Annotated in this window: 93 protein-coding genes (2 of these 93 running past the window's edge); 45 read left to right on the top strand and 48 right to left on the bottom strand. The window is 62.8% G+C overall.

The window, feature by feature from the left end:
* The 4 genes in view from THIDRDRAFT_RS02040 to THIDRDRAFT_RS02025 are tightly spaced (at most 25 nt apart) and all read left to right on the top strand, a layout consistent with a single transcriptional unit that may run on beyond the window.
* On the top strand, window positions 1-87 hold the 3' end of the coding sequence (locus THIDRDRAFT_RS02040) for a DUF4381 domain-containing protein (protein WP_007039124.1). The gene continues 402 nt to the left of window position 1, outside the view; only the last 87 of its 489 coding nucleotides appear in the window; its start codon lies beyond the left edge, outside the window; its stop codon occupies window positions 85-87.
* A complete protein-coding gene (locus tag THIDRDRAFT_RS02035; RefSeq protein ID WP_007039123.1) occupies window positions 84-1,064 on the top strand; it encodes a VWA domain-containing protein in 981 nt (326 codons plus the stop codon). Before THIDRDRAFT_RS02040 ends, THIDRDRAFT_RS02035 begins: the two co-directional genes overlap by 4 nt.
* Window positions 1,065-1,089: 25 nt before the next feature.
* Window positions 1,090-3,189 carry a VWA domain-containing protein gene (locus THIDRDRAFT_RS02030; protein WP_007039122.1) on the top strand — a complete coding sequence of 700 codons (2,100 nt, stop codon included), beginning with the start codon at window positions 1,090-1,092 and terminating at the stop codon, window positions 3,187-3,189.
* Entirely contained in the window at window positions 3,189-5,024 is a 1,836-nt protein-coding gene (locus THIDRDRAFT_RS02025) for a BatD family protein (RefSeq protein WP_007039121.1), read from the top strand. Before THIDRDRAFT_RS02030 ends, THIDRDRAFT_RS02025 begins: the two co-directional genes overlap by 1 nt.
* On the opposite strand, the gene folK is transcribed toward THIDRDRAFT_RS02025, so the two are convergent.
* Entirely contained in the window at window positions 4,972-5,508 is a 537-nt protein-coding gene (folK, locus tag THIDRDRAFT_RS02020) for a 2-amino-4-hydroxy-6-hydroxymethyldihydropteridine diphosphokinase (protein ID WP_007039120.1), read from the bottom strand. The two genes, THIDRDRAFT_RS02025 and folK, sit on opposite strands and share 53 nt — an antisense overlap.
* Before the next feature lie 223 nt (window positions 5,509-5,731).
* On the opposite strand from folK, the gene THIDRDRAFT_RS02015 reads away from it, so the two are divergent.
* From THIDRDRAFT_RS02015 to THIDRDRAFT_RS01945, 15 genes are all read left to right on the top strand, one after another.
* On the top strand, window positions 5,732-6,349 hold the full coding sequence (locus THIDRDRAFT_RS02015; protein ID WP_007039119.1) for a response regulator transcription factor: 618 nt from the start codon (window positions 5,732-5,734) through the stop codon (window positions 6,347-6,349).
* A gap of 712 nt (window positions 6,350-7,061) precedes the next feature.
* On the top strand, window positions 7,062-7,640 hold the full coding sequence (locus tag THIDRDRAFT_RS02010; RefSeq protein ID WP_007039118.1) for a YceD family protein: 579 nt from the start codon (window positions 7,062-7,064) through the stop codon (window positions 7,638-7,640).
* Between the two features lie 116 nt (window positions 7,641-7,756).
* Window positions 7,757-7,933 (top strand): 50S ribosomal protein L32, encoded by a 177-nt coding sequence (gene rpmF / locus THIDRDRAFT_RS02005; protein WP_007039117.1) that lies wholly within the window; start codon window positions 7,757-7,759, stop codon window positions 7,931-7,933.
* A 59-nt stretch (window positions 7,934-7,992) separates the two neighbouring features.
* The gene (plsX, locus tag THIDRDRAFT_RS02000) at window positions 7,993-9,021 is read left to right on the top strand and encodes a phosphate acyltransferase PlsX (RefSeq protein WP_040843631.1); all 1,029 of its coding nucleotides are present in this window, start codon (window positions 7,993-7,995) and stop codon (window positions 9,019-9,021) included.
* On the top strand, window positions 9,021-9,977 hold the full coding sequence (locus THIDRDRAFT_RS01995; RefSeq protein ID WP_007039115.1) for a beta-ketoacyl-ACP synthase III: 957 nt from the start codon (window positions 9,021-9,023) through the stop codon (window positions 9,975-9,977). The genes plsX and THIDRDRAFT_RS01995 overlap by 1 nt, the downstream gene beginning before the upstream one ends.
* A 56-nt stretch (window positions 9,978-10,033) precedes the next feature.
* A complete protein-coding gene (gene fabD, locus THIDRDRAFT_RS01990; protein WP_007039114.1) occupies window positions 10,034-10,978 on the top strand; it encodes an ACP S-malonyltransferase in 945 nt (314 codons plus the stop codon).
* Complete coding sequence (gene fabG, locus THIDRDRAFT_RS01985; protein ID WP_007039113.1) at window positions 10,971-11,711, top strand: 3-oxoacyl-ACP reductase FabG; 741 nt, start codon at window positions 10,971-10,973, stop codon at window positions 11,709-11,711. Before fabD ends, fabG begins: the two co-directional genes overlap by 8 nt.
* A 153-nt stretch (window positions 11,712-11,864) precedes the next feature.
* Window positions 11,865-12,101: an acyl carrier protein gene (acpP, locus tag THIDRDRAFT_RS01980; protein ID WP_007039112.1), complete on the top strand. Its 237-nt coding sequence runs from the start codon at window positions 11,865-11,867 to the stop codon at window positions 12,099-12,101.
* A 99-nt stretch (window positions 12,102-12,200) separates the two neighbouring features.
* Complete coding sequence (gene fabF, locus THIDRDRAFT_RS01975; protein WP_007039111.1) at window positions 12,201-13,439, top strand: beta-ketoacyl-ACP synthase II; 1,239 nt, start codon at window positions 12,201-12,203, stop codon at window positions 13,437-13,439.
* A 34-nt stretch (window positions 13,440-13,473) separates the two neighbouring features.
* Window positions 13,474-14,358 (top strand): aminodeoxychorismate lyase, encoded by an 885-nt coding sequence (pabC, locus tag THIDRDRAFT_RS01970; protein ID WP_007039110.1) that lies wholly within the window; start codon window positions 13,474-13,476, stop codon window positions 14,356-14,358.
* A 13-nt stretch (window positions 14,359-14,371) separates the two neighbouring features.
* Window positions 14,372-15,379: an endolytic transglycosylase MltG gene (mltG, locus tag THIDRDRAFT_RS01965; RefSeq protein ID WP_007039109.1), complete on the top strand. Its 1,008-nt coding sequence runs from the start codon at window positions 14,372-14,374 to the stop codon at window positions 15,377-15,379.
* Window positions 15,376-16,038: a dTMP kinase gene (gene tmk, locus THIDRDRAFT_RS01960; protein ID WP_007039108.1), complete on the top strand. Its 663-nt coding sequence runs from the start codon at window positions 15,376-15,378 to the stop codon at window positions 16,036-16,038. Before mltG ends, tmk begins: the two co-directional genes overlap by 4 nt.
* Before the next feature lie 9 nt (window positions 16,039-16,047).
* Window positions 16,048-17,082 (top strand): DNA polymerase III subunit delta', encoded by a 1,035-nt coding sequence (locus tag THIDRDRAFT_RS01955; protein ID WP_040843629.1) that lies wholly within the window; start codon window positions 16,048-16,050, stop codon window positions 17,080-17,082.
* 3 nt (window positions 17,083-17,085) lie between these two features.
* The gene (locus THIDRDRAFT_RS01950) at window positions 17,086-17,457 is read left to right on the top strand and encodes a PilZ domain-containing protein (RefSeq protein ID WP_007039106.1); all 372 of its coding nucleotides are present in this window, start codon (window positions 17,086-17,088) and stop codon (window positions 17,455-17,457) included.
* Window positions 17,458-17,466: 9 nt separating this feature from the next.
* Window positions 17,467-18,243, top strand: coding sequence for a TatD family hydrolase (locus THIDRDRAFT_RS01945; protein ID WP_007039105.1), 777 nt, complete (start codon window positions 17,467-17,469; stop codon window positions 18,241-18,243).
* Window positions 18,244-18,324: 81 nt separating this feature from the next.
* Here the strand turns inward: THIDRDRAFT_RS01945 and THIDRDRAFT_RS01940 are convergent, their stop codons facing one another.
* Window positions 18,325-19,191 carry an ATP-binding protein gene (locus THIDRDRAFT_RS01940; RefSeq protein WP_007039104.1) on the bottom strand — a complete coding sequence of 289 codons (867 nt, stop codon included), beginning with the start codon at window positions 19,189-19,191 and terminating at the stop codon, window positions 18,325-18,327.
* Between the two features lie 89 nt (window positions 19,192-19,280).
* Window positions 19,281-20,948, bottom strand: a complete 1,668-nt coding sequence (gene ettA / locus THIDRDRAFT_RS01935) for an energy-dependent translational throttle protein EttA (protein ID WP_007039103.1) — start codon at window positions 20,946-20,948, stop codon at window positions 19,281-19,283.
* A gap of 237 nt (window positions 20,949-21,185) precedes the next feature.
* On the opposite strand from ettA, the gene THIDRDRAFT_RS01930 reads away from it, so the two are divergent.
* The gene (locus tag THIDRDRAFT_RS01930) at window positions 21,186-22,418 is read left to right on the top strand and encodes an HDOD domain-containing protein (protein ID WP_007039102.1); all 1,233 of its coding nucleotides are present in this window, start codon (window positions 21,186-21,188) and stop codon (window positions 22,416-22,418) included.
* Window positions 22,419-22,427: 9 nt separating this feature from the next.
* Window positions 22,428-22,973 (top strand): molybdopterin-guanine dinucleotide biosynthesis protein B, encoded by a 546-nt coding sequence (gene mobB / locus THIDRDRAFT_RS01925; protein ID WP_007039101.1) that lies wholly within the window; start codon window positions 22,428-22,430, stop codon window positions 22,971-22,973.
* A 64-nt stretch (window positions 22,974-23,037) separates the two neighbouring features.
* On the opposite strand, the gene THIDRDRAFT_RS01920 is transcribed toward mobB, so the two are convergent.
* The 10 genes from THIDRDRAFT_RS01920 to def all read right to left on the bottom strand — a co-directional run bounded on the left by THIDRDRAFT_RS01920 (window position 23,038) and on the right by def (window position 38,115).
* Window positions 23,038-25,920: an EAL domain-containing protein gene (locus THIDRDRAFT_RS01920; RefSeq protein ID WP_007039100.1), complete on the bottom strand. Its 2,883-nt coding sequence runs from the start codon at window positions 25,918-25,920 to the stop codon at window positions 23,038-23,040.
* A 285-nt stretch (window positions 25,921-26,205) separates the two neighbouring features.
* Window positions 26,206-27,846 carry a methyl-accepting chemotaxis protein gene (locus tag THIDRDRAFT_RS01915; RefSeq protein WP_245535761.1) on the bottom strand — a complete coding sequence of 547 codons (1,641 nt, stop codon included), beginning with the start codon at window positions 27,844-27,846 and terminating at the stop codon, window positions 26,206-26,208.
* Between the two features lie 224 nt (window positions 27,847-28,070).
* On the bottom strand, window positions 28,071-29,522 hold the full coding sequence (locus THIDRDRAFT_RS01910; RefSeq protein ID WP_007039098.1) for a TrkH family potassium uptake protein: 1,452 nt from the start codon (window positions 29,520-29,522) through the stop codon (window positions 28,071-28,073).
* Window positions 29,523-29,553: 31 nt separating this feature from the next.
* A complete protein-coding gene (trkA, locus tag THIDRDRAFT_RS01905; protein WP_007039097.1) occupies window positions 29,554-30,927 on the bottom strand; it encodes a Trk system potassium transporter TrkA in 1,374 nt (457 codons plus the stop codon).
* Between the two features lie 160 nt (window positions 30,928-31,087).
* Window positions 31,088-32,455 carry a sigma-54-dependent transcriptional regulator gene (locus tag THIDRDRAFT_RS01900; protein ID WP_007039096.1) on the bottom strand — a complete coding sequence of 456 codons (1,368 nt, stop codon included), beginning with the start codon at window positions 32,453-32,455 and terminating at the stop codon, window positions 31,088-31,090.
* Window positions 32,452-34,653, bottom strand: coding sequence for a sensor histidine kinase (locus THIDRDRAFT_RS01895; RefSeq protein WP_007039095.1), 2,202 nt, complete (start codon window positions 34,651-34,653; stop codon window positions 32,452-32,454). The genes THIDRDRAFT_RS01900 and THIDRDRAFT_RS01895 overlap by 4 nt, the downstream gene beginning before the upstream one ends.
* Window positions 34,635-35,219, bottom strand: a complete 585-nt coding sequence (locus THIDRDRAFT_RS01890) for a DUF4390 domain-containing protein (protein ID WP_007039094.1) — start codon at window positions 35,217-35,219, stop codon at window positions 34,635-34,637. Before THIDRDRAFT_RS01890 ends, THIDRDRAFT_RS01895 begins: the two co-directional genes overlap by 19 nt.
* The gene (gene rsmB, locus THIDRDRAFT_RS01885; protein ID WP_007039093.1) at window positions 35,216-36,583 is read right to left on the bottom strand and encodes a 16S rRNA (cytosine(967)-C(5))-methyltransferase RsmB; all 1,368 of its coding nucleotides are present in this window, start codon (window positions 36,581-36,583) and stop codon (window positions 35,216-35,218) included. Before rsmB ends, THIDRDRAFT_RS01890 begins: the two co-directional genes overlap by 4 nt.
* Window positions 36,549-37,487 carry a methionyl-tRNA formyltransferase gene (fmt, locus tag THIDRDRAFT_RS01880; protein ID WP_007039092.1) on the bottom strand — a complete coding sequence of 313 codons (939 nt, stop codon included), beginning with the start codon at window positions 37,485-37,487 and terminating at the stop codon, window positions 36,549-36,551. The genes rsmB and fmt overlap by 35 nt, the downstream gene beginning before the upstream one ends.
* Window positions 37,488-37,584: 97 nt before the next feature.
* The gene (def, locus tag THIDRDRAFT_RS01875) at window positions 37,585-38,115 is read right to left on the bottom strand and encodes a peptide deformylase (RefSeq protein ID WP_007039091.1); all 531 of its coding nucleotides are present in this window, start codon (window positions 38,113-38,115) and stop codon (window positions 37,585-37,587) included.
* Between the two features lie 198 nt (window positions 38,116-38,313).
* Here def and THIDRDRAFT_RS01870 point away from each other — a divergent pair, with 198 nt between their 5' ends.
* The 4 genes from THIDRDRAFT_RS01870 to topA all read left to right on the top strand — a co-directional run bounded on the left by THIDRDRAFT_RS01870 (window position 38,314) and on the right by topA (window position 43,711).
* On the top strand, window positions 38,314-39,507 hold the full coding sequence (locus tag THIDRDRAFT_RS01870; protein ID WP_007039090.1) for a LysM peptidoglycan-binding domain-containing protein: 1,194 nt from the start codon (window positions 38,314-38,316) through the stop codon (window positions 39,505-39,507).
* A gap of 19 nt (window positions 39,508-39,526) precedes the next feature.
* Window positions 39,527-40,648, top strand: coding sequence for a DNA-processing protein DprA (gene dprA, locus THIDRDRAFT_RS01865; RefSeq protein WP_007039089.1), 1,122 nt, complete (start codon window positions 39,527-39,529; stop codon window positions 40,646-40,648).
* Between the two features lie 75 nt (window positions 40,649-40,723).
* On the top strand, window positions 40,724-41,200 hold the full coding sequence (locus THIDRDRAFT_RS01860) for a Smg family protein (protein ID WP_007039088.1): 477 nt from the start codon (window positions 40,724-40,726) through the stop codon (window positions 41,198-41,200).
* A gap of 204 nt (window positions 41,201-41,404) precedes the next feature.
* Entirely contained in the window at window positions 41,405-43,711 is a 2,307-nt protein-coding gene (topA, locus tag THIDRDRAFT_RS01855) for a type I DNA topoisomerase (RefSeq protein WP_007039086.1), read from the top strand.
* Window positions 43,712-43,754: 43 nt separating this feature from the next.
* Here topA and THIDRDRAFT_RS23480 read toward each other — a convergent pair whose 3' ends face one another.
* Both THIDRDRAFT_RS23480 and THIDRDRAFT_RS01845 read right to left on the bottom strand, forming a co-directional pair.
* Window positions 43,755-44,273, bottom strand: coding sequence for an N-acetylmuramoyl-L-alanine amidase (locus tag THIDRDRAFT_RS23480; protein WP_007039085.1), 519 nt, complete (start codon window positions 44,271-44,273; stop codon window positions 43,755-43,757).
* Window positions 44,274-44,328: 55 nt separating this feature from the next.
* Window positions 44,329-45,831, bottom strand: coding sequence for an HDOD domain-containing protein (locus THIDRDRAFT_RS01845; protein ID WP_007039084.1), 1,503 nt, complete (start codon window positions 45,829-45,831; stop codon window positions 44,329-44,331).
* Between the two features lie 216 nt (window positions 45,832-46,047).
* Between THIDRDRAFT_RS01845 and tsaC the strand changes: the two genes are divergently transcribed.
* Window positions 46,048-46,611 carry an L-threonylcarbamoyladenylate synthase type 1 TsaC gene (gene tsaC / locus THIDRDRAFT_RS01840; RefSeq protein WP_007039083.1) on the top strand — a complete coding sequence of 188 codons (564 nt, stop codon included), beginning with the start codon at window positions 46,048-46,050 and terminating at the stop codon, window positions 46,609-46,611.
* On the opposite strand, the gene THIDRDRAFT_RS01835 is transcribed toward tsaC, so the two are convergent.
* Both THIDRDRAFT_RS01835 and nhaD read right to left on the bottom strand, forming a co-directional pair.
* The gene (locus tag THIDRDRAFT_RS01835; protein ID WP_007039082.1) at window positions 46,597-47,154 is read right to left on the bottom strand and encodes a thermonuclease family protein; all 558 of its coding nucleotides are present in this window, start codon (window positions 47,152-47,154) and stop codon (window positions 46,597-46,599) included. The genes tsaC and THIDRDRAFT_RS01835 overlap by 15 nt on opposite strands.
* Complete coding sequence (gene nhaD / locus THIDRDRAFT_RS01830) at window positions 47,151-48,551, bottom strand: sodium:proton antiporter NhaD (RefSeq protein WP_007039081.1); 1,401 nt, start codon at window positions 48,549-48,551, stop codon at window positions 47,151-47,153. Before nhaD ends, THIDRDRAFT_RS01835 begins: the two co-directional genes overlap by 4 nt.
* 511 nt (window positions 48,552-49,062) lie before the next feature.
* Here nhaD and cobD point away from each other — a divergent pair.
* On the top strand, window positions 49,063-50,139 hold the full coding sequence (gene cobD / locus THIDRDRAFT_RS01825) for a threonine-phosphate decarboxylase CobD (RefSeq protein ID WP_007039080.1): 1,077 nt from the start codon (window positions 49,063-49,065) through the stop codon (window positions 50,137-50,139).
* A 745-nt stretch (window positions 50,140-50,884) separates the two neighbouring features.
* Here the strand turns inward: cobD and THIDRDRAFT_RS24335 are convergent.
* Together THIDRDRAFT_RS24335 and THIDRDRAFT_RS01810 are read right to left on the bottom strand one after the other, a co-directional pair.
* Window positions 50,885-51,193 (bottom strand): hypothetical protein, encoded by a 309-nt coding sequence (locus tag THIDRDRAFT_RS24335; RefSeq protein ID WP_007039078.1) that lies wholly within the window; start codon window positions 51,191-51,193, stop codon window positions 50,885-50,887.
* A gap of 255 nt (window positions 51,194-51,448) precedes the next feature.
* Window positions 51,449-52,708 (bottom strand): ATP-binding protein, encoded by a 1,260-nt coding sequence (locus THIDRDRAFT_RS01810; protein ID WP_007039077.1) that lies wholly within the window; start codon window positions 52,706-52,708, stop codon window positions 51,449-51,451.
* A gap of 203 nt (window positions 52,709-52,911) precedes the next feature.
* Here THIDRDRAFT_RS01810 and THIDRDRAFT_RS01805 point away from each other — a divergent pair, with 203 nt between their 5' ends.
* Window positions 52,912-53,679: a retropepsin-like aspartic protease family protein gene (locus THIDRDRAFT_RS01805; protein ID WP_007039076.1), complete on the top strand. Its 768-nt coding sequence runs from the start codon at window positions 52,912-52,914 to the stop codon at window positions 53,677-53,679.
* A 24-nt stretch (window positions 53,680-53,703) separates the two neighbouring features.
* Here THIDRDRAFT_RS01805 and THIDRDRAFT_RS01800 read toward each other — a convergent pair whose 3' ends face one another.
* The 4 genes from THIDRDRAFT_RS01800 to ileS form a co-directional block, all read right to left on the bottom strand.
* Window positions 53,704-53,991, bottom strand: a complete 288-nt coding sequence (locus tag THIDRDRAFT_RS01800; protein WP_007039075.1) for a hypothetical protein — start codon at window positions 53,989-53,991, stop codon at window positions 53,704-53,706.
* Between the two features lie 354 nt (window positions 53,992-54,345).
* Window positions 54,346-55,251, bottom strand: a complete 906-nt coding sequence (gene rimK, locus THIDRDRAFT_RS01795) for a 30S ribosomal protein S6--L-glutamate ligase (RefSeq protein ID WP_007039074.1) — start codon at window positions 55,249-55,251, stop codon at window positions 54,346-54,348.
* A gap of 486 nt (window positions 55,252-55,737) precedes the next feature.
* Complete coding sequence (lspA, locus tag THIDRDRAFT_RS01790; protein ID WP_007039073.1) at window positions 55,738-56,247, bottom strand: signal peptidase II; 510 nt, start codon at window positions 56,245-56,247, stop codon at window positions 55,738-55,740.
* A 320-nt stretch (window positions 56,248-56,567) separates the two neighbouring features.
* A complete protein-coding gene (ileS, locus tag THIDRDRAFT_RS01785; protein ID WP_007039072.1) occupies window positions 56,568-59,396 on the bottom strand; it encodes an isoleucine--tRNA ligase in 2,829 nt (942 codons plus the stop codon).
* Between the two features lie 156 nt (window positions 59,397-59,552).
* On the opposite strand from ileS, the gene THIDRDRAFT_RS01780 reads away from it, so the two are divergent.
* From THIDRDRAFT_RS01780 to THIDRDRAFT_RS01770, 3 genes are all read left to right on the top strand, one after another.
* Window positions 59,553-60,899 carry a cyclic di-GMP phosphodiesterase gene (locus THIDRDRAFT_RS01780; RefSeq protein ID WP_007039071.1) on the top strand — a complete coding sequence of 449 codons (1,347 nt, stop codon included), beginning with the start codon at window positions 59,553-59,555 and terminating at the stop codon, window positions 60,897-60,899.
* A 32-nt stretch (window positions 60,900-60,931) separates the two neighbouring features.
* The gene (locus THIDRDRAFT_RS01775) at window positions 60,932-61,480 is read left to right on the top strand and encodes a DUF4124 domain-containing protein (protein WP_007039070.1); all 549 of its coding nucleotides are present in this window, start codon (window positions 60,932-60,934) and stop codon (window positions 61,478-61,480) included.
* A 74-nt stretch (window positions 61,481-61,554) separates the two neighbouring features.
* Window positions 61,555-63,039, top strand: coding sequence for a lipopolysaccharide biosynthesis protein (locus THIDRDRAFT_RS01770; RefSeq protein ID WP_007039069.1), 1,485 nt, complete (start codon window positions 61,555-61,557; stop codon window positions 63,037-63,039).
* A gap of 73 nt (window positions 63,040-63,112) precedes the next feature.
* On the opposite strand, the gene THIDRDRAFT_RS01765 is transcribed toward THIDRDRAFT_RS01770, so the two are convergent.
* The 10 genes from THIDRDRAFT_RS01765 to THIDRDRAFT_RS01720 form a co-directional block, all read right to left on the bottom strand.
* Window positions 63,113-63,715: a L,D-transpeptidase family protein gene (locus tag THIDRDRAFT_RS01765; protein ID WP_342610738.1), complete on the bottom strand. Its 603-nt coding sequence runs from the start codon at window positions 63,713-63,715 to the stop codon at window positions 63,113-63,115.
* 159 nt (window positions 63,716-63,874) lie between these two features.
* Window positions 63,875-65,071: a class I SAM-dependent rRNA methyltransferase gene (locus tag THIDRDRAFT_RS01760; protein ID WP_007039067.1), complete on the bottom strand. Its 1,197-nt coding sequence runs from the start codon at window positions 65,069-65,071 to the stop codon at window positions 63,875-63,877.
* A 101-nt stretch (window positions 65,072-65,172) separates the two neighbouring features.
* Entirely contained in the window at window positions 65,173-66,120 is a 948-nt protein-coding gene (locus tag THIDRDRAFT_RS01755) for a serine hydrolase (RefSeq protein ID WP_007039066.1), read from the bottom strand.
* An 8-nt stretch (window positions 66,121-66,128) separates the two neighbouring features.
* On the bottom strand, window positions 66,129-67,118 hold the full coding sequence (locus THIDRDRAFT_RS01750) for a response regulator (RefSeq protein ID WP_007039065.1): 990 nt from the start codon (window positions 67,116-67,118) through the stop codon (window positions 66,129-66,131).
* A 597-nt stretch (window positions 67,119-67,715) separates the two neighbouring features.
* Window positions 67,716-69,446 (bottom strand): nickel-dependent hydrogenase large subunit, encoded by a 1,731-nt coding sequence (locus THIDRDRAFT_RS01745; protein WP_007039064.1) that lies wholly within the window; start codon window positions 69,444-69,446, stop codon window positions 67,716-67,718.
* 65 nt (window positions 69,447-69,511) lie between these two features.
* Entirely contained in the window at window positions 69,512-70,804 is a 1,293-nt protein-coding gene (locus tag THIDRDRAFT_RS01740) for a (Fe-S)-binding protein (protein ID WP_007039063.1), read from the bottom strand.
* A complete protein-coding gene (locus THIDRDRAFT_RS01735; RefSeq protein WP_007039062.1) occupies window positions 70,801-71,463 on the bottom strand; it encodes a hypothetical protein in 663 nt (220 codons plus the stop codon). The genes THIDRDRAFT_RS01740 and THIDRDRAFT_RS01735 overlap by 4 nt, the downstream gene beginning before the upstream one ends.
* Entirely contained in the window at window positions 71,460-72,569 is a 1,110-nt protein-coding gene (locus THIDRDRAFT_RS01730; RefSeq protein WP_007039061.1) for a hydrogenase small subunit, read from the bottom strand. Before THIDRDRAFT_RS01730 ends, THIDRDRAFT_RS01735 begins: the two co-directional genes overlap by 4 nt.
* Before the next feature lie 20 nt (window positions 72,570-72,589).
* On the bottom strand, window positions 72,590-73,045 hold the full coding sequence (locus THIDRDRAFT_RS01725; protein ID WP_007039060.1) for a hydrogenase expression/formation protein: 456 nt from the start codon (window positions 73,043-73,045) through the stop codon (window positions 72,590-72,592).
* 161 nt (window positions 73,046-73,206) lie between these two features.
* Entirely contained in the window at window positions 73,207-73,680 is a 474-nt protein-coding gene (locus tag THIDRDRAFT_RS01720; protein WP_007039059.1) for a HyaD/HybD family hydrogenase maturation endopeptidase, read from the bottom strand.
* A gap of 86 nt (window positions 73,681-73,766) precedes the next feature.
* Between THIDRDRAFT_RS01720 and THIDRDRAFT_RS01715 the strand changes: the two genes are divergently transcribed.
* A complete protein-coding gene (locus THIDRDRAFT_RS01715; protein WP_007039058.1) occupies window positions 73,767-74,006 on the top strand; it encodes a HypC/HybG/HupF family hydrogenase formation chaperone in 240 nt (79 codons plus the stop codon).
* Window positions 74,007-74,131: 125 nt separating this feature from the next.
* Here the strand turns inward: THIDRDRAFT_RS01715 and THIDRDRAFT_RS01710 are convergent, their stop codons facing one another.
* Complete coding sequence (locus THIDRDRAFT_RS01710; protein WP_007039057.1) at window positions 74,132-74,587, bottom strand: hypothetical protein; 456 nt, start codon at window positions 74,585-74,587, stop codon at window positions 74,132-74,134.
* 235 nt (window positions 74,588-74,822) lie between these two features.
* Between THIDRDRAFT_RS01710 and ppsR the strand changes: the two genes are divergently transcribed.
* Window positions 74,823-75,671, top strand: a complete 849-nt coding sequence (ppsR, locus tag THIDRDRAFT_RS01705; protein WP_007039056.1) for a posphoenolpyruvate synthetase regulatory kinase/phosphorylase PpsR — start codon at window positions 74,823-74,825, stop codon at window positions 75,669-75,671.
* 144 nt (window positions 75,672-75,815) lie between these two features.
* On the opposite strand, the gene THIDRDRAFT_RS01700 is transcribed toward ppsR, so the two are convergent.
* Entirely contained in the window at window positions 75,816-76,562 is a 747-nt protein-coding gene (locus tag THIDRDRAFT_RS01700; protein WP_040843622.1) for an SAM-dependent methyltransferase, read from the bottom strand.
* Between the two features lie 302 nt (window positions 76,563-76,864).
* A complete protein-coding gene (locus tag THIDRDRAFT_RS01695) occupies window positions 76,865-78,940 on the bottom strand; it encodes a TonB-dependent receptor (protein WP_007039054.1) in 2,076 nt (691 codons plus the stop codon).
* A gap of 186 nt (window positions 78,941-79,126) precedes the next feature.
* On the opposite strand from THIDRDRAFT_RS01695, the gene THIDRDRAFT_RS01690 reads away from it, so the two are divergent.
* Window positions 79,127-80,092, top strand: a complete 966-nt coding sequence (locus THIDRDRAFT_RS01690) for a helix-turn-helix transcriptional regulator (protein ID WP_007039053.1) — start codon at window positions 79,127-79,129, stop codon at window positions 80,090-80,092.
* 212 nt (window positions 80,093-80,304) lie between these two features.
* On the opposite strand, the gene THIDRDRAFT_RS01685 is transcribed toward THIDRDRAFT_RS01690, so the two are convergent.
* The 4 genes from THIDRDRAFT_RS01685 to THIDRDRAFT_RS01670 form a co-directional block, all read right to left on the bottom strand.
* On the bottom strand, window positions 80,305-81,729 hold the full coding sequence (locus THIDRDRAFT_RS01685) for a WGR domain-containing protein (RefSeq protein WP_007039052.1): 1,425 nt from the start codon (window positions 81,727-81,729) through the stop codon (window positions 80,305-80,307).
* Between the two features lie 278 nt (window positions 81,730-82,007).
* Entirely contained in the window at window positions 82,008-83,555 is a 1,548-nt protein-coding gene (locus THIDRDRAFT_RS01680; protein WP_139058584.1) for a reverse transcriptase family protein, read from the bottom strand.
* A gap of 499 nt (window positions 83,556-84,054) precedes the next feature.
* On the bottom strand, window positions 84,055-85,713 hold the full coding sequence (locus THIDRDRAFT_RS01675; RefSeq protein WP_007039050.1) for an SWIM zinc finger family protein: 1,659 nt from the start codon (window positions 85,711-85,713) through the stop codon (window positions 84,055-84,057).
* Window positions 85,703-88,771: a WGR domain-containing protein gene (locus THIDRDRAFT_RS01670; RefSeq protein ID WP_007039049.1), complete on the bottom strand. Its 3,069-nt coding sequence runs from the start codon at window positions 88,769-88,771 to the stop codon at window positions 85,703-85,705. Before THIDRDRAFT_RS01670 ends, THIDRDRAFT_RS01675 begins: the two co-directional genes overlap by 11 nt.
* Before the next feature lie 211 nt (window positions 88,772-88,982).
* Here THIDRDRAFT_RS01670 and THIDRDRAFT_RS01665 point away from each other — a divergent pair, with 211 nt between their 5' ends.
* From THIDRDRAFT_RS01665 to THIDRDRAFT_RS01640, 6 genes are all read left to right on the top strand, one after another.
* Window positions 88,983-90,035: a bifunctional nicotinamide-nucleotide adenylyltransferase/Nudix hydroxylase gene (locus tag THIDRDRAFT_RS01665; protein WP_007039048.1), complete on the top strand. Its 1,053-nt coding sequence runs from the start codon at window positions 88,983-88,985 to the stop codon at window positions 90,033-90,035.
* Between the two features lie 80 nt (window positions 90,036-90,115).
* Window positions 90,116-91,540, top strand: a complete 1,425-nt coding sequence (locus THIDRDRAFT_RS01660) for a nicotinate phosphoribosyltransferase (protein WP_007039047.1) — start codon at window positions 90,116-90,118, stop codon at window positions 91,538-91,540.
* Window positions 91,541-91,707: 167 nt separating this feature from the next.
* Window positions 91,708-92,805 (top strand): Re/Si-specific NAD(P)(+) transhydrogenase subunit alpha, encoded by a 1,098-nt coding sequence (locus THIDRDRAFT_RS01655; protein WP_007039046.1) that lies wholly within the window; start codon window positions 91,708-91,710, stop codon window positions 92,803-92,805.
* A gap of 67 nt (window positions 92,806-92,872) precedes the next feature.
* Window positions 92,873-93,169, top strand: coding sequence for a proton-translocating transhydrogenase family protein (locus tag THIDRDRAFT_RS01650; RefSeq protein WP_007039045.1), 297 nt, complete (start codon window positions 92,873-92,875; stop codon window positions 93,167-93,169).
* A 15-nt stretch (window positions 93,170-93,184) separates the two neighbouring features.
* On the top strand, window positions 93,185-94,585 hold the full coding sequence (locus tag THIDRDRAFT_RS01645) for an NAD(P)(+) transhydrogenase (Re/Si-specific) subunit beta (protein WP_007039044.1): 1,401 nt from the start codon (window positions 93,185-93,187) through the stop codon (window positions 94,583-94,585).
* Window positions 94,586-94,619: 34 nt separating this feature from the next.
* Complete coding sequence (locus THIDRDRAFT_RS01640) at window positions 94,620-95,837, top strand: AI-2E family transporter (protein WP_007039043.1); 1,218 nt, start codon at window positions 94,620-94,622, stop codon at window positions 95,835-95,837.
* On the opposite strand, the gene THIDRDRAFT_RS01635 is transcribed toward THIDRDRAFT_RS01640, so the two are convergent.
* Together THIDRDRAFT_RS01635 and ppsA are read right to left on the bottom strand one after the other, a co-directional pair.
* Window positions 95,729-96,736 (bottom strand): alpha/beta hydrolase, encoded by a 1,008-nt coding sequence (locus THIDRDRAFT_RS01635; protein WP_245535759.1) that lies wholly within the window; start codon window positions 96,734-96,736, stop codon window positions 95,729-95,731. The two genes, THIDRDRAFT_RS01640 and THIDRDRAFT_RS01635, sit on opposite strands and share 109 nt — an antisense overlap.
* Window positions 96,737-96,875: 139 nt before the next feature.
* A complete protein-coding gene (ppsA, locus tag THIDRDRAFT_RS01630) occupies window positions 96,876-99,251 on the bottom strand; it encodes a phosphoenolpyruvate synthase (RefSeq protein WP_007039041.1) in 2,376 nt (791 codons plus the stop codon).
* A gap of 427 nt (window positions 99,252-99,678) precedes the next feature.
* Here ppsA and THIDRDRAFT_RS26470 point away from each other — a divergent pair, with 427 nt between their 5' ends.
* Both THIDRDRAFT_RS26470 and THIDRDRAFT_RS01620 read left to right on the top strand, forming a co-directional pair.
* Window positions 99,679-100,365 (top strand): hypothetical protein, encoded by a 687-nt coding sequence (locus THIDRDRAFT_RS26470; protein WP_007039040.1) that lies wholly within the window; start codon window positions 99,679-99,681, stop codon window positions 100,363-100,365.
* Between the two features lie 204 nt (window positions 100,366-100,569).
* Window positions 100,570-102,093 (top strand): bifunctional metallophosphatase/5'-nucleotidase, encoded by a 1,524-nt coding sequence (locus THIDRDRAFT_RS01620; RefSeq protein WP_007039039.1) that lies wholly within the window; start codon window positions 100,570-100,572, stop codon window positions 102,091-102,093.
* A gap of 13 nt (window positions 102,094-102,106) precedes the next feature.
* Here THIDRDRAFT_RS01620 and THIDRDRAFT_RS01615 read toward each other — a convergent pair whose 3' ends face one another.
* The gene (locus THIDRDRAFT_RS01615; RefSeq protein WP_007039038.1) at window positions 102,107-103,186 is read right to left on the bottom strand and encodes an esterase/lipase family protein; all 1,080 of its coding nucleotides are present in this window, start codon (window positions 103,184-103,186) and stop codon (window positions 102,107-102,109) included.
* 71 nt (window positions 103,187-103,257) lie between these two features.
* Complete coding sequence (locus tag THIDRDRAFT_RS01610) at window positions 103,258-103,779, bottom strand: DUF7931 domain-containing protein (protein ID WP_007039037.1); 522 nt, start codon at window positions 103,777-103,779, stop codon at window positions 103,258-103,260.
* Between the two features lie 448 nt (window positions 103,780-104,227).
* Between THIDRDRAFT_RS01610 and THIDRDRAFT_RS01605 the strand changes: the two genes are divergently transcribed.
* Complete coding sequence (locus THIDRDRAFT_RS01605; protein ID WP_007039036.1) at window positions 104,228-104,806, top strand: OmpA family protein; 579 nt, start codon at window positions 104,228-104,230, stop codon at window positions 104,804-104,806.
* Window positions 104,807-105,117: 311 nt separating this feature from the next.
* On the opposite strand, the gene purB is transcribed toward THIDRDRAFT_RS01605, so the two are convergent.
* From purB to mnmA, 4 genes are all read right to left on the bottom strand, one after another.
* Complete coding sequence (gene purB / locus THIDRDRAFT_RS01600; RefSeq protein ID WP_040843674.1) at window positions 105,118-106,485, bottom strand: adenylosuccinate lyase; 1,368 nt, start codon at window positions 106,483-106,485, stop codon at window positions 105,118-105,120.
* A 355-nt stretch (window positions 106,486-106,840) separates the two neighbouring features.
* A complete protein-coding gene (gene acnA, locus THIDRDRAFT_RS01595) occupies window positions 106,841-109,504 on the bottom strand; it encodes an aconitate hydratase AcnA (RefSeq protein ID WP_007039034.1) in 2,664 nt (887 codons plus the stop codon).
* Window positions 109,505-109,636: 132 nt separating this feature from the next.
* Window positions 109,637-110,263, bottom strand: a complete 627-nt coding sequence (gene hflD / locus THIDRDRAFT_RS01590; protein ID WP_007039033.1) for a high frequency lysogenization protein HflD — start codon at window positions 110,261-110,263, stop codon at window positions 109,637-109,639.
* A 124-nt stretch (window positions 110,264-110,387) separates the two neighbouring features.
* The gene (mnmA, locus tag THIDRDRAFT_RS01585) at window positions 110,388-111,494 is read right to left on the bottom strand and encodes a tRNA 2-thiouridine(34) synthase MnmA (RefSeq protein ID WP_007039032.1); all 1,107 of its coding nucleotides are present in this window, start codon (window positions 111,492-111,494) and stop codon (window positions 110,388-110,390) included.
* 1,048 nt (window positions 111,495-112,542) lie between these two features.
* Here mnmA and THIDRDRAFT_RS01580 point away from each other — a divergent pair.
* Entirely contained in the window at window positions 112,543-113,607 is a 1,065-nt protein-coding gene (locus THIDRDRAFT_RS01580) for a hydrogenase small subunit (protein ID WP_007039030.1), read from the top strand.
* A 69-nt stretch (window positions 113,608-113,676) separates the two neighbouring features.
* On the top strand, window positions 113,677-114,234 hold the 5' portion of the coding sequence (locus THIDRDRAFT_RS01575; protein WP_007039029.1) for a hypothetical protein. Its footprint extends 93 nt past the window's final position; 558 of the gene's 651 nt are visible here — the first part of the coding sequence; its start codon is at window positions 113,677-113,679; its stop codon lies beyond the right edge, outside the window.

Raw genomic sequence — 114,234 nt, 5'->3', positions numbered from 1 at the left:
GGCCGGTGCTTGGAGAAGACCGATTCGGATGGTCTGATCCAGCTCGCCGAGCGCTGGATTCGCGCCAACGCGGAGGCTGCATCATGATTCAACTGGACTGGCCCTGGGTGCTTGCCACGCTGCCGCTGCCCCTGCTGGCTCGATTTCTGCCGCGTGCGTCCGAGGAGGCGGGCGCCGCATTGCGTCTGCCTTTCTACCGTCGTCTCGCCCTGGAAACCACGTCTCGACCTGGCCGGATTTCGCGCTGGCGGGTCGGTGTTGCACTGCTGGCCTGGGGCTTGCTGGTGCTGGCGGCGGCGCGGCCACAATGGGTCGGCGATCCGATCGGACTGCCGATCGCCGGGCGCGACCTGATGCTGGCGGTCGATATCTCGGGCAGCATGGAACAGGATGACTACGAGCTGAACGGACACGCCGTTTCGCGACTGGCGGCGGTCCAGGCGGTGGCCTCGCGTTTCATCGAGCGTCGCGCCGAGGATCGACTCGGGCTCATCCTCTTCGGCTCCCAGGCCTATCTGCAGACGCCCATGACCTTCGACGCTGAGACGGTTGCGACCATGCTGCGCGAGGCCGTGGTCGGATTGGCGGGTCGCGAGACGGCGATCGGGGACGCCATCGCGCTGGCGGTGAAGCGTCTGCGCGACCAGCCCGAGGGCAATCGCGTACTGATCCTGCTCACCGACGGCGAGAATACGGCGGGCGCGCTCGACCCGATCGCGGCGGCGAAGCTGGCCGCCCAGGCCGGGGTGCGCATCTACACCATCGGCATCGGTGGTGGCGATGTCGGTATCCGCACGCCTTTCGGCATGCGCCTGGTGCGACAAGGGTCGGACTTCGATCCGAGCACGCTCAAGGAGATCGCCAAGATCGGCGGTGGCCGCTTCTTCGCCGCGACCAATCGCGAGCAGCTGGAGTCTATCTATGCCGAACTCGATCGGCTCGAACCCAACCAGCGGGACGAGCGGACCTATCGGCCTCAGCGCGCGCTCTTCGTCTGGCCGGCCGCGCTCGCCCTGATGTTGGCGACCGGGCTGGCGCTGAACGCGGCCGTTCGTCGTGTCTGATTTCTAGGGAGGTCATCGATTGACGATGCCCGACATTCATCTATTGAGACCCTTCTGGCTTCTCGCCTTGGTGCCGATCTTGCTGATCGCCGTTGTGGCCTGGCGTCGCCGATCCGGCGACTCGGTCTGGGGCGGACTGGTCGACGCCCATCTGTTGCCACACCTTCTGGTCGGCGAGACGTCGGGGGCGGGACGGCGTCTGCCGCTGCTCCTGTTCACCCTTGCCAGCGCCCTGGTGGTGCTCGCACTCGCCGGTCCGGTCTGGGAGCGATTGCCTCAACCGGTCTTCACGACCGCTGCGCAGCGGATCATCCTGCTGGACCTGTCCCCGACGATGAACGCGGCCGACCTCGCGCCCTCGCGTCTGGCTCGGGCGCGCTTTGAGATCCAGGATCTGCTCAAGGCGAGCAAAGAGGGGCAGGTGGGTCTGATCGCCTTCGGTTCCGAGCCCTTCGTGGTGTCGCCCCTGACCACGGATGCGCGGACCATCGCCGCCCAGGTGCCCCAGTTGAGTACGGACCTGATCCCGGTGCCTGGACCGCGCCGGACCGATCTGGCCCTGAAGCTGGCGGGCGAGATGCTCGATCGCGCCAAGTCGAACGGCGGAACGCTCATCCTGGTGACGGACGACGTGGGGTCGATGGCCGGCGCGCTGGAACAGGCGCACGCTCTGGCGTCCAAGGGACGTCATCTGTCCGTGCTCGCGGTCGGCACCGCCAAGGGCGCGCCGGTGCCGGATCCTCAGGGCGGTTTTCTCAAGGCGTCCGACGGGCGGATCCTTATGGCGCGCCTCGACAGTCAGCGGCTGAAGGAGCTGGCGCGTGCCGGTGCCGGACGCTTCCTGGTTGCCAAGGTTGGCGAGGGGGATACGGCGGCACTCGTCGACTCCACGTCCGCCTTGAACGCGACGGTCGAGAAGACCGATCTGATCGCCGACCGCTGGCGCGAGGAGGGGCCCTGGCTGCTGCTGCTCGTCTTGCCGTTGGCGGCACTGGCCTTCCGTCGCGGTTGGCTGTTGCCGGCGCTGATGCTCGTCTGTTTCCTGCCGCCGCAGCCGAGCTACGCCTTCGGTTGGTCGGATCTCTGGGCGCGCCCGGATCAGCAGGCCGCGCACAGGCTCGATGCGGGCGATGCCGCTGGCGCGGCAGAGCGTTTTTCCGACCCGTCCTGGCGCGCGGCGGCGCACTATCGTGCTGGGCACTACGATCAGTCGCTGGAATCGCTGGCCAATCTGCAAGGCCCCGAGGCGGATTACAATCGAGGCAATGCGCTGGCGCGGCTCGGTCGGCTCGACGAGGCGGTGAAGTCCTACGAGCACGCACTGAAACAGAACCCGGATCACGCCGACGCCAAGCATAATCTCGAGCTGGTCAAGCAGCTCCTGAAACAGCGCCAGGATCAGGATTCGAGTCAGCAGGACTCTCAGCAGAAGCAAGACCAGTCACAGCAGGATCCGTCGCAGAAGGGCGACTCAAAACAGGGTTCCGAATCTGCTGGAGACCAGGGAGGAGAAGACGCGCAAGACCAGTCGCAATCGAATCAGTCCGGCTCGGGCGAGTCTGGCGCGGACCAGAATTCTGGCCAGAACCAGGACAAGGCGCCTGATGGGAGTGATGGCCAATCTGGGAGTCAGGCACAGAACCAGGAGTCATCCAAGGCTTCGGGGCAGACCCCACAAACCTCGAATGCGGGCGAACCGTCCGATCAGTCGTCGCAGGAGTCCGAGGCGGGGCAGTCATCCAAGGGCTCGGAATCGAATAGCGACACATCGGCGGCGGATGGCGATCAGTCCCAGGGCGCCGATCGGTCGGCCGGATCCAAGCCCAGCGCCGAGGATTTCTCTAAGGACGCGCTGGGGGCATCGTCGGATGAATCGGCCGATTCGGATCGAGACTCTGACGCGAACGCAGCGATCCAGCGTCGATTGCATGCGGCGCAATCCGACCCGGACTCCGAGCAGGACGCGTCCAAGTCAGGGTCTGGCCTGGATGATCTGACGCCTGCCGAGCGCGAGCGTCAGCAGGCGATGGAGGCCCAATTGCGCAGCGTTCCAGACGATCCGGCCGGATTGTTGCGTCAGCGTTTCTTGTTACAACATCTTCGTCGAGAGGGGCGTTTACCCTGATGCTGAACACACCGCTTTTGCGCGCGGCGTTAGGCGTGCTGCTGCTGTCGATTGGACTCGCTGTTCAGGCCGCCGATCTGACGGCACGGGTCGATCGCACGCGCATCAATGCCAACGAGACCGTCAGTCTGCAACTGGTGGCCGAGGGCGATACCCAAGGCGAACCGGATCTTTCGCCTCTGAGTCGCGATTTCGACATCCTGAGCCGTGGACAGAGCAAGACCACCAGTATCGTCAACGGTCGGATGTCGAGCACGCGGGAATGGACGATCGAGTTGGCGCCCAAGCACCCCGGCGTGCTCAGGATTCCGTCGCTTACCCTGGGACAGAGCCAGAGTCAGCCGGTCACCGTCGAGGTGGTGACGGGTTCGGCCAATATCGCGAGCACGGGAAACAAACCGCTGTTCCTCAAGGAGGAGGTGAGCGAACACACCCCTTACGTTCAGCAGGCATTCGATTATCGAATCAAGGTCTATTTCCGCCAGCCGCCACAGCGGGCCGCATTGTCCGATCCTGTCGCAGAGAATGCGACCATCCAGCAGGTCGGCGACGACCGCAGCTACGACGAATACGTCGACGGCGTGCTCTATCGCGTCATCGAGCGCCGCTACCGGGTGACGCCATTACAGAGCGGACCCCTGACCATCGCCTCGCCGCGATTGGAAGCCATGGTGCTCGACACCAGTCGTCGTGCGCGGCGCGATCCATTCGCCGATCTGGACGAGGCCTTCGGTGGGAGCATGTTCCAGGGCTTTCCCAATATCGCCGGGTTCGGTCAGTCGACCCGTCGGATCATCGAGCGGGCGGACGACGTGACGCTTGAGGTGCGCCCCCAGCCTGCGGAGTCGGGCTCCATCTGGTTGCCGGCGACCTCGGTGCAGATCGCCGACGAATGGACACCGAATCCTCCGGTCTTCAAGGTCGGCGAGCCGGTGACACGCACCCTGACCCTGACGGTCGAGGGCGCCACCTCGGCCCAGTTGCCCAATCTGGATACTGGAACCCTGGAAGGCGCTCAGGTCTATCCCGATCAGCCCAAGAGCGAGGATCTGGCAGGGACGGCGGCGCCGACCGCTGTCAAGACCTTCAAGACCGCCATCGTACCGACCCGTGCGGGCCGTCTGACGCTACCCGAGATCCGTCTGCCCTGGTGGGATACCAAGGCCGACCTGCCGCGCGTAGCGGTGGTTCCGGCGCGCACGGTCGAGGTCGCCGGCGGGCCGGCTCCCAGTCCGGCACCTGACGTGCAACCCCCGCCGGTTGGCAGCTCTCAGACGGCCGAGCCGACCACCGCTGCGCCCGAGCCCAAGTCTCCTGCGGTGATGGTTCCGGCTCCGGCACAGTCGCCTGGCTCGGGTACGGGGAGTGGAATCTGGCCCTGGCTGGCCGGAGGCTTTGGGTTCGCCTGGCTCGCGACACTGGTCTGGTGGCTGCGCGAGCGGCGCGTCAGACGGGACTCGGCTCGGGATTCCGCCAAGTTGAGCCCGAGCATCGGTGGGCTGCGCGGTCTCGATCGCTCCGCCGCTCGACGTCGAATCGAGAAGGCATGTCTGGATAATGACCCGCGCGCGGCGCGTCAGGCGCTCATCCTCTGGGGGCAGGCGATGTGGGGCGAGGCGTCGCCCAACGGATTGAATGCGCTCGCGCTACGGTTCGATGACGCGGATGCGCTGGAGGTCCTGACCGAGATCGATCGCGCCATCTATGCGCCGCCCGGCTCAAGCTGGGATGGGAGCGCCGTTTGGAGTCGTCTTGGTCCGCTGCTCGATCGGGCCGGCGCGCTTATGGATGAAGGGGATGAGGGGCCGCTTCCGGAGCTCTATCCCCGGGCCTGATCGATTCCAGTATTTGGCGATAGATGATCTCATCGGTCAGCGCGCTCATCCTGCACCCCTGGACCGGGTGCAGGGTGTCCGGGGCGATCTCGATCAACGGGATCAACATGAAATCGCGCTGCGCGAGCCCAGGATGCGGAATGCGCAGGTCGGCTTCCTCGATCACCCGATCGCCGAAGATCAGAATATCCAGATCGATGGTTCTCGGGCCATTCTTGAGATGACGTACGCGGCCGAGATCGGACTCGATCCCTTGCGTCTCGTTCAGTAGGGCGCTCGGGCTCAGTGGCGTGCTCAATTCGACCACGAGGTTGACGAAATCCGGCTGCTCCTCGATGCCCCAGGCCTTGGTCCGATACCATGAGGAGCAGCGCTGGATCTGCGTGCCCGGGAGCGCGTTCAGCCGCGCGAGGCTCTGCTCGATATGGTGCTCCGGCTCGATGTTCGAGCCGATTGCGATGAAAGCCGTGGTCTGGGATGTCATGGCGCTTCTTGTCGTCTGGGGCAACTTTAGATTGGATCGTTCGCTGGTGCGATCATCCTGGCCGCTGGCCGCTGGCCGCTGGCCGCTGGCCGCTGGCCGCTGGCCGCTGGTCGTGTGTCGAGGGTCACAAGCGTAGCAGTGTTTGCGACAATAGCAGGATGTTTTGATCTACCTTGCGATAGGATGTGCTTCGCTTGCAGCTTCGCGTCCAGGGGCCAATGGAATGACAGATGTACAGACCGTTTTCATCGTGGATGACGATCAGGGCATGCGCGATTCGCTGACGCTCATCCTTGATCTCGCCGGGTATCGGGCCAGGAGCTTCGCCTCCGCCGCAGCCTTCCTCGATGCCTTTTCTCCACAAGATCAAGGCTGTCTGCTGCTCGATCAGCGTATGCCCGAGATGACTGGGCTCGATCTACAGAACGCCTTGTTGGAGCGTGGCAGCCTGCTGCCCATCATTTTTCTCTCCGCCTTTGGCGACGTGCCGACGACGGTGCGTGCCATTCAGGGTGGCGCTATCGACTTCCTCGAAAAGCCGGCCAGTACCGATATCCTCTTGAAGCGGGTCGAGGCGGCCTTTGCCGAGAATCGCAAGCGGCGCGAGACGGCCGCCTCCGAGGAGGGGATTCTGGAGCGCTTTCGCCTGCTGACCCCGCGCGAGCACGAAGTCCTGCTGCTCACCACCCAGGGGATGACGAACAAGGATATCGCGCGTCACCTGGGGATCAGTCCGCGCACGGTCGAGAATCACCGCGCGCGTATGATGGAGAAGATGCAGGCGTCCAATTTGGCCGAACTCTGCCGCATGGCGGCAGTCTGTCCGGTTCGCTCACCCTAAAAATGATCTGGGGCCGTCCCAGGCTCCAGGCTCCTCATGGCGATCGGGGCGTCTGGCTCCGTGCTTTCGGCATTGCCCTCGTACCTCCCGATTCCTCTTCGGTTTGATCTTCCGCCCTGGCTGGCCGGAATGGCTCGATCTCTAGCGCGCACCGGAAACTGAGTGGTCCTACGGATATCTCGGTTGCCGTTCGTCGATTATTCTGCCTCGCAATTCGAAGGGAATTGCAGAAATGTGATTCCTGCAGTTGACAGATCCCAGGGTATCGCCATCAGGCGCCTGGTTTGGCTGTGACGGGCGCAGCAAGAGATTTAACGAGAAGAAGACGAGGAGGAGCATCGGACGATTCGTCGCCGAGCTATTTATTATAAACCGCACGCCGTAGTCGCGTGTCATGCCTCGGGGCCTTCGGGCTTGAGGGGCGCGAAGGTTGCGGATGGATTCAGATCCAATACTTCATAGAGTGCGGTAACACTTGAACTTCCCCTCCGCTTCGCCATCGACTCCGGCGAAGAGGGCGGGGATTTTTTTTTGCCCAAAGCAAAGGCTCCCGCGCCTCTGTCGTCCACGTCCTTTGAGCCGCGATCACGCGGGCTCGATCCCCGCGCCGTGTGAGACGGGTTTGGCTGCACAAGCTTTGTCTCAAAATCTTGTTTGGATTGATGCGCTTCAATTGACTCGGTCAGTCCTGATCGGTTAACTTTGCCGGCTTATGTCGGAATCCCTCCCCGAGCATCTCGACCCCTGGCGCGCGGCGAAAGGCGGCCTCTCGTTCGTTGGCCGTGTCGCCTTGAGCGATCTGCCGCGCGTTGTGGCGGCGGTCGTCGATTCCGAAGGCGAGTCGGGGCCTTCGTTGGTCTCCTATCGTCTCGATTTCGGGCGGGATGAGGCGGGGCGGTTTCTGGTCTCTGGCCAGATTCGAGCCCAGCTCAAACTCGTTTGCCAGCGCTGTATGGGAAACCTGTTGGTCGATGTCGAGGCCGCGCCGCGCGTGGCCCTGGCGCCTAACGACCACGTGGCGAACGCGCTGGGGGATGAGTTGGATGTATTGGTCGTCGAGGACGATTCGATGCGTCTGCTCGATTTTATCGAGGATGAGCTGCTGCTCTCCATTCCGATCGTTCCTCGGCACGCGCCGGGTGCCTGCCTCCCTCCGGGGCATCCCGTCGATGAGGGTGCCGCCTCCGGTGTCGGTGAGAAGGCGTCTGAGGCGGAGGCGAGCGATGGACGGGATGAACATCCCTTTGCCGTTCTCGCTGCGCTCAAGCGCGAGTCGGAGAAACTGAACTGACTTCCTCCGGTCTTTGGGGTAATCCTGGAGTGCCGGCAGGTCGATTTGGATTTTGAATTGAAACCTAATGGGTGAAGCGGCTGAGTCCTGACTTCGCTCAGCCTGTGGAGAGTACGATGGCCGTCCAACAAAACCGCAAGACCCCCTCGAAGCGCGGCATGCGCCGCTCGCACGACGCACTGTCCAAGCCGACCCTCGCGGTCGATCCGACCAGTGGCGAGACGCATCTGCGTCATCATGTGACCCCCGATGGCTTCTATCGCGGCCGCAAGGTTGTGGACAAGTCGGAGTGATTGCGAGCGCTCGCTCCAGTCTCCAACATCCAGCCGGTTTGGGTCGTAAGACTAAGGTCATGAAGCAGAGATGTACCATTGCGCTAGACGCCATGGGTGGCGATCACGGTCCAGGCGTCGTTGTGCCCGCAGCAGTCAAGTTCGCGGCGGCGAATCCCCATGTCGACCTCATCCTGGTCGGCAATGAGGCACGTATCGAGGAGCTTCTGAAGCGAGCGCCGAGGGATCGGATTCGTATCCATCCCGCTTCGCAGGAAGTGGGCATGGACGAGTCTCCCTCCAAGGCGTTGCGGGGGAAGAAGGACTCCTCCATGCGTGTCGCCATCGATCTGGTCAAGGCGGGCGAGGCCAACGCGTGCGTGAGCGCGGGGAACACGGGCGCCCTAATGGCGACGGCGCGCTTCGTGCTGAAAACGCTGCCGAGCGTCGATCGCCCCGGCATCATCACCGCCGTTCCGTCCATGTTTGGCCACACCCACATGCTGGATCTTGGTGCGAACGTCGATTGCACGGCGGAGCATCTGTTCCAGTTTGCGGTCATGGGCAGCGAGCTGGTGTCCGCCGTCGACGGGATCGACAAGCCGCGTGTCGCGTTGCTCAATATCGGTCAGGAAGAGATCAAGGGCAACGAGCAGGTCAAGCAGGCCCATGAGCTTTTGGTGAACAGCGGCCTGAACTACATCGGTTACATCGAAGGCGACGGCATCTATCTCGAAGACATCGATCTGGTCGTCACCGATGGGTTCATCGGCAACGTGGCCCTCAAGTGCAGCGAGGGCGTGGCCAAATTCATCGGGAACTCGCTGAGCGCCCAGTTCAAGCGCAACTGGTTCACGAAGCTCTCTGGGTTGGCTGCATTGCCCATTCTCAAGGCATTCAAGCGAACCATGGATCCACGTCGCTACAACGGTGCCAGTCTGCTCGGGCTCCGTGGCATCGTCATCAAGAGTCATGGCGGCGCGGATCAGATGGCGTTCGAGAACGCCATCTATATCGCCGAGAAAGAGATTATCGCGAACATCCCGCAACGCATTGGCGAGCAGGTCGGGCGACATCTGGATCCCACTCAGTACAGGGAAACGGCTTGATGAAATATTCCCGCATTCTCGGGACCGGCAGCTACCTGCCGGAGCGCGTGGTGACTAACGCGGATCTGGAGAAGATCGTCGACACGACGGCCGACTGGATTCTGGAGCGCACCGGTATCGAGAAGCGGCACCTTGCAGCGGATGGCGAGACCTGTTGCGATCTGGCCGAGGCCGCCGCCCGTCGGGCGCTGGACGCAGCCGGAATCCAGGCCGCCGATTTGGATCTCATCGTCGTTGCGACCACCACGCCGGACCAGGCCTTCCCCAGTACGGCCTGTCTGCTCCAGCAGCGTCTCGACGTCCACGGCTGCCCGGCCTTCGATGTCCAGGCAGTCTGCGCCGGTTTCGTCTACGCGATGAGCATCGCCGACAAGTTCGTTCGCACCGGTTCGGCCAAGCGCGCCCTGGTGGTTGGCGCTGAGACCTTCTCGCGCCTCCTCGATTGGAACGATCGTGGCACTTGCGTGCTGTTCGGCGATGGTGCTGGCGCAGTCGTGCTGGAGGCATCGGACGAGCCCGGCATCATCTCGACCCATATCCACGCGGACGGCGCCTACAAGGACCTGCTGCAGGTACCTGCCGGTGTCGGTAACGCCCATACGGGCTCCCCCTATGTCGAAATGAAGGGCAACGAGGTCTTCCGCTTCGCCGTGACCACGCTCGGGCGGATCGTCGAGGAGACGCTTGAGGCCAACGGCATGAGCAAGTCGGATGTCGACTGGCTGATTCCGCATCAGGCGAACATCCGCATCATTCAGGCGACGGCGCGCAAGCTGGGCCTTCCGATGGAGCGGGTGGTGGTGACGGTCGGCGAGCACGGCAACACCTCTTCGGCCTCGATCCCGCTGGCATTCGATCAGGCCGTTCGGGATGGACGCGTTCAACGTGGCGAACGGCTGCTGATGGAGGCGTTCGGGGGCGGCTTCACCTGGGGATCCGTGCTGGTTCGTTACTGAGCCCCGCACCTCCGTCGATTCCGAAAACCTCAATAGATCGCAACGCATCCTTTCCAATGGCAAACACTCTCGCAGTCTTCTTTCCCGGTCAGGGCTCGCAGTCCGTCGGCATGCTCGATGCGCTTGCCGAATCCTATACCAGCGTCCGCCACACCTTCGAGGAGGCGTCCGACGCGCTCGGCAAAGATCTCTGGCAACTCGTCAGTCAGGGTCCGAAAGAGGATCTCGATCTGACCGAGAACACCCAACCGGCGATGCTGGCCGCCGGGATCGCCGTGTGGCGCGCTTGGCTTCAGGCCGGCGGCGGATCCGCGGCCCTGATGGCGGGCCACAGCCTCGGTGAATATGCCGCGCTGGTCGCGGCCGAGTCGCTTTCCTTCGCCGATGGCGTGCGTCTTGCCGCAGATCGTGCGCGGTTTATGCAGGAGGCCGTGCCCGCTGGGCAGGGCGCCATGGCGGCCGTGCTCGGACTCGCTGACGAGCAGGTGCTCGCCGTCTGCGAGGAACAGGCGCAGGGTGCGGTTCTGTCGGCGGTCAATTTCAACTCCCCCGGGCAAGTCGTCATTGCCGGCGAGAGTGCTGCGGTCGCACGTGCGATTACGGCCGCCAAGGCGGCTGGTGCCAAGCGCGCGCTGGCGTTGCCGGTCAGCGTGCCCTCTCATTGCGCCCTGATGCAGCCCGCCGCCGAGCGTCTCGCCGAGCGTCTCGCCGATATCGCCCTGTCGGTGCCGGTGGTTCCGGTGCTGCACAATGTCAGCGTGACCTCCGCAGAATCGGTCGAGTCATTGCGGGATCTCCTGGTGCGTCAGCTCTACAGTCCGGTACGCTGGGTCGAGACCGTGCAGACGGTGGCCAAGCAAGGCGTCGAGACCGCTCTGGAGTGCGGCCCCGGTAAGGTATTGACCGGTCTATGCAAACGAATCGATGACAACATGAAGACGCTGCCGGTCTTCGATCCCAAGACTCTAGAGGCGGCGCTGGAGGCCACAGCCCATGCTTAAAGGTGAAATCGCGCTCGTAACCGGCGCTTCTCGTGGAATCGGCCGTGCGATCGCCATGCTCCTGGCCGAACAGGGCGCGACCGTTGTCGGGACGGCCACGACGGAATCCGGCGCGGCTGGAATCGGTCAGGCGCTGACCGAGGTCGGTCACCAAGGTATGGGGCTGGTCCTGAACGTTTCCGACCAAGCCTCCGTCGATGCGGCGCTGGCCCAGATGACCGAGGCGTTCGGCGCGCCGAGTATTTTGGTCAACAATGCCGGCATCACGCGCGACAATCTGCTGATGCGGATGAAGGACGATGAGTGGGATTCGGTGATCGATACCAACCTGACTTCTCTGTACCGCCTCTCCAAGGCCTGTCTGCGCGCCATGACCAAGGCCCGCAAGGGACGCATCATCAACATCGCCTCGGTGGTCGGTGCCATGGGCAATGCCGGCCAGACCAACTACGCGGCGGCCAAGGCCGGCATGATGGGCTTCACCAAGTCTTTGGCTCGTGAGGTGGGTTCACGCGGTGTGACCGTTAATTGTGTGGCGCCGGGCTTCATCGATACGGATATGACCCGCTCGCTGCCCGATGCGCATCGCGAAAGCCTGCTTTCGGCCATCCCGCTGGCCAGGCTTGGTCAGCCGGAGGAGATCGCAAGCGCGGTCGCCTTTCTGGCCTCGCCGGGTGGCGCATACATCACGGGTGAAACTTTGCATGTCAATGGCGGCATGCACATGGCGTGATGTAGACGGTATTAAATCAAATACTCCTTTTAAATCAGTTTTTTGAATGATGATCGCTATAGCCGATCTTGGCTTTCATCGATCATCGTTTGTCACTAGAATACGCCCTGGTCCAGAAGGGGCCATTTCTTTTCATCCGGAGGAATTATTCCTATGAGCAGCGTTGAAGATCGAGTTCGTAAAATCGTTGTCGAGCAATTGGGCGTCAAAGAAGAAGAAGTCAACGCCGAGGCGTCCTTCGTCGACGATCTGGGTGCGGACTCCCTCGACACCGTGGAGTTGGTCATGGCCCTTGAAGAAGAGTTCGAGACCGAAATTCCGGACGAAGACGCAGAGAAGATCACGACGGTCCAGCAGGCCATCGATTACATCAACGCGCATCAGGCCTGAGGCCGGATTCGCGATCATGCGTACCGCCACGCGCCGCAAATGGATCTGGGCGCGGATCGGGCTCGTCGAAAGTGGCGTTCTGAACGATAGAGGTAAGTAATGGCAGGAAGAAGGGTAGTCGTCACCGGTTTGGGCCTCGTGGCCCCCGTTGGTCTAGATGTCAAATCCTCCTGGGACAGCATTCTGGCTGGCAGAAGCGGGATCAAGCCCATTACCCATTTCGATATCGAACCGTTCAGTACCCGCTTCGGCGGTCCAATCTATGGTTTTGATCCGAGTCAGTACATCTCGGAAAAAGAAGCCAAGAAGATGGACAAGTTCATCCACTACGGCATGGCGGCCGGCTGTCAGGCCATCGCCGACTCCGGGTTGGAGATCGACGAGTCCAACTGCCGTCGGATCGGTGTCGCGATCGGCTCCGGCATCGGTGGAATCACCGGTATCGAGAACAACTACCAGGCGTATCGCGATAAGGGACCGCGGCGCATTTCGCCGTTCTTCGTGCCCGCTAACATCATCAACATGGTGGCTGGCAACCTGTCGATCAAATTCGGTCTCAAGGGTCCGAATTACTCGATCGTGTCCGCCTGTAGCACGGGTGCGCACAACATCGGCGAGGCCGCCATCATGATCCGTCACGGCTACGTCGACGTCATGGTCGCGGGTGGTGCCGAGATGGCGACCTCACCGGTCGGTCTGGGTGGATTCGCCGCAGCACGTGCGCTCTCGACCCGTAACGACGCACCGGAGGCCGCGAGTCGTCCCTTCGACAAGGAACGCGATGGTTTCGTCCTCAGCGACGGTGCCGGCGTGGTGGTGCTCGAAGAGTACGAACGCGCCAAGGCGCGCGGTGCCACCATCTATGCCGAGCTGGTGGGCGTTGGCATGAACTCGGATGCCTACCATATGACCGCTCCGTCGGAAGACGGCGAGGGTGCGGCGAACTGCATGCTCACGGCGCTCGACGATGCGAGTCTCAACCTGGAGCAGGTGGACTACATCAACGCGCATGGCACCTCGACTCCTGCGGGCGATGCGGCTGAGACGCGCGCCGTCAAGCGTGCATTCGGCGATCATGCCTACAAGCTGTGCGTCAGCTCGACCAAGTCCATGACCGGTCATATGCTGGGCGCGGCTGGTGGTGCCGAGGCCATCTTCACCATTCTGGCGCTTCGCGATCAGGTGGCTCCACCGACTATCAACTATCAGACTCCGGATCCGGACTGCGATCTCGACTACGTGCCCAATACGGCGCGTGAGATGCCGATTGAGGTTGCGCTGTCCAATTCCTTTGGCTTTGGCGGCACCAACGGAACCCTGATCTTCCGGCGCGCCTGACTCGGGTTTCAACGCGCGCGTTGAAACTCTGGGCATGACGGATGAAAGACTGAAACCACCGGGGACGCTTGATGCGTCCCCGGTGGTTTTTATCGATGGCCGTCCGGCCGAACTCATTGAGGTTCTCGATCGTGGGCTTCAGTATGGCGACGGTCTGTTCGAGACGGTTCTGATCCAGGATGGACGTCCCTGTCAGTGGCGTCGTCATCTCGATCGCTTGTATGCTGGTGCCCAGCGTCTGGGTATCCCGCTTCCCGCTGCGGACGACCTCGGTCGCGAGGTGCGGGCGCTCGTCGCCGGACTCGATTCGGCGGTTCTCAAGATCCTCGTCACCCGTGGTCGTGGTGGTCGAGGCTATCGGCCTCCAGCTGCGCCTGAGCCGCATCGTTTGCTCTTGGTCTATCCTCTTGCTTCCGGGGTCGATCGGTTCCGGGAGGAGGGGATTCGCGCGCGCTATTGTCGAACGCCGGCCTCGTTAAACCCCGCGTTGGCCGGGATGAAGCACCTCAATCGATTGGATTCGGTGCTCGCGCGTCGCGAGTGGGATGGTCTGGAGGCCGAGAATGGGACGATCGAGGAGGGGCTGATGCTCGATCCATCCGGATTCCTGGTCGGCGGGACCATGACCAACGCCTTTCTCTGGGACGGTCGTGCGCTACGGACACCTCCGGTCGACCGGGCCGGTATCGCCGGGACGCGTCGCGCCCTGCTCCTTGAAAGGGCCGAGACCGCCGGCATTCCCTGTCGCGTCGAGCCGCTCGGGCCATCGGAGATCGAGCGCTCCCAGGGACTCTTGCTGACCAACACGCTGGTTGGCGTCTGGCCCGTGCGTGAGCTCGACGGACATTCCTATTCACTGGATGGCCTGCCCTGGACCTTTCTGCGGGAGTTCTGGTCGGCCGCTCGAAGGCCTGAATGAGGAGGGGCCATCCATGATCTGGCGTATCAGTCTCGGTGTTTTGCTGCTGGCGACCCTGTCCCTGGTTGGCGGTCTTGCGCTTGAATACCAACATTTTCTGAAGACCCCGCTGTCGGTCTCCGGACCCAGGGCGGTCGTCGAGATCCCGCGCGGAACCTCGCTCAATGCCTTGACCCATGACCTGGTGCAGCGCGGAATTCTGGCGCGGCCCTATTATTTCGTCGCCCTGGCCTATCGGAAGGGTCAGCAGTCGTCCATCAAGGCCGGCGAGTATGCAGTTACCCCGGACATGACCCCCTCGGCCTTCCTCGATCACATCGTCTCGGGCAAGGTGATCCAATACGATTTGACCATCGTCGAGGGCCGGACCTTCCGTCAGGCGCTGGCTGTCTTGGACGCCCAGGAAGCGTTGACTGGCGAGCCGCTCTCTCAACTGTCCGACGATGCCCTGATGGAGCGTTTGGGGCGGCCGGGTATGCATCCCGAAGGGCTCTTCTTCCCGGATACCTATCGCTTTCCGCGTCACATGGCGCGTCTCGCCTTGCTGAAGCAGACCATGCGGCGCATGGATCGGATCCTGGAGGAGGCGTGGGAGGATCGCGAACCCAACCTGCCGTTCTCGACGCCTTACGAGGCACTCATCATGGCCTCCATTATCGAGAAGGAGACCGCCGTCGCGGCGGAGCGCCCTCAGATCGGCGGCGTCTTCGTGCGCAGGTTGCGCATGGGCATGAGGTTACAGACCGATCCGACTGTCATCTACGGACTTGGCGAGCAGTTCGACGGCAATCTGCGTCGGGCCGATCTGCGTGCCGACACTCCGTATAACACCTATGTGATTGATGGGTTGCCGCCGACCCCTATCGCCCTGCCTGGGCGTGGCGCAATCCGTGCCGCCGTGCGGCCGGCCGCTGGAGACAGCCTCTATTTCGTCGCCAAGGGCGATGGAACCCACGCCTTCTCCCGGACGCTCCAAGAGCACAATCGTGCGGTCCGGCGCTATATCCTGAGCAAGCCATGAACTCGAATTCTGTCACGCGCGGTCGTTTCATCACCCTGGAAGGGATCGAGGGGGCCGGAAAGTCGACCCAGATCGCCAACCTGGCGGCGTTGCTCCAGGAGCTTGGGTGTCGGGTCGTCACCACCCGCGAGCCAGGCGGCTCGCCGATCGCGGAACGGATGCGCTCGGTGCTTCTGGATGCGCAGAATCGGGGGATGAACGAGACCGCCGAACTGCTGTTGATGTTCGCCGCGCGCGCCGAGCATCTGGAGAAGACCATCCGGCCGGCCCTGGAGGTCGGAACCTGGGTCATCTGCGACCGTTTCACCGATGCGACCTATGCCTATCAAGGCGGTGGGCGCGGGGTCAATCCGGGGCGCATCGCAACGCTGGAGACCCTGGTCCAGGGCGATCTGCGTCCCGATCTGACGCTGGTGCTCGATCTTCCCCCGGAGATGGGGTTGGCCCGAGCCCGGGCGCGCAATGGTGGCGAGACCGATCGCTTCGAGGCCGAGGATCTGGCCTTTTTCGCGGCGGCTCGGGCCGTCTATTTGGCCCGCGCCAAGGCGGCGCCCGAGCGTTATCGGGTGGTCGACGCAGCGGCCCATCTGGATGAGGTCACCCGTCAAGTTCGATCGCTCGTCGAATCCTTCGTCAGGCACTGGGATAGCGAGGCTTGATGCGGCCCCATGAACGCGACGGCTGATCCCGGCTCGGTCCGACTTCCGCCTTGGCTGGATGAAATCTGGTCGCGTGTGGGGGCCGCGCGCGACTCCCAGAGGTTGGCGCATGCCATGATCATTACCGGTCCTCAGGGGGTCGGTAAGCGCGAACTCGCCGAGGCATTCGCCCGATCGCTGCTCTGTCGGGCACGTGATGCCGAGGGATACGCCTGCGGACACTGTCCGGATTGTCTGCTGCTTGCGGCGGGCAGTCATCCGGATCTGACTCGGGTGGGTCCGGAGCCCGGCGGCAAGTCGCGCGAGATTTCGGTCGGCACGATACGGACCTTTTCGGAGCATGAATCGCTGACCCCGAGCCGTGCGGACTGGAAGGTCGCCCTGATCGACCCGGCCGACCACCTCAATCCATCCGCCGCCAATGCGCTGCTCAAAACCCTTGAGGAACCCTCGGGCCAGACCCTTTTGTGTCTGATCGCCGAGCACTCCGGGCAGCTACCGGCGACCATTCGTAGCCGCTGCCTGCAGATCAAGGTGCCGATTCCGGATGAATCCGTTGCGCTGGCGTGGTTGAGCGGGCGTCTACCGTGCCCGGATATGGATCCGATCATCCCGTTGCGTTTGGCCCACGGCGCGCCCTTACGGGCCTTGGTCGAGTTCGATCAGGATCTCTTCGATCAGAGGCGTCAGCGACTCGAAGGCTTTATCGATCTTGCCTTGGGCCGGCGCGACCCGGTTGTCGAGGCGGCCGCATGGACTGCCCAGGGTCCGGCTCAGATGCTCGATTGGTTGAGCGGCTGGGTCTGTGACCTCTTGCGGTTGAAGGCGGTCCCCGAAGCGGTCAAACTCATCAATCCGGACCAGCGCGAGGCATTCAGTCAGCTGGCCGAGCGGATCGAGTCGGCGGCGGGCCATCGGTTTCTCAAGCGGATTATGGAGAGTCGGGCGCTCGCCGATAGCAACCTGAATCATTCCTTGATGCTGGAAGCGCTGGCCATCGACTGGTTCCGGCTCAGCCAGCGCATCGAAACCCGGAGATACTGACTCATGAGCATGCCCTCCAATCCCCTCGGTGGACTCGGGGGACAGCAGCGGATCCTCAGCTTCGCCATCAAGGACAAGAGCGCGCTTTACGCGTCATTCATGCCCTTCATCAAGAACGGTGGGCTCTTCATCCCGACCGCCAAGAAATACCAGCTCGGCGACGAGATCTTCCTGCTGCTGCAACTGATGGACGAGACGGATCGCATCCCGGTGGCCGGCAAGGTCGTCTGGGTCACCCCGTCCGGGGCGGAGGGAAACCGCTCCATCGGTGTCGGGGTTCAGTTCAGCGATCAGGACAAGGGCATTGCCCGGCGCAAAATCGAGGACTATCTCGCCGGTGCGCTGACCTCGGATCGCCCTAATCACACCATGTAAGGATCCTTGATGCTCGTTGATTCGCACTGCCATCTGGACCGCGTCGATCTCAAGAACCATGCCGGCGATTTCGACACCATGATGCGCGCCTGCCGAGAGGCGGGTATCGGTCGCATGCTGTGTGTCGGCATCGACCTCGAAAGCTATTCTGCGATGCGCCGACTGATCGATCCCTATCCAGAGGTGGACGTTTCGGTCGGTGTCCATCCCAATCATGAAGACGGGATCGAGGCGACCTTCGAGCGTCTGGTCGAGTTGGCCGAGGACGCGCGTAATGTCGCGATCGGCGAGACGGGGCTGGATTACTTTCGTAGCGAGGGCGACCTCGCCTGGCAGCACGAGCGTTTCCGCGTCCATATCGCCGCCGCGCGTGCGTGCGCTAAACCGCTCATCATCCATACGCGCGATGCCCGCGAGGATACGGTGCGTATCCTGCGCGAGGAGGGCGCCGACGCGGTCGGCGGTGTGCTGCATTGCTTCACCGAGTCCTGGGAGATGGCCAAACAGGGACTCGATTTGGGCTTCTACGTCTCCTTCTCGGGGATCCTCACCTTCCGCAATGCCGCCGATCTGCGCGAGGTGGCGCGCCAGGTGCCGCTGGATCGTCTGCTCATCGAAACCGACTCACCTTATCTCGCCCCGGTACCGCATCGCGGCCGACCGAACGAGCCGCGCTATGTTCAGCATGTCGCCGATTGCATTGCCGAGATTCGCGGCATGGATCGGGATGAAGTCGCAGCCCTGACCGCAGAGAACTATCTGAGACTCTTCCGGCCTTCGGTTTGAAGACAGGCGTTGAACCGCGCAGGTGCGGGGCACGCCAAGAAAGACCTGCGCGCCCTTTCGTGCCTGTGCGGTTCCGTCGCCTCAGTTGACGCGTCCGGCCCAATCCTTGGCGAACTGCCATGCGGTGCGTCCGCTGCGCGATCCTCGGCGTAGCGCCCATTGCAGGGCAGAGCGTTCGATCAGCTCCCAATCTCCGTGTGTGTCGGGCTCGGCGTTCAGGCGTTCGAGCCAGTGGCGCACGACTTCCAGATACTGGGCTTGGTTGAAGGGATGGAAGGACACCCAGAGACCGAAGCGATCGGACAGCGAGATCTTTTCCTCGACCGATTCGCCTTGATGCAGCTCGCCGTCCTGGATGCGCGCCTCGCGGTTCTCCGAATGGAACTCGGGCAGCAGATGGCGGCGATTCGAGGTGGCATAGATGAGCACGTTGTCAGGTGTCGCGGCGATGGAGCCGTCGAGTGCCGCCTTGAGTGCCTTGTAGCTCGATTCGTTGGCCTCGAACGAGAGGTCGTCGCAGAAGAGGATGAAGCGTTCGGGTCGGTTGTAGATGAGGTCCAAGATGTCGGGCAACTGGATGAGGTCGTCCTTGTCGACCTCGATGAGACGCAGCCCCTGGTCGCGGTAGCGATTGAAGACCGCCTTGACCAGCGAAGACTTGCCGGTGCCGCGCGAGCCCCACAAGAGGACATTGTTGGCGCCGCGTCCGGCAATGAACTGGGCGGTGTTGCGGTCGATCTCTTCCTTTTGTCGCTCCAATCCCAGCAGGTCGGCGAGTTCGAGTCGGTGCGTTGCATGAACCGCTTGCAGCCAACCGCTTTCGGCCTTGGCGCGCCAGCGGAAGGCGTGCGCGCTCCAATCGGGTGTTGGTGTGTCGGATGGGAGCAGCTGTTCCAGTCGGTCGACGAGCGCGTCGAGTCGGGTCAGGAGTCGATCGGTTTGAGTCATGTTTGCAGCCAATTCAGGCGGTCGGCAGTCAGCCACCCGTTTCTCGCTACACTGCTGTGAGCTGGAAGCCGGTGGCTGATGATCGGATCTTAGGCGGAGAGACGGCGGTACTTGATGCGGTGCGGCTGGTCGGCCTCGGTGCCTAGACGGCGGTGACGATCGGCCTCGTAGTCGGCATAGTTGCCCTCGAACCAGACCACCTCGGAATCGCCTTCGAACGCCAGGATGTGGGTGGCGATACGGTCGAGGAACCAGCGGTCGTGGCTGATGACCACGGCACAGCCGGGGAACACCAGCAGCGCCTCTTCGAGTGCGCGCAGAGTCTCGACGTCGAGGTCGTTGGTCGGTTCGTCGAGCAGCAGCAGGTTGCCGCCGCTCTTCAGTACCTTGGCCAGGTGGACGCGGTTGCGCTCGCCGCCCGAGAGGTCGCCGATGCGCTTCTGCTGATCGGTTCCCTTGAAATTGAAACGACCGCAGTAAGCGCGCGACGACATCTCGTAGCGTCCGACGATGATGTTGTCGGCACCGTCCGAGATCTCTTCCCATATGGTCTTGCTGTCGTCGAGCGCGTCGCGGCTCTGATCGACATAGGCCGCCTGCACCGTCTCACCGACCTTCAGGGTGCCGGCATCGGGCTGTTCCTTGCCGGTGATGATGCGGAAGAGGGTGGTCTTGCCCGCGCCGTTGGGGCCGATAACCCCCACGATGCCGCCCTTCGGCAGACTGAACGAGAGGTTTTCGTAGAGCAGGTTGTCGCCGTAGGCCTTCTTCAACCCCTCGGCCTCGATCACCAGATCGCCGAGACGCGGACCCGGCGGGATGTAGATCTCGTTGGTCTCGTTACGGGCCTGGAAGTCCTGCGATTGCAACTCGTCGAAGCGGGCGAGACGCGCCTTGCTCTTGGCATGCCGACCCTTGGGGTTGGAGCGCACCCACTCTAGCTCCTGCTTCATGGCCTTGATGCGGGCCTGTTCCTGCTTCTGTTCCAGCTCCAGACGCTTCTCCTTCTGATCGAGCCAGGAGGAATAGTTGCCTTCCCAGGGGATGCCGTGGCCACGGTCGAGCTCCAGAATCCAGCCGGCGACATTGTCGAGGAAGTAGCGGTCGTGGGTGACGGCCACCACGGTGCCCGGATACTCGTGCAGGAAGCGCTCCAGCCAGGCGATCGACTCGGCGTCCAGATGGTTGGTCGGTTCGTCGAGCAGCAGCATGTCGGGCTTGGAGAGCAACAGGCGGCAGAGCGCGACGCGGCGGCGTTCGCCACCGGAGAGCTTGGTGACGTCGGCATCCCAGGGCGGCAGACGCAAGGCGTCGGCGGCGACCTCCAGCGTGCGGTCCAGATTGTGGCCGTCGGTCGCTTCGATCAGGTTCTCGAGTTCGGCCTGTTCCTGGGCGAGCGCGTCGAAATCGGCGTCCGGCTCGGCATAGGCGGCGTAGACGGCATCCAGACGCGTGAGCGCGGCCTTGATGTGTTCGAGCGCCTCCTCGACATTGCCGCGCACATCCTTGCTCGGATCCAGCTGCGGTTCCTGAGACAGATAGCCGATCTTGGTGCCGGGCTGGGGGCGTGCTTCGCCCTCGATCTCGGTGTCGACACCGGCCATGATGCGTAGCAGCGAGGACTTGCCCGAGCCGTTCAGGCCCAGTACGCCGATCTTGGCGCCGGGGAAGAATGAGAGAGAGATGTCGCGCAGGATGACGCGCTTGGGCGGCACGATCTTGCCAACCCGATTCATCGTGTAAATGTATTGAGCCATTGGGTGCGAATGCTGAGTCTAATCGTGATGAATGCTTGGGAGCGATCCGCTTGGCGGACCTGCGGCGCATGCCGCGAGGAAGGTGTTGCGCCTCCGTAGGGTATGCATTCTGCGCTGTCGTCGCGAGAATGTCCAAAGTCCCCGTCGGATGGGGCATCCTGGCCGATAGAGACTGGACGGGCTTTAACCGCTTGGGTCAATCTATAGTTGTAGTGGCGAACACTTTGGATGAAACGCATGACTCACTCGCTTTCGGCATCGACGCTTGACGACCTGGCCCCTGTTCATCAGCTGGCTAAGGAGGATCGCGCGCGGCTCGCCCATTCCGGACAGATTGCCACTGTGTCTGCGGGGCGAAAGATGACCGCGATTCAAGAGCATCCCTGGCTGGGATACCTGCTGTCGGGGAAGGTCTGTCTCTTCAAGGGGGACGACAAAGAGATCCTGGAGGCGGGGACCATGCGGGCCTGTCAGCCGGTCTTCTCGGAGAATCGACTGCGCGACCATGCCGTGTTTCTGACCGACTGCGAGTTCTTGCGCCTCGATCGTCAGTTGTTCCTGGCCCTCGATCCAGATCCGTCGAAATCGGACGAGGCGCTTCAGAGGACGCAGCTCAGCAAAACGGAAACCGGTCTGCTCGCCAGTCTGTATCAGGCCAGTCAGGACGGTCGTTTGTCCCTGCCCCCGCTGCCCAAGATCGCGCGGGCGATCCAGGATGCGATGAATGATCCAAATATCACCTCCTCCCGTCTCGCACGCATCGTGCAGATGGATCTGGCCGTCACCGGCGGTCTGATCCGCTTGTCCAATAGCCCCATGTATCGGGGCGCCAAGCCGATCGCCGATGTGCGCAACGCCATCATTCGTCTGGGCATGGAGATGACCCGATCGGTGGTCATGAGTCTCTCGATGCAGCAGGTGTTCAAGAGCAAGTCTCCGCTCATGAAACATCACATGAAGGCCGCCTGGAACCGCTGCGTGCATATCTCGGCGCTCAGCTTCGTAATCGCGAGGCAGTGCGAGGGATTTCATCCCGAGCAGGCGCTGTTGGCCGGGCTGCTTCATGACGTCGGTGTGGTGCCCATCATCGACTTCGTCAGCCGTAATGAGCGCGAGATCGCGGACGATGAGCTGGACGCGGCGATTCTGCGACTCAAGGGCATGGTCGGCGAGCTGGTGGTGAACGATTGGGGTCTGGGGTCCGAGCTGGTGCGGGTGGTCCGTGAGTCCGACCATTGGTACAGGGATCAAGATGATCGTCCCGATTATTGCGACATCGTCCTCCTGGCGCGTCTCTATCGCCTGCATCAATCCGAGTCGCGTGGACCGCTGCCGCGCTATTATGACGTTCCCGCCTATTACAAACTGGGTCTGGGGCGGGTGGGGCAAACTGAGGAGGTCGATGTGATCGCCGAGGCGAGCGAGCAGATCTCGGATGTCATGGCCATGCTTCGGGGCGAAAAGGGTTGAGTGCGGACGATGGATGAGCGTGAGCGATTTGGTTCCACTTCGGTGAAGGGGACGCTCCCCGTCTTCGGTTTCGTGGCGCCTAGCGGCAGCGGCAAGACGACGCTCTTGCGGCGGGTGGTCGCTGAGCTCACCGCCAAGGGGCTGCGGGTCGGTTATCTGAAGCATGCCCATCATCGATTCGATCTCGATGTTCCGGGGAAGGATAGCTTTGAGATTCGCGCTGCGGGCGCGGCTCAGACCCTCCTGGCGTCGCGGGCCCGCTGGGCGCTCCAGGTCGAGGAGCGCGCGCGCGAGGACGATCCGAATTTGGACGAAATGCTGGCGCGTTTCGAATGCGAGCGTCTCGATCTGATTTTGGTGGAGGGCTTCAAGCACGCGGCCTATCCCAAGATCGAGGTCTATCGCGCGATTCTCGGTCAGCCCCCGCTCTATCCGTCCGACCCCGATATCATTGCCGTTGCGACACAGGATCCCCTGCCAACCGCCGCGCATCCGCAAACCCTTCCACTCGACGATCCGGAATCTATCGCCGATTTCATAATGGAGTTGAGCTGAGCGGCGTTGGGCCGAGGTTGAATCGATCCGAACGCTTCGGATCCGGCCGCTGTGAGTCGGTGCGTCAGTCGATCTTGGGGGGATGCCTGAAGAGGGCTTCGATCGATTCCGCCGGAACGGGGCGACTGAAGAGATATCCCTGATAGCTATCGCAGCCCGAATCTCGCAGGAAGATGCGCTGCTCGGGCGTCTCGACCCCCTCGGCCAAGACGCTGAGCTTGAGGTTGTGCGCCATCGCGATGATGGTGGTGGCGATCTCAGCATCGTTGCGGTCGTTTGGGATGCCATCGACGAAGCTCTTGTCGATCTTGAGCGTGTCGATCGGCAGGCGTTTCAGATAGGCGAGCGAGGAATAGCCGGTTCCGAAATCGTCGATCGCGAGCCCGACCCCCAGTTCTTGCAGTTCGTTGAGGATGTCGATGCCGTGCGCATCGTTTTGCATGATCATGCTCTCGGTCAGCTCCAGTTCGAGACAGCTGGCGGGCAGGTCGAACGCCTCAAGGATGTCGGCAACCTGAACCGCCAGGTCGCGTTGGGCAAACTGCTGGATCGACAGATTGACCGCGATCGTCATGGGTGGCAGACCGGCATCGCGCCAGATGCGCATCTGGCGGCAGGATTGCCTCAGCACCCAGGCGCCGAGCGGGACGATTAGCCTGGTTTCCTCGGCTAGGGGGATGAACCGGTCTGGTTGAATGAGTCCTTCCTCTGGATCTTGCCATCGGACCAGCGCCTCGACGCCGAGGATGCGTTCGTTTGACATGGAGACCTGGGGCTGGAAATGGACGAGGAACTCCTCGCTGTCCAGTGCGTGACGGAGCTTGGATTCGAGCGTCAGCCGCGCATTGGCCGCCCGCGTGAGCGACTCCATGTAAAAGCGATAGGTATTGCGCCCCTGGATTTTGGCTTGGGACATGGCGGTATCGGCATTGCGCAACAGATCGATGGCATGCGCGCCGTTATCCGGGTAGATGCTGATTCCGACGCTGGCGCCGATGAAGATCTCGCGCTCGTCGCTCAGGCGGAAGGGTGGTTGCATGAGGCTGATGATCATCTGAGCCACCAGTCCGCACTCGCCGGGTTTGGCGATGGATTCCAGCAGCACGACGAATTCGTCTCCGCCGAGGCGTGCGAGCGTGTCCTCGCTGCGAATGCGGCCGGACAGTCTCCGCGCGACCGCCTGTAGCAGTTCGTCCCCGACCGGATGGCCGAGGCTGTCGTTGACATGCTTGAACCGATCCAGGTCGATGAAGAGCACGGCGACCTTGGTGTTGTTGCGCCTGGCGCGCTGGATCGCGTGCTCCAGGCGGGAGTTGAGCAGCAGGCGGTTCGGCAGGTTGGTCAAGGGATCATAGTGGGCCAGGTGCTCCAGCTGAGCCTCGGATTGCTTGATCTTGCTGATGTCCGAGAGGACGGCCACGTAGTTGCTGATCTCGCCCGACTCGTCGCGCACGGTGCTGATGGTCAGCCAGGCCGGAAAGATTTCTCCATTCTTGCGGCGGTTCCAGATTTCGCCCTGCCAGTGTCCCGAGCGTTTGATCGAGGCCCACATGGCCTGGTAGAAGGCTGGGTCGTGTCGCCCCGATCGGAGCATTCGGGTGGTGCCCTGCAGCGCCTCGGCTTGCGTGTAGCCAGTGATCTCGGTGAAGGCCGGATTGATGGCGATCACCTTGTTGGCTTGGGCATCCGAGATCATGAGTCCTTCGCGGATGTTTTTGAGAACGGTCGCGGCGAGCCGTAGCTCTTCATGGTTGCGTACGCTTGCGGTGATGTCCTGGCCGACGCCGGCGACGCCGATGATGGTGCCCGAAGAGTCACGAACGGGAACACCGTTGTAGCGATAGGTGCGGAGTCCATTGGTCGTGAGCGCCAGGCTTTCGACCTCGCCATAGCCTTTATTCAAGGCATTCTCGAACGCGTTGCGCATTTTTTTGACGTCCTCTTCGACGAAAAAGTCCGAGAAGGGGCGGTTGCGCAACGACTCGCCCGAGCAGCCGGTCTCTTCTTCGAGCCGCTTGTTCCACCAGATGAGCCGTCCGCTCCGGTCGACCATGTAGAGAATGTCGTGTACGGCCTCGGTGATGGCGCGGGTCTCGCCGTAGGCCTGCTGCAGCTCGATTTGGGCCTGTTTGGTGTCGCTGATATCGCGGATCGACTCGATGGCTCCGACGAGTTCCCGGTCGGTGTTGAACAGTGGTGCGGCGACGATCCACAGGTGGGCGCCTTTCCCGTCGTTGAGCCTGGAACTGAAGATCTCGGCGACGATTTGGTCGCCGTCGCGCTTGATGTAGTCGTAGTCCGCACTGAAATCGACCTTGGGATTCAGGACCGCGTCCAGCAGCGTTGGATGAGGGGTGTCGTAAAAGGCGGAGTATTGCTTGTGAATGTGTTGCCCGAGCACGCGCGACTTGTCGCGTCCGGTGATGCGCTCCAGCGCATGGTTCCAGGCAATGAGATGGCCCTCGCGATCGACCGCAAAGGTTGGGTCCGGCAGGAAATCGATGATGTCCATCAGACGGCGCTCCGACTCCCGCAGTGCGCGCTGTGCCTGCGCACGCTCGCGGATATGTCCCCATTCGCGCAGCACCCGCTCGAGCAGTCGTGGTATCTGGGCAAGGGTTTCGGGCGACTTGACGACATAATCCAAGGCGCCGGCCTTCAATGCCTGCACCGCCATCTGCTCGTCGCCATGGCTGGTCATGACGAGCAGCGGGAAGCCGGGATCGGGTTGATCGCTGATCAGATCATAGGCCTTGCCATCGCATAGATTGAGGTCGGCGATGACGATGTCGGGGGACGATTCGACGATACATCGTCGAGCCTCGGTCAGCGAGGTGGCGACACGCATGCAGGCGAACTGTTCCCCAGATTCGAGCGAGCGTCGAATGGCTTCGACGTGGGCGGGATCGTCCTCAATGACGAGGATCTGATGTGTTTCGGAGGCCATTAGGGTATCAGTGCGGGTAGCGGTTCCATATCGATCGGTCACGGCTGAGGGCGTCGAGTGGTTCGACGAGATCGCTGCTCGTTCGTGTGTATGTGGCGCAGTACCTCCGCTCCCGCTATCAAATGACGGTCAAGGCGATTTCTGTCAACATCCATGTCGCCTTGAAGCGAACCTCAATCCGGCGTCATTGGGTATGCGCTCGTTCGCTAAGCGTCTTATGCGCGGACCCCGAGTGTGCGCGTGGGGCTGGAGCCGTTTCGGGAAGGGCTTGGCAAAGTGTACACGTCATGCCTGCCTGGTTCCGACCTTGAAATGGCCGACCATGGTCTGAAGGTCCGCGCTCAGTTGGGAGAGTTCGCGACTGGCTGCGACCGTATGTTCTGAGTGCTGTGCCGAATCCTCCGATAGCTCCGAGATGCTGACGACGCTACGGTCGATTTCCTGAGCCACGGCCGCTTGCTCCTCGGCGGCGCTGGCGATCTGGGTGTTCATATCGCGGATGTTACCGATGGAGTCCAGAATCTGGTCCAGCGCCTCCTGTGCATGAGTCGCCTGCGCCAGGGTGTCCGTCGTAATGGATTCGCCCCGTTCGATACGTTCCACCGCCTCCTTGGCCACCGTGCGCAGTGTCTCGATCATGCTATGGATTTCGCTGGTGGACTGTTGGGTTCGACTGGCCAGCGTGCGCACCTCGTCGGCGACGACGGCGAATCCGCGTCCCTGCTCGCCGGCCCGCGCTGCCTCGATCGCCGCGTTCAGGGCCAGCAGATTGGTCTGTTCGGCGATTTCGCGAATGACATCGAGCACGCTGCCGATGGATTGGCTCTGCGCGCTGAAGCGATGAATGCTTCCCGCGACCTGCTCGACCTCGGCGGCGAGGTGCCGGTTGGCTTCCAGAACGCCCTTGACTGTCTCTCCGCCTTCGCGTGCGCTGCTGTCGGCCGCGAATGCCGAGGCGGCGGCGGCCTCGGCGTTTTGGGCGATGTCCTGGATGGTGGCCGACATCTGGGTGACGGCGGTGGCGACCTGTTGGACCTCACCGCGCTGGCGCTCCATGCCCTCGCTGCTGGTTTCGGTCACGGCCGTCAGTTCCTCGGCCGCTGCGGCGATCCTGATGGTGGCCTGAGCGACTTGGACGACCATGCCCTCGGTCTTGCATGCGAAGGCGTTGAATCCAGCGGCCAGTTCGGCGACCTCGTCGCGTCCCTCGGTTGCGAGGCGCTTGGTGAGGTCGCCCGCGCCACGCGCGATATCGATCATGGCGTGGGTTGCCTCGCGGACCGGCGTCACGATCGAGCGCCCGGTGAATGCGGTGAGGGTGAGCACGATCAGCAGGACCAGGCCGCCGACGCCCGCAAGAATGATCGCGTTGTCCTTGAAGGAGGCATCGACATCGTCGATATAGATCCCAGTGGCGACGACCCAACCCCAGGGCTCGAATGTTTGGAAATAGGCGAGCTTCGGTCCGGGTTGTGTCTCGCCGGGCTTGGGCCAGGCATAGGACACGGTGCCTCGGCCCTCTGCGTTTGCCTTCTTCCAGATCTCCTCCCAGAAACGCTTGCCGTTGGCGTCGGTCAGGGGACGGGTGTCGGTTCCGTCGAGTTCCGGCTTGAGCGGGTGCATGACGGCCTGTCCGGAGAGATCCGTCACCCAGAAATAGTTTCCACCTTCGTATCTGAGGGTGGAAAGCTCCTTGAGTGCCGCCTGTTTGGCGGCTGTCTCATCCATGGCGCCTTGGCTCATCGCGCGATACCGCGCGTTGATGGTGCTGGTTGCCGTCTCCACCAATTTGGTCAGCTGGGTGGCCTTCTCGTCCATCAGCATGACGCGTAGTTCCCAGAGTGCCACACCGAAACCGATGCCGATTCCCAGGGCGACGATTCCCATCAGAATCCATAGACGGCTGTTTACGGTGATTCGGCGCATTGGGTTCATGTTTGGGGAATACCTTGTCTTGGCGTGGATTGTCTAGAGGCTCGGGGCTGTTCGGGACGACGGAATCTCAATTGGCCGATCTTATCTGATCTACAGCGTCGATAGGGTGATCTGGAGCCCATTCATTGGGGCAAGGCTGTGCCAAGGCCATGTTTAGACCTCTTCCAAGAGGTTCTGAGTAAATGGCCCTCGATTCGCTCCGCGCGGGGCCGCGTTCAGCGTTGCCAGAAGGTCGGGCTTAGCAATACAAGGAGTGTGAATATTTCCAGGCGCCCGAGCAACATGGCGAAACAGAGGATCCACTTTGCAGGGTCGTAAAGGTCGGCGTAATGGGCGCCGACTTGGGCCAGACCCGGCCCCAGGTTGTTGATGCAGGCCGCAACCGCAGAGAAGGCCGTGAGCAGGTCCAGTCCGGTCGCCGCCAGCATCAGATACATGAGGATGAAGCAGGCCACGTAGAGCGAGAAGAACCCCCAGACGGCATCCACGACGCGATGGTCGATGCTCTTGCCGCCGATCCGCACCGGCAGCTGGGCGTTGGGGTGGATGAGCCGGTCGATCTCGCGCATCCCCTGTTTGATGAGGAGCAGAAAGCGGATCACCTTGATTCCGCCGCCGGTCGATCCGGCGCAGCCGCCGATGAAGCTGGCGAACAGCAGCAGGATTTGCAGGAAGGGGGTCCAGAAATAGAACTCGGCGGTCGTGAACCCGGTGGTGGTGCCGATCGACACGGCCTGGAAGAGCCCCTTGGTCAGTGCATCGCTCCAGGTGACGTAGGTGTCCGTGTAGTAGAGCGCCAGTGTCACGATCAAGGTGACAGTCCCCATGATCAGCAGATAGAAGCGGAACTCGCTGTCCTGGAAATAGAGGCCGAGATTCTGGCGCCGCACCACGGCGAAGTGGAGCGTGAAGTTCATGCCCGCGAGCAGCATGAAGAAGACCGCAATCATCTCGATCAAGGGGTTGTTGAAGTACCCCATACTCAGATCGTGGGTCGAGAAACCGCCGATGGCAACGGTCGAGAAGGCATGCCCGATGGCATCGAACAGCGTCATCCCTGCGCCCCAGTAGGCGAGGGCGCAGGCGACCGTCATCCAGAGATAGATGTACCAGAGCGCCTTCGCCGTCTCCGTGATGCGCGGAGTGAGCTTGGAGTCCTTCATGGGGCCAGGCATCTCGGCCCGATAGAGCTGCATGCCGCCGATACCGAGCATGGGCAGGACGGCGACGGCCAGGACGATGATGCCCATGCCGCCCAGCCACTGAAGCTGCTGACGGTAGAAGAGGATCGACTTGGGTAGATCGTCGAGTCCGAGGATCACGGTCGCCCCGGTCGTCGTGAGTCCGGACAGCGACTCGAAGACGGCGTCGGTCGCCGAGATATCGGGGTGCGGCGCGAGCAGGAAGGGCAGTGCCCCGGCCAGGCCAAGGCTGGTCCAGAAGAGCACAACCACCAGAAAGCCGTCGCGCAGTCGCAGCACATGCCGCGATTGGCGAACCGGGAAAAAGATCGCGAGTCCGGTGCCGAGAATGATGGCGAAGGCGATCAGAAAGGGGCCGGGTGAGCCCTCCTGGTAGATGAGCGCGACCACGACTGGGGGGAGCATGGTGAAACTGAAGACCGTCAGCAACAGCCCCAGGACCTTCCGAACGACGGTGAACTTCATAGATCCGGATCGCGAATATCGGTGGGTCGGGTCAGAGGAAGGTCACGCCGACCTGGAATAGGCGTTCGACCTCGGAGATGCGTTTCTTGTCCTGGAGGAAGAGGATGACGTGATCCTCGGACTCGATGAGGGTGTCCTTGTGGGCGATGATCACCGCATCGCCGCGCACCAGCGCGCCGATGGAGGCCCCTTTCGGAAGCTTGAGGTCGCCGACGGCGCGCCCGACCACCTTGCTCGATATCTTGTCGCCATGCGCGATGGCCTCGATCGCCTCGGCCGCGCCGCGCCGCAGCGAATGGACCATGACCACGTCGCCGCGTCGAACATGCTTGAGCAGGCTGCCGATGGTGGCCTGCTGGGGCGAGATGGCGATATCGATGGAGCCAGACTGTACCAGATCGACATAGGAGGCGCGATTGATCAGTGCCATCACCTTGCGCGCACCGAGCCGCTTGGCCAGCATGGCCGAGAGGATGTTGGCTTCGTCGTCGTTGGTCACGGCGCAGAAGACGTCGGTGCTCTCGATGTTTTCTTCCAGGAGCAGATCCTGGTCGGCCGCGTCGCCATGCAGCACGATGGTCTTCTCAAGGGTTTCGGCGATGCGTTTGCAGTGTCCCAGCTTGCGCTCGATGATCTTGACCCGGAAACTCTGCTCCAGCGCCTTGGCCAGCCGGGTGCCGATATTGCCGCCGCCGGCGATGATGAGTCGCTTGTAGGACTCGTCGAGTCGTCGGAGTTCTCCCATGACGGCGCGGATGTGCACTGGCGCGGCGAGGAAGAAGACCTCGTCGTCGACCTCGATGACGGTGTCGCCCTCGGGCTGGATGGCGCGGTCCTGACGGTAGATGGCGGCCACCCGTGCCTCGACTTGCGGCATGCGCTCCTGGAGCGTGCGCAACTCCTGGCCGACCAAGGGGCCGCCGTAATAGGCCTTGACCGCGACCAGCCGGATGCGTCCGCCGGCGAAGTCCAGCACCTGCAGCGTTCCAGGATTTTCGATCAGACGGATGATGTAATCGGTGACCAGCGCCTCGGGGCTGATGGCCACATCAATCGGCAGTGCGTCGGAGCTGAACAGCTTGGGCTGTTCCAGAAAGCTCGGCGCGCGTACCCGAGCGATCTTGGTTGGCGTGTGGAAGAGCGTGTAGGCGACCTGGCAGGCCACCATGTTGGTTTCATCGCTGTTGGTGACGGCGATGATCATGTCCGCGTCCTCGGCCCCCGCGCGCAGCAATACGTCCGGATGGGCTCCGTGGCCCATCACGGTGCGTAGGTCGAAGCGATCCTGCAGTTCGCGCAACAGATCGGGGTTGTGGTCGACGACGGTGATGTCATTGGCCTCGCTGACTAGATTGGCAGCCACCGAGGTACCGACCTGGCCGGCGCCCAGAATGATGATTTTCATGCTGGCCTCCAGCCTCCAGCTTCCAGCTTCCAGCTAGAAGAGGAGCGCCCAAGGCGCTCCAGGGGCGATGGCCATGGAGCCTGCAGAAGGCGATGGTCGGCTGCCGAGCGTGCCGATTGCTCCGCTGGCGGCTGGCGGCTGGCGGCTGGAAGCTGATCCCTCATCGGCGTTCTTTGATCTCGATGCCGAGCGAACGCAGCTTGCGGTAGAGATGGGTGCGCTCCATTCCGGCCTCCTTGGCCATCTTGCTGACATTGCCCGCGTGCTTCTCGAGCTGGTAGTCCAGGTAGGCCTTCTCGAACTGTTCGCGCGCCTGGCGCAGCGGCTGGTCGAAGGAGACGAGCCCTTCCAGTGCCTGCGCCTGGACCGGTGGTGGCGCGCCCAGGGCGCTCTCGACCTCTTTCTGGCTGATCTCGTCGCCGGCGCCCAGGATGAGGACGCGCTGGACCAGGTTCTTTAGCTCGCGGACGTTGCCCGGCCAGGGGTAGTTGCGCAGGAAGTTCTGGGCGCCGACGCTGAAGCGGCGATAGGGCAGCTTCTCGTGCGTGGCAAAATAATCGAGATAGAAATTCAATAGATCGGGAACGTCCTCGGCATGCTCCTGAAGCGACGGGATGTTCAGCGGGACCACGTTGAGATGGTAGAAGAGATCCTCGCGAAAGCGTCCGGCCCGGACCTCGTCTTCGAGGTTGCGTTGGGTCACCGCGACGATGCGCACGTCGATGCGTACCGGCTCGTTGCCACTCACCCGGAGGAAGGATCCGCTGTCGAGCGCGCCCAGGAGTTTGGATTGCGCCTCCCATTCCATGTCGGCGACCTCGTCGAGCAGCAGCGTGCCGCCCGCCGCCTTCTCCAGGCTGCCGTAATGGGTGTGTTCGCCGTCCTCGGTGCCGAAGAGCTCGCGCGAGGCATTGCCGCCGGCCAGCGAGGAGACGCTGAGATCCACGAAGGGCCGCTCGCGCCGGGCGCTCTGCGAGTGCAGATAACGGGCGAAGGTCTCGCGACCGCTGCCCGATTCGCCGGTAATCAGCACCCAGGTGTCGTGCTGGGCGATGCGCTTGACCTGCTCGCGCAGGCGCTGCATGACGGCGCTGCGCCCGACCGGCTCGTGAACCTGCGGGGCGCGGCGCTTGAGTCCGATGTTCTCCTGCTGGAGCTTGTCCGCTTCGAGCGCGCGCTCGACGGTCAGCAGGAGCTTGGCCATCGAAAGGGGCTTTTCGAGGAAGTCGTAGGCGCCCAGGCGCGTCGCTTCCACGGCCGTTTCGACCGTGCCATGGCCGGACATCATGATGACGGGGCAGGGGAGGTCGTCCTCTTCCGACCATTCCTTGAGCAGTGTGATGCCATCGATGTCGGGCATCCAGATATCCAGCAGGATCAGATCTGGACGTCGGTCGCGTAGGGCGTGGCGCGCGGCCTCGCCGTTCTCGGCGATGGCGACGGTATAGCCTTCGTCTTCGAGGATGTCTTTGACCAGGCCGCGAATGTCGGGCTCGTCGTCGACTACCAGTATATGGGTTGCGCTCATGAGTCTGTGTGTTGCTCCTGACCTTGGGCCGCCGACGAGGCGGCTTGCCAGACCGGCAGCCGAACCCTGATGAGGGCGCCTTCACCGGTGTTTTCGACCGTGATCATACCGCCGTGCTCCTCAATAATCTTCTTGACGATCGCCAAACCGAGCCCGGTGCCCTTGGCCTTGGTGGTTACGTAGGGCTCGAACAGTCGATCCATGAGCTGAGGTTCGAACCCCGGTCCATTGTCGGCGACCACGAATTGAATGAAGGGGCCTTCCTCTTGCTCCAAGCGTTCCGTGGAGACCTGGATGCGTGCGGCGTCATGCCCTTCCAATGCCTCCTGGGCGTTCTTGATCAGGTTGTGGATGACTTGGCGCAGACGCAACGGATCGCCCCGCACTAAGATCCCCGGCGTGCCGAGTTGGATGTCGAGCGAGGGTGTGCCGGCGCTGTGATAGAGATCCAGAACCTCCTGCGCGAGCTGATCGAATACGAGCGGTGTCTGTTGAATCTGCGGCGTCCTGGCATAGTCGGAGAAGTCGTTCACCATGGCCTTCATGGCCTCGACCTGCTGGATGATGGTGCGAGTGGAGCGGTCGATGAAGCCGGCGTTCGCCTCCTCTGCCTTGGGTAGCAGTTTGTGGCGCAGGCGTTCGGCCGAGAGCTGGATCGGGGTGAGCGGATTCTTGATCTCGTGCGCCAGGCGCCGCGCCACCTCGCCCCAGGCGGCGTTGCGCTGGGCGGTGATGAGCGAGGTGATGTCGTCGAAGACCACCACGTGGCCACGATGCTTGGAGTCCGAGAGCGGCAAGGGACTGCCTCGGCACATGAGGGTTTGGTTGCCCTCGGCGCGTTGCAGCGTCACCTCCGCCCGCCAAGCATGGCCTGCGGCGAGGTGTTTGCGGACCGTCTCGGTCCAGGGGGTGATCCAGGGCTGGCTGTGCTCGATCCGCTCCAGCGTTGGGCCTGCGTCCTCGGCGAACTCCAGTGCCAGGATGCTGCGCGCGGCCGGGTTGGTGGTGCGCATGCGCTGGTTGTCGTCGAAGGCGACCACGCCAGAGGACAGGCGTCCGAGGACGGTTTCCAGATAGTTGCGCTGGGTCTCGACCGCCTGTTTGCTGCGCGCGGCGGCGTCGCGTGCTTGGCTGATGCGGCGCGACATGGCGTTGAAGGAGGCGACCAGGAAGGTGAGTTCGTCGTCGTGGCTCGGCAGCGGAATCTGCTGCTCGTATTCACCCTCGGCAATGGAGCGTGTGCCTCGGGCGATATCGGCGATGGGCGCGACCAGCCGGCGCGCGGTGTGGAAGGCCGCGATCAGCGCCGCCATGAGTCCGAACAGAAGCACCAGCGAGAGGGTCAGCGAGAAGCTGAACTTGAGCGACTGGCGCAGATAGGCGAGTTCGGTGTAGCGGTTGTAGGCGTCTTCGAGTCGGGTCGAGAGCTCGCTGATGCGTGCCGAGGTCGGGAAGATCGCCTGCATCTGCATCGGGCGCCCGCGCGGATCCTGGACCAGGACCCGCACCACCAGATCCTCGCCGGTGCCCGTCTCCAGCCCGACATAGTTGGTCCCGGCGCGCACGCTCTGCTGGATCTCGCGCTCGGCGTGATTGGGGACCAGCTGGGTCGGATCCTCGTTTGAGGTCCCCAGGACCATGCCGCCCTGACCGTAGACGGTCAGTTCGATCGCACCCGCCTGGCGTCGCAGATTGTTGAGGCTGAGTGCGATCGCGGTCGAAGATCGGTCCTCGATGCTGTCCAGGAGCTGTTCGGTGTATTTGCTCAGGACCCTTTGGTTGAGGTCCAGCGAGGCCTGGTTCAGCACCAGGGCGTCCTGCATCGCCTTGCCGATGGCGACGTCGAACCAGCTGTCGATACCGCGCAGCAGAAAGCCGAGCGAGAAGTAGTAGACCACGCCCACCGGCAACAGCGAGATGAAGGCGAAGAGCAGGACGATACGCGCGGTCAGGCGTGATCCCGCCGCCTGGCGACGGTAGCGTCGCACCAGCTTGACCACGTTGACGAGCACCAGCACCGCCAGCACCGCCAGGCCAACCAGGACCACGGCGAGCAGAGGGACGAAGGCGCGGCTCAGGGTCTCGGAGTTCTGTACGGCGTCCCGCATCAGCACCAGGACGACGAACAGACCCACGATCAGGAGCGCGACCGGTAGGGTGCCGAGTCCGCGCCGCCAGTTCAGCGTGTTATTGGCCACTTGGTCCACCCGCTGGCGAGTTTCCAGGAGGGCATCAGATAGGCGAGGGGTCTCAGGGGCAGGGGCAGCTGCTCGATGTCCAGGAAGACCTTGAGCTGGACCTCGTAGTCCTCGTCCGGATCGAGATCCTTCTGGTCGACGAGCTGCAGATCGTTCAACTCGCCGAGCGCCCGGATCGCCGCCTCGCGGGTGACGAAGCTACGGCCGGTCGAGCCCGGAAGGCGGTAGACCTCGTAGTTCTCCGAAAGCGGCTTGTAACGGATAGCGTTGCGGATCTGCAGGTCGAGCAGGCTGTCCTCCCACATCCAGGCTTCGGTGCGGCGGACCTGGATGTGGGTCACGATGGTCAGTGGCACCCCGTTGCCGAGCGCCTCCAAGGCATTGTCGCTGAGGTTGAAATCGATCTGGGCGCTCAGCCGATAGACCCCATCGACGAGTCGGATCTGCGCCTGTCGCACATCAAAGTCGTCCTCGGCGAGGATTGGCGAGGCGAGCGCGACTGCGAGGCACAGCGCGATCCCGAATTGGAGTGAGATTCTGAGTCTGATCGGGCGCGGAGACCTCATGCGGTGTCCTTCTCGATCAGGGCGTAATAGAAACCGTCGCTTCCGCCTGCTGTCGGCAGGAGCTGACGGCCATGCTGCAGCGCACGTCCGCGCTCCGTCTCCAGCGCGATTTCGCGCGCCTCGGGCTGGCGCGACAGGAAGGCGGCGATCTGGGATTGGTTCTCCTGCGGCAGCAGCGAGCAGGTGGCGTAAAGCAGGCGTCCTCCCGGCGCGAGGAGCGGCCAGATGGCGTCGAGAATGCGTCGCTGGGTCTCGCGGAGCGTCTCGATGTCGCTCTCACGTCTGAGCCACTTGATGTCGGGGTGGCGGCGGATGACTCCGGTGGCGGAGCAGGGTACGTCGAGTAGGATGCGATCGTAACGGCGCTCGGCCCAGTCTCCGGACGGATCGCTGGCGTCGCCGACCGCGACCTCGGCAGTCAATCCCAATCGGGTCAAAAGGGTTTGAACCGAGGCGAGACGTGTCGGATCCTGATCGATCGCGGTCAGCTCAACCTGATTGCCTACCCGCTCGAGGATCGCGGCGGTCTTGCCGCCCGGAGCGGCGCAGGCATCCAGCACCCGCTGTCCGGGCTGGGCGTCGAGTAGCTGGGCGGCGAGTTGTGCGCCGGCGTCCTGGACCGAGACCCAGCCACGGTCGAACTCGGGGAGCTCGCGCGTCGGACGCGGCCGGTTCAGCATCAGACCGGCCTCGGAGCCTGGGATGGGCGTCGAGCCGATGTCGGCCGCGGCGAGGCGTTCGGCGTATTGCTGCGGGTCGAGGTGCATGCGATTGACGCGCAGGCTCATGGGGGCCCGGTCGTTGCTGGCCTCGACGATCTGCTGCCAATCGTCTGGCCAGTCCGCGCGCAGACGCTTGAGCAGCCAGGCGGGGAACAGCCATTGGAGATCTCGGTCGCAGTCGACGGATGCCTCCAGCGCCTCGCGCTCGCGCTGGAAGCGGCGTAGCAGTGCATTGACCAGCGGTGCCTTGTTGGCCTTTCCGAGCAGTCGGACGGCATCGACCGTCGCCGACACGGCCGCGTGCGGCGGTGTGCTCATGGCGCTCAGCTGATAGAGCCCGACCAGGATGAGTGCGTCGAGATCGCGGTCGCCATGCTTGAGTGCGCGGTTGAGCAGGCGAGCGGAGATGGCCTCCAGGCGCGGCAGCTGGCGCAGCGTGCCATAGCTCATCTCCTGGATCAGGGCATGATCCACGCTTGATTCGGTCGAGTGTGAGTCCCGGATGACTCGGGTCAGTGATTCGCCACGGTCTCGGACCCGATAGACGGCGCGTGCCGCCATGGCGCGGGCCTGTGCACCCGCCGGGGCGGCCTTGGTTCTAACGGATTCAACCAAAGCGAGCGCCGTCCAGGTTGCGTGCATTCAGATAGTCCGCCGCGCGCATGGGTTTCTTTCCCGATGGCTGGAGGCGGGTGATGCGCAGTTGTCCCGCACCGGTCGCGACGCGGATGCCGCTCTTGCCGGTGTCCAACACCGTACCGGGTGGCGCGCTGTCGGTGTCGTTTTCTGCCTCGGCGTCCCAGATGCGCAGCGTTTCGCCGTCGAGCTGGGTCTGTGCGACCGGCCAGGGGTCGAAGGCACGGATCTGGCGTTCGATGGCCGTAGCGCTGAGAGACCAGTCGATCGCGGCCTCTTCCTTGCTCAGTTTGTGGGCGTAGGTGGCGGCCGTGTCGTCTTGCGGTTCGGGCTCGGTCGAGCCGTCGGCGATCCCGGGCAAGGCCGCAGTCAGGGCCTCGGCGCCCAGGGTCGAGAGGCGATCGTGCAGCGACCCGCCGGTCTCGCGCGGCGCGATGGGCGTTTCGACTCGATGGTAGACCGGACCTGTGTCGAGTCCGGCCTCCATGCGCATGATGCAGACGCCGGTGGTGGCGTCGCCCTCCAGCACCGAGCGTTGGATGGGTGCGGCACCACGCCAGCGTGGCAGCAGCGAGGCATGGACGTTGACGCAGCCGAGCCGGGGTGCGTCCAGCACATCCGTGGGCAGCAGCAGCCCGTAGGCCACCACCACCATGAGATCGGCGTCGAGCGATCGCAGCTGGGCGACCGCGTCCGGGTCGCGCTTCAGGCTGAGCGGCTGGAACACCGGAATGGATGCGTTGAGCGCCAACTCCTTGACCGGGCTCATCTGTAGTTTTCTGCCACGTCCGGCCGGGCGATCCGGCTGGGTATAGACCGCGACCACGTCCAGATCGGCGGCGATCAACGCGGCGAGGCTCGGGACCGCGAATTCTGGCGTTCCCGCGAAGATGACCTTCAGCCGGTTCATGGGCGATCCTTGCGTTGCAGTCGGTGGGAGAGGCTCGGATCGGACGAGGATCTCGCGCTCGGTGTCGTGGGATGAGGGAAGACGAAGACGCGACGCACTAGATGGCACCCCGGCGTGGCTCTGCGGCCTGGGCTTGGCGCTGATCCTTTTCGAGTTTGCGGCGAATACGTTGGCGTTTGAGTATGGAGATGTGATCGACGAACAGCTTGCCGTCCAGATGATCGAGCTCGTGCTGGATGCAGACGGCCAGCAGCCCGTCGGCCTCCAGGGTGAAGGGGTTGCCATCGCGATCGAGCGCGCTGACCGTGACCGCCTCTGCGCGCGTGACCGGCTCGAAGAAGCCGGGCACCGAGAGGCAGCCCTCGTCCATTTGGGTCTTGCCCTCTTTCGAGAGAATCTCGGGGTTGATCAGGCAGAGGGGGGTGTCGTGGTTCTCGGAGGTGTCGATCACCACGATCCGGCGCTGCACGTCGACCTGGTTCGCGGCCAAGCCGATGCCTGGCGCGGCGTACATGGTCTCGAGCATGTCGTCGACCAGCTCGCGGACCGAGTCGTCGACCTGCGTCACGGGCAGCGCCTTCAGGCGCAGTCTGGGGTCGGGAAAGGTGAGGATATCGAGCTTGGCCATCTCTGATGTCGGAATGCAATATGTTTCGGGAAGTCTCCACCTCGTACGCTACGAGCCGGGAGCCGTAAGATCCGGATAGGCTTTCTCTCAGGAGTGCGAACGGGTGGAAGTTATGAAGTCGTGTGCGCTACTATCGCTAAGATACTACACCCCTTAGTAGGGGCGGGTGAATCCCGTTTCGACCATCGTGGAGGGTCCATGCGCGTCGCTATTCGCCATTTCGTTCGAGTGTCGCTCCTCTTGGGGTCAATGATTCTGCTGGTTCCGGTCGCCTCCGGGGCCGAGCTTGCACCCGATGCTCCTCAAACCTATGTGGTGCGCTCGGGTGACACGCTCTGGGATATCGCTGGGCGATTTCTGAGGGATCCTTGGCTCTGGCCTGAGGTCTGGCAAGCCAATCCCGGCGTCGGGGATCCGGACCTCATCTATCCGGGCGACGTGCTGGAGCTGACCATGGTCGGCGGCGAGCCGCGCATTCGGGCCAGACGCGGTGCCGGGCCGCGCGTGGTGCGGCTGACTCCGCATGTGCGCTCCTCCCCGCTTTCGGCGGCGGTGCCGACGATTCGGATCTCAAGCATTGCGCCCTTCCTGACCCGGCCCTACGTCGCCGATGCGCAGGACATCAAGCGCGCGCCCTATGTGGTCGGTTTTCCGGACGAGCATCTGATCGCCGGGGTCGGCGATTCGATCTATGTCCGCCGCATCCGCACCAATACCCAAACGGCATTCCAGATCCTGCGTCCTGGTGACGAGTTGAGGGATCCGGATAGCAACGAATTGCTCGGTTACGAGGCTGTGTTTGTCGCCGATGCGCAGCTGGAGCGGATCGGGGATCCGGCCAAGCTGAAGGTCGTGAGCATGGAACGCGAGGTCTCGATTGGGGATCGCGTCATTCCGGGCGATGCGGAGCGTCGGTTGGAAAACTTCTTCCCGCATCCGGCGCCTGAGGGGCTGCGCGGGCGCATCATCTCCGTGCTCAACGGGGTATCCCAGATCGGGCCCTACGATGTCGTCGTTATCAATCGAGGCACGCGTGACGGGATCGAGCCGGGACACGTCTTCGAGACCTACATCGGTGGCACCAAGGAGCGGGATATGGTCAAGAGCGGTGCCCACGAGCCGAACTGGCGCGGTCCGGGACCGCTCTCCAGCGAGTTCTGGTTCGGCAGCGATTACGAGAAGAAAGGCTGGCGCGCGGATGAACCGGACTCCAACGCCCCCTTCCCGTTGCATATGGACTTCCGTCGTAACAATCAGAAGTATTTCAAGCCGTTCGAGCAGTCTGGCGTCCTGATGGTCTTTCGATCCTTTGAAAGAGTCAGCTTCGGTGTGATTCTGAAGGCGAGCCATTTCATCAACGTCGGCGATTGGATTGCCTCTCCCCCATCCTGATCCCTCGCCGCTTGGATCGTTGCGCGATGCTCGACGATCCAACCGCGACTGGCTCATTCTCCTCTCGGCGCCCGGGATCGGTCCGCGTACCGCCGTGCGTCTCTGCGAGCATTTCGGCGATCCGGCCGGCGTGCTTGCCGCGTCCCGATCGGCGCTGTCCGAGCTGGGGCTCAAGCCAGCCTGTGTGGACGCGCTCAAACAGCCGGATACCGAGGCCGTCGAGGCCATTCTGAGCTGGGGCGAGCGTCCCGATGCCCACCTGATCGCCATCGACGATCCATTTTATCCGCCGCAGTTGACGGAGATTGCGGATCCGCCTCCGCTGCTCTATGTCCGAGGCGATCCCGCACTGCTTCGCGAGCCTCAGATCGCCGTCGTCGGCAGTCGCAACCCGACCCCAGGCGGGCGCGAGATCACCGCCGAGCTCGTTCGCGAGTTGGCGGGCTGGGGGCTGGTCGTCACCAGTGGGCTTGCGGTCGGAATCGACGGTGTGGCCCATACCGCCGCGCTCGAATCCGGGCAAACCATTGCTGTGATGGGGACGGGGCCGGATCTGGTCTATCCGGCCTCCCATCTGGATTTGGCCTGCCGTATCGCCGAGAACGGAGCCCTGGTCAGTGAGTTTTCGCCGGGACGGGGGCCGCTGGCGCGTAACTTCCCGCGTCGCAACCGGCTCATCAGTGGCTTGAGTCTCGGGGTGCTGGTCACGGAGGCGGCGCTCAAGAGCGGTTCGCTCATCACGGCACGTTGCGCCCTGGAGCAGGGACGTGAGGTCTTCGCCGTTCCCGGCTCGATCCGCAATCCCTTGGCGCGCGGGTGTCATGGTCTCATCCGCGACGGCGCCAGGTTGGTCGAAAGCGCCTCCGATATCCTGGCTGAATTGGCGCCACTGTTGAATGCGGCCTTGGCGTCTGCCAGTCAGTCGCCTCCCTCTCCGGTAGCCGGAATGTCCGCCGAGGGTCTGCAAGGGGATGAGCGACGCCTGCTGGATGCATTGGAATTCGACCCGATGGCCCCGGACGAATTGATCGCGCGCACAGGGCTGCCGGCGGATCAGGTGATGTCCATGTTGTTGCTCCTGGAATTGAATGGTCATGTATCATCGGTGCCGGGTGGACGCTATTGCCGCTCTTCCGGCTAGCGAAGACCCGTTTTGGCGCCGATCGGCGCGCGTTTGCTTCGATCTTTGGGTCGAAGATGCCATCGAGGTTGGCTGATGTACGAAAATATGGTCGATGTCCTGATCTATCTTTACGAGAATTACATGGATGGCGATGGTCAGCCTCCTGTCGAGCAAAGCGAGCTTGAGGACGAGCTGGCTCAGGCCGGCTTTAGTCAGAACGAGATCGATAAGGCTCTGCGCTGGCTCGACGAACTCGCCGTGGGCGTCGAGGCAACCGAGGGACATCTCCATCCGGTCGGCTCCATCCGTGTCTACAGCGATCTCGAATGCAGCAAGCTGGATCCCGAGGTGCGGGGGTTGCTGATGTCGTTGGAGCATGGGGGGATCCTGGATCCGGTCAGTCGCGAACTCGTGATCGATCGCTTGCTGGCGATCGATCATCCTCAGGTCCTGGCGGACGAGGTCAAATGGGTGGCGCTGCTGGTCCTGATGAATCGTCCGGGGCAAGAGGATGCCTTTACCCAGATGGAAGATATGCTCTACAACGAAGATCCCGTCTATCTGCACTGATCTCGAACTCGGTTCGGCACCGTCTTTCAGGGAGGGGCTGATGCTCTTGTGTCGAATCGCGTCCGTCTTGCGTCCGCGAGAGGGGCGCATTGCACCGGTTTCCTATTGCATCCACACATTGGCGATTCTGCCAAAGGCCCTTGACGTCGAGCTTCGCCCTGGGTTTAACCTAAAGAAACGACGCCAAATCCAATAGAATCCCGCATGAATCTCGTCATCGTCGAATCGCCGGCCAAGGCCAAGACCATCAAGAAATACCTCGGAGCCGACTTCGAGGTGATCGCTTCGTACGGACACGTCCGCGACCTGGTCCCCAAGGAGGGAGCGGTCGACCCGGATCATGGCTTCGCCATGAAGTACCAGATCATCGATCGCAACGAGAAGCACGTCCAGGCGATCGCCAAGAAGCTCAAGGAGGCCGACACCCTCTATCTCGCGACCGACCCGGACCGCGAGGGTGAGGCGATCTCCTGGCATCTCTACGAGCTGCTGAAGAGCCGCAGGCAGCTTGGCAAGCGCCCCGTGTACCGTGTGGTCTTTAACGAGATCACCAAGCGGGCCGTCCAAGACGCGATCGCCAATCCGCGCGAGCTTTCCTACGATCTGGTCAATGCCCAGCAGGCGCGCCGTGCGCTCGACTATCTGGTCGGCTTCAATCTGTCGCCCTTGCTGTGGAAGAAGATCCGTCGCGGATTGTCCGCCGGACGGGTTCAGAGTCCGGCGCTGCGTCTCATCTGCGAGCGCGAGAACGAGGTCGAGGCATTCGTTCGTCAGGAGTACTGGACCATTGAGGCGGATGCGAGCAAGGACGCGAAATCATTCAGCGCCAAGCTGACGACCTTCGGTGGCGAGAAGGTCGAACAGTTCAGCATCACCGACGAGGGGCGTGCCGCCGAGGTTAAGGCGACGCTCGAGCAGGCCGCCGATGGCACGCTCAAGGTCGAAAAGGTCGAGCGCAAGCAGCGCAAGCGTTTCCCCGCGCCGCCCTTCATCACCTCGACCCTGCAGCAGGAGGCGGCGCGCAAGCTGGGGTTCACGGCCCAGCGCACCATGCGCGTGGCCCAGCAGCTCTATGAGGGCGTCGACGTCGGTGGCGGCGCCGTGGGTCTCATCACCTACATGCGTACCGACTCTGTCAATCTGGCCGAGGAGGCGCTGACCGAGATCCGATCCCATATCGCCGAGCGTTACGGGGCGGACGATCTTCCCGATCAGGCGCGGCACTACAAGACCAAGTCGAAGAATGCACAGGAGGCCCACGAGGCCATTCGTCCGACCTCCATCCTGCGCGAGCCGTCGGCCATTAAGGCCCACCTGACGGTGGAGCAGGCCAAGCTCTACGAGCTCATCTGGAAGCGCACCTTGGCTTGTCAGATGAACCATGCGCTCATCAATCAGGTGGCGATCGATCTGAGCGCCGGGGCGGGCAATCTGTTGCGCGCGACCGGGTCGGTGGTCGCCGAGCCCGGCTTCATGCGGGTCTATCTCGAGGGTCGTGACGACGCCAAGAGCGCCGACGACAACGAGGAGCGCATGCTGCCCGATCTGAAGGAGGGCGATCTGGTCGAGTTGATTCAGGTCCGCGCCGAGCAGCATTTCACCGAGCCCCCGCCTCGGTATTCCGAGGCGTCGCTGGTCAAGGCGTTGGAAGAGTTCGGTATCGGTCGTCCCTCGACCTATGCCTCCATCATCTCGACGCTTCAGGATCGCGAATACGTGGTGCTCGACAAAAAGCGCTTCTCGCCGACCGATGTCGGGCGTGTGGTCAACAAGTTCCTGACTGAGTACTTCACCTCATATGTCGACTACGACTTCACCGCGCGACTCGAAGACGATCTGGACGCGGTTTCGCGCGGCGAGGGTGAATGGATTCCGCTCCTGGAGCGGTTCTGGCGGCCCTTCAAGGATCAGGTCGATCACACCCAGGAGCACGTCAAGCGCAGCGATGTGACCCAGGAGCGTATCGACGAGACCTGCCCCAAGTGTGGCGGCCAGCTCTCGATCCGGCTCGGACGCAACGGACGCTTCATCGGTTGCACCAACTATCCGGATTGCGACTACACGCGCGACCTGAACGCCGACAAGGCAGAGCAGGAGGCCCCAGAGATCGTCGAGGGGCGGTCCTGTCCGCTGTGCGGTTCGGCATTGGAGGTCAAGCGCGGGCGTTACGGTAAGTTCATCGGCTGCAGCGCTTATCCCAACTGCAAGCACATCGAGCCGCTGGAAAAGCCTGAGGATACGGGCGTTGCCTGCCCCAAATGTGGCAAGGGGACGCTGCAGAAGAAGAAGTCGCGGCGCGGCAAGATTTTCTATTCCTGCTCGACCTATCCGACTTGCGATTATGCCGTCTGGGACGCTCCGCTCGCCGAGTCTTGCCCCAAATGCAGTTGGCCCATCCTGACCCTCAAGGTCACCAAGACCAAGGGTGCAGCCAAGGTGTGTCCGCAGAAGGAATGCGGCTATCGCGAGGCGATTGAGGAGGCGGAGGAACAGCCGCTCGAATCCAAGTGAGTATGCGTCGCTCTGGGCACCGCGCGATTAGCGTGCCGTTCGATTAGCGCAGTGCCTCTCTGACGCGCTTCCAGGGAAAATTTCCGCTCGATCCGGGGTACTCTCCGCCTGGATCGATCTTGAGCTTGTAGCGTTTCTTGCCGCAGACGAAGGCGCGTCGATCGACCTCGCTGTGACCCAGGATCCGATCAGGAGTGAGGTCGTACCGGTGCAGCAGTCGGGCGAGCAGATCGATCAGTGCGTTGATCTGAGCGGGAGGGAAGGGGTCCTTGCCGTTGCCGTCATTGACCAGCTCGATGCCGATCGAGGAGGAGTTGCGTCCGCGTGCGTGAAAGGCGACCTGCGTCTCCGGGGTGCCGGCGACCGTTTCCCCGTCGCGCCCGATGAGATAGTGATAGCCGATATTGGGGTGGGTGGCGAAATGTCGCAGGTTCGATTCGAGGGTTCCGCCCGGCGCATGCCATAGCCGTCCGTGCTTGCATCCAGGTCCGCCGGTGGCGTGGATGACGATGAGATCGATCGGGCGCGCGCTTGCTCCGGCTCCCGGAATGAGCGCGAGCATGCAGGCCAGTATCAGAGATAGAGACGACTTTCTTCGTTCCGCTCCTCGCACAATGTCACCCCCTTTGACGCGATCGGATCTGGGTCAGCCCCATGTTGGCTTGATACGCAAAATGCTTGAAATCCTGGAAGCTCGTCGGATCGAGCGGTCGTTTGCTCGGGCCCCGGTCTGCGTAGAGCACTCCGATGCATTGATTGCTGACGATGATGGGCGCCAGCATGAAGGTGGCTGATTCGACAAGACGTTCGAGACTCTCGGGTATCGTGGTGCCGCTCTCCTGATCGCGGGCATTCACCAGTCGCGGCAGCTTGCGGTCCAGGGTCTCGAACAGAATGTTGGTTTGACCGGGTGCGCGCACGAACTGGAATTCTTGCATCAGGCGCTCGTTGTCCACTCCCAGCGCGTATTTGGCTTTGACGATGCGTTTGTCGGGGGTGGTCAGTGCGAATAGAACCCGGTCCATTCCAATGCCGCGATAGATGCCTTCCAGCACGAGTTCCATGATGACATTGAGGTCGCAGCGTTCCTCGGCCAGTAGGGTCGCGAGTTCGCGCAGGATCTTCATCTGTGTCAGTTGGTCCGAGGGCAGACCTCCAGACGGGGGCGGAGCGGGCTTGCTTGCGAGAATGGACGTCTCGGCCCCGGTCGGCTCCTGGCTGCGGTCGCGCGAGGACGCAGGTTGCGGGATGTATGGGGCGGCGAAGTCGGCGCCGTAATCGGTCGCCATGATGCATGCCTGTCTGGCTTCTTGGTGCAGCATGCTGCGCGCGTCGTTCTTCGAGAGTGCGGCGAGGATTGCGGATTTGTTCACCAGCTTCTCCATGTCTGGCGATTGCCAACCCTTTTCCTCGGCGCAGCGCGCGATCTGATGGCCGAGCGCGAGTGTCAGAACGCGGTCGTTTCTCTTGGTGGGATGATCGACGGTATCCTGGAGAAGCTCGGTCAGGTGCCACTCGTGGATGAGTTGTCGGCTGAGCTGGCTCAAACGGAAACCGAGGAGGCGCTCTTGCGCCTGTTCGGGGGAGATGCCCGGGGTGTTGCTCAGTCGTTCGAGCTGTTCGCCGAGTTCGCCACCGAAGCACCAGAAGGCCAGTTCACCGATGCGTGTCAGCAGGGTGGCGATGAAGACCTCTTCCGGCGATTTGTCGCCGCGCGCCATGGCGAGGCCGCGCGCCTGTACGGCCGCGTGCATGGCTCGCCCCAGTTCGCGGGCGAAGCGCTGCTTGGCCGCGCCCTCGATCGTGGCCTCGACCAGCGAGAGGGTCAGTGAGATGTTGCAGACGGCGTTGATTCCGAGCACGATCACGGCCCTGGTGATGGTGCTGATGGCCGTGCTCGATGGGTTGTAATGGATGGAGTTGGCGAGTTTGAGCACGCGCGCCGTGAAGGCCGGGTCGTGAAGGATGATACTGGCCAGGTCCGATAAGGGTGCCTTGTCGTCGCGTGAGATCCTGAATATCTTCTGCACCGTCGCGTCGAAGACGGGCATCTTCTGCTGGCGGATGAGGTCCATCCAGGTATCGAGCTTGGTCTTGGGCTTTGGGAGCGGTGTATTCACGTTGACAACCGTGGACGACGCAGCCCAAAACTATAGGAGAGTGTTCCGCGTATTTCCATAGCGGGAGTCTACGTTCTGTGGGTGTCTCAGCGAAATGCGAGTGCCGCTCCAGGGCGCGAGATCCGGTAACGGCTTGTTCGGGCGCCGATCCTGTTTTCTGGCTGCGTTGACTTCTCTTCGATACGTGTCCACCTGTTCGCTGATTGAGTATCCCCCATGTCCGTCATTTCGTCGCATCGTCTCCGTATCGCTGTTCAATGCCTGCGCTCGGGCGGGGTGATCGCCTATCCGACCGAGGCCGTTTTTGGTCTGGGGTGCGATCCCTGGAACGGTGAAGCGGTGGAGCGCCTGCTCGCGATCAAGCAGCGCGCGGTTTCCAAGGGGCTGATCCTCATCGCCTCGCATCAAGATCAGCTGAAGCCTTTCGTGGAGTCTCTGCCCGAGGATCGTCTCCGCGAAATCTGGTCTTCTTGGCCGGGACCCAATACCTGGCTCTTTCCCGCGAGTGAGCGGACGCCGGACTGGCTTACAGGTCGCTTCGAGACGCTTGCGGTTCGGGTGACGGCGCACCCGATCGCGGCCGCGCTCTGTCGCGCCTATGGTGGTCCGATTGTCTCGACTAGCGCGAATCGGGCCCAGCTTCGACCGGCGCGAACCGCGGTGCAGGTGCGTCTGGGTTTTGAGAATGGGCCGGACTATGTGCTGGCTGGCGCCTGTTCGGGTGCGAATCGGCCCTCGCGGATTCGTGATGGTTTGACCGGACAGCTACTGCGCGTTTGATCGAGCGCCGCGTCGGTTGTTGTGCCGGAAGCGCCAGGGCGTTTGATGTAGCCCGGGCGTGCTCCAAATCCCGCGTCCTGCCTCGCGCGCCCTGCGCTCGGCGCGCTGGAACTGGGGGTCGCTGCAATAGCGACGGTAGACGGCGGCATTGCCGCTGGCGACCTGTTCCAGATTGATGAATTGCCGCTTGGAGGTATCGCTGTAGAGGTCGGCGACGACACGGCCGAAACGGTCGTGTTCGATGGGGGCCATCAGGATGCGGTCGGGCAGGATGCGGCGCAGATGGCTCCTTGATCGATTCGCCCAAGGGCGCTGGTCCTTCTCCGGTGCATCGATGCAATGCAGCCGGACCTCGATCCGTTTCCCCGAGCAACTCAGTACGACTGAATCGCCGTCCAAGACCTTCAGTGCTCGGCAATGCCGAGTCTTGGTGTCCGGCGAGCCGGCGCTGGCCGTCGCCCAGCCCCAAGTCAGGAGCAGGGTGACGGCCAGCGTAGCTAGGGAAGGGCGTTTCCCCTCGCGTGGGCGGTGGGTCGTCGTCAATTGATCCAGAGGTGGACCGCGATGCTTGCCAGATAGCCCAAGGCAATTGCCGGGGTCCAGCTGAGATGGGCAAAGAAGGTGTAGGTCCCTCGCGCTTGGCCCATGAGTGCCACGCCCGCTGCCGAGCCGATGGAGAGCAGAGATCCGCCGACGCCCGCAGTGAGTGTGACCAGAAGCCATTGGGTCTCGTTCATGTCCGGATTCATGGTCAGAACCGCGAACATGACGGGGATGTTGTCGACGATGGCCGAGAGCACGCCGACCGAGACGTTCGCGAGGGTCGGGCCCCATTGCTCGTACATGAGTTCGGAGGTCATCGCCAGATAGCCGAGCTGGCCCAGACCGCCGACGCAGAGGACGACGCCATAGAAGAAGAGCAGGGTGTCCCACTCGGCGCGCGCGACCTTGCTAAAGACGTCGAAGGGCGGCATGTCGCCGACCAGGTCGTCATTGTTACCCTTAGTCGTCTCCTTGTGGTGGGTCATTCTCAGGTAGAAGCCGAAGAACTGCAGGTAGCCCAGACCGGTCAGCATGCCGATCACCGGGGGCAGATGCAGGAAGTTGTGGAAGCTCACGGCGGTGGCGATGGTCGCCAGGAACAGCAGAACGATACGGCGCGCGCCACGGCGCATATGCACGTCTTCGTTCGCGGCGTCCGGTTTGAGATTGGGCACTGCCATGAACATGATCGTCGCAGGCACCACGAAGTTGACGATGGCTGGCACGAACAGCTTGAAGAAACCGAAGAAGTCGACGATACCCTTCTGCCATACCATGAGGGTGGTGATGTCGCCGAATGGGCTGAAGGCACCGCCGGCGTTGGCCGCAACCACGATGTTGATGCAGGCGAGCGTGACGAAGCGTTTGTTGTCGCCGCCGACCGCCATGACCACGGCGCACATGAGCAGGGCTGTCGTCAGGTTATCGGCGACCGGGGAAATGAGGAAAGAGAGGATGCCCGTCATCCAGAACAGCGAACGGAAGCCGAATCCCTTGCGGATGAGCCAGGCGCGCAGCGCATCGAAGACCAGCCGCTCATCCAGAGCGTTGATGTAGGTCATGGCGACCAGCAGGAAGAGCATCAGCTCGGAATATTCGAGCAGATTGTGGCGAACCGCCTCGCCGGCGAGGTGTGGCTCGCCCATCTGCGTGTAGATGAAGGCGATCAGGCACCAGATGATGCCTGCGGCGATGATGACGGGCTTGGACTTGCGCAGATGCAGGAATTCCTCGGCCATCACCAGCGCGTAGGCCAGGCCGAAGACAATGAGTGCGGTGTAACCGACCCAATGGGTCGTCAGATTGAGGTCGAGATGCTCGGCCGTTTCGGACGCAAAGACCCCAAAAGGGGCGAGCAACGCCAGCAGTCCGATGAAAAGGGTTCGTGCGGAGGGCATGTGGTTTCCTCTAGATAGGATCTCGATTCGGACCCAGAACGAAATGGATTGCCGCAAATACATCAGGCGAGTCGAGCCTCGTCGTTGTCGCGCGGTCCGCGTCAAGGACGATTGGCGCTACGGTCGTCAACGAATCGGGTTCGATACTGGCGAGAAATGACATTAGCAACAAGACCTATTCTGCTGGGAGAGTCTCGAATCCGTGTCTGATGATAAGGCAGCGGAGCAAGATACCTGCTGAGCGCAGTGTCGCCAAGTCGTGAAGATCGAATACGCGTCGAGGTTTGGGCCGTTTCATGAGAAATCGCGTCCAAATTAAGGCGTGGCTCGGTTCCTCGATGGTGGTTGGTTCATAAGCCTCTTCGCTCGGGGTGTTACGAGGCTCGCACAGGCTCGGATGTTCTAGCGTCGCCCGGTTGCTTGTTCCAGTGACGGCTGATCCATTGCACTTGCGGTGATGGCGTGCGAATGGCAGATTGATCGGCTTAATCCGAGGATGTGGCTTGCTCGGATGTCTGTTGTCCGGTTCCGTTGCAGGGGCTGGCCGTTCGTTTCTATCCGCGTTGGAGATCTTCCTCTGATCGATTTGGCACCACCCGAGCATGGCGGACGTCTGCGCCAAGCCGCCGAGCGTTATTGCATTCCAGTCTCCGATTGGCTCGACCTCTCAACCGGCATCAATCCCGTGCCTTGGCCCGTGCCGCCGCTTGCGGCGACCTGCTGGGGACGCCTTCCTGAGGACGAGGACGATTTGGAGTCGACTGCGGCCGGCTACTATGGCGCCCCGAACCCCTTGCCGCTGGCCGGTTCGCAGGCGGCCATCCAGGCCTTGCCCATGCTCCGCGATCCGGGTCGGGTCGGGATCCCGCGCATCGGCTATCGCGAGCATGCCCATGCCTGGCGTCGCGCCGGGCACAGAGTGGTCGAGCTGGACGATGCCGAGATCGAGGATCGTTTGAGCGATGGGGCCGAAAGGCTGGATGCGCTGGTCGTCATCAATCCCAACAATCCGAGCGGACGGCGCTGGTCGGTCGATCGGTTGCTCGATTGGCATACGCGTCTCGCCGAGCGCGGTGGCTGGCTAGTGGTCGACGAGGCATTTATGGATACGACCCCCGAGTTGAGCCTGCTGCCGCATGCCGGCCGAGAGGGGCTGGTGGTGCTGCGCTCGCTCGGCAAGTTCTTCGGGTTGGCCGGTGCGCGGGTCGGCTTTCTCTTCGCCGAGCCCGGTTTGCGCGAGCGTGTGAGACGGCTGCTCGGGCCTTGGACCCTGTCGGGTCCGGCGCGCGAGGTCGCGCGTCTGGCCTTGTCGGATCGAGCCTGGCAGGAGGCGGAGCGCCGCTCTCTGCATCGGCGCGCGGCGCGTCTCGCCGATCTGCTCGATGGACATGGCTTGTCGCCCGCCGGTGGTACGGCGCTCTTTCAATGGGTCAGAACCCATGAGGCCGAGCGGATTCAGGACGTCTTGGCTCGACAGGCCATCTTGGTGCGTCGTTTCGATGCCCCGGACAGTCTGCGTTTTGGTCTGCCAGGCGATGAATCGGGTTGGGCGCGCCTGGATGCGGCTTTGAGGCGTGCACGTCGATGACGGCTGTCGGCGCGCGCGTCGAGGCATTCCTCGAAACCCCAGTTTCCAGGCGGGGCGCTGTACGGGAATCCGATGCGCGGAGGCCCGACTGGCTGAGCGTTCCGGCCGCGCCGAGGTGCGTCGAGCCGTTTGGCGGTTTGACGGCTCCGCTGCGGTTCGTGGTGTTCGCCGACGGACAGGACCCGAGGGTCATCCAGGATCGTATCGATCGGGTTTGGAGTCCGGGGCTGCGTGTCTTTGCCGGATCCGTTCGTCAAGAGAGCGAATGGCCCGAGACCGAGGTGTGCCATCTGGGGGCGGCAGAGGGATGCGGAGCCCGAGCCTTCGGCGACGGTTCGGGCGGCCGGTCATCAATCGAGCCGAGTCCGCTGAACAAGCATGCCCTCGATGTCGCATTGAGTCGTGGCCGCCATGCCGTGGAGCGTGCCAAATTGGCTGGCTGTGGGCTGTTCGTTGGGGTGGCGTGCGAGTGGGACGCGGGGGGGATGAGGTTGCAGTCCCCTGTGGGCGAGAGTGACCCTTATCGGCGTCTCGTTCGCTGCGGCTGCCGCGAATTCGCCGCGCTTGTCGGGGCGGCCATCGCCGCCGGCCAGATCGGGATTCCCATGCTGTGTCTCGGGCGGGGCGGCGATGCGGCCCTCTCTTTGGTCCGGCGGCTTCACCCTGGCGTTCTGGCGTGGCTTGCGGCCGATATGCCCCGCCCTGAGGTGCTCGGGCGGCAGACGGCTGGTTTGCCTGTTCGAAATCAGCTTAGCCCCGCTTCCGAGGAGTCGTGCTCGATCGGCGCGAGATCCTGTTCGATCTGATCGTCGCTTGCTTGCTGTTCGTGTCTCAATCGGTGGTGGAGCAGATTGAATTCCCAGGTCCGCTCGGCGAGCGCGCGGCGAAGGTCCGCGCGCTCGAGCTCGGTACTCAGGAGCTTGCGCCCGAGCCATTCGATCCGAATCCCGACGACGTCGAGCTTGGTTCGGGTGACGCTGATCGCTTCTTCTAGCCGCCGTAACCGGCGCTCGTCAAGACTTGCGATCTGGCAGCTGTTGCGGGGTGTTTCCATGTTTCAGAGCCTCCTTTTCATCCAAATTTGGTCGAGAAGGGGCGGGCCGAACGGGCATTCGAACTGCGCTTTTGGTCGTTCCTCGGTCAGCAGTTCGATCGCGTTCGATTGATATGCCCGATTACGTTTTTAAAATTCGTATGTCATTATTTCTCAAGCATTTCAGATGAGGTTGCCTGATTTGGCTTGGAGTCGCAACAGCATCTTGTTCGTTATGCTAATCCGCTTGTCGATTGGATGAATCCGGGATAACACTTAACCGCAGGGGACGGAGCCAGTCTCGGCGACGAGCGGGCCTTTGAGGATCTTGCGCTTGCCTTCGAGGATGAATCCAATGGCGCGCTCGAAATCAGCGAGTGTCACGACTCTGGATTCGCTGGGACGCATCGAGGCATAGGAGGCGGCGAGCAGGACGGCGTTCAGAATATCGCCGCCCGCTGCGCCTTTCGAGGAGTCGGCGAGGGTCGCGAAGTCTACGTCTTTGGCGAGCGGGAGTTCGGTTGGGATGTGGCTGCGCCAGATGCGCTCGCGCTGTTCGGTTGCGGGGAGTTTGAATTCGACGTGGGCGAGCATCCGGCGCAGGAACGCGGTGTCGTAGTTGCTCACCAGATTGGAGGCGAAGATGACCGCGCCCTCGAAGTTGTCGAGTTCGATCAAGGTGGTGCTGCGGGCGACGTTGATGCTGTTGTCGGCCGACTGGGAGACGTCGACGAGACGTTTGCCGAGGATGGAGTCGGCCTCGTCGAAAAAGAGCAGGGCATCCGTCTCGCGCGCCTTGCTGAAGGCGGCCTTGATGTTCTTCGGTGTCTCGCCGACGTATTTGGACTCCAGTTCGGCATAGCTGATCTTGAGAATCCGTTTCTCCAGCAGATCGGCGACGGCGTCGGCGGCCAGGGTCTTGCCCGTGCCGGGCGGTCCGTAGAAGTTGAGCGCGACTCGACGCCCGGTTCGGGCGACCGAGGCGAGATTCCAGGTCTCGTAGAGCAGATCGCGCGAGAGCAGCACGTTGGTGGCCTCGCGGATCTGCTGGAGGGTTTCCGGGTCGAGGATGAGCTGGTCGAGCCTGTGGCGCGGCGCCACAGGCTCGATTCCGGTCAGACGCTCCGGGTTTTGCTCCGGGTCGGCTGGCGTGCTGGAAGGCGCGGCGATATCTTCCTGGATCGCGTCTTCGAAGGGGCGCTCGAATCCGCCTCCGGGAACCAGATCGATGATGGTCTTGGTCGGGTTGAAGTCGACCCGGATCTTGGGCTTGGAGAGCAGTCCCGGGAATGTGCTCTTGTCCAGCAGGCGGACCAGCTGCTTTAGAAAGGCCATGGAGGCCGCCGGCTCGACCTCGACCGAGGTGTGCTGGCCAGTCTCCAGACACTGGGGGCAATAGAGCAGCGGGGTGTTCACCACCTCGATCAGATAATGATAGGGGTTGGGCTTGGTGCCATGGTTGGACAGGATCAGCTCGCAGCCGTGGGTGGGGCAGGTCGGTTTTTTGCGTAGCAGTGGAATGATGGATGTTGGCATGGGGTCGGAGTCAGGTCGTGCAAAAGCGCAGGTTCAGTCGCTGCATGCGCCAATTGTCCATAATACGTGCAAGCATTTCGACTGTTATCGCCTTTTTCGTCTTATCGTATGCGGTGGCGCGAAGGTGATTTCGCGGGTTCTTCAACCCATTGCCAATCGTCCTCGAAACCCGCTTTTATATCCGTTTTCGGAGTCTGGACACGATGAAATCCATGGTCCACTGGTATTGGGTGACGCCCCTCTTGCTGTTTGGCGGGCTGGTCTGCGCGGAGGATGCTCCGTCCCGCTCGGGACAGGTCGATGTGGCGGTCGAGCTCGAGCATTTGATGTCCGAGCACGGCTTCAAATTGCGCGGGATCGAGCAGACTCAGGGCGTACTCGGTCATGTCGCTGGGGCCGATTTGCGCGTGCGGCTCGACACGCTGCTGGAGGCGTTCGACCACATCATTGTTCAGTCACCGGATGGCGGTGTCGAGCGGGTGATCATACTGGGTGAGAAGGCGGCCTATGTTCCGCCCCCCATGGTCAGCAGCGTGGACGGGGCCTCGGAGTCTGACGACGGAGGTGCGTCCAAGGCCAACGAGATCGTGCTTGAAACCACGCGCAAGGGGGCATCCCATGCGGTGACCCTGACGCTCGAAGGGATTGGCGGCCAGAAGACCGAGGAGTCGATGCTGATCGACACCGGGGCGGATCAGGTGGTGCTGCCGGTTTCGCTGATGTCGACGCTCGGTATGAGCCCGAGTTCCACGCGGAGCCAGTCGGTCCAGACCGCGAACGGTTCGGTCGAGGCGTACGTCGGCAAGCTCTCGGGCATCTGGTTGGGCGAGACGCGCATCTCGGATGTCGAGGTCGCGTTCATCGACGACCAGCGTCTTGGCGGCAATTCGCTGCTCGGCATGAGTGTGCTTGGGCGCTTTCGCATGACCATCGACGACGAGAAGAATCAACTCACGCTGGCATCCAAGTGAGACCGAAATAGCTGGATCGCGCCTTCAACGCCCCTGTTTGAGTTGGCGTACCTGCTCGCGCAACTCACGTAGCTCGATCTGGATCTGCTCCATGCTGCTGGCGTGCACCTCCTCGTGCTTGGCCTGATTGAGGGCGATCTGGCGGTTGAATTTGCGCTGCTCGTTCAGATCGCTTTCGACGCGGCCCAGGCTGGTGGTGATCTGTTCTAGATGGGCGTTACCCGAGTCCAGGCGTTCGTCGAGACCCTGGCGCAGTTTGTTGAGGTTCTCTCGAAGCTCCCTTAATAGAACCAGTACGAAGCCGTTGGCCATGGTGTGCTCCGGGGGAGTGGGAGGATCTGAGGGACATGGGCGCCGAGGTCTGACATGTTCGTTGCGATGGGGTCCGGTTAGATGCCAGCTGCCTTTCGAGTGCCTCCGCGTTTCCTGCACGGAGCCAATACGGGTTCGGCTGAAGCGCGGAACTGATCAGTAATTATATCAAGAGATTTGCGTTTCTTGATGCTGGTGACGAGCGCTGCCAACGCGCACAGTACGTTGCTCCAGCTGCGCTGGATCGCCCTCAATAGTGTCTGTCATGAAATTTCGACCCGACGCCAGGCATCGAGATGGCGCAAATCTATACCCGCATGCTGCGGGGCTCCGGTCAGGCAATCGTTGCGTCTATCAGCCCTGACCTCTGGTTCGCGTCTTGCCGAGTGCCGCGTTTTTTTCGATCAAGTCGATCATGAGGCTGGCAATGTCTTTGCCTGTCGTCGACTCGATACCCTCCAGGCCGGGAGATGAGTTGACCTCCATCACGACCGGTCCATGATTGGAGCGCAGGATATCGACACCCGCGACGTTGAGGCCCATGATTTTGGCCGCGCGGGTCGCGGTGGAGCGCTCCTCCGGTGTGATGCGAATCAGCGAGGCGTTTCCACCCCGATGCAAGTTGGAGCGGAATTCTCCTTCCTTGGCCTGACGCTTCATGGCGGCCACGACCTTGTCACCGATCACCAGACAGCGGATGTCCGCGCCTTGGGCCTCGCGGATGTACTCTTGGACCAGGATGTTGACCTTGAGGCCCATGAACGCCTCGATCACGCTTTCGGCCGCCTGTTGCGTCTCCGCCAAGACCACGCCGATGCCCTGAGTGCCCTCTAGCAGCTTGATGACCAGCGGGGCGCCACCGACCATTTTGATCAGGTCCTGGACGTCGTCCGGCGCATGCGCGAAGCCGGTGATGGGCAGACCGATGCCCTTGCGTGCCAGCAGTTGCAGCGAGCGCAGCTTATCCCGCGCGCGTGTAATGGCGACCGATTCGTTGAGTGGATAGACCCCCATCATCTCGAACTGTCTCAGCACGGCCGTGCCGTAGAAGGTCACGGAGGCGCCGATACGCGGGATGACGGCATCGAAGTCCTTGAGTTCTTCGCCCTTGTAGTGGATCGAAGGTGCGTGCGAGGTGATGTTCATGTAACAGCGCAGGACGTCGAGGACCTTGGTCTCGTGTCCGCGGGCCTGTGCCGCCTCGACCAAACGCTGGGTCGAATAGAGCGACGGATTGCGCGAAAGGATGCCGATTTTCATACGTGCCTCTGCCGCCGAGCCGGCGCCCGGCTCGCGCGATCGGTCGCGTCGATGGCCTCTGGGGCGTCAGGGGTGCGGTCGTGTGGAAAGTTCTGGTCTGAGGTGTCTTTGAGTCAGGTTGTAAGCCTGGATCGGTCGCTTGTCGTTGAATCGAACTCGCGGTAAAGCCAGGTCGGCGTGCCCTGTGTGTGATTCTGGATTCGTCGAGACGGCTCTCGGGCGAATCGGGCGATGCGATGGTTCATCCAGATCCGGAGCGATTTGAATGTTGCTCCAGGTCGGCCTGATGAATGCAGGGATGCTATCCCCGTTGACTACCCTTAACGGCGACCCGAGCGATCGGGAACTTGATGGAAAGGCGAGGCCGCGTTCTTCCAGTCATCGACGGTGATGGCCTGTGTCGAAGGCACATCATATCCAAGTTCTCGATCCCATTGTGGTTTTGTCGGGCCTTTTCCCGTCGTGGATCGGGCCGGGCGCGGCGAACTATGGGGTCGCGTTGCGGGATGCGCGGCCCTGGCGCAGATCGTCGACCAGGAAGATCCAGAAGAGCGCCGCGACCCCGAGCGTGATAGCACTGTCGGCGACATTAAAGGCCGGCCAGGGGTTGAAGATGGCGAGCGGGATGACCGGGATGTAGACCTGGATAAAGTCGATGACATGTCCGAGCAGCACGCGGTCGATCAGATTGCCGACCGCGCCGCCGATCAACAGTGCAAGCCCCGCCGCCTGGACCTTCTCATGCGGCTTGAGCCGCAGCAGCCAGCCGACCAGGACCAGGCTCACTACCAGTGCCAGCCCCGAGAACAGCCAGCGCTGCCAGCCGCCGGCTGTCGAGAGAAAACTGAATGCCGCACCTTCGTTGAACATCAGGGTGAGATTGATGTGCGGTAATACCTCGACCGGTTCGAACGGCTTCATCAGGGCCAGTATCGACCACTTGGTCGCCTGGTCGAGGGCCAGTACGAAGAGCGAAAGCCAAAGCCAGTGTTTCAAGAGTCGTGTTCCTCTTTTGGACCCTCGATCAGGCGTCGAGGATGCGCGACTGAGAGACGGAAAAATGAGAGCAGACAGCGTTTGCCCGGTCGCTCGGCAGTATACCTAAAGCGCCAGGTTTGCCGAGAGATCCCGGCGGCTTGGACGCGGGTGGGGCGGTGTGGCCTTCTCGCTTGCCGGTTGGTGCTGCCACGGATTTCGCTATCGCTTCATCCGGGCTGCAGACCCGCCATATGCGTAAATCCGAATCGATACCCGGCGCAGGATGCGCCGGGTATCCTGAGGTCTAGCGGTCATGCTCCCGTTGGGAGCTGCGGGCTCTAAGCGAAGCGTCTGATCTCGCCGTTTCCGGTGACGTTCTCGGCGCAGCGTCCGCAGAGCTCGGGATGCTCGGCGTTGGTGCCGACGTCGGCGCGGTGGTGCCAGCAGCGCGCGCATTTGACGTGGTCCGATGGCGTGACCAGGACGGCGAGTCCGTCGAGATCCGTGACCGATGCCGTCTCCGGGCGTTCGGCAATCGGGTGGATTCGTACCTCGGAGGCGATCAGGGCAAAGCGCAGTTCGTCGCCGAGCCCTTCCAGTTGCCTCAATCGGTCATCCGAGGCATAGAGATCCAGCTCGGCATCCAGCGAGGAGCCGATCTGTCCGGCCTTGCGGGCGCCTTCCAGGGCTGGGCCGATGGCGACGCGTGCGGCGATGATGGCATCCCAGAAATCGCGGTCCATCGGGGTGCCGTCGTCCAGGGCGAAGAGCCCGTCGTACCAGGTTTCGGTGAAGACGGTCTCCGCACGCTCGCCTGGGATCGCTTGCCAGATCTCGTCAGCGGTGAAGCTGAGGATGGGCGCTAGCCAGCGGCTCATGGCCTCGACGATGTGATACATGGCGCTCTGGCAGGAGCGCCGCGCCAGGCTGTCAGACTGGGTGGTGTACTGGCGGTCTTTGATGACATCGAGATAGAAACCGCCCAGATCGACCACGCAGAACTGCTGCACCTTCTGATAGATGAGGTGGAACTGGTAGTCGCCGTAGGCGGCGATCACTTCCTGTTGCAGACGCCAGGCGCGGTCGACGGCCCAGCGGTCGAGAGCGATCATGTCGGCGGGCGCGACCAGATTGGCCGCCGGGTCGAAGCCGTTGAGATTGGCGAGCAGGAAGCGCGCGGTGTTGCGGATGCGCCGATAGGCGTCGGCGGTGCGCTTGAGGATCTCGTCGCTGACGCTGATCTCGCCGCGATAGTCGGTGGCGGCGACCCAGAGTCGGATGATGTCGGCGCCGAGCGTCTTCATCACGTCCTGCGGGCTGACGGTGTTGCCCTTGGATTTGGACATCTTTTCGCCCTTGGCGTCCACGGTGAAGCCGTGGGTCAGCACCTGGCGATAGGGCGCATGGCCATGCATGGCGACCGAGGTCATGAGCGAGGACTGGAACCAGCCGCGATGCTGGTCGGAGCCTTCCAGATAGAGATCGGCCGGCGCGCTCAGGCCCTCTCGGCGCTCCAGCACACAGGCATGGGTGACGCCCGAGTCGAACCAGACGTCGAGCGTGTCGTGCACCTTGTCGTAATGCGCGCCCTCGTCGCCGAGCAGATCCGAGGGCTCAAGGGCGAACCAGGCCTCGATGCCCTGCGTCTCGATCCGCTTGGCGACCTCTTCGATCAGCTCCTGGGTGCGCGGATGGAGCTCGGCGGTTTCCTTGTGGACGAACAGGGTGATGGGCACCCCCCAGGTGCGCTGGCGCGAGATGCACCAGTCGGGACGTCCCTGCACCATGGATTCGATGCGATTGCGGCCCCACTCGGGCATCCAGTCGACCTTTTCGATCTCGTGCAGCGCGCCCTCGCGCAGCCCCTGCTTGTCCATGCTGATGAACCACTGGGGCGTGGCGCGGAAGATGATGGGGGTCTTATGGCGCCAGCAGTGCGGATAGCTGTGGGTGAAGCGGGTCTCCAGCATCAGAGCCCCTTTGGACTTGAGGATCTCGACCACGTGCTCGTTGGCCTGGAAGACGTTTTCGCCCTCGAAGAGCGGCGTTCCGGGCAGGAAGCGACCGTTGCCGCCGACCGGATTGTCGACCGGCAGGCCGTAGCGCTGACCGACTATGTAGTCCTCCAGGCCGTGCCCGGGCGCGGTATGCACGGCACCGGTACCGGCATCGAGCGTGACGTGTTCGCCGACGATAACCGGCACCTCGCGGTCGTAGAAGGGGTGGCGGAGCTTGATTCCTTCGAAATCGATGCCGCGGCCGTAGCCGACCACCCGATAGTGCTCGATGCCCCAGCGGTCCATGGTGTCCTTGAGCAGACCCTCGGCGACGATGAGCCGCTCCTTGCCCGTCTCGGAGTCGGCCTCGACGATGACGTAGTCCAGCTCGGCATTGAGCGCGACCGCCTGGTTGGCGGGCAGGGTCCAGGGCGTGGTGGTCCAGATGACGACCGAGACCGGGCCCTCTCCGCAGCCGTTCGGGGTCCCGTGACAGCGTTCGGCGAGCAGGGTGGGGTCGATCACGGGGAAGCGCACGTCGATAGCGAGCGACTGTTTGTCGGCATACTCGACTTCGGCCTCGGCCAGCGCCGATCCGCAGTCGATGCACCAGTGCACCGGTTTCTCGCCCTTCTGCAGATGGCCGTTGGCGATGATACGCCCCAGCGAGCGGACGATGTCGGCCTCGAAGCCGAAGTCCATCGTCAGATAGGGACGCTCCCAGTCGCCGAAGACGCCGAGCCGCTTGAAGTCCGCGCGTTGGCCATCGACCTGTTTAGCGGCATACTCGCGGCAGGCAACCCGGAATTCGGCCGCCGAGATTTTCTGGCCGGGCTTACCCTTTTTCTTTTCGACCTGCAATTCGATCGGCAGACCGTGACAGTCCCAGCCGGGGACATAGGGTGCGTTCATCCCGTCGAGTGTGCGCGCCTTGACGATGATGTCCTTGAGGACCTTGTTGACCGCGTGACCGATATGGATATTGCCGTTGGCGTAGGGAGGACCGTCGTGCAGGATGAAGGTGGGCGCGCCGGCGCGGGCCTCGCGGATGCGTCCGTAGAGATCCAGGGATTCCCAGTGCTTGAGCATTTCGGGCTCGCGCTGGGCCAGATTGGCCTTCATCGCGAAGCCGGTCTTGGGTAAATTCAGGGTGTTCTTGTAGTCGGTCACTTCTTTCGGTCTCGGGTGCGTCGATAAGGCTAGAAAATTCCTAATGATGCAAGCTACAAGCCGTTCGGTTGAGAATCAAGCGCGCCAATCCTGGGCGCATCCGCGTTGTGTGCGTCCTAGGGTGACGCCATTTGCTGAATTTCGATTCTATACCCTATGCTTGCGGGTCTCTGCCGAGGGTCGGCGGCGACATTCAGGATCTGGAAAGTTGCGTTTGGTGTGGTCCATGATGTGAGCAATACAACCGTCGACACGAGCCAGCTGCGGATCGGTCTCTTCGTGCATCTCGATTTGCCGTGGATGAACCACCCGTTCTTGACCGGCAGCTTCAAGATCCGCACCCAGAAACAGCTCGACGCCCTGCGTCAGCTCGGCATCGCCTCGATCCGCATCGACCCCAATCGCAGCGACCCAGCGCCCGAGGGAGAGGAGGCGCCTGCGGTGGAGGAGGAGCCCCTGACCGACGAGGTGAAGGAGCATCTCTCTCAGGCGTTGTGGGAGGAGAAGCGGCGGCGTATCGAAGTTCTCAAACAGCGCCGATCCCGTCTCAACCAATGCTCGAAGCGTTACAGTCAGTCGGTTAGCTCGGCCAAGACCCTGATGAATCATCTCCGATCCTCGCCGATGCAGGCGGTCGAGGAGGCCCAGGAACTCGTGGTCCAGATGGTCGACGATCTCACCGCCGATTCCGAGGCCACGGTGCAGCTGGTCAATCTCAAGCACCAGGATGAGAACAGCTATTTCCATGCCGTCAACGTGGCCGCGCTGGCCCTGGTGATCGGTCAGCAGCTGTCGCTGGAAAAGTCCCAGTTGCGCTTGCTCGGTATGGGGGCGCTCTTTCATGACCTGGGTCATCAGAAGATTCCGCCGAAGATCCTGCTCAAGAAGGAGGCCTTTAACAAGGCCGAGCGTCAGTTCTATGAGCAGCATCCGCGTTATGGCGCCGAGATCGCACGTGCGATTTCGGGTCTACCCAAGGCGGTTATCGAGGTCATCTCCAGGCACCACGAGCATCTGGATGGCAGCGGCTTTCCAGAGGGTCTGTCCGGGGGCGATATCGGGATGTTGACACGAATCATCGCGGTCGTGAATCGCTACGACAATCTCTGCAACGGATTTGGCGCCGAGCGCGGGTTTTCGCCCCACCAGGCGGTTTCGCGCATGTATTCGCAAGAGCGCAAGTGGTACGACGCCAAGGTGCTGACGACCTTCATCACCAATCTGGGCGTTTATCCACCTGGGACGGTGGTCAAGCTCGCCGACGACCGCGTTGCCCTGGTGGTCACAATCAATCCGGCCGATCTGCTCAAGCCCAATGTGCTGCTCTACTCGCCCGAGATCCCCCAGGATGAGGCACTGATCTTGGATCTGGCGGAGGAGGAGGTCGACATCAGCAAGAGTCTGCACCGATCCGACCTGACCGAGGATCAAATCGAATATCTCAATCTCTCCGACAAACTGAGCTACTACTTCAAGCCGCCATCGGGCCGTAAGTCTGGGTGAGGGGCGGATCGGAACAGGACTGGAGGTCGAGGATGTCAGCGTTTTGGACCATCGGCTTGGTATTCATGCTTCTGGCATCTGCGGGCGTGGGTGCGGGCGTGGGCGCGGGCGAGGCCCTGTATCGTTGGACTGACGACCAGGGCCAGGTGCATTTCAGTGATCGCGTCCCCGAGATGGAGGGGCGCCCGGTCCAGACGCTGCCGATGCCGGAGACCGGGACGTTCGCCGCGCCTGGCGACGATCGCTATTCGGTGATGAACCAGAGCCGGCGGATGCGGGCGGAGCGTCAGGCGCGCGAAACGGCGAGACGCCGGGCCTATCTGGCCGAGCTGGAAGAGCGCCGACGTCTTGCCGAGATCGCCGCCGCCGAGGCGCGGGCCAAGCAGTACGAGGCGGAGGCCGAGCGGGCGCGTGAGCCGGTCTATGTCCTTCCCTGGGGCTGGCGATCCGGGCACCATCATCATCGCAGGCCGCCACCGCCTGTGCCCCAGGCGCGCCCGCAGCCGCCTCCCAGCCAGATGTCGCTGCGGCGACCTGGGCGTTCGCTCAAGCCGGTCGCGCCTGCAGAAGAACGTCGTTGACGGGGTGCGAGGTTCGCGGAAATGGTTAGAATGCCGCCCGATATTTCCATCCGCGACCTGCCTGGATCCTCACCTTGAATCCGATCAAACGTCTCGCCTCTCAGACGGCCATCTATGGCGTCAGCAGCGTCTTCGGGCGCTTCCTCAACTATCTGCTGGTTCCCTTTCTCACCTACAGCTTTGCGCCGGTCGAGTACGGTGTGGTCGCCGAGTTCTACGCCTACATGGGGTTTCTCGCGGTCGTCCTGGCCTTTGGGCTGGAGACGGGCTATTTCCGCTTCCGCTCGACGGGGGACTGGCCGCCGGAGGTCGTCTACGGGACCGTGCTTCGATTCCTGGTGCTGTCCAACGGGCTCTTCTTCGTCACGCTCCTGATGTTGAGCCAGCCGATCGCCGATCTGCTGCGCCATCCGAATCATCCAGAATACATCTGGTGGTGCGCGGCGATTCTGGCCCTGGATTCGATCGGTGCAGTCGCCTTCGCACGGCTGAGGGCCGAGAACCAGGCGCGTCGTTTCGCCATCGTCAAGCTGCTGGAGATCGGGGCCAACGTGGGCCTGACGCTCTTTTTCATCTATTTCTGCCGGCACGCCTACGAGGCCGATCCGGCGTCGCTGCTCGGCCGGCTCTGGGTCCCCGAGATCGGCGTCGGCTATGTCTTCGTCGCCAATCTGGCGGCGAGCCTGATCAAGCTGGTGCTGCTGTCGCCGCAATTCAGGGGCGGGCTCCGCGTCTTCGATACCGTCCTCTTCGGGCGTCTCATCCGCTATTCGCTGCCGATGGTGGTCATCGGCTTCGCCGGCATCATCAACGAGATGCTCGACCGCGCCGCGCTCAAGTATTTGCTGCCCTACGATGCCGAGACCAATCTCGCCCAACTCGGTATCTACAGCGCCTGCTACAAGCTCTCGATCCTCATGTCGCTCTTCATCCAGGCCTTCCGCTACGCCGGCGAGCCCTTCTTCTTCAGCTATGCCAAACAGAGTGACGCCCGCCAGACCTATGCGCTGGTGCTCAACTGGTTCGTGATCTGCTGCGTCTTCCTTTTCCTGCTGGTCGTGCTCTACATGGACGTCTTCAAATATTTCGTCGGCGATGCCTATCGCGAGGGTCTGGACGTGGTGCCCGTGCTGTTGCTGGCGCAGCTCTGTCTCGGGGTCTATGTCAACCTGTCCATCTGGTACAAGTTGACCGATCGCACCCTCTTGGGTGCGGGCGTGTCGATGGTGGGGTCGCTCATCACCATCGTCCTGCTGTTCTGGTGGGTGCCCATCCATGGCTACCAGGGTGCGGCCTGGGCGCATCTGGTCTGCTACAGCTCGATGGTGCTCATGTCCTATCTGCTCGGGCGACTGTACTATCCGGTGCCTTACGAGATCGGGCGTGTGCTCGGCTATATCGCACTGGGGCTAGGGCTCTACGCCGCCGCCGGCTGGGTCGAGTCGGTCACCGCCTGGCACTCGTTGATCACCGGAAGCCTCGCCATGGCCGTCTTCCTGCTGGTCGTCCTGGTTGCGGACGTGCGTCGGCTTCTGGTCCGGCGGGCGCCCGCGAGCTAGCCGCCGACTTGATGGGAAGGGGCCTTAGGCGATCTCTGCCGCTCCAGGCCCCGAGGGACACCGCAGGGCGCGGTCAGGGCAGGATCTGGATCGGCGTGCCGTCCGGGACAAGGCGCCAGATCTCGTCGATCTCATGGTTCTGGACCGCGATGCAGCCGTGCGTCCAGTCGCGCCCCCCGTACTGCTTGCGCAGATTCTCCGAGCGCACGTAATTCGGCAGACCATGGATCATGATCATGCCGCCCGGGTTGTATCCGAGCTGGCGGCTGACCATGCGGTCGCGATCGTTGGGGTAGGAGATGTGGATCGCCTTGTAATAGTTGCTGTTGGCGTTGCGCCAGTTCAGAACGTAGTCGCCGACCGGGGTGCGCTGATCGCCCTCGCGGTATTTGTGTCCCACGGGGGATCCGCCGAGTGAGATGCGATACTGGCGCACCACCTTGCCGTTCATGACGAGTTCAAGCTGTCGCGCCGACTTTTTCACCACGACCTTGTCGATGGGCCCCGTAACCGGGGGCGGCGTGTCTTTCTGCATGGCGCATCCGCCCAATCCGATGAGCCCAGCCAGCGCCAATGCGCCGAACAGGCCCGAGGGAAGCGAGGCGATCCGCGATCTCCAGGTTTTACGATGATGACTTGGCTCGATGTGCTGCATGGGGTTTGGCGTGACTTTCATGGTTGGATCTTGAGCCGATGCCGGACGGCAAGGCGCGTATGAGGCATGAGAAAGTCTATGTAGGGGCATGGAAAAAAGCTACCAGCTACCAGCTACCAGCTACCAGCGAGATGATATCGCTGGCGGCTGGCGGCTGGCGGCTGGCGGCTGGCGGCTGAATCAGAATGCCGGCAGGGCGCGCAGGAACAGCGTCTTGAGATAGGCGGTTTCTTGGATCGCCGGATGCACCGGGTGATCCGGGCCTTGCTGTCCGGCTTCGAGCAATTGCAGGCTGCGTCCGGCGCGTCGACCTGCTTGCTGGACGGTCCGTAGGAAGGTGTCGCGTCCCATGTGGAACGAGCAGGACGAGGTGACCAGCAGACCGCCCGGTTCGAGTATCTCGATGCCGAGTCGGTTGAGACGCTGATAGGCCTGAGTGCCGTCTTTCTCGTCCTTGCGGCGCTTGATGAAGGCGGGCGGATCCAGGAGCACGGTATCGAAGCGCTGTCCCTGATCGCGCAGCTCGCGCAGAACCTCGAATGCATCGCCCTGCATGCTGGCGACGCGGTCGGCCAGACCGTTACGCTCGGCGTTCTCGGCGACCCGTTGGAGCGCCGATTCCGAGCTGTCCACGCAGGTGACCTGCTCGGCTCCCAGCGCCGCCGCACGCACGCCCCAGGCGCCGATATAGCTGCAGACGTCCAGGACCCGCTTGCCGACGCCGTAGCGGGCGAGGCGGGCACGGTTCTCGGACTGATCGAAGAACCAGCCGGTCTTCTGTCCGGTCAGGGGCGAGATGACGAATTCCAGCTCGTGCTCGATCAGCGTGACCGCGTCCTCCGGGGATCCCAGGACGACCTCGACCTTCTGCTCCAGGCCCTCCAGGGTACGCACCGAGGTGTCGTTGCGCAGCACGATCGCCTTGGGACGAACCACCTGTTCGAGCGCGGCCAGGATCTCGCCGCGCGCCCGCTCCATGCCGGCCGTGGTGATCTGGACGCAGAGCAGATCGCCGTAACGGTCGACGATGAGTCCGGGCAGGCCGTCGCTCTCGCCGAAGACGAGCCGGTAATAGGGACGAGGGTAGAGCTGCTCGCGCAGTGTGAGCGCATCGTGGATGCGCTGAAGCCAGAGCGCGGGGCTCAGCGGATGGTTCGGGTCGCGGCTGACAATGCGCGCACTGATGAGCGAATGCGGATTGACGTAACCATGACCGATCCAGCGCTGGTGGCTGCTCAGGATCTCGACCGGCTGTCCGGGTTCCAGTGACTTGAGGGGGGTCGCCTGGGTGTCGACCTCGTTGCTGTAGGTCCAGCAATGGCCGGCGAGCAGGCGGCGTTCCTGGTCCTTGCGCAGGATGAGTGGCTGAGTCTTCATGGTGCATGTCCGATCGGTGTGAGGCGAGTCTTCGCTGAACCGATGAAGACTACCAGAAGGCGCCGCCATGCGGCATGGTCAGCCTGGACCCTCTGGCTGACTCAGACCAGTCGATGCCGATCCTTCATGTACAGATAGACCAGGTTCGAGACCTCGCGGATGGCATCGCTGCGCTTTGAGATCCAGCTGCCATAGTGGCGAGCTCTGGTTTGACGCTCAATGATGCCGATCATGGTGTAGGCATGGGTGTGACCGTACCGGTCGCGTGCCTCGATGATGCCCATGTCGCCGCAGAGCTTGGCCGTGGAGCCGGTCTTGTCGCAGGCATGTACCGAGGACGGCATGCTGGCGACACGCGTGGTGATGCGGTCGTGGTTCGGCAGACGCATCAATCGATGCATCTCCTTGCTGTAGGGCAGTTTTCCGTGGTGCAGCGCGTAGAGGAAACGGCTGTAATCCCAGGCGGACGCGCGATTGGCGTAGGTTGCGCCGCTGGCGGGGATTTTCTCGACCACTTGAACCTGCTTGAAGATGCCTGGCGCGTTCGCTTTGAGCACGGCCTCCACCTCGCGCGGGCCGCGCCCGGCACCGTGGCGGCTGACCAGATCGAAGAGTCTGTTGGTCGCCCTGTTGTCGCTGTGTTGAATCATCCGCTCCATGGTATGACGCACCGAATTGGTGTAACGGGCGCCTTTTTTACCCTGGGAGACCTGATAGAAATAGGCTTGTGCGACGAAGGGTTTGATCATGCTCGCCGCCTGGCGGGGGACGGCCTCGTTGATGGAAACGAGCTTGGTGCGGGTTGTGAAGTCGTAGACGGACCAGGAGGTGCTTTCGCTGGCCAGGATCAGACCTTGCCGACGCATCCTTTTGACCAGGCGCGAGACCTGTCCCTCAAGCTGTGAACCGGTGGATTTCGCCTCAGTGAGATCGGGCCAGCCGACCAGCGCGCCAACCGAGGCGGCCGCCAGCGTTTCGAGGAACCAACGTCGTTCGGGGCACGCCGCTGCATCCTCGGCGGCGTGCTCGGTCGATGTGAAGAAATGCATCCCGATCCTCAGGCTTGAAGCAAGAAATAGACTCCGGCGGCGGCCCCGATGCCGGCCAGTGCGGCGAGCGCGACCAGGGTGTAGATGCGCCCCATGGCTCCGCGCAGCGATTGCTCGACCGCTTGGAGTGATTGCTGGGATGACACGAGCGCGGCTTCGATGGCCTCCTGGGTCTCGCGGCGTGCCGCTGCGGCCGCCCTGGCGGTGTTCTCGGTCTCATCCTGTCCTTGACCGGCGCCCCCGCGAGGACGCTGATCGCGCATGTGCTTCTCGAAGGATTCCAGCAGGGAGGCGCGCTCGGCCTCAATGCCGCGCTTGACCAGGTCGGGCAGGGTCTCGGTCGCCAGACGGGTCGAGATAGCCTGCAGATCGGCCATGGTGGGCTTCGGGGGTGCGGTGCGCTGGGCGGCCTGATCGGCGGCGAGGCGCTCGTCGAGGATATGGTTCGTCTCGTTCCGCAGTCCTTCGGTCAGATCCCGACGCACTTCCTCCACAAATGCGGGCAAAACCCGTGATAGCCGAGCTTCCAGTCTGGACTCGATCAGCTTGAGCACGGCCTCCTCGGACAGACCGGCCGGCGCCGCTTGCGGGGCTGTTCCCTGCTCTTTGATCGGGGCCGGGGGCGCTCCGCCGTCGAGTTCGGTGTGCAGACGCTCCAGGATTTCGGGTAGCAGATCGGGGGCTGCCGATTTTGGAAGGATGCCGAAGACGCCCTTCTTCTTGGCCGTGGCGACGAATTCCGGTTCTTCGTGCGAGGTGCACATGACGACGGGGATCGCGGCGGTACGTGGATCCTCGCGGATGACCTCAAGCGCCTCGAAGCCGTTGAGCCCAGGCATCATGTGGTCCATGAGGATGGCGTCCGGGAGGCTCTCGCGCAGAACCTCGAAGGCGGATTCGGCCGAGTCGGCCGTCTCGACCTCAATGCCGTGGCGCTGAAGTTGAAGTCGCAACGCGTAGCGCGCAGATTTTGAATCGTCGACCAGGAGTATCTTCATCGGGGCATCGGTTCCAATGATTAGTGTGGTGAACGGCTGACGTAAGCTGATCCGCCGGACGCCATATGATTGAATTTACAGTCCGGTCCCGTGACCTAATCCCCTCCGGGACGAGGTGCGCTCCGGCTCAGGTCTGGGGCGCTCGGTCTGGGAGTCGCCGTGGCGGCGGTGCGTCGAACAGCGGTCACGGCCGTCGGTAAGCGGTCAGAATGGGGGGCTGTCGATACCATGGTCAAACGACCTGTCGCCTTTCAGCTCCGTGCATCGGCGAGATCGACTCGCCACCTAAATTTACCTATAGATCGAATCCTGGACTGGGATCCGTTGCACATCTTTTCTCCGCTCGGCGTTGCGGCGGGCGCCCGGTGTTGCATCGGTCGGTCTGCGCATTCCTCCTGATCGTGGCTCCATAAACCACCATTCTGATACCGGCGCGCGACGCGGGCAAGCGAATCGGACCAGGGTTTGGATGCGGGACTGTGGGTTGTCCGCAGTGTGAACTGGCGATCGATCGGTGCGGGGAGGGGACGATGGGCGGCGCCCTTGGGATTGGGGCGCCGTCCGAGACGATGGGACGTCGGATGTGTGGGGCGTCGGTCAGGCGATCTTGATCTGCAGCTGCTTGCCGGATTCCGGGTCCGTGAGATGCACCGCGCAGGCGATGCAGGGATCGAAGGAGTGGATGGTGCGCAGGATCTCGATCGGCTGTTTGACGTCCGCAAGCTGATGATTGTCCTCCAGCGCCGCCTCGTAGGCCCCGGCTTGATCCGTGCCGTCGCGGGGGCCGGCGTTCCAGGTCGAGGGAACCACGGCCTGGTAGTTGGCGATCTTGCCGTCCCGGATGACGATCCAGTGTCCCAGCGCGCCGCGCGGAGCCTCCATGTAGCCTGCGCCACGAGCTTCGGAAGGCCAGGAGGACGGGGTCCAAAGGCTGTCGTCGAAGGTTCGGGTGTCGCCGGCCTTGACGTTGGCGATCAGCGCCTCGTACCAACCGTGCATGGCATCGACCATGATCTTGGTCTCCAGCGTCCGGGCGGCGGTGCGGCCCAGGGTGGAGAAGAGTGCCTCGATCGGCAGGTCGAGCTTGGAGAGGGTCATCTCGACCAGCTCTTTGGTCTGTGCATGACCGGTGGCATAGAGCATGAGGACGCGCGCCAGCGGGCCGACCTCCATCGCCTGTCCCTTCCAGCGCGGCGCTTTCATCCAGGAGTAGCCCTGTTCGACATCGAGCTGGGTGTAGGGCGGTTTGACGCCGCCGCGCCCGTCGTATTCGAGGTTGGTCTCGCCGTCGTAGGGATGTAGGCCCTGATCGTTGCCGGCGTCGTAGTCGTACCAGGAATGGGCGATGAACTCCTGGATCTGGCTCGCGTCGTGGAGGTCGATCTCGTGGAGAGTCGAGAGGTCCCGATTCAGGATAACCCCGCGCGGGAACAGGAAGCTGGCCGGGTCCATGCTTCCGACGCTCGGCAGATCGCCGTAGCAGAGGAAGTTGCCCAGGCCCTCGCCGCGTTCGGTCCAGTCCTTGTAGAAACCGGCGATGGCGAGGGTGTCCGGGATATAGACCTGATCGACGAAGGTCTGCATCGACTGGATGATGTCCAGCACCTCGGCGAACCGCTTGGCGTTGATGGCCGAATCCGAGTTCAGGTCGATGGGGCAGGCGACGCCGCCGACGACGAAGTTCGGGTGCGGGTTCTTGCCGCCGAAGATGGCGTGCAGCCGGGCTGCGTCACGCTGCCAGGCGAGCGCTTCCAGATAGTGGGCCACCGCCATCAGGTTGGCTTCGGGCGGCAGCTTGTAGGCCGGATGGCCCCAGTAGCCGTTGGCGAAGATGCCGAGCTGTCCCGATTCGACGAAGGTCTTGATGCGTTTCTGGGTGTCGGCGAAATAGCCGGGCGAGGACTTGGGCCAGGTGCTGATCGATTGGGCCAGATCCGAGGTCGCCTTGGGATCGGCGTCGAGTGCGCTGACCACGTCGACCCAATCGAGTGCATGCAGGTGATAGAAGTGCATCACATGATCGTGTACGTACTGGGCGCCGATCATGAGATTGCGGATGAGCTGGGCGTTGGCGGGCAGCTCGATCTTGAGCGCATCCTCGACGGAGCGCACCGAGGCCATGCCGTGAACCAGGGTGCAGACGCCGCAGATGCGCTGGGCGAAGGCCCAGGCGTCGCGCGGGTCGCGGCCCTTGAGGATGGTCTCGATGCCGCGCACCGAGGTGCCCGAGCTGTAGGCCTGGGCGATGCTGCTGCCGTCCATCCGGGCCTCGATGCGCAGATGGCCCTCGATACGGGTGATGGGGTCGACGACGAGTCGTTCACTCATGTTGGCGGATCTCCTGCGCGGGGTCGGCGGACCGGCCCCGCAATTGTCGGGTGCTGGCCGGCGGATCAGGCCTCGGCGTCATCCTCGGCGGCGCGCGGTTTCTCGACCAGATGCTCGGCGATCATTTCGGTCAGGCCGATGACCGGGATCTCCATATTGAAGGTCTCCAGACCCTCTTCGAGCTGGGTCCGGCAGGTCGCGCACATGGTGACCATGCGCTCGGGCGCCACCTCCTCGATCTGGGCCTTTTTGCGTTTGAAGGCCGCCATCTTGAGTTCTTCGGCGCGCTCGTTGGAGCTGACGCCGCCGCCGGCGCCGCAGCACCACTGGAACTTGCCGTGTTCCTTGAGATCGACGAAATCCTCGGCCACCAGATCGATGAGGTTGCGCTGCTGCTGGATCACGCCACTCTTGCGGGCCAGGTTGCAGGGATCGTGCATCGAGAGTCGATCGCTCTCCTTGCCTTCGGTCTGGAGGCGTCCCGCCGCGCGCAATTCCTCCAACACCTCGACGATGTGGAAGACCCGGAAGGGGTAGGGGCGTCCGATCAGGTTGGGGCCTTCCCAGCGAATGGCGGTGAAGGCGTGTCCGCACTCTGGACTGATGACCTTGGGCACCTTGAGCGTCTCGGCCGCCGCTACGACGCGCTCGACCAGTTGCGCGGCGATGTCCTTGTTGCCGATCTGAATGCCGGCGTTGGTGGCCTCGAAGCATTCTGTGGAAAGGGTCCAGGTCACTCCGGCGTGATCGAAGATCTTGGTGATGGCTTCCAGGTACTCGGGGAAGTTGATGATCTCCATCGAGGACATGAGCACCATGTATTCGGCGCCTTGCTTGTCGACCGGAATCTCCAGTCCGGTGCTGGCCTCGACGTGCTTGATCTGCACTGCCAGGGTTTTCCACTGCAGGCCCATGGGGCTGCCGGTGGTAATGGCGCGGATCGAGGCGTTGATCAGTCCCTCGGGCGCGTGGCCGGCCTGGACCATGCCCTCGCGCGACTTGCGGATCATATAGGCTAGATCGTTGCCGACCGGGCAGACCATGGAGCAGCGTCCGCACATGGAGCAGGAGTCGTAGAGCAGCTCTTCCCATTCCGCCAGCATCGCATCCGTGACCTTTTGCTGCAGACCCAATAGGCCCTTGATCTTGCCCCAGAGGGTGAATTCGGCCTCCCAGACCAGACGCAGCGGTTCGAGCTTGAGGATGGGCGTGTATTTGGGATCGCCGGTTTCCAGGTAGAAGGGACAGGACTGGGCACAGATACCGCAATGCACGCAGCTGGAGAAGAAGGCGGCGGTCGGTGCGTCGATCTCGGCGCGAAAGGCCGCGAGTCCGCGTTCGAGTGTGAGCTCGGTCATGACTGAACCCCCTTGCGGCCGAAGGCGGCGCCGTTGTACCAGCGGGCGATGAAGGCCGTGAAGATGTGCGTCAGCTTGGTGAATGGCAGCAGGACGAGCAGCAGCTCGGCCGAGAGGATGTGCATCCCCAGGGCGAGCGGGTAGGGCTCGACCAGGCGGTGATAGGCCAGATAGCCGGTCAGCACCACCATGAACACGACCGTCCACACCAGATAGTCCTCGGTCGTGCTGATGCGGCGCTTCACCGGGTGGGTCATCCGATGGACCAGGGTCGCGACCAGGGCGACCAGGGTCACGCCCGTGGCCAGGTCGACGATCGGGTTGGGCAGTCCGGGCCAGTAGAGGCCGAGCACGCCCTTGAACAGCTCGATGTGCGGGATGAACAGCAGCAGCGCGATCAGAAAGCCGATGTGCCAGAGCCAGCCGACCACCACGTTGAAGGGCGCTCGCTTGAAGGTGCCGGGATCGGCGACGGTGCGGGCGATCATGGTCCGCAGTCCCGGCAGCCATTCGCCGGCGCGGGCCTCGGCATAATTGGGCGCGCGTCCGAGCAGGAAGATTTCGAGCAGGCGCGCGAGCAGACCGATGGCGAAGATCACCATGGCGATGGTGAATAGGGGACCCTTGACCCACAGCAGAAATTCCATCGACCCGTTCATAGTTTCTGCTCCAGTTCTTCGATCGTGACGGGCTGGCGCGTCTTCACGGCGTCCTTCTTGCCTTTGCGGGCGACGGTGGCGATTCCGGCACCGGCAACCGCGCCGACCGCCGCCGCTTCGAGGAGCGTCGTTGTGCTGGTTCCGATGGGTACCGAGACCGGTTCGTAGAAACCGCCGCCATCCCAGAAGCTTGGCTCGGAGCAGCCGAGACAGGGATGGCCGGACTCGATCGGCCAGCTGGTCCCCGCGTTCCAGCGCATGGTGGCGCAGGCGTTGAAGGTGGTCGGACCCTTGCAGCCGAGCCGGTAGAGACACCAGCCGAGCTTTGCCCCCTCGTCGTCGAAGCTGTCCGCGAACAAGCCCTTGTCGTAGAAGGGCCGGCGATAGCAGCGGTCGTGGATCGACTGGCCGTAGAAGGCCATTGGGCGGTGGTAGGCATCCAGCTCCGGCAGTCGTCCGAAGGTCAGGTAGTGCGCCAGTACGCCGGTGATGACCATGGGGATGGGTGGACAGCCGGAGACGTTGATGACCGGCTTGTCTTTCACCAGATCCATCACCGACATGGCTCCAGTCGGGTTGGGCTTGGCCTGAGGCAGTCCGCCGAAGGCGGCGCAGGTCCCGACCGCGATTACGGCAGCGGCGTGCTCGACCGTTTCCATCAGAATGTCGTAATTGCTGTGACCGGCGACCGTCGAGAATCCAGGGTTGGCGTCTGGACCTGGGATGGAGCCGTCGACGATCACCAGATACTCGCCGCGATTGGCCTCCATCGCCTGCAGCCGGGCCGCCTCGGCGGCCTCGCCAGCTGCGGCCTGCAGGGTGTGGTGGTAGTCGAGCGAGATGAAATCGAAGATGAGTTCCTCGACGCTCGGGCTATGGCTACGCGTCAGGGATTCGGTGCAGCCGGTGCACTCCTGGAAGGACAGCCAGATGACCGAGGGGCGTCTGGCCTGTTCGAGCGCGGCGGCGATCGCCGGTGCCATGCTCGGTGGGAGGGCCATCATGGACGCGGTCGCGGCGCAGAACTTCAGGAATCCACGACGAGACAGTCCGATGTCTCGCAGGCTTTCGCCAAGGGTCTTGTCGGGGGTTTCGCGGGCAGCCATGGTCCCTCCTCAATATGGTGTCAGGACGATAGTGGCGGGGTGTTCGGTGCCGGGGTGCCGTCCAGGCGGGCATCGAGCCGATCGATCGCGAGCGCGAGATCCTGAGGCTGCGGACACAGGATCTGCGGAACGTTGGCGATCTCGATGTGTAGTGTGAGGCGCTGGTTCTCGGCGTTCAGATAGTCCACCAGCCAAACGCCTGGAATCGCGGTTTCCTGAATGCGTGTGGGTCCGAGCGCCTCGACCGATGCCTGGACCTCGCCGGTGCCCAAGCAGTTCGTCAGGTGTTCAAGGTCGCCAGGCCCGAAAGGCATGGCGTTGAGGTCGATGCGGGTTTCTTCGCCGCTGGCGATCAAGCGTTCCAGGGCGTGACGGATCTGGCCGAGGACGGCGCGAGCATTCCCGTAGTCGCGAGGCTTGCCCGAGCAGGAGGCGCTTGATTCGATGGAAACGGGAATCTGATCCGAGCCTGACATGATCGACCCTCGACGTCGCGATATGTAAGAAAAATTCTAGGCCGATTCGGCGTCCTCGGATTTGATGCAGCGCATCTTTGTTAGCAGTTCAGCATGATCGAATATTAATTCGCATTGAAATTCATAAGATTCTGAAATTGGTGATATCAGGCGCCTCCGGTCTACTCGCTATCCCAGCGCGCGAGCAGGTCGTGAATGCGTTGGATCGCGATGGGAACGGCCGCCTCGACCGCTGGGGTTAGGGTCTCGCCCCAACCGATGAACTCGGGCTCGATGCCGATCAAGGCGCGCTGATCGGGCAGGCTGTCGGTCAGACGCGCCATGTCCATGAGGTCGGAGAGGCTGACTTCGTGAACGCTCTTGGCGTTGGAGCGCAACTGATGATCCATCTCGACGTCCTCGAAGACACGCACGTCGCCCGGCGCCTTTCCGAGCTTGGCGGCATCCACCACGATCAAGCGCTGGCAATCGCCGATCGGAGCGGCGAGCGTGAAACTCAAGGTGCCGCCGTCGATGCAGGTGATCGATGGGTCCAGTGTCTGATCGGATGAGAGACGACGAATCACCTCGGCGCCGACCGCTTCGTCGGTCATGAGGACGTTTCCGAGTCCGAGAACGAGTGTGCGTGGTTTCATGATGCGGGCTTACCAGTCTTGATGGACGACGCCGACAAGCATAGCCTCATCCCCATCCCCACCGGGTCGATTCGGAGATTTAGAGGATGTGTTTCGCAATCCCCATGCAGGTCCGCTCCATCGATGGCTTCCTGGCTCATTGCGAGGCCAAGGGTGTCGAGCGCGAAGTGAGCCTATTTCTGATGCAGCACGAATCGATCGAGGTCGGCGATTATCTCGTCGTCCATTTGGGGCAGGCGATCGAAAAGATCGACGCCGAACGGGCCATGGAAGCCTGGGAGATCTACGATGCCATGCTGGCGTCGAGCGACGCCCCGAGCGGATGACCGATTGACCTACCGATCGGCGAGGATGTCGCGAAGCCGGTCGAGGGGCGCATGGCGTTGGGCGAGACGCAAATGCCCGACCAGCCAGGGGGGCAGTCGGGCATTCGCGGATGCGTCGGGCGGAGTCAGTTCAGGAATTCGCTGGCGATCCTATGCTGCTGCTCGACCTCTTCATGCTCGGAGGCGCTGTCGTCCTCCATCATGGCGCAGTTGAGCGCCATGCGCGCCTGGACCGCCGCCTTCCAAGCGCGGTTCTGCTTTTCGGTCATGAGTGCTTCCGGCATCAGCGCGGCGGTGATGGAGGCGGCGACGAAGTGATCCGCTTGCGCCATCCAGTCGGTGTCCTTGCCGCAGTCGGTATAGGTCGTGACGGCATAGGACTTTGCGGATTTGAAGGCATCCTCCAGCTCTCCGGGGCTTGCGTCGGCGCGCAGTCCGGTGGCGATCGCGCGGTTGGTGCGCTCGTCCCGACTCAGATGCATGACGCGCTCCGCGAAGCGGGAGCCGAGTAGACGCTGCTGCTCGGGATTCAGCTGGTTGAGCGCGGCTCGGAGGTCTTGGTCGTTGTCGATGGTGGCCATTGAGTGGTCCTCAGCCAAGTGGGGAAGGTTCCGGTGGGCGGCTCCCTTATCATCCCGCGCCGGATATTCTGCATATCAACAAATTCCAATATAGATCACATTGACATGGGTCACACGGCCCGGTTGTGATTCAATAAGGTGCAGTCCTGCCGAGCCATGCGCTTCAGCTCCTCCCTGATCGTTGCGGCGAGTCTCGCCGTCGATTCCAATCATCAGTTTCAGTTGTAGAGACCTCATGAATCGCACCGTCTTCTTCGTCTCCGAGAGTACCGGCATCACCGCCGAGACGCTCGGTCACAGCCTGCTGTCGCAGTTCGATACCGTGAATTTCGAGCAGGTGTACATGCCCTATATCAACACCGAACTGCGTGCCCAGGCGCTGACCCAGCGGATGGCCGAGGCCGCCGATCGCGATGGCGCGCGGCCGATCGTCTTCGCGACCATGCTCAACCACGAGATTCGCGACATCCTCAAGGGCGGCAACTGTTTCTACGTGGAACTCTTCGAGGTTTTCGTCGGGCCGCTGTCGGCCGAACTTGGTGTGCCGCCGAGTCTGAAATCCGGCCAGAGCCACGCCATCACCAAGCCCAGCTACTACACCAAGCGCATCGAGGCCATCAATTTCGCGATGGCCAACGATGACGGCATCCGACCGGACAATTTCCATCGCGCCGACGTGGTCCTGACCGGCGTGTCGCGTTCCGGCAAGACGCCCACCTGTCTCTATCTGGCCATGCACTATGGTCTGCGCTCGGCGAACTATCCCATCACCGAGGAAGACTTCGAGCGCGGCGACTTGCCCCAGCTCCTCTACGATTGCAGGCACAAGCTGTTCGCACTGACGATCGAGCCGCAACGGCTGCAACTCATCCGCGAGGAGCGTCGTCCCGGGAGCGGCTATGCCTCGCTGAAGCGCTGCCAGGATGACATCAAACAGGCCCAGAAGATGTACAAACGCCTGCAGGTTCCGGTGCTCAACACCACCACCCAGTCGATCGAGGAGATCTCCTCGCAGATCATCAAGATGCTCAAGGACAATCTCGATGGCGGAGCCGCTTCCGGCGGGAAAACCGCCGTGATCTGATGCCTCCTGGCATTCAGTCAGCTCGTGCGTCGAAAGCGGGGTGTTCGACGCGCTTCATGTTCGAGCACTCGCGTGCTCGAACATGGCGGGCCATCCTTGGCCCTGACAGGAGCGGCGATCAATCAGCGTTCTCCCGCTTATGCATCACTGCGGCATCAGGGCGAACACACCCCAGCCCAGATATTCACGTGTGTAAGCGGCGTAGCGTTCGGGTTCGGCGGTCAGTTGGGCGCGAACATCACTGGCGAACGCGTCCTCTGGATTGGCTTCAAGCCATCGACGCATGGTGAGCCATTTCGCGGCCTCATATCTGTCCCAGCCGTCTTGGTCGGCCAGAACCATTTCGACGACGTCGTAGCCACTGCGCCGAAACGATGCGAGAAGCTCCGGGAGTAGAAGAAAGTCCGAGATCGAGCCGGCAAGGCATCCCTTGGCAACATCTTCCGTGGGCGGTAACTGTCGCCAGTAGGGTTCGCCGACGAGGATGATCCCTCCTGTGTGCAGGCTTCGCGCCAGAAGCTCGATCGTGCCGAGGACGCCTCCGGCGATCCAGGTGGCACCGATGCAGGCTGCCACACCGACCTTCTCGTCAGAGACGTAGCCCGCAGCATCGTCATGGATGAACGTGACTTGATCGGCGACACCGAGTTCTTCGGCACGTGATTTCGCCTGCTCGGTGAACAACGGGCTCATGTCGATGCCGGTGCCGATGATGCCGTGATCGCGCGCCCAGGTGCACAGCATCTCACCGGAACCGCTGCCCAGGTCGAGCACTCGGGTCCCCGGCTTCAGACGCAGTGCCGCGCCGAGAGTGGCGAGCTTGTCGGGTGTGATCGGGTTATGGATGCGGTGGGCGCTTTCGGTGATGTTGAATATCCGAGGAATATCCATTGAGGTACAACCCTTTGCGTGTGTGAGCAGTTCGGACCACTTCGTAATGACGAAGTGCGTATGCGCGGACTCGAGACCCATGATACCCCTCATGGACCTGCAACTGCTGCGTCGCGACGAGATCTGGTTCTTCGAGAACGGCCCGTACGGTGCCCAGGCCGACGTCGGCCACGCTGTAGCCCGCGTCGCGGGTTAGGGTGCCCAGGGCGTAGAAGGCGAGCCCGGTCGGCAACCCCTGACCGACCTACATCAGGGCCAGGCTACGGTATTCGCTCGTGCGCGTTGATCCGGTCATCGCGGGTTCACCAGAGTGCCGTCAGCGTCAGGCCGTAGGTGCGGGGATCGCCCGCGATCCCCGCGTAGGTGCCGCCGCCGATGTCGAAGGCGCGGGTGACGTAGGTCTCGTCGAGTGCGTTCCGGATCCAGAGCGCGGCCTCGTAGCGGTCGAATTGGTAGCCGACTGTCAGATTGAGGAGGCCGTAGTCGGTCTGCTTTTGGGTGTTGGGGGAATCGAAGTAGACGGGGCCGTTGGCCTGCCAGCCGGCATGGGCGTAGGCGCCGTTGCCGAATTCGTAATCCGCGCTCAGGCTGTAGGTGTAGCCGGGGGCGTTGGGGGGGCGCTTGCCGGAGAGGTCCTGTCCGCCATAGTCGTAGTCGACGAAATGGGCGTCGTTCCAGCCCCCGCCTGCCTTGAGCAGCAGCGACCGGGTCGCCTGCCATGCCGTTTCCAGCTCGATGCCGCGGCTGACGCTCTCGCCGGCGTTGGTGAGGTTGGATTCCGTCAGTATCAGTTCCTCAACCTGCTGGTCGGTCCACTGGATGTAGAAGAGCGAGAGCCGGGTCTGCAGCCGTTCGTCCGTGCTGGTGTGCTTCAGGCCGATTTCGTAGTTGGTGGTGTATTCGGCGTCGTATACCTCGCTCCCGCGGTCGGCCAGGTTGTTGTAGCCGCCGGCCTTGTATCCTTTCGAGAAGATGGCGTAGGTCAGCAGGTTGGGGAGGGGCTTGTACTCCAGCCCGAGCTTCGGCAGCCAGGCCTTGAAGGTCATGTCGCGGTTGTCCACGAAATCGACACCCATGGCGGTCCAGATTTGATGGTTGTCGGCGCTCTTGCGCTCGTGGTCGTAGCGCAGACCGGTGATCAGCGAGAGACGCTCGGTCAGTGGCCAGGTGACCTGTCCGAAGGCTGCCAGATTGCGCGTGCGGGTCTTGGTTTGGGCCGATTGAACGCCGTAGCCCATGCCGCCCATGTCCATCGCGAACTCGTTGTGTTCGGTCTGATTGAAATAGTAGAAACCGGCGAGCCATCGTGGTCCGCCGGCCCTGTCCGGGGAACTCAGACGCAGTTCCTGGGAGTAGCGTGAATATCTGACATCGGTCGTCAGCCGCAGCAGGTCGAACGCCGAGGCGTCGACGTCGTAGGTCGACGTCTTGTCCTCGTTCGTATAGGCCGAGATGGAGGTCAGGGTGAATTCCGGTGCGCGATAGATCGCGCGGACGTTCCCGCTATGAACGTCGCTGTCGTTGTCGCCCACGTAATCGGAGTAGACGTCGTGCGGATGTGCGTACAGCTGGCTCAAAGGGGCGATGTTGGTGGACCTATCGCGGTAGCGCTGTCCGTCGTAGGTGGCGATGAGGTCCCAGGTATCGTCTGGGTTCCAGCGCAGCTTGAACCGGGCGTTGTAGTCGCGCGCCTCGTCGACGTTGTCGCGACCGTCTGGGACGCGTGTGAAATAGCCGTCGCTGACCAGACCCCTGGCCGCCAGCCGGTATGACCAGTCGTTGCTGCCAAGGGGGCCGCCTAGAATCACGCTGGCCGTTCTGCGCTCGTAGTTGCCGATGTCGGCCGAGAGCGTCGCCTCGCGAAAGGGTTCCGGGTCGCGGGTGATGACATTGACCGCCCCCGCCTCGGTGTTGCGTCCGTAGAGGACCGATTGGGGTCCGCGCAACACTTCCACACGCTCGATATCCAGTAGTTCCAGGTCGACGTTTCGGTAGTGCACGCCGTCGACGAAGAAGCCGATCGGTTGCTCTGCCTCCATGAAGGGCGCGATGCCGCGCATCGAGAAAAAGGCCACGGAGGCGTGCTGCCCCGCCTTGGTCATGTACATGTTCGGTACCTGGCGCACGACGTCGATCATCTCCTCGGCGCCCGAGCGTTCCAAGGTGTCACCCGTCACGACCGTCATACTTGCCGGAACATCCTGCTCCATGGCGGAGGTCTTCTCGGCGGTCACGGTGATGGAGGGCAGTGCGACGGCGTCCGGTTCGTCGGTCGTGCCGGGTTCGTCGCCGAACGCCGGGGCGACGGCGATCGAGGATCCGAGCAGCAGCCCCATGCAGAAATGCAGCGGCGCGGAATGGAGCAGAGTGTTAGACATATCGAGCCCTTGAATCGCAGGATGTCGCTTCAGGCTCGATATCCTCTGCGGCCCGCCTTGCCGGGCACTACCCGATTCGGGACGATTTCACCCGCAGTGGGATCATTTGCGGAGGGCGATCGGGAATCCGCTGCTCATGGATCGGGTGTTTGTTGCAAATGATAATGTTTCTCAGTATCTTTTTTGATGGTGCGTATTCGGGATCAATTCAGTGAGGTCGATGTGCGACGCAGCGGTGGTATCGTGCGGGCGGGGGGCGAGGTGGAATTGCTGCGGTCGGCCGACTTTTTCGAGAATCCGGCTCGGGTGGATGTCTTCTGCGCCTCGGCGCTGAGGGTCAGGACGCACCAGGTGCAGCCGGGGCTGGCGGTTTCCGTGGCCTCGTCCGCCGCTTGCTGGGAGCTGTACGCGGTGGCGGACGAGAACGAGCAGGCGCGCGTTCATTTCAACTGCCAGCTGAGGGGACGGACGCAGGTGCGTCATGGCGGGCAGCGTTTCGAACTGGATCAGACCAATGTCCTCGCCTCGTTCGCCCCCGGTGGGCGCTTCCACCTCGAATGCAGCGCCGACTGGTGCAATGTCGAGTTGCGCATCGCCCCGGCCCTGCTCGAGGACCTCGCCGGCGAGGAATACGAGGGATTCTGCTCGGATCGGGCATGCGAGTCTTGTCTCCTGCGCAATCCGGTCTCCATGCGCATCCAGGATGCGGCGGTCCGGCTCGGTCATCTGCTGGCCGAGGAGTCGCCATCCTCTCTTCTCGTGCAGGCGGCCAGCCTGGAATTCCTCGCCTGGCATCTGAAATCGATTCGACCCAAGGCCTGCGATTCGGGGGTCTGCGCGCGCGAGCGCCGCCGCCTGATCGAGGCTCGCGACATCCTGCTGAGCGACTTGAGCAGGCCGCCCACGATCGAACAGCTCGCACGGGAAACCGGGCTGAATCAGCTCAAAATCAAGCGCGGCTTCAAGGCCATGTTCGGAACCAGCGTCTATGCGCTGTTCCAGCGCGAGCGCATGATGGTCGCGCGCCGGTTGCTGCAGCGTCACAGCGTGACGGAGACCGCCTCGCGGCTGGGCTACAGCAACGTCAGCCACTTCAGTACGGCATTCCGTAAGCAGTTCGGCCTCCTTCCAAGAGAGGCGCGCCGCAGCTAGAGGTCCGACATCTGGCCCGGATCCCGACCGCTCGACTCGCCTCTTTAGCGCATGCTCAGGCGGTTACCTACCCGTCCGCATCCTCGGGAAAGCGCTCGTATCCCGAAAAGGGGTTCGAGGCGTTGCGCCACCCGCGCAGGATGGGTTCCTTCATGCAGGATTCGGGGCGGTCGGCTATCCACTTCGCGAGTGGCTGCCGATGCGGGGTGACATCAGTCGTCGAGCCTTTTGATCTCGCCATAGGCGCGATAGAAGTTGCCGCGCGAGGAGGGGCGCAGCTCGTCCACGACATAGCGGCGACCCGCTTCGCGGATGTTCTTCGGGAACTGGACGTTCCAGGCCTCATAGCCTGCACTCACCACTCGTACCCGTAACTTGGAGCCCTCCTGATAGCACTCGACCACCACCTTGTCACCGGCGTTGTCGACGCGCTCGACGCTCGATTGAACCTGGGCAGCGGCGGCCTCCGTGGGTGCGGTAAAGGTCTTGGCCTCGGGCACCGTGCCGGCTTCTGCTGCCTCGATCGCGGCATCGGAGACGTCGAGACAGGCGAGCGTGCCGTCCGAGGTGACGATATAGAGGCGATCGCGATGGTATTGCATGGACAGGGCCGAGCCGCAGCGGGTGGCCAGCTTCCAGATCCGCTTGCCGTCCTCGGCGAAGCAATAGACGGATGAACTGTTGTCACCGGCAAAGACGTATTTGCCATCCTCCGCAGTCGCACAGGAATAGACCGTGCTGTCACACACATAGGTATGACCCGGCTCGCCACGCTTGGTGAACTGCAGCACCTTGTCCGCGCTGGTGGCGGCATAGACATGGGATTCTTCCTGCCAGCCGAACAGGACCTGGCCATCGGTGTTCGCGTGCCAGATCTGGGTGCCATCCTCCCAGTCGTACATGGTGATGCCGCCGGTGTGGCCGTGGTAGACGCCAAGCTCGTCGCAACGCACCATCCAGCCCGACTTGCCACGGGACTGTTTCTCCCACTGGGATTCGTCGTCGTGGTTGATGATCACGATCTTGCCGTTGGCGTCCGCCACGCCGAGCACGCCATCGGCGATATCGAGCCAATAGATATCGGTGCTTTCGTGGATCTCGTAGGCCACCATTGGCGCCTTGGACGAGAGGTCGTAGACCTTGCCGTCGTCGCAGCCGGCGTAGAGCCAATCGTCGTCGGCGACGATGCATTTGACGCCGTCGGGCAGCTTGAACTGATGGGTGACGTTGCCCTCGTGGCTGAGACGGAAGACACGCCCGGCCTGGGTGCCGGCCCACACGGACGTCTCGTCGACGAAAATGCCAAAGGTGGCGGCGCCGGTCTCGAAGCGCCAGATCACCGGCGATGGCTTGGATCTGGATGGCGAGCTGGCGGTGGCGCGTCGGGTGATCGCGCGTTTTTGGCGAACCCCCATCACCGCGTTCTCGTAGCCCTTCTTCTTCTTTGCGCTGATCTTCTTCTTGGCCTCGGCGAGCGCCTGTTCATGACTGGGAAAGCTCTTTTCCTGGCGCTGTCCCTGGTCGCCGATACGCCCGTAGCGGATGGTCAGGAGACAGTCGTTCACCGCGACTTCGTAGAACTTGTGAGCGCTACCTTCCGCTTCGGAGAGCTCGAGATACTCTAATTGGTCGGCCATGATCGGCTCCTTTTTTGGTCGTATCGGGTCGAGGCGTGCGCCGAGCGGGATGCCGATCTCTGCAGACGACCCTTCCCTGGCACGCTTGAGCCTAAATTCGGCAATTGGAACCGCAAAGGCGCGAAGGACACGAAGAAAAACATCGAGTTGCCTTGCTGCATCGCCTCACCCCTTGGGTGAGCATCGCTTCGCGGGCAACATGTTGAAATTCTTTGCGCTCTTTGTGCCCTTTGCGGTTCATCTCCTCTTTTCAGGTTGAAATCTCATGCTGTCAGCGTCTAAAACAGCTTCCACCAGTTCTTCTTTTTCTTCGTGCCATCGACGACTTCGGGCGCTGTAGCGTCGCGCTTCGGCTCGCTCGTCGGGCTGTCAGTCGATTGGCTGGGGCGTCTGCGGCCCTTGAAGGGGGTAGCCTGCTTCGGGTAGCGGGCGATCAGCGCGGCCACTTGCGCCTTGAGCGGCCGACCCTTGGCCGGATCCACCATCGCGACATAGTTGGCGAACCCTTCGATGGCGGCCATCAGGTCGACGCCGTTATCGCCTGTGGCACGGCCCCAGCGCTTGCCTGCCGGGCCGTCCTTTTCGATCTGAAAGAGCGTGGCGCGGAACCGCCTGAGGGTCTCCCGAGGCACCGCAGGGCGCTCGTTGACCACGATCCCGGTCACCTCCTGTCGCCGGCTCTGCCTGAGCACCCGTGTCTTGTCCGGGTGGACGACGAACCCGTGGCGTTGCACCAGCCACCGGACTCGTCCCAGCAATCGGCCCACGTCTGCATTGGCATCGTCGGAGGAGAAGCTCAGGTCGTCGGCGTAACGCGTGTAGCGAAAACCGAGCTGACGGGCGGTCTTCTCCAGCGCCCGATCCAGGCCGCGACAGATGAGGTTCGTAATGGCCGGGCTGGCCGGCGATCCTTGCGGCAGGACCCGATCGCCGAGCGCCACGAAATAGCGCTGGCCGTCGAGCTCCACTTCCTGGGTCTCCGGCGCGGTGCAGATCAGTCCGAAGATCGAGGCGACCTGCTCGCCATAACCGAGGGATTGGAACAGCCCTTTGGTACGGCGATAGCTGACGGTGGGGAAGAAATTCTGCAGGTCGCAGTTGACGACCACCCGGGACCCCAGATGGGGTTGGGCGTTGGTGAGGATGGAGCGCCCGTGACGAAAGCCGTGGGCATGCTCGTCGAGCGCGACCGGGTCGAGCACGTTGGCCAGGATCCAGTGCTGCGCATGCTTGAGCTTGGGCATGGGCGCCGAGATCGCGCGCTTACCGCCGGTGCGTTTGGGAATGAAGAAATGCACATAGTGACTGACCCGACTGGTCGTGCATGCATAGGCGAGGAAGCGTAGGGTGCCGAGGTCGATCCCCATGGCCGCCGCCACCGCCGCCGCGTCGGCGAGCTCGGGAAGGCCGTGCTCGGCCAACCGCTCGGCGTCGCAGCCCTTGTGCCCGAGCCCGGCGGACACTCCTTCCCCGAGAAATCCGATATCCGTTTCTTTCTTGGCCTTCCAGGTCTCGGCCCGCGCCTGGCGTTCGGCCAGCTTGCGGGCCTTGGTCTCCTTGCGGCGCTCACGGGCCTCGGCCATGCGCCGCTTGCGGACCTCGCGCTTGAGCGCCTCGATATTGTGAAGCCTGGTCTGCTCGGTGCGCAGCGCGCGCAGCTGGGCCTCGAGCTCGGCGCGTCGGCGGATCTCATCCGCCGGGTCCTCCGGCATGGTGCCGGCGGCCGGCCAGAATCCGAGGCGAATCATTTCCTCGACGATGACGGAGTCCTTCGAGCTCTTGCGGATGCGATCGTACAGCGCTTGGCGAGAGGAGGGTTGGCTCATGGCTCGGCTCGGCTCGGGTCTGTTGGCGTGCATCTGGGGCGGTCTGACGGCGAGCCATTGTTCGAGCGTGCGGGACGCGCCGAGAAAGACTAGCCGCTTCGATGGTGGCGAGCCACAAGGCGCGAGCATCGACGGGCCTCGCGATCAGGGCACCAGCGGTGATGGTCGACAGGCCCGGATGTGGTGAGGTGGCAGGCACGGATGAGGGTGGTGAGGAGGGGGCCGGAGCGGCGCGGAGTCCTTTCGAATGACTCAGGACTAGATCGTCTCAACTCCAGGCGATACGCCCCCTAGGTGCACCTTTGAATCCAAGGGATTCAACCGGCAAAGGCACCTAGGGGGCAGTATCGCCACAGTTAAGAGCGAGCTAGTGACGCATGAATAACCACTTGGCAAAGACGGCGATCCGCCGCCCAGAATGCAAAGGATGAGTCCGCTTCCGATGTCGCGCCTCTAGAGAGCAACGCGACAAGGGATGACCACGACAGCCTGATCCTCCTCACCGAAACCGGTTCCAAAAGGAACGTTTTTCACTCTTGGCCATGCGCAGCGCCAGAATGTGCTCGCATGGCCCCTGGAACAACTTGTTCTGCTGATAGAAATTGCAGCTGCAATGAGCCTGGATCATACGTCGATCCGCATCGAGCAACAACATCGCTCGATGGACGTGTTTTCCGTCCTTGACGGTGCCCGTGAGCTCCAGGCATTGATCCGGGGCGGCGTTCCTCCGAACCGAAACGCGATGCGCTTCGACCAGACGCGTTGCGGCCTCCTCCCTGGGACTCGCGAAGCGCAGCCTGTCCATCGGTAAGGGTTCGCGCGACAGCTCACGGACCCGGTAGACGCCCTTGTCGATGTCGAAGATGGCACGGCCGGCCTGCGTGTAGGCGGACAGTGCGCCCAGCACGATGGAACGGTCGAGCTGAAGCCGCCGGGCCAGCGACTCCGGGGCCTCGTACCAGTTTTCCTTCAGGGCATCGAAGACGCGACGCTTGGTCAGGTCGTCGACGTCGGTACGCGGCGCCATCAGGTCGAAGTTGCCGGCGCTGGACCAGTCGTTGGCGGTCCAGCCCGACAGCCCCAGCGTGAAGCTCATGTCTCCGAGGTCGGCGACATAGAAGGCGGGGAGGCCGCTGCCGAGCAGATGGACGACGAAACGTTTGGCGACCGGCACCAGCCGCTCGAGGATATGGATGCGCCGTCGTCCCCAGACCCGCACCTCTTCGGCCGTGTCGCCCTGATAGATCGAGCGCGCGCAGATCACTTCGATGTTCCAGGGCTCGAAGACGACCTTGACCGGTTGGCCGGGCGTGAGCAGGTAGCGCATGGAGCGGGGTCCGTGCAATTCCTTGTGGCGCCGCAGCACGAAGCAGAAGTTGTGGATGTCCATCGGGTGCAGCTCGAAGGTGATGGCCGGTAGGCTCATCGCTGAACTTACCTGCAGGAAGCCGCGCACCCAGGAGTCTGGCAGGTCGATCTTGACCTCTTTGTAGCTGTCCTCATTCGTCGTCTCGACCTCGAAGCCGGACGGATCCACCTCCAGCCGCGTGGTCTTGTAGCTACGGATCTTCTGGAATTCGTCGTAGAGTGCCTGGGAATAGTCCACATTGGTGGTGCCGCAGGCGCGCTCACCCAGGCTGGTGAACACCTCGTAGCTGGCGCCGAGCTTGCCGTAGGTGGATTCGTCCTGGGAGAAACATTCGAAAAAGAGCTCGTCCGGATGGACGGTGATCACCGGATCCAGGACGTACCAATAGTCCATGTCGGTGCGGTAGAGGTAATCGAAATAGCGTTTTCGCGCCCGATAGAAGGGGGCCATCCGCTCCGAGCTGGTGCGGCGCAGCCCGTCCAGCTCACGACGCAGCGTCTCGATCTGCTGCCCCAGGGTGCCGCGCTGCTGGAGCACTTGCGCCCAATCGAGCTCATCTTGGGTAGCGAGCCATTGCATGTAGGCGGTGCGATCCTTGGGCTGGAACCGCAGATCCGAGACCACGACATCGTGTAGGGCGCTGATGGCCTCGCGGAACGGCAGGGATTGCGCCAGCTCGCCGCGAAAGAAGGTGGGGGCGCGCTTGGTGTCCGGAGCAAAGGACATATCCGTGCGATCGGCACCGCCCTGCACCGACGAGCTGCCGCGATAGGCGTAGCTAAACTCCATATTCCCCCCTGCGGCTCGACGGTGCGTCGTGCTCCGGCGCATTGATCGGCTGCAGCGGCAGCGCGATCCGTGGCCAGGTCTGTTGGATCCGCACCATGCCTTCGATCAGCCGAGCCTTGTCACCGATGACCATGGTCACGGATTGGCGCGTGAAGATCCGTGCCACCAACTGGGCGCTCGCCTCGTCTGCCAGCGCTTCGGCGACCAGGAACTGGAGTACCCGGCGTTTGGCGATGCGTCCCTTGTTGACGCGCGAGAGGATGGAGACGAAGTAGGGCTCCAGCTCGCCGAGCCGCACCGCGTTGCCGCTGGCGTAGCGTTCGAGGTAGTTGGTTGCGAACAGCTGTAGCGCCTCGGATGGATGCTCGGCTAGCTTCAGCAGATACTGCTCGCCATGCGCCGAGTCGAAATAGCGGGTGATCAGCTCGCGGCCGAAGGCTTGGACGTCCGGGCGCACGCTGTCGCAGATGGCGACGAGTACCTCGGGCGTCAACTGGTTCGCATCGAAGCTGTCGCGAAACAGGCCGAAGGCCCATTCGCGGGAGTCGTCCCACTTGGCGTCCAGCAGACGCACCGTCTGCGCCATCGACTGCTTGAGGCGATCGACACTGCGCTCGCTGAGCTGCCAGCCGGCCTGGCGCACCGCCAGCACCTGGTGGTTGGCGAGCCGAACGATCTCCTTGATGGTCAGCGGCTCGGTGAAGGTGTCGCGCTGCAGCAGCAGCCCGCCCAACTCCTGGGCCTGCGGGACCTTGCAGCGCAGGAGCTTGAAGATCTCGTCTTTTCCGAAGACGGGGAGTGCGGCCGACAGTTCGTCGCGCAGGAGACTCAGCAGATGGCTGTGTACGCCATCGGGCGCCTCCTGGCGCAGACCCTCTACCAGCATTGCGGCAAACGCGGCCCCGAACGCCGGGTCGCGCTCGACGAGCCGGGCCAGCACCGGTCGGATGGTCTCGCGCAGGTCGGCGTGCTCGCTGCAGGTCAGGGCATACAGTAGCTCCGGACGCTGGGTGAGCTCCTGATCCTGGAGCTGCCCTACCAGTCGTGCCCCGATGATCCGCAAGCTGGACGTCTCCGAGCGCAACAGGGCCAGCAGCAGGTCGTCGGCGACCTGTGCGCTTCCTTTCGCTAGCAGGATGTGCCCGGCCAGCTCCCGCAGCGCCACCAGCGGATGCGCCGCCAGGTCGCGGATCACCGGGTCGCCGATCGCCTGCAGCTGTCCGGCGAGAGCCCGGATGACGACGTCCACGGCTCCGGCCGCTCGGTCGGCGTCGTCCGGGCCGAGCAGCAGGAGGGCGGACAGGATTCGCCCAACCAGGACCCGAGCCTGGTGCTCGGGCATGATGGCCCCGAGGAGCAGCTGTTTCGCCAAGTCGCGGGTGTCTTGGTGGGGCGCGAGCACCAGGGCCGCGATCAGGCCACTGTTCGCCAGGAAGGGCTGGCGATTGCCTTCGATCCAGCGAAAGGCGGCCTGGCGTGCGGGCTCGTAGGCGCAGCAGGCGACTGCGGACACCAGGTCGAAGTCGATGTGCATGGGGTCATAGCGCCGCTCGGCCAGCTCGAACCCAAGCTGGGCCGTGACCTCATACGGCCGTGACAACAGCATGATCAGGGCGTCGGTGTCGAGCTGGTCGCAGAAGGCGCGATTGTCCCTCAGTGCCTTAACCGCGAACTGGTGGACCGGAAGGCAGTTGCTCTCGTCCAGCAGGTGCAGTAGGCCCTGCGGCAATCGGTCCCACAGCTCCGGAAAGGCCTCCTCACGCTCCGGCACATCGCGCTCGATCGCGGCGCGGTCTTCGGCGCGAAAGGTCTTGTGCCCCTTGTCGGGGCGGAAGCGCCTGCTGTTGCGATAGAGCAGCTGACAAAAGACCCAGTACCCAGCAAAGGGCGGCCATAGCTGCTGGGTCTCGTAATAACGCCTCTCTCGATGGTCGTAACGCACCTGCTGCCGGACCTGGATCTCGCCGCCATGCGCATCCGTGAAGGGCACCAGTGCACCGACTGCCAGGCCGACCCAGTCGTTGGAGCCGAGCTCGCCCAGACGGCGCAGCAGGCGCCAGCTGCGTCTGACGAGATAGGCGCGCCTCCAGGCATTGCCGCCGCGCTCGGTCTGGAAGCGAAAGGCGAGCAGGCCGAAGGCGCGGCCGTCCCGTCTGAGCTCGGCGCACTTGTAGATGCGCTTGAGCGCGCGGAAGCTGTTGTCGGCGAATGGGGGCAGCTCCGACAGCACCTGGAGCACCGCTGGCGCCAGGTGCTCGTTGCCGATCAGATAGGCGGTATGCAGCGGCTCGTAGTCGTTGCGTTCCACAAGCCCCCTCAGAACCCGCGCTGCCTCGGTCGCGGGGCCTTCCCTGGCTGGCGTCTTCAGCGCCGAGGGCAGGGTGTCGATCAGACCCCTGAGAAACCGCTCGCGATCGGCGTCGCTGTAGAGCAACCTCAGGGCTTCCCCCGCGATTTGGCGCAGATCGCTCCGCTCTCGTGGGCTTTCGAAGATGCGGCGTAGCGGTTCGATGGCGGTGATCGATCCGCTGCGGCCCAAGGCCCACGCACAGCAGTAGCGTCGCAGGGCATGGGTGCGCGGCTCGCAGGTCCGGAGGATGGCGAGGATCTGGGGCTCGGCCTCGCGCAGCTCCAACTCACCGGCGCGCCAAATGGCGCGTTCCAGCGGCCAGTCCGAGCGGGATTGGTCTGCATCGCGCAGACGGCGCAGCACGGCCTCGGCTCGGGCGTCATTCTGGGTCTGGGGCGCGTTCTCGTCCTGGACGCTGGCGGTCCGATTAGGCGCCGGAGCAGAGGGTGGGGCACGATCGGCCCGCGCCTCGGCAGGCTCGTAACCCTTGGTGATCTTGTCATCGACCAGCTTGTCGAAGACCTGATCGGCCTCGGCTCGACTCACGGGCGCGATGGTCTTGGAGCCATCGCGCAGCGTGGCCCCGAATCGGCCGTAGCGAAAGTTGACGACGAACTGGTCGCGGCCCACTTCGCACAGATCGATCTCGTAGACCTTGTGGGATCTGCCGGCGTGAAACGCGAGCTTGACCTGCTTGACCAGCTTCACGGCCGTGGTCTCCGGTTTGGTAAGACGAAGATCCTACTGACCGTGTTCATCGAGTGTCAATTCAGTGAGCCGCTGATGATGACGCCTCTTTGGTTCCAAACGGACAGAATTGACTTCCACTCTGTTTGGCGTAGCTTATGACGACATCGGCGGCTCTCCGCCGTGATCGCCGATAGACGGTGATCCCACAGACATTCATTGGGGGATTCCCATGAATCGCTACGATCTCGCGGTCTATATCGGCCGCTTTCAGCCGTTTCACGACGGCCATCTCGCCTGCGTGCGTCAGGCGCTCGATCTGGCTTCCAACCTGGTCGTCCTGGTCGGATCCATCAACCGTCCGCGCAATATCCGCGATCCATTCGGCTATGCCGAGCGGCGCGAGATGATCGAGTCCGCGCTGCCCGCAGAGCTGCGCGAGCGGGTCGTGATCACGGGCGTTGCCGACCGGCTTTACAATCTGTCGAGTTGGGTTGCCGGGGTGCAGGGCGCCGTGGATGGGATCGTCGCGGCCGTGGCCGGCGGCGAGGCCTCCATCACCCTGGTGGGTCATCGCAAGGATCACAGCTCCAGCTATCTGGATCTCTTTCCGCAGTGGGATTTCAGCCCGGTCGAACCGGTCTCCATGCTGTCGGCGACTGAGATCCGCGATGTCCTGCTGGGCGAGGGCGTGTCCGACCTGGACGAGATTTTGGCCGCCCAGCCTCTGCCGGACGGGGTCAAGTCCTATCTGCGCGACTGGATCAGATCCGAGCCGGACGCCTGGGAGGCGCTGCGGCAGGAATGGGCCTTCGTGCGTCGCTATCGCTCACAGTTTGCGGCCTTGCCCTATCCGCCCATCTTCCAGACCGTCGATGCCGTTGTGCTGCAGGCGGGCCATATCCTCATGGTCGAGCGCGGCGCCCAGCCGGGGCGCGGTCTGCTGGCCCTGCCCGGCGGCTTTCTCGACGTCGATGAGACCATCGAGGACGCGGTGATCCGCGAGCTGCGCGAGGAGACCGGCATCAAGGTGCCCGAGCCGGTTCTGCGCGGCAGCATTCGTGCCCGGGCGCGCTACGACGACCCGCAGCGATCGCTGCGCGGGCGTACCATTACGGATGCCTTTCTGTTCGAACTGCGTCCGGGACCCCTGCCGCGCGTCAAGGGCGGCAGCGATGCCCGAAAGGCGCAGTGGATCTCGCTGGCCGAGTTTCAGTCGCTCGAATCGCGGATCTACGAGGACCATTACCACATCGTCCAGGATCTGCTCGGGCGCGCCGTCTGACACGACCGCGCGCCTCCGATCGCCGGCCCGATCCGGGCCGGCCCATTCCCGGGGATTCCGGGCCATAGGGGAGAGACCCAATGAACGCATCCGTTCCGTCGCCATTGAACGCCAACCTCATTCTCAACAGCGATTCCTACAAGCTCTCGCACTATCTGCAGTATCCGCCCGGCACCGAGGCGGTCTTCAGCTATGTGGAATCGCGCGGCGGGCGTTTTCCGCGCACGCTCTTCTTCGGGCTGCAGATGTTCGTGCGCGACTATCTGTCGCGGCCGATCACTCGGGAGATGATCGAGGAGGCGGCAGACTTCCAGGCCCGTCACCTGCCCGGTGCGCCTTTCAACCGCGCGGGCTGGGAACACATCCTGAACCGGCACGGCGGCTGGTTGCCGCTCCGGCTGTGCGCGGTCGCCGAGGGCAGCGTGGTACCGGTGCGCCAGGTGCTGGCCACGGTGGAGTCCACCGATCCGCAGGTGCCCTGGATCGGACAGTACGCCGAGACCGCCATCCTGCGCGCCATCTGGTATCCGACCACGGTCGCGACCATCAGCTGGCACATCAAGGGTCTGATCCGGCGCTATCTGGAGGACACGGCCGAGTCGCTCGACGGGCTGCCCTTCATGCTGCACGACTTCGGTTCCAGGGGCGTCAGTTCGTTCGAATCCGCCGCGCTCGGGGGTGCCGCGCATCTGGTCAATTTCCAGGGGTCGGATACCTTGGTCGGGGTGATCGCCGCCAATCGCTATTACGATGCCGAGATGGCGGCCTACTCGATCCCGGCGGCCGAGCACGCGACTGTCACCGCCTGGGGCGAGGAAGGGGAGCTGGACGCCTATCGCAACATGCTCGACCGTTTCGCCCGCCCCGGCGGTATGCTGGCGGTCGTCTCCGACTCCTATGATCTGGAACGCGCGGTCGGCTATTGGAGCCAGGAGCTGCGCGACCAGGTCCGAGAGTCCGGCGCGACTCTGGTGATCCGGCCCGACTCGGGACATCCGCCGACCATGGTGCGCCGCACTCTGGAACAGCTGGCCGAGGGCTATGGTGCTCGGGTCAACGCCAAGGGCTACCGGGTGCTCGATGGGGTGCGGGTCATTCAGGGCGACGGGATCGATTTGGATTCGATCGGCGAGATCCTGGCCGAGGTCAAGCGGGCCGGATTCTCGGTGGAGAACCTGGCCTTCGGGATGGGCGGTGCGCTGCTGCAGCGGCTTGACCGCGACACCCAGCGTTTCGCCTTCAAGGCCAGCGCCATCCGGCGTGACGGGGTCTGGCGCGATGTCTCCAAACAGCCGCGCACCGATCCCGAGAAGGCGTCCAAACCCGGCCGGCTCACCCTGCTGCACAACCCCGAGTTCGGCACCTGGCGCACCCAGCGCGAGGAGGAGCCGCTGGAGTCCGGCTGGCGGCCAGCGCTGCAATGCGTCTATGAGGACGGACGGATCCAGGGGCATCAGTCGCTGGCCGAAATCCGTGCCCGCGCCGATGCGGCCTTGGCGATGTAGGTGCCCGAAGCGGTGTCGTTGTCGCTTGGGGCGCGCGCCACCGCATTCCCGAGGCTCGGCGCCGATGTCGTCCGATCCCCGGTTGCGGGGATCCAGGTCGGTTACCATAATGCCAAGATTTTTGCCGCCCTCGAAGGCGGTGACAGAACAATAAAAGGCGAATCACCATGAAGATCGGAATTCCCTCGGAGACCTGCCCCGGAGAGACGCGGGTCGCCTCGATCCCTGAGGTCGTCAAGAAACTGGTCGGCAAGGGCTTCGAGGTCTTGGTCGAGTCCGGTGCCGGGATTGCTGCGGGCTTTCCCGACGCCGAATATGAGGCGGCCGGGGCGCGTCTCACCGACCGCGCTGGCGCCTACGATGTCGACCTGCTGCTGAAGGTTCGGCGCCCGGATGCCGAGGACGTCGAGGCGATGCGCGCGGGCGGTCTCTATGTCGGTCTGTTGGAGAGCTGTGGCGAGGACGCAGTGCTTTCGGCCATGCTGGCGAAGGGAATGCGCGTGTTGGGCATGGAGCGCATGCCACGCACCTCGCGTGCCCAATCCATGGACGTGCTGTCCTCGCAGAGCAACATCGCCGGTTATCGCGCGACCATTGAGGCGGCGGCCCGTTATGGGCGCTTCTTTCCCATGATGATGACCTCGGCCGGTTCGGCCAAGCCGGCGCGGGTCGTGGTGCTGGGTGCCGGTGTCGCCGGTCTGCAGGCGATCGCGACCGCTCGCCGTCTGGGTGCAGACGTGCATGCCTACGACGTGCGCCCCGAGACCCGCGAGCAGATCCTCTCGCTCGGTGCCAAGCCGATCGATCTGGACCTGGGCGAGAGCGGGGCGGGCGAGGGCGGTTATGCCAAGGAGCTCTCGGACGAGGCCAAGGCGCGCCAGCAGGCGGCACTCGGCGACGCGCTGGCCAAGGCCCACGTCATCATCACTACCGCGCAGATCCCCTGCCGTCCGGCGCCCGTGCTGGTGACGGAAGATGTCGTCCAGCGTATGCGTCCGGGGTCCGTCATCGTCGACCTGGCGGCGGCGAGCGGCGGCAATTGTCCGCTCACGGTCGCCGACGAGGTGGTGGTCCGTCACAACATTACACTCGTGGGATTCACCAACTATCCCGCGATGGTCCCGGCGGACGCGAGCGCCTTCTATGCCCGCAACCTGCTCAATCTCCTCGACATCATGGTGAGTCCCGGCGAGGCCGGTCCCGAACTCGCGGATCTGACGCAGGACGACATCACCGCGGCCATGCTGGTCGAGTCGGCCGCCTGACCGACGTCCGCAGCGCCTCCGCCGTTCGGTGGTGGCGCCCACACAATCACGATTTGGAGTTACGCATATGCCCGAGGCACTGGATCCCTCGATCGTTGCCCTTTACGTCTTCGTCCTCGCCTGCTTCATCGGCTACTGGGTCGTCTGGGGCGTCACCCCGTCGCTGCATACCCCGCTGGTGGCCCTGACCAACGCCATTTCGGGCATCGTCCTGATCGGCGCGCTCTTGGTCGCTGGCGATCCCAATGCCGGGATTGTGGTTCAATTCTTCGGCTTTCTCGCGGTTCTGCTCGCCTCGATCAATGTCTTCGGGGGCTTCTTGGTGACACACCGCATGCTCTCGATGTTCAAGAAGAAAAAATAATAGAGGCGGTCAGCGATGGAACTTTCGATCAATCAACAGGCCCTGGCCTATCTGCTTTCGGCCATCCTTTTCATTCTGGGGCTCAAGGGTCTGACGCATCCGTCTACGGCGCGCCGGGGCAACGTCTACGGCATGCTCGGCATGCTGATCGCCATCACGGCGACCCTGATGGGGCGTGATGTTCAGTCCTACGGCTTCATCATCGCCGGCGTCGCCGCCGGTGCCGTCATCGGCAGCATTCTCGCCGCGCGTATCCAGATGACCGCCATGCCGCAACTGGTTGCGGCCTTGCACAGCTTCGTCGGCATGGCGGCCGTGCTGGTCGGCATTGGCACCTTCCTGCACCACCGCAGCGCCGATCTGCTCAATCCGGTGCTGATGGCCGAGATCTCGGCCGGTGTGGTCATCGGCGCCATCACCTTTACCGGATCTGTCATCGCCTTCGGTAAGCTGCAGGGGCTGCTGAGTGGCGCCCAGGTCAAGTTCGCCGGACAGCATCTGCTCAATGCCTTGATCGGACTGCTTGCGGTAGCGCTCGCCGTGCATTTCGCGATGACCGGCAGCCTGCTCTCGCTGATCGCCATGACGCTGCTGGCTCTGACGCTCGGCGTGACCCTGATCATTCCGATCGGCGGTGCGGACATGCCGGTCATCATCTCGATGCTCAACAGCTACTCGGGCTGGGCGGCGGCAGCGACCGGTTTCACCCTGCACAACAATCTGCTGATCATCGTCGGCGCGCTGGTCGGCTGCTCGGGCGCCATCCTGTCCTTCATCATGTGCCGGGCGATGAACCGCTCCATCATCAACGTGATCTTCGGCGGTTTCGGTTCCGAGTCCGGCGGTGGCGAGAGCGCTGGTGCCCAGGCGGCGGAGAAAGGCGTCAAGTCGGCCTCGGTCGAGGATGCCGTCTACTGGATGGAGGATGCGGGCAAGGTCATCATCGTGCCCGGCTACGGCATGGCGGTTGCCCAGGCCCAGCACTCGTTGAAGGAGCTGATGGAGCTGCTGCAAGGGCGCGGCGTGGAGGTGAAGTTTGCCATCCATCCGGTCGCCGGTCGCATGCCCGGTCACATGAACGTGCTCCTCGCCGAGGCCGATATTCCCTACGACAACGTGCTGGAGATGGACGAGATCAATCCCGAGTTCCCCAGCGCGGACGTGGTCCTGGTGGTGGGCGCGAACGACGTGGTCAATCCGGCGGCCAAGGAAGACAAATCGAGCCCCATCTACGGCATGCCGATCCTGGAGGCCGGGCGGGCGCGTCAGGTCTATTTCCTCAAGCGCTCGATGCGGCCGGGCTACTCGGGGGTCGACAACCTACTCTTCTACCAGGACAACACCTCGCTGGTCTTCGGCGACGCCAAGGACACTATCGAGGGGATGAATGCCGCGCTCAAGGGCGGCGGACACTGACCGGGCGCACGAGACGGCGCCCAGGAGCCGGGCGATGCTGAAGACGGATCGAGCGAGTCAGGACCGTGTGAACAAGGTCGTCATCCTGTTGATGGCCTTGGGGATCTCTGCGCTCTTTTTGGCGATGATCCAGGGGTTCCTGATGGTCCTCTTCCTCGCCGGGCTCTTCAGCGCGCTCGCCCGCCCGCTCTATCTGCGTTTCGAGCGACTGCTCGGAGGCCGGAGCCATCTGGCCTCCGGTCTTTCTCTTTTGGTCGTCGCGGTTATGGTCCTCATCCCGCTGGCCTTGCTGGTTGGGGTCCTGGTCGCCCAGGCGCTCGACGTGAGCCAGGTGATCACCGAGCGTTTCAAGGGCGTCATCGAGGATCCGACCTCCTTTGCCGCCTATCTCCAGCATCTGCCGTTCTACGACCTTCTGCTGCAGCATCGCGATCTCATCCTCGAGCACCTCAGCCAGGCGGCGAGTCTCGCCAGCGGCTTCCTGGTCGAGTCCGTCTCCTCGTTCACCCTGGGTACGGCCAATATTGTTTTCCTCTTCTTCGTCCTCCTCTACAGCATCTATTTCCTGCAGATGGATGGACCGAAGCTGATGGTGAAGATCCTCTATTACCTCCCGCTCAAGACCGCCGAAGAGCGCCTGATGCTGGAGAAGTTCACCTCGGTCACCCGCGCGACCCTCAAGGGTTCGTTGCTGATCGGACTCTTGCAGGGAACGCTCGCCGGGATCGCCTTCGCCGTCGTCGGCATCGACAACGCCGTCTTCTGGGGCAGCGTCATGGCGGTCCTCTCCACCATCCCCAATGTCGGCGCGGCCCTGGTTTGGATCCCCGCCGTAGTCTTCCTCATCCTCGATGGCCAGGTGCTCAGCGGCGTTCTTCTGGCCCTGTTCTGCGGTCTGATCGTTGGCAGCCTGGACAACGTCCTGCGACCCATGCTGGTCGGTAAGGACACCAAGATGCACGAACTGATGATCTTCTTCAGCACGCTCGGCGGCATCTTCATGTTCGGTCTTCCCGGTGTCTTCATCGGCCCCCTGATCGCCTCGCTCTTCATCTCCATCTGGGAGATGTACGGCGTCGAGTTCTCGGACATCCTTCCCGACGTGGATCTGGTCCTGCTTGGATTGCGCGACGCAGAAGGGAGTCAGCAGGTCGAGGAGACGATTTCGGAGTCTGCCGGAGATGTGGCGGGCGAACAGGATGCGGATTCCGGCGCGTCGAAAGGCGAGGTATCCGCTGAGGAGCGGGGCTGATCGGTGACGATGTGTCGTGACAGAAAGGTCACCAGCGCATCGGCGTGAAGGTCGATCGCATCGATAGATTCATGTCCGGCATCGGGGATCGGCAGTAGCTCGACCCGATCGTCCTGTCGGTTGGCATGGATCTGATTCGCCTCCTCAAACGGAACGCGCGCATCGTCCTCGCCATGCACCAGCAGTACCGGACATTGCGCCCGGCGGATGGTCTGGCAGGGGGCGATGTCGTCGAATCGGGCCTGGATGCGGTATTCGATAAAGCGCAGTACCAGCCAGACGATCGGTCTGGGAATATGCTTGGAGCGCAAATGCCGCTCCATCAACTGCTCGGGGTGGGCGAATGCGGCGATGCTGATTGCCGCCGCGAGTCTGGGGCGTCGCGATGCCGTCAGCAGGACCGCGCCGGCTCCCACCGAATGACCGAGCACCGCCAGTCGCTGCGGATCCACCTCCGGGCATCGGGCAACCCAGTCGAGCGCGTCTTCCAGATCCTCCGCGAATCGTGGCAGCGACGAGAGCCCGTCAGGATCGCTGCGTCCGTGATTGCGGGCGTCGAAGAGCAGCACCGCGAAGCCGGCACGATGCAGCGGCACGGCGAAGGGCAGCATCTGCTCGGCATTGCCGCCCCAGCCGTGAAGAATGATTACGGTCGGAGCCGGTTCCGCGTTTTGGTCGGCTGGGATCAGCCAGGCGAACAGCTGTTTGCCCTGGCGCGTCTCGATGCGAGCCTCTCGGTAGGGAAGATCGCGATCGGCGGGCGTGCCCTGTTCTGGGATGCGAGGTGCCCGATAGGCGCGTTGAATGAGGACGGGGGCGAGGGCGATTCCTGCCGCCAGGAAGGTACAGAGGATGAGTAGATTCAATGGTGATGGACCGGATTGATCGAATCCGCTCAAGATACCGGTATTCGACCGGTCTCTCGCGCTGATATTTGTCAATAGAGGGCGATTCAGGCCCGCTTTCGGTCTCGGAAAGGGCGTCGAGGGGAGAATCGATCGCCGACAGCGGCTGCCGTCGGCGATCGAAGGGGGCTTATCAGAGCGTCTTGGCTTGTTCGGCCAGATAGATCCAGGTGTCGATCACCGTGTCGGGATTGAGCGAGATGCTGCTGATGCCTTCCTTGAGCAGCCAGTCGGCGAAGTCCTTGTGGTCGGACGGTCCCTGACCGCAAATGCCGACGTACTTATCCTTAGCGCGGCAAGCGGCGATGGCCATCGACAGCATCTTCTTTACCGCCGGGTCGCGCTCGTCGAAGTGTTCGGCGACCAGGCTGGAGTCGCGGTCCAGACCCAGGGTGAGCTGAGTCATATCGTTGGATCCGATCGAGAAGCCGTCGAAGTATTCGAGGAACTCATCGGCCAGCACGGCGTTGGACGGCAGCTCGCACATCATGATGAGGCGCAGTCCGTTCTTGCCGCGCTCCAGACCCTGTGCCGCCAATGCCTCGCTGACCGCCTTGGCCTGACCCAGGGTGCGCACGAAGGGGATCATGATCTCGACGTTGGTCAAACCCATGTCGTCGCGCACGCGCTTGAGTGCCTCGCACTCCATCTCGAAGCAGTCCTTGAAGTTCTCCGCCACGTAGCGACCGGCGCCACGGAAGCCGATCATGGGGTTCTCTTCCTCGGGTTCGTAGCGCGGGCCGCCGATGAGGTTGGCGTACTCGTTGGACTTGAAGTCCGACATGCGCACGATGACCGTGTTGGGCGTGAAGGCTGCGGCCAGCGTCGAGATACCCTCGGCCAGTTTGGTGACGTAGAACTCGCGCGGACTCGGGTAGGCGGCGATGCGCGGTGCGATCTCGGCCTTGAGGTCGGCGGGGAGCTGGTCGAATTCGAGCAGCGCCTTGGGGTGAATGCCGATCATGTTGTTGATGATGAATTCGAGACGCGCCAGACCGACGCCAGCGTTCGGCGTGGCCGAGAAGGCGAAGGCGCGGTCGGGGTTGCCGACGTTCATCATGATCTTGACCGGGATCTCGGGCATGGCGGTGAGTTCGACCGTCTTGTAGTCGAACTCCAGCATGCCGTCGTAGATGTAGCCGGTGTCGCCCTCGGCGCAGCTGACGGTGACCTCCTGTCCGTCCTTGACCACGTCGGTGGCGTTGTTGCAGCCGACCACGGCGGGCACGCCCAGCTCGCGGGCGATGATGGCTGCATGGCAGGTGCGACCGCCACGGTTGGTGACGATGGCGGCAGCGCGCTTCATGACCGGTTCCCAGTCCGGGTCGGTCATGTCGGTGATGAGCACATCGCCGGCCTCGACCTTATGCATGTCGGCAATGCTTTCGACGATACGCGCCTTGCCTGCGCCGATACGGCTGCCGATGCTGCGCCCGTTGGTCAGGACCGGTCCCTTCTGTCGCAGCATATAGCGCTCGATGACGTTACCGGTGCGGCTCTGGACCGTCTCGGGACGGGCCTGGACGACATAGATCTTGCCGTCGGTGCCGTCCTTCGCCCATTCGACGTCCATCGGTCGACCATAGTGCTGCTCGATCTGGATCGCCTGCTTGGCCAGCTCCTCGATCTCGGCGTCGGTGATGCTGAACAGGGGACGCATCTCTTCCGGGACCGGCTCGGTCTTGACGTAGGAGTCGGCGCCCGGCGCGTTGTAGACCATGCGGATGGCCTTGTCGCCGACGGTGCGGCGCAGGATGGCCGGCCGGCCGGCCTGAAGCGTGGGCTTGTGGACGTAGAACTCGTCCGGGTTGACCGCGCCCTGGACCACCATCTCACCCAGGCCGTAGCTGGAGGTGATGAAGACGGCGTCGCGGAAGCCGGACTCGGTGTCGAGCGTGAACATGACGCCCGAGGCGGCCAGGTCGCTGCGCACCATGCGCTGGATGCCGGCGGACAGGGCGACGTGGCGATGCTCGAAGCCTTGGTGAACGCGATAGGCGATGGCGCGGTCGTTGAACAGGGAGGCGAAGACCTCCTTGATCCGGTATTTGATGTTGTCGATGCCCTGGACGTTGAGGAAGGTTTCCTGCTGGCCGGCGAAAGAGGCGTCCGGCAGGTCCTCGGCGGTGGCCGACGAGCGCACGGCCCAGGATACCGCATCGGTTCCGGCCTCGGCGGTCAGTTTCTCGTAGGCGGCGTTGATGGCGGCATCCAGTTCGGGCGGGAAGGGCTGCTCCATGACCCAGCCGCGAATGCGTGGGCCGGCTTCGGCTAGCGCGGTGACGTCTTCCACGTCCAGCGCATCCAGAACCGATTGGATGCGTTCGTCCAGCCCGTCGCGTGCGAGAAAGTCGCGATAGGCGTCGGCTGTGGTCGCAAAACCGCCAGGGACTTGTACCCCGAGATGAGTTAGATTTTGGATCATCTCGCCGAGGGAGGCGTTCTTACCTCCAACGATGGGTACGTCGTTCATCCCAAGGTCGCTCAGCCAGCGGACGTAGTCGGTCATCGTGTTCGTTCTCCGGTCGCTAAAATTCGTAAGGTCATCTTGTGAGATCATGCGGCGCTCGGCGGGACGCCGACGGCGTACGCCCGTATTGGGGCGATTCGGCTGAGGCGATTGCAGAGGCGGGGGCGTAGCCGCGAGCGTTTAGCGCTGGTTGGTTGATAACGCCGCTAAACAACCGTGAAAATATAGCGCACGGAGGTGCTGGGCGTCCTCGGGCTGACTCAATCTTGAGGATTAATGAAACCGACACATGACCTGGAGCATTCAGCGAACGGTTTGTCGGATGTGGATCTTGGTCTCTTCGCGCGGGTGCTCGAATCTCACGATCTCGCTTGAACCGAATCGCCCGTTCAGGCAGCCTAGGAAGGCTTAGCTGATTGCAAGCAATTTTTCAATTTATCGTTATCCGAACATGAGGATGCACCTAATGAATGAAGTCGTGGCTGGTCGTTTTGCTAAATTCAAGGCCATGCTGGATGAGTACAATGCGGGCGTAACCGTCGTCGCTGTCTGGGCGCTGTTGATGGTTCTGGGTGGGATCTACACAGTTTCTCATGAGGTTCTCGTCGTTAATCGTGGGTCGCTCGATCAGGCCCAGGTTTCGGCGAACCTGGCCCGGGTTGGTGAAGTGGCGCTGGTTCAGCCAGCGGCGCCGGCTGAGCCTGCCAAGGCTGAGGCTGCTCCGGCTGCTGAGCCTACCGAGGCTGAGGCCGCTCCGGCTGCTGAGTCTGCCGAGGCTGAGGCTGCTCCGGCTGCCGAGTCTGCCGAGGCTGAAGCTGCTCCGGCTGCCGAGTCTGCCGAGGCTGAAGCTGCTCCGGCTGCCGAGTCTGCCGAGGCTGAAGCTGCTCCGGCTGCCGAGTCTGCCGAGGCTGAGGCTGCTCCGGCTGCTGAGCCTACCGAGGCTGAGGCTGCTCCGGCTGCTGAGCCTGCCGAGGCTGAGGCTGCTCCGGCTGCTGAGCCTGCCGAGGCTGAGGCCGCTCCGGCTGCCGAGTCTGCCGAGGCTGACGCTGCTCCGGCTGCTGAGCCTGTCAAGGCTGAGGCTGCTCCCGCGCAGGCTGCACCGATCGCTCGGCCGATGCCCGCGTGGATGCGTCACATGGCTCCGTTGAACTAAGCGCCGAGCTTGAAGTCGGGTCGCGCCGCGAATGCAGTGCGACCCGATCCGTCACTTCCCTGAATCTGCTGTTGGACGTTTGGCGTCACTCTTCACGTCATTTGTCCACATTCCTGATCGTTGCCCCTGCGTGCGGTCTGAACGAGCGTCCGGCGCGTATCAGGCCTCTTTTCGTTTCCGTCCTTGATGTGCAGGTCCTTGGCTATGTGGATCCGCTGGCGCTCGACGGTTGTTCTACTCTTCGTCATTGCCGCCTTCGGCGCGCGGTCCACGCTGGCCGGTTGCCGTTCGGGCGATGAACTGACGATTCTTCATTTCAATGATTTCCACGGTCAACTGGAGCCCTTCCGGGATCTGGATGGCCAGGCATTCCGGGGAGGTCTCGCGCGTCTGGCCGAGGTGGTCACTCGGGTGCGCGCGGAGGATTCCGGACGTCCGGTTCTGCTGCTGTTCGCGGGGGATCTGTTGCAGGGAACCCTGACCTCGACCCTTTTTCAGGGTGTGCCCGATGTGCTGATGTTCGATCGGATGGGCCTCGACGCAGCGGTCATGGGAAATCACGAATTCGACTATGGGCTGGACGTTTTCCGTCGTTTGGCGGGGCAGGTGGGATTTCCCTTTCTTGCTGCGAACGTGCGTGTCGTCCCCGAGCCGCTGCCGACCCCTGATTCGATTCTGTTGGACGAGGAGGGCATCAAGGTTGCCGTGGTCGGTCTCGTCACACCCGAACTGCTGCTGACGACCCATCCGCGCAACAGTGTTGGGGTGAAGGTCGAGGATCCGGTCGCCGTGGCGCGTCGGCTGGTGCCGAAGTTGCGCGATCGGGCCGATCTGGTCGTGGTGCTCTCTCATCTAGGGCTGGCCCAGGACAGACGTCTGGCCGACTCGGTGGGGGGGATCGACCTCATCGTCGGTGGTCACAACCATCATGTGCTGCAGCAGCCGGTCGTCCAGTCCGGTGTGCCCATCCTGCAGGCTGGCGAGCGTGGCGAGTGGCTCGGCCGGATGGATCTGGTGTGTCGAGATGGGGCGATGCGTCAGGGGGGCTATCGTCTGATTCCGATCGAGGCGAGTCTGCCCGAGGATCCGGAGATGGCGCGTGAGATCGCGCGGATCGTCGATCAGGCGGAGGCCGGTCTGGGCGAGGAGATTGGTGAGACCCGGGTCGATCTGAGCGCCCGGCGCGGGGATATTCGACGTGGCGAGGCGGTCTTCGGCGATTTCCTGGCCGACCTGGCGCGTTCCGAGACGGGCTCGGATGTCGCCTTTTTCAACGCCGGTGGCTTTCGTGCCGACATTCCGCGTGGACGCATTTCGCTCAAGCAGATCTATCAGGCGTTTCCGTTCAGGAACGAACTGGTCGTGGGGCGGTTGAGCGGAAGGCAGATCCTCGATGCCCTGGAGCGTAGCGCTTCCATGGATCCCGAGGATAGCCCCGGGGGCTTTCTGCAGGTCTCTGGGGTGCGTTACGAGATCGCTGGGCGCGATCTCAGGTCTGCTTCTATCGCGGGTCGGCCCATCGATCCGGGTCGGCTCTATTCTGTCGTGGTGTCGGACTTTCTGGCGGCGGGTGGCGACGGCTATGCCGTCTTTACGGCGATGGTCGAACCGGTGATGACCGGTCGGCTGATTTCGGACCTGCTCATCCAGGCCATCCGTAAGCAGGGTGTGATCGCTCCGCGTCTCGACGGGCGGATTCGGCGCGTTGGGGATCAGGCTGTACCTTGAGGCTTGCTCCGAGTCAGTGGTTGCGTCTGGCGACGATCCAGTGTTCCAGTGTTTTCAGAATGGGGGCGATCGCTGGCGGTTGCGGGTCTCCGCTTCGGGCACGCAGCAGTATCCTTCGGTGAGAGCCCTCGACGAGGATCGGTGGATCTGCGTTCGGAAGGCTGAGCGATGCGCGCGTTACGACCCCGTCACCCAGCCCCTTGTCGAGACTGGACCACCAGTCGCCCAGTCGTTTCGTCAACTCGTCCGATCCAAGTTCGCCCCCGATGGTTGCGATGCTCTGTTCCATCGTTTCCGTGGGTCGGATCAGGCGTCCTCCGATCAGTTGGATGGGGATTTCTGCCGGCCAGGGTCGGGCGTTGAGTGCTTCGAGGAAATCGCTTCCGGGTCGCAGGTCGATTTTCGCCTCCCCGGTTCCGTCGCGTAGTGCTGAGAAGAGTGAGAAGCGCCGCTCGCGCTCGCCGCTCAGGTGATCGCGCAATTCCAGCCAGACACGCAATCGCGCCCACTCTGACCCATGATTTGGGGTGCCGACCAGAATGACTCCGAGAAGAGGGGCGCTTTGCACGTGTGTCGCTCCGGCGCTTGGTGTCAGCCAGGTCGTCACGAAGTCACGGATCACCAGTCCGCCCATGCTGTGTCCGATCAGTGCGATGGGCAGGTCCTTTGGGAGCTGCGGCCAGAGTTTCGCCAGGTATCGGGTGCTCTGATCGACGCCCTGATCGTTCGGATAGCGGAACTCCCAGACGCTCAGGCCCGCCTTGTCGAGTGCGGGAATGAGGTCGTCCCAGATTGTGCCTGGCTCGTCCAGCCCGTGAACCAGCAGAACCCGTGCAGGCGTTTCGGGGGTTGCGGGGCGTCGTTCGATGAGCCCATACCAGCTATCCCGCTCGATCGACATGGACTCTGGAAAGAGCTGTTCGAGTTGCTGATGGACGAAGACGCGCAGTGCCCGCTCTTGGCGAGGATGAGCCTCGGCCCACCAGGTCCATCCCAGGGTGACGGCCCCGATCGCGAGGATGCTGATCGCCGTCAGTCGTCGCCATCCGAGGCGTCCGATCGGGCTTCTGGGTGTGGGGGGATGCGTGTGCATGGTGCGTTGGCTCGGGCGGGATTCTCGGGAACACATGGAATAACGGCGAGGGCGTCGATATCAGCGATCGGTCACAGGAAGAGGCGTCGCATCTCTGTGTCTGGGCTGCTGCGCTCCCACATCTGCTCGAAATCCATCCGCAGTAGGCGCGACTCCTGGGGGTTGTCGAAATCGGCGACGGCCTCCATGGTATCGGCCAGACGCCGTCGGATATAGCCGCGCTCGTCCGCGATCAGGAAGGCGTCGAGCCGTTCGCGGTCGTCCTCGCAGACGCGCTGGATGGCGATGCGGGAGGTGAGCTTTCGGCTTAACTCGATCAGACGATGACCGGCGCCTGTCGCCTTGCGTGTGTCGAACAGAAGAATCCGAACGCAGATCGACGGGCGATGCAGGGCGAGCCGTCTGACGCCATCGAGAAATGGTTGGCTGTCATAGAGTTGGGGGTCGAGGTCTCGTCCGAACAGTACGAGCTCTCGGCGCGATTGGCTTGCCATAAGGGCGCTGGCATGTCGGATCAGATTGCTTCGATCGAGCGTCATCGGCCCTTTCGAGGCCCCGAGGATGCGGTCGTCAAAAGCGGACTCTAGCTGCATGGATCGGTTCCGGGTGAAAACATTGAGATGGGCGGTTGTTGCCGATATCTGAAAATGTCTGCTGTTGGCCGCCGCTTCAATGCCCTGTTTGCCGGGTCTGTTGTGAAATGGTCACGGCTTTCAATGCCGGTTCGTGTGCGCCGAAGGCCGCTGTTAGCTCGGCTGTTCGGCTGTTTGTTGTATTGGGATAACGATCGTTGCAAATATACATCTAAACTATAAAAAAGTTGCACTTATGTTCCTGTTGTGGGCTAAAATGTCTGTGTCCCAGAGCGGTCGATCCATCGCCGCCCGCACCCAATTATTTTGGATTTCAGTTTCGGGAGAGCGGAATTGCGGCGCTAAAGAAAAAAATCACGACGCTGTTGTTTTTTACTGACGTGCATTTCAGCGATAAGCCAGGATTCCCGATTCGATCCTCTCCACCCACCTGAACAGGAAACGAAAGATGCGCAAACAAAAGAACACTTTACGCCTTGCCTCGCTGGCGGCTCCGTTCGCGGTGGCGGCGGTGCTGGCTGCCCCCATGGCCGTTGCAGGCGACTACAACAACGAGCATTTCTGGTCGGCCAAGCCGGAAGGCACCGCTTGGGTCACCAATTACGGCGAGTGCTGGCAGAGTCTGCACGGCCCGAACGATCTGGAGCCTTGCGTGGCCCCTGCTCCGGTTCCGAAGGAATTCAACGTTCGTCTGAACTTCGAGTTCGACAAGTACCGGCTCGAGAACATCGTCAACGATGGCGAACTGCAGCGTCTCGACAACTACATCGCACAGGTCAACGATACCCCGGTGCGCGAGAAGATCTCCCTGGTCGGTCACACCGATGCCAAGGGTTCCGAGGCCTACAACTATCAGCTGGGCATGCGTCGTGCCGAGACCGTGCATGACTACATGATCAGCCGTGGTATTCCTTCCGAGGACATCATGTCCGTCGAGAGCCGTGGTGAGCTCGACATGCTGCCTGGCGTCGACATCTACTCCGTCGAGCAGCGTCGCGTGACCATCAAGGCCGATTACGAAGGTTGATCTTCGGTGAAACTGGAGGCCGCTGCGCACGCTGCATCCTCTGCGGCGTGGCATAGGCCTCCAGCTCGGCGCTCCCTTATGTCAGTCACCAGCGCCAGAATAAATCTCGCACTACATTCCCGATTTTTTGGTATTGGGGTCGCTTAAGACCCGGTGCCAACTCAGGTCCAGTGAGCCTCACCCCCCCGACCGAGGCTTGTGGTAAGGCCGATCATGCCTTGGCATGATCGGCCTTTTTTATTGCGCTCGAAATATCGATCGCGCTCGACTTTGGGCCGAGGTCGATCTTTTCCGCTGAGGGTCGGGATCTGTCAGATCTCGCGCGCCAGTCGAGCGGCCTCGCCCAGATAGGTGGCCGGCGTCATGGCGGCGAGCTGGGCCTTGGCCTCGGCGGGGATGTCGAGCTTGTCCACGAACTCGGCGAGCTGCTGCGGGCCGACGCGGTGTCCGCGCGTCAGTTCCTTGAGCTTCTCGTAGGGCGATTCGACGCCATAGCGGCGCATCACCGTCTGGATGGGCTCGGCCAGCACCTCCCAATTGGCATCCAGGTCGGCGGCGAGACGCTCCGGATCCGCCTCCAGCTTGCCGATGCCACGCATGGCCGAGGCGAGTGCGATCTGGGTATGGGCCACGCCGACGCCGAGGTTGCGCAGCACGGTGGAATCGGTCAGGTCGCGCTGCCAGCGCGAGATGGGCAGCTTGCGGCCCAGGTGCTCCAGCACGGCGTTGGCGATCCCGAGGTTGCCCTCGGCGTTCTCGAAGTCGATCGGATTGACCTTGTGCGGCATGGTCGAGGAGCCCACCTCGCCGGCGACGGTGCGTTGCTTGAAGAAGCCGGCCGAGATATAGCCCCAGACGTCGCGACAGAAGTCGATCAGGATGATGTTGAAGCGGGCGATGGCGTCGAAGAGTTCGGCCATGTAGTCGTGCGGCTCGATCTGGGTCGTGTAGGGATTCCAAGTCAGGCCGAGGGACTCGACGAACTCCTGCGAGAAGGCGGCCCAGTCGATCTCCGGATAGGCGGCGCGATGGGCGTTGTAGTTGCCGACGGCGCCGTTGATCTTGCCCAGCAGGGCGACCTCGGCCACGCGCGCGCGCTGGGCGCGAAGCCGTTGGACCACGTTGGCCATCTCCTTGCCGAGCGTCGTCGGCGTTGCCGGCTGGCCGTGGGTGCGCGAGAGCATGGGGATATCGGCGTAGCGATGCGCCAGGTCACGGATTGCCTCGACGACCTGATCCATCTGCGGGAGCAGCTGTTCGTCCCGGCCGGCCCGGATCATGAGCCCGTGCGAGAGGTTGTTGATGTCCTCGGAGGTGCAGGCGAAGTGGATGAACTCGCCGACGTGGGCCAGTTCGGCAGTGTCCGCGATGCGTTCCTTGAGGAAATATTCGACCGCCTTGACGTCATGGTTGGTGGTGCGCTCGATCTCCTTGATGCGCTGGGCATGGCTGAGATCGAAGTCGGCGACGATCTGGTCAAGCAGCCGGTTGGCCTCGTCCGAGAACGGCGGGACCTCGGTGATCTGGGGATGGCGAGCCAATGCCTGGAACCAGCGCACCTCCACCTGGACGCGGCAGCGAATGAGTCCGTATTCGCTGAAGATGGCCCGCAGATCGGCGGTTTTGGACGCATAGCGTCCGTCCACCGGGGACACGGCGGTGAGGGTGGATAGCTCCATCGGCATGGATTGCTCCGGATTTTTCATGATCGTGATGGGTTGGGGCCGGCCACTGTAGGCTCTAGCCTCGATTCGGAAAGGGTTGAAGGCTGCCCCAGGATGTGCGGGAAAGCAAGAAGAAGGGGGGCTTGCTACCTGTTGCGGTCAGGCCACGAAATAAGCGGGCACTCCCGGATCGGGTAACGGCTGGCTGGGGACGCCGTAAATCCATCCCTGGAGGCTTGACGACGGCATCCATGCCGTCGACACCCCTGCCAGCCGTCACCCGACCCTCTGTCGGGAGCCAGGCCTCGAACCGGCGTTTGAGTAGGGCGCAATCGCGAATGCCTATTGCGCCGAATGGCTCGAAACCCTCTTAGACCGCCAGCTTGCGCAGGACGTAGTGCAGGATGCCCCCGTTGCGGTAGTAGTCCACCTCGTTCGGGGTGTCGATACGGACCTTGGCCGTGAAGCTCTTGACCGAGCCGTCGGCGGCGGTCGCCTTGACATCGACCTGCTTGGCCTCGCCGTTCTGCAGTCCGACGATGTCGAAGCGTTCGGTACCGGTCAGGCCGAGCGACTGGGCGCTGTCGCCATTGATGAACTCGAGCGGCAGGATGCCCATGCCGACCAGGTTGGAGCGGTGGATGCGCTCGTAGCTTTCGGCGATGACCGCGCGCACGCCCAACAGGCGTGGACCCTTGGCCGCCCAGTCGCGCGAGGAGCCCGAGCCGTATTCCTTGCCGGCGACGACGATGGCCGGGGTGCCCTCGGCCTGGTACTTCATGGCCGCATCATAGATGGACATCTGTTCGCCGCTGGGCTGATGCAGGGTCACGCCGCCCTCGGTGCCCGGCGCCATGAGGTTGCGCAGCCGGATGTTGGCGAAGGTGCCGCGCATCATCACCTCGTGATTGCCGCGACGCGAGCCTAGGCTGTTGAAGTCCTTGGGATCCACACCCTTCTCGATCAGGTACTTGCCAGCTGGCGAGTCGGGCTTGATGGCGCCGGCCGGGGAGATGTGGTCGGTGGTGATGGAGTTGCCGAGCAGCGCCAAACAGCGTGCGCCCTCGATGTCGCTCACCGGTGCCACGTCCAGGCTCATGCCCTGGAAGTAGGGCGGATTCTGGATGTAGGTGGAGTCTGCCGGCCAGTCGTAGGTCTGGGTCTCGGCGGCGGCCAGGGATTGCCAGCGCGCATCGCCGCTGAAGACGTCGGCATAGGCGGTGGTGTACTCGGCCGGGGTGACGAACTCGGAGATTGCCTGGTTCACCTCGTCTTGGTTCGGCCAGATGTCCTTGAGATAGACGGGGTTGCCGTTCGCGTCCTTGGTCAAGGGGTCATTGAAGGGATCAATGTCGATACGACCGGCGATGGCGTAGGCGACGACCAGCGGCGGGCTGGCCAGATAGTTCATGCGCACCTCGGCGTGCACCCGGCCCTCGAAGTTACGGTTACCCGAGAGGATGGACACGGCGCAGAGGTCGTTGGCGGCGATGGCCTTGGAGATCGGCTCGGGCAGTGGGCCGGTGTTGCCGATACAGACGGTACAGCCGTAGCCGACGTTGTGGAAACCGAGCGACTTGAGCGGTTCGGTTAGTCCGGCGCGATCCAGATAGCGGGTAACCGCCATGGAGCCGGGGCCGAACGCGGTCTTGACCCAGGGTGCGCGCTTGAGGCCCATGGCGGCGGCCTTTTTGGCGACCAGGCCGGCGGCAATCAGCACGCTTGGGTTGGAGGTGTTGGTGCAGGAGGTGATGGCGGCGACCACGATGGAGCCGTCGGAGATCTCGACCTCCTGGCCATCGACGACGGCCTTGGCCGCTCCCTTGGTCGGGATGTTGCGCTCCTGCTTGAGCGCGTCCAGGGCGGCCGGGAAGTGGGTCGCCATGTCGGACAGGGGCACGCGATCCTGCGGACGCTTGGGGCCGGCGAGCGAGGGGACCACATCGCCCAGATCGAGTTCGAGCGTCTCGGAGTATTCCGCCTCGGGTGCGTCGGCGGTGTGCCACACGCCCTGCGCCTTACAGTAGGCCTCGACTAGGGCGATCTGCTCCTCGCTGCGGCCGGTCAGGCGCAGATAGTCGAGCGTGATCTGGTCGATCGGGAAGAGGCCGCAGGTGGCGCCGTACTCGGGACCCATGTTGGAGATGGTATTGCGCTCGCCCATCGGCAGGGTGCTGATGGCCGGGCCGTAGAACTCGACGAACTTGCCGACCACACCGTGCTGGCGCAGACGTTCGACGATGGTGAGCACCAGGTCGGTTGCGGTGACGCCTTCCTTGAGGGTGCCGGTCAGCTTGAAGCCGACGACCTTGGGCACGAGCATGGAGATCGGTTGACCCAGCATGGAGGCCTCGGCCTCGATGCCGCCGACACCCCAGCCCAGCACGCCGATGCCGTTGACCATGGTGGTGTGCGAGTCGGTGCCGACGCAGGTGTCGAAGTAGGCCTGGGTCTTGCCGTCGAGCGGCTTGGGGAAGATGACGCGCGAGAGATACTCGACGTTGACCTGATGGACGATGCCGGTGTCGGGCGGCACGACCTTGAAGCCGTCGAGCGCGTTCTGGCCCCATTTGAGGAACTGGTAGCGCTCCTTGTTGCGGCTGAATTCGAGCTCGGCGTTGAGGCCGAAGGCGGAATCCGAGCCGAAGTGGTCGACCTGGACCGAGTGGTCGATGACGAGCTCTGCCGGCTGCAGCGGATTGATCTTGCGCGGATCGCCGCCGAGCGCGGCCATGGCGTCGCGCATGGCGGCCAGGTCGACCACGGCGGGCACGCCGGTGAAGTCCTGCATCAGCACGCGGGCGGGGCGGTACTGGATCTCCTTGGCAGGGTCCGCCTGGGAGTCCCACTGACCGAAGAATTCGATGTCCTGGCGCGTGACGGTCACGCCATCCTCGTTCCGGAGCAGATTCTCGAGCAGGATCTTCAGCGAGTAGGGCAGACGTTCGGCACCGGGAACGGCGTCGAGCTTGAAGATTTCGTAATCCTGACCTGCGACGTGTAAGTTGGTCTTGGCGTTGAAGCTGTTGGGCATCTAATAAGGCTCCGGACTGGTTCGCGTGATTCGGTGCAACCCGAAATTTTACCGTTCTACTCGGTTGTACGCCACATGCTGCGGTGCAATAGGTCCAGGTGTTTATTTCGAGACCCTGATGCCCGCCGTCCATCAGGCCGCTTGCGCGGCGAGATAGCGTCGGGCATCCGCTAGAATCTGTCTGTTTTTGAACAGGATCTGCCAGCGCGATCCGCCGACCTGACGCCAAAGCACGGCGGATCTCACACCGGCGAGCAGCAGTGCCCGGATACGGTTCTGATTGTCGGGGCTTCGCAGATGGAGCGATTCGCCGCGGATGATGATGCGGGGTTCGAGTCTGCTGAGCGTCTCGCTGTAGAGTTCGGCGAAATGGGCTAGCAGATTGGCATGCAGCGGTCCGAAATGTTCCTGCTTGACCTTGGCTTCGGCGATTCCTTCGCTGAGGCGATCCAGCAGTTTCGGCCGTTGGGTCAGGCTGCGTTCCAACTTGATCAGCTGTACGACATAGCGGGTCAGCTCCAGGTTGCGCTCCGGTTGGCCCGTCAGTTGGGCGACCAGCTGACGCATTCCGCTCGCGACCGCGCCAGGCTCTCCGAAAACGGTCTCCACATTGGCGGCATCGATTTGGAAGAGGCTGTGGATGCTGGGTGCCATGGCATCCGCATCCGTGTCTCCCGTGCGCGCGATCTGTATAACGCAGGTGACGGCTTGATAGATGCCCGCGAGCGCGATGACGCGTTCTAGAGTGTCACGAGGCATTGGGTTTCAATCTCCAGCTGGGTTGACTCTAGCCCCATTTGAACGCGAAGCCGAGGTGAGCGCCAGATCTTGCTGGCGGCTGGATTGATGGTGGACATGGAATCGATGCATCTTGGTTAGGAGGTCATACTGCGCGCTCGATGACAGCACCGCCGAGACATTCGTCCCCATCGTAAAAGACGACCGACTGACCGGGTGTGATGGCGCGCTGAGGGGCGTCGAAACCGACGCGGCAGCCGGTCGCGTCGACCTCCAGCAGGGTACAGGGTTGCAGCGGTTGTCGGTGACGCAGCCTCGCACGGCATCGATAGGGTGTTTGAGGAGCCTGCCCACTGATCCAATGGGGTCTGAGCGCATGCAGCTCATTTGACATGAGCAGCGGATGCGCGTCGTCCTGCACGACCACCAGCCTGTTTTGGGCGACATCCTTTACGGCTACGTACCAAGGGGCCTCGCGGCCTCCCGCGATGCCGCCGATCCCCAGTCCCTGGCGCTGGCCGATGGTGTAATAGGCGAGTCCCTGATGTTCTCCGAGTTGGACGCCCTCGGGTGTTTCGATCGGGCCAGGGTCGCGCGGCAGGAATCGCTCCAGGAAGTCCTTGAACCGGCGTTCGCCGATGAAGCAGATCCCCGTGCTGTCCTTCTTCTGGGCATTTGCGAGTCCGAGGTCGCGGGCGATCCGCCGGACCTCGGGCTTGGTGATGTCCGCCAGCGGAAAGTATGCACTGGCAAGCTGGCTCTGGTTGAGAAGATGCAGGAAATAGGTTTGATCCTTGCCCTCGTCGGCGCAGCATCGCAGATGCTGGCCGTTCTCGTCTCGGGTCAGTCGCGCATAGTGACCCGTGGCGATCGCCTCGGCGCCGAGTCCCAGCGCATGATCGAGAAAGGCCGCGAATTTGATCTCCCGGTTGCAGAGCACGTCCGGATTAGGGGTACGCAGCGCGCGATACTCGGCGAGGAAATACTCGAAGACATGATCCCAGTATTCGGTCGCGAAATTCACCGTGTGGAGTCGGATATCGAGTCGTTCGGCCACTGCGCGGGCATCGGCCAGGTCCTCGGCGGCTGCGCAATAGCCTTCCTCGTCGTCCTCTTCCCAGTTCTTCATGAAGAGGGCTTCGACCTCATGTCCTTCTTCCTTGAGCAGGTGAGCGGCGACCGCCGAGTCGACGCCTCCTGAGAGTCCAACGATGATGCGGTGATGTGATGTGGTGCGGGTTTTGGATGTCATGAAAGGCGTCTAATGGAACTAGCCCCGAAAGCGGGGAGGGCGATCGTTGATGCGTTGGAGGGCGAGCATCCTGAGCCATGTATCGGGCGAGATCCAGCCTTGGTTCGAGGTTTGGATCCAAAGGTGCTTGGGTTCGTTTGTTTGAAGAATATATTAGAATAGTCTAATATATTCATATGGGTGGATGCCGCCCTTGTCTCGCCTCGTTCGGTTGCCCGTGTGACCCTGTTTCAATCCGATACGTATCATGGAGTTCCCCATCGTGAAAGCTCTAGCCATTCTCAAAGCTCTGACTCTGAGCGAGATTCTTTCGATCGCCATCGTTTTCGGCTTGCCCATGGTGTTCCTCTACGGACTCGTTTCCTGAAACGTTCGGCTGCGTCCGAAGGTCGTGTAGCTGTTCGTACCCTTCCGGCGCCCGACTGGTCTGCGACTCGAAGATAACCTCTTCGAGTCGTTTTGTTTTTAGAGTCCATTGGATGAATTCAAACTCGCCCCCCTCGCGTTTCTATCTTTTGCCCCATCGTTTGAAACGCCATCGAAATCGATCTGCTCCCTATTCTTTCAGACTCGATCCTAGTGCCGGTGCTTTTGGCGCGAGGTGTCCACGATTCCATTCGTTTGAGTATTTCAGTAAATTCAAATGAATGTGTGCTGCTTGGTTTTTGTATGGCTAATTAATCTTATGCTAATAAGCCAATCTCATTAAATATCATGCTTTATCATTGGTTTGTATTTATTAATGCGGTCGCATATTGATCTGCGTCAAATGACTTTTGGAGCCTCGCGTGCTTATATCTGTGTACGCTTGAGCTTTTGGGATGATGTTTCTCGAATCGTCCTTCCTCCATTTTCGGGTGAATCTGGATGAGGTGGGGTGGCGGAATTTTCGAACGTTTGCTTGATCGTTCTTGTTATTTCATTCGTATTTGTGGATTTATGCTGAGCGGCTTGGTTATTGATTTAATCAATGAGGTGCGGTTTCAGGTCGAAAATGACCTTGGCCGAAATTGGATGATCATCATTAGAAAGGACGACGGAGGATGCGATGACAACTGGAGAAACTCTGGGTGAGTTTCTAGGGCGCCAGGGCGTGAGTCGCAGGGCTTTTCTCAAGTTCTGCTCCGCCATGGCGTCGATGATGGCGTTGCCCGCCGCGAGCGTTTCGGCGCTGGCCGATGCGCTGGAACAGGCTCGCCGTCCCTCGGTGATCTGGCTTTCCTTTCAGGAGTGCACCGGATGCACCGAGGCGCTGACCCGCTCCAACACGCCGAGCATTGAAGGACTCATCTTCGATTTCATCTCGCTCGACTATCACCACACCCTGCAGGCGGCCTCCGGCGCGGCGGCGGAGGCCGCCCGCGAGGAGGCGATGCACGAGAACGCCGGTCAGTATCTGCTGCTGGTCGACGGGTCCATTCCCTCGGTCAAGGCCTATTCGACCATCGCCGGAATCAGCAATCTCGACATGCTGAAGGACAGCGCGGCGGGCGCTGCCGCGATCATTGCGATCGGGACCTGCGCGGCCTACGGGGGACTGCCCAAGGCGGCACCCAATCCCACGGGTGCGATGTCGGTGGAGGAAATCATCACGGATCGCCCGATCGTCAATATCCCCGGTTGTCCGCCGCTGCCGCTCGCCATCACGGGTCTGATCGCGCATTACCTGACGATGGGTTCCATGCCCGAGTTGGATCGGCTTGGGCGCCCGCTGGCCTTTTACGGCGAGAACATTCACGACCGCTGCTACCGCCGCCCCTTCTATGATCGGGGTCTGTTCGCGGAGACCTTCGACGATGAGGGTGCCCGTCGGGGCTGGTGTCTCTACAAATTGGGGTGCAAGGCCCCCGAGACCTACAACGCTTGCGCGCAGGTCAAATGGAATCAGGGAACGAGTTTCCCGATCCAGTCCGGGCACGGATGCATCGGTTGTTCCGAGCCGAATTTCTGGGACAAGGGCGGCATCTACGATTCGGTCGCCATGGGACAGTTCGGCAGCGGGCCGAAGATTGCGGTCGCGGCCTCGGTCGGGGCCGTTGCCGGCGCCGGTGCGGCGCTGCTCGCACGCGATAAGAAGCACAAAACAGAGACGAAGATGCATTCGGACGAATGACCCGAGCGCGGGTCGCATGCGTCCGGACGATTCATTCGTCCGCCAAAAAACTCAGGAGGAGAACGATCCATGACTCTGTTGGATTTCGCACGGGGGCCGGCGATCCATTGGTCCCTCATCATCATGGCGACTGGAACCATTTGGCGTCTGCTCGGCGTTCTGGTGCTGACGCGCGGGGCCGACCTGTCCCGTCCGAGGGATGCCTTCGGCAACTTCAAGGGCTATCGAACCGTTTTCAGTCGCGCCTGGCCGAGCGGCGAATTCACGACCGCGACGCGTTATCAGACGGCCATGGCCTATGTCTTCCACCTCGCCACGCTGGTCGTGGTGATCGGGATCGTCCCGCACATCGAGTTCATCACCCGTTTGACCGGGGCCTCCTGGCCAGGCTTGCCGAATGCCGCCGGAGTCGGGGCTGGAGTCTTGGCCCTCGCGTCTCTGTTCGCGCTCATCGCCCGACGCGTGTCGAAGCCGGCTGTCTATTGCTCCACCTGGGGCGATTATCTCTCTTGGGTCCTGATGGCGGCGCCTCTGGTGACGGGGCTGATGGCGTTCGCCCATCTGGGACCGAGGTACGAAACCATGTTGGCTATTCATATCCTGAGTGCGGCCTTGCTGTTCGCCTGG

The sequence above is a fragment of the Thiorhodococcus drewsii AZ1 genome (genome assembly GCF_000224065.1).
In the GTDB taxonomy this organism is placed as follows: Bacteria; Pseudomonadota; Gammaproteobacteria; order Chromatiales; family Chromatiaceae; genus Imhoffiella; species Imhoffiella drewsii.
This window is presented reverse-complemented; position numbering and strand designations above follow the sequence as displayed.

What these genes read in the sequence shown, in the direction of transcription:
- tmk (WP_007039108.1), top strand. Translation starts at nt 15,376, where the DNA reads ATGAACTCGAATTCTGTCACGCGCGGTCGTTTCATCACCCTGGAAGGG.
- THIDRDRAFT_RS01660 (WP_007039047.1), top strand. Translation starts at nt 90,116, where the DNA reads ATGAACGCATCCGTTCCGTCGCCATTGAACGCCAACCTCATTCTCAAC.
- THIDRDRAFT_RS01655 (WP_007039046.1), top strand. Translation starts at nt 91,708, where the DNA reads ATGAAGATCGGAATTCCCTCGGAGACCTGCCCCGGAGAGACGCGGGTC.
- THIDRDRAFT_RS01755 (WP_007039066.1), bottom strand. Translation starts at nt 66,120, where the DNA reads ATGCATTTCTTCACATCGACCGAGCACGCCGCCGAGGATGCAGCGGCG.
- THIDRDRAFT_RS01680 (WP_139058584.1), bottom strand. Translation starts at nt 83,555, where the DNA reads ATGAGCCAACCCTCCTCTCGCCAAGCGCTGTACGATCGCATCCGCAAG.
- THIDRDRAFT_RS01650 (WP_007039045.1), top strand. Translation starts at nt 92,873, where the DNA reads ATGCCCGAGGCACTGGATCCCTCGATCGTTGCCCTTTACGTCTTCGTC.
- THIDRDRAFT_RS01645 (WP_007039044.1), top strand. Translation starts at nt 93,185, where the DNA reads ATGGAACTTTCGATCAATCAACAGGCCCTGGCCTATCTGCTTTCGGCC.
- rimK (WP_007039074.1), bottom strand. Translation starts at nt 55,251, where the DNA reads ATGAAAATCGGCATCCTTTCGCGCAATCCGTCGCTCTATTCGACCCAG.
- THIDRDRAFT_RS01695 (WP_007039054.1), bottom strand. Translation starts at nt 78,940, where the DNA reads ATGTCTAACACTCTGCTCCATTCCGCGCCGCTGCATTTCTGCATGGGG.
- THIDRDRAFT_RS01715 (WP_007039058.1), top strand. Translation starts at nt 73,767, where the DNA reads ATGTGTTTCGCAATCCCCATGCAGGTCCGCTCCATCGATGGCTTCCTG.
- THIDRDRAFT_RS01860 (WP_007039088.1), top strand. Translation starts at nt 40,724, where the DNA reads ATGTACGAAAATATGGTCGATGTCCTGATCTATCTTTACGAGAATTAC.
- purB (WP_040843674.1), bottom strand. Translation starts at nt 106,485, where the DNA reads ATGGAGCTATCCACCCTCACCGCCGTGTCCCCGGTGGACGGACGCTAT.
- plsX (WP_040843631.1), top strand. Translation starts at nt 7,993, where the DNA reads ATGAAGCAGAGATGTACCATTGCGCTAGACGCCATGGGTGGCGATCAC.
- THIDRDRAFT_RS01720 (WP_007039059.1), bottom strand. Translation starts at nt 73,680, where the DNA reads ATGAAACCACGCACACTCGTTCTCGGACTCGGAAACGTCCTCATGACC.
- THIDRDRAFT_RS01710 (WP_007039057.1), bottom strand. Translation starts at nt 74,587, where the DNA reads ATGGCCACCATCGACAACGACCAAGACCTCCGAGCCGCGCTCAACCAG.
- THIDRDRAFT_RS01945 (WP_007039105.1), top strand. Translation starts at nt 17,467, where the DNA reads ATGCTCGTTGATTCGCACTGCCATCTGGACCGCGTCGATCTCAAGAAC.
- folK (WP_007039120.1), bottom strand. Translation starts at nt 5,508, where the DNA reads ATGACATCCCAGACCACGGCTTTCATCGCAATCGGCTCGAACATCGAG.
- THIDRDRAFT_RS01610 (WP_007039037.1), bottom strand. Translation starts at nt 103,779, where the DNA reads ATGCAGCTAGAGTCCGCTTTTGACGACCGCATCCTCGGGGCCTCGAAA.
- THIDRDRAFT_RS01900 (WP_007039096.1), bottom strand. Translation starts at nt 32,455, where the DNA reads ATGAGCGCAACCCATATACTGGTAGTCGACGACGAGCCCGACATTCGC.
- acnA (WP_007039034.1), bottom strand. Translation starts at nt 109,504, where the DNA reads ATGCCCAACAGCTTCAACGCCAAGACCAACTTACACGTCGCAGGTCAG.
- topA (WP_007039086.1), top strand. Translation starts at nt 41,405, where the DNA reads ATGAATCTCGTCATCGTCGAATCGCCGGCCAAGGCCAAGACCATCAAG.
- THIDRDRAFT_RS01940 (WP_007039104.1), bottom strand. Translation starts at nt 19,191, where the DNA reads ATGACTCAAACCGATCGACTCCTGACCCGACTCGACGCGCTCGTCGAC.
- ppsA (WP_007039041.1), bottom strand. Translation starts at nt 99,251, where the DNA reads ATGACCGACTACGTCCGCTGGCTGAGCGACCTTGGGATGAACGACGTA.
- THIDRDRAFT_RS01620 (WP_007039039.1), top strand. Translation starts at nt 100,570, where the DNA reads ATGTGGATCCGCTGGCGCTCGACGGTTGTTCTACTCTTCGTCATTGCC.
- THIDRDRAFT_RS02015 (WP_007039119.1), top strand. Translation starts at nt 5,732, where the DNA reads ATGACAGATGTACAGACCGTTTTCATCGTGGATGACGATCAGGGCATG.
- THIDRDRAFT_RS01580 (WP_007039030.1), top strand. Translation starts at nt 112,543, where the DNA reads ATGACAACTGGAGAAACTCTGGGTGAGTTTCTAGGGCGCCAGGGCGTG.
- THIDRDRAFT_RS01690 (WP_007039053.1), top strand. Translation starts at nt 79,127, where the DNA reads ATGGTGCGTATTCGGGATCAATTCAGTGAGGTCGATGTGCGACGCAGC.
- trkA (WP_007039097.1), bottom strand. Translation starts at nt 30,927, where the DNA reads ATGAAAATCATCATTCTGGGCGCCGGCCAGGTCGGTACCTCGGTGGCT.
- THIDRDRAFT_RS01745 (WP_007039064.1), bottom strand. Translation starts at nt 69,446, where the DNA reads ATGAGTGAACGACTCGTCGTCGACCCCATCACCCGTATCGAGGGCCAT.
- mnmA (WP_007039032.1), bottom strand. Translation starts at nt 111,494, where the DNA reads ATGACATCCAAAACCCGCACCACATCACATCACCGCATCATCGTTGGA.
- THIDRDRAFT_RS01640 (WP_007039043.1), top strand. Translation starts at nt 94,620, where the DNA reads ATGCTGAAGACGGATCGAGCGAGTCAGGACCGTGTGAACAAGGTCGTC.
- THIDRDRAFT_RS01995 (WP_007039115.1), top strand. Translation starts at nt 9,021, where the DNA reads ATGAAATATTCCCGCATTCTCGGGACCGGCAGCTACCTGCCGGAGCGC.
- rsmB (WP_007039093.1), bottom strand. Translation starts at nt 36,583, where the DNA reads ATGCACGCAACCTGGACGGCGCTCGCTTTGGTTGAATCCGTTAGAACC.
- nhaD (WP_007039081.1), bottom strand. Translation starts at nt 48,551, where the DNA reads ATGCCCTCCGCACGAACCCTTTTCATCGGACTGCTGGCGTTGCTCGCC.
- THIDRDRAFT_RS01725 (WP_007039060.1), bottom strand. Translation starts at nt 73,045, where the DNA reads ATGTCAGGCTCGGATCAGATTCCCGTTTCCATCGAATCAAGCGCCTCC.
- THIDRDRAFT_RS01605 (WP_007039036.1), top strand. Translation starts at nt 104,228, where the DNA reads ATGCGCAAACAAAAGAACACTTTACGCCTTGCCTCGCTGGCGGCTCCG.
- THIDRDRAFT_RS01805 (WP_007039076.1), top strand. Translation starts at nt 52,912, where the DNA reads ATGAAATCCATGGTCCACTGGTATTGGGTGACGCCCCTCTTGCTGTTT.
- THIDRDRAFT_RS01920 (WP_007039100.1), bottom strand. Translation starts at nt 25,920, where the DNA reads ATGGCCTCCGAAACACATCAGATCCTCGTCATTGAGGACGATCCCGCC.
- THIDRDRAFT_RS01615 (WP_007039038.1), bottom strand. Translation starts at nt 103,186, where the DNA reads ATGCACACGCATCCCCCCACACCCAGAAGCCCGATCGGACGCCTCGGA.
- THIDRDRAFT_RS01810 (WP_007039077.1), bottom strand. Translation starts at nt 52,708, where the DNA reads ATGCCAACATCCATCATTCCACTGCTACGCAAAAAACCGACCTGCCCC.
- THIDRDRAFT_RS02030 (WP_007039122.1), top strand. Translation starts at nt 1,090, where the DNA reads ATGCCCGACATTCATCTATTGAGACCCTTCTGGCTTCTCGCCTTGGTG.
- THIDRDRAFT_RS01870 (WP_007039090.1), top strand. Translation starts at nt 38,314, where the DNA reads ATGCGCGTCGCTATTCGCCATTTCGTTCGAGTGTCGCTCCTCTTGGGG.
- acpP (WP_007039112.1), top strand. Translation starts at nt 11,865, where the DNA reads ATGAGCAGCGTTGAAGATCGAGTTCGTAAAATCGTTGTCGAGCAATTG.
- THIDRDRAFT_RS01910 (WP_007039098.1), bottom strand. Translation starts at nt 29,522, where the DNA reads ATGAAGTTCACCGTCGTTCGGAAGGTCCTGGGGCTGTTGCTGACGGTC.
- tsaC (WP_007039083.1), top strand. Translation starts at nt 46,048, where the DNA reads ATGTCCGTCATTTCGTCGCATCGTCTCCGTATCGCTGTTCAATGCCTG.
- THIDRDRAFT_RS01915 (WP_245535761.1), bottom strand. Translation starts at nt 27,846, where the DNA reads ATGCGCCGAATCACCGTAAACAGCCGTCTATGGATTCTGATGGGAATC.
- THIDRDRAFT_RS01735 (WP_007039062.1), bottom strand. Translation starts at nt 71,463, where the DNA reads ATGAACGGGTCGATGGAATTTCTGCTGTGGGTCAAGGGTCCCCTATTC.
- THIDRDRAFT_RS01750 (WP_007039065.1), bottom strand. Translation starts at nt 67,118, where the DNA reads ATGAAGATACTCCTGGTCGACGATTCAAAATCTGCGCGCTACGCGTTG.
- THIDRDRAFT_RS01740 (WP_007039063.1), bottom strand. Translation starts at nt 70,804, where the DNA reads ATGACCGAGCTCACACTCGAACGCGGACTCGCGGCCTTTCGCGCCGAG.
- THIDRDRAFT_RS01780 (WP_007039071.1), top strand. Translation starts at nt 59,553, where the DNA reads ATGCTTGCGGGTCTCTGCCGAGGGTCGGCGGCGACATTCAGGATCTGG.
- def (WP_007039091.1), bottom strand. Translation starts at nt 38,115, where the DNA reads ATGGCCAAGCTCGATATCCTCACCTTTCCCGACCCCAGACTGCGCCTG.
- THIDRDRAFT_RS01760 (WP_007039067.1), bottom strand. Translation starts at nt 65,071, where the DNA reads ATGAAGACTCAGCCACTCATCCTGCGCAAGGACCAGGAACGCCGCCTG.
- THIDRDRAFT_RS02025 (WP_007039121.1), top strand. Translation starts at nt 3,189, where the DNA reads ATGCTGAACACACCGCTTTTGCGCGCGGCGTTAGGCGTGCTGCTGCTG.
- fabF (WP_007039111.1), top strand. Translation starts at nt 12,201, where the DNA reads ATGGCAGGAAGAAGGGTAGTCGTCACCGGTTTGGGCCTCGTGGCCCCC.
- fmt (WP_007039092.1), bottom strand. Translation starts at nt 37,487, where the DNA reads ATGAACCGGCTGAAGGTCATCTTCGCGGGAACGCCAGAATTCGCGGTC.
- THIDRDRAFT_RS01775 (WP_007039070.1), top strand. Translation starts at nt 60,932, where the DNA reads ATGTCAGCGTTTTGGACCATCGGCTTGGTATTCATGCTTCTGGCATCT.
- THIDRDRAFT_RS02035 (WP_007039123.1), top strand. Translation starts at nt 84, where the DNA reads ATGATTCAACTGGACTGGCCCTGGGTGCTTGCCACGCTGCCGCTGCCC.
- mltG (WP_007039109.1), top strand. Translation starts at nt 14,372, where the DNA reads ATGATCTGGCGTATCAGTCTCGGTGTTTTGCTGCTGGCGACCCTGTCC.
- THIDRDRAFT_RS01665 (WP_007039048.1), top strand. Translation starts at nt 88,983, where the DNA reads ATGAATCGCTACGATCTCGCGGTCTATATCGGCCGCTTTCAGCCGTTT.
- fabD (WP_007039114.1), top strand. Translation starts at nt 10,034, where the DNA reads ATGGCAAACACTCTCGCAGTCTTCTTTCCCGGTCAGGGCTCGCAGTCC.
- mobB (WP_007039101.1), top strand. Translation starts at nt 22,428, where the DNA reads ATGGATGAGCGTGAGCGATTTGGTTCCACTTCGGTGAAGGGGACGCTC.
- THIDRDRAFT_RS23480 (WP_007039085.1), bottom strand. Translation starts at nt 44,273, where the DNA reads ATGCTCGCGCTCATTCCGGGAGCCGGAGCAAGCGCGCGCCCGATCGAT.
- THIDRDRAFT_RS01730 (WP_007039061.1), bottom strand. Translation starts at nt 72,569, where the DNA reads ATGGCTGCCCGCGAAACCCCCGACAAGACCCTTGGCGAAAGCCTGCGA.
- THIDRDRAFT_RS01930 (WP_007039102.1), top strand. Translation starts at nt 21,186, where the DNA reads ATGACTCACTCGCTTTCGGCATCGACGCTTGACGACCTGGCCCCTGTT.
- ppsR (WP_007039056.1), top strand. Translation starts at nt 74,823, where the DNA reads ATGAATCGCACCGTCTTCTTCGTCTCCGAGAGTACCGGCATCACCGCC.
- THIDRDRAFT_RS01950 (WP_007039106.1), top strand. Translation starts at nt 17,086, where the DNA reads ATGAGCATGCCCTCCAATCCCCTCGGTGGACTCGGGGGACAGCAGCGG.
- ettA (WP_007039103.1), bottom strand. Translation starts at nt 20,948, where the DNA reads ATGGCTCAATACATTTACACGATGAATCGGGTTGGCAAGATCGTGCCG.
- THIDRDRAFT_RS26470 (WP_007039040.1), top strand. Translation starts at nt 99,679, where the DNA reads ATGAATGAAGTCGTGGCTGGTCGTTTTGCTAAATTCAAGGCCATGCTG.
- hflD (WP_007039033.1), bottom strand. Translation starts at nt 110,263, where the DNA reads ATGCCTCGTGACACTCTAGAACGCGTCATCGCGCTCGCGGGCATCTAT.
- THIDRDRAFT_RS01700 (WP_040843622.1), bottom strand. Translation starts at nt 76,562, where the DNA reads ATGGATATTCCTCGGATATTCAACATCACCGAAAGCGCCCACCGCATC.
- fabG (WP_007039113.1), top strand. Translation starts at nt 10,971, where the DNA reads ATGCTTAAAGGTGAAATCGCGCTCGTAACCGGCGCTTCTCGTGGAATC.
- rpmF (WP_007039117.1), top strand. Translation starts at nt 7,757, where the DNA reads ATGGCCGTCCAACAAAACCGCAAGACCCCCTCGAAGCGCGGCATGCGC.
- THIDRDRAFT_RS01685 (WP_007039052.1), bottom strand. Translation starts at nt 81,729, where the DNA reads ATGGCCGACCAATTAGAGTATCTCGAGCTCTCCGAAGCGGAAGGTAGC.
- THIDRDRAFT_RS01675 (WP_007039050.1), bottom strand. Translation starts at nt 85,713, where the DNA reads ATGGAGTTTAGCTACGCCTATCGCGGCAGCTCGTCGGTGCAGGGCGGT.
- THIDRDRAFT_RS01765 (WP_342610738.1), bottom strand. Translation starts at nt 63,715, where the DNA reads ATGAAAGTCACGCCAAACCCCATGCAGCACATCGAGCCAAGTCATCAT.
- THIDRDRAFT_RS24335 (WP_007039078.1), bottom strand. Translation starts at nt 51,193, where the DNA reads ATGGAAACACCCCGCAACAGCTGCCAGATCGCAAGTCTTGACGAGCGC.
- cobD (WP_007039080.1), top strand. Translation starts at nt 49,063, where the DNA reads ATGTCTGTTGTCCGGTTCCGTTGCAGGGGCTGGCCGTTCGTTTCTATC.
- THIDRDRAFT_RS02010 (WP_007039118.1), top strand. Translation starts at nt 7,062, where the DNA reads ATGTCGGAATCCCTCCCCGAGCATCTCGACCCCTGGCGCGCGGCGAAA.
- THIDRDRAFT_RS01800 (WP_007039075.1), bottom strand. Translation starts at nt 53,991, where the DNA reads ATGGCCAACGGCTTCGTACTGGTTCTATTAAGGGAGCTTCGAGAGAAC.
- THIDRDRAFT_RS01890 (WP_007039094.1), bottom strand. Translation starts at nt 35,219, where the DNA reads ATGAGGTCTCCGCGCCCGATCAGACTCAGAATCTCACTCCAATTCGGG.
- pabC (WP_007039110.1), top strand. Translation starts at nt 13,474, where the DNA reads ATGACGGATGAAAGACTGAAACCACCGGGGACGCTTGATGCGTCCCCG.
- THIDRDRAFT_RS01955 (WP_040843629.1), top strand. Translation starts at nt 16,048, where the DNA reads ATGAACGCGACGGCTGATCCCGGCTCGGTCCGACTTCCGCCTTGGCTG.